Genomic DNA, 115,343 nt, shown 5'->3' with positions numbered 1-115,343 from the left:
ACGAAAAAAAGCATTTGAGGACACCACAGAAGACTTCCAGAAAAAGCCCCTGGAAGGACAGTCATTTACCGTTATGCACACCAACGGGGTGGTAGAAATATTTGACTGCGTTGGTGACCATGTGAAAGATTCAAGCGCACATCCGTACATCCTCATTCGCGAGATACTGGAGTCGAATGGCAAAGGACTGAAATTCACCTGGGAATCAACATCTGCTCAACCTCGGATTACCTCCATACAAGACGCGATCGGCGTCGTGCTAACGGCTAAGTGGGATCGCAGCGACCCGCAAGCTCCCAAGCTGAAACAGCTTGTGGTCTATCCGAATAGCGATGAACAAATTTCTTATGACCTTAAATATGAAACCAATGCATTGGAGGTGCAGGTAACGAAGAAAGACCCCTTCAATGCAAAAACAGTCTATCGGATCGAAAAAGGAGAAGCACAGCTCAAACTAAAAACAACCGCTCACTATGGAACCAATTTCAATCGCGAGACCAACGAAACTTTGACGTGGAGTGGTAACAAACCTAAACTTCATACCGTTGCATTGCCCGGCAGCACTGATCGCCTGATTGAAGACTGGGAATGGAAAGACGACACCAGCCAAGTGTCTCTATCCATTGAAAGCGACGCACCGCCCCTCGAACCCACCGAACCTGCAAAGAAAACCACTGCGCTCAAAAAAGTAACTAAACTTCTCCAAAAGGTTATCTTTAAACACAGCGGTGGCGTCGTTAAAAGTGTGCAAACCACTGCCGATGGCTCAACCTCACTGCAGACGTGCGAGGTGACCCATGACAAGCAGGCCCACACCGTAACCAGCTGTGTGGTGCATACGGTCGACGGCGTGGAAATCAGCAAGACTGAGTCGACGTTCAACTCTGAGGGAAACCTGATTCAGATGCGACGAGGCGACGAAAAAATCGAATGGACATATTTCAATAACTACACGCACTACAGTACAACATCCGAAATTGGCGATGACGCCAGCACATTACAGAGAATACTTGGCTTCATTACTTTAGGACTTTCAAGCGTAGCTGGTAATTTCGCCTCAAACAAGACCGTTAAATATACAACCTTTAAGGCAAGCGCCCCAAATAATTATGCAAAAGATTCATTTAACCTTCCTCTCGACATGAATTATCCGGGCGATGAACTCGGCTTCAGTAATCATGTGGAAAGCGAACGCGTCTCTCGTACAAACTCAAAGGGTGAGGAGACGACGAAAATTACGTATTTTGGCTATGACAAGATCCCCACTGCTTCAAATCCACTCATCGACCGGGCGCATATTGTGGTACTGGCCCGAAAATTGACCGTCTGGGCACCTGACGTGACCGAGGTCGATGTAACGACAGCGCAGCGGGCCATTGCCGATCAATCGATAAAAGCGATGGTTGACGCACTCAAGGTGTGTGCTAAATCGGTCAAGGACGATGATTATCTGCGAGAGGGCTATGAATCCAGCATTACCGCTATCGAAGGGGCTGCCAAAGACCAGAGCGAAAGAAACAACAAAGGCTTCAAACTTAACAACTGGAATAACGCCCACATGACCGTGGAGGACTTTACCTATGACACAGACACCTCTTCGGAACATTTTTCAAAACTCAAGTCCAATACCGTATACTTCCTAGACAATCAAGGAAAAAAAATCGAAAACTCTGAAGTCGCGACCACATTTGGCTATACCACGGACGAAAAATCGAAGCGCAAGTTGACAACGTCAATCGAAGTGGCTTCGGCCGAAGAAAAGCTAGTGACCGAGCGCGTTCAGGAAGGCTTTACCAACATTCTCGTCGAAAGTACTGATGCCTCCGGCATAAAGACCAGCTACACCTACACCAACGGTGCATTATCGGCAGAGAAGGTCGTCCAGGGTGAGACGGATCTCAGTGACGTCGACATCAACTACACCGTAGAGCCTAAAACGCGCCGCTTCAAAGTTGAAATCAGCAAGGCTAAAAAACTGAATCGACGCACGATGTTCGATGAACACGGCAGGCAGTTAGAGGAGTGGACCAATCTGACAGGGAAGGAAGATGACTGGCGCCAAAGAAGCGAAACGTTGCTAACTGCTTCAGGTAGTACGATTAAAACATATATTTATTGCCCGCAAGGCAACAAGCTTGAGTTATCAATCCAGGATTTTGATCAACAAGGCGCGCCTACGCGCTGGGTCGAACATGATTATACCGCCTCCGGGGAGCTGTATGATACACGCATCACCGAATGGACCGAGGATGACACTGTAGCGACAAAAACCGTTGTACTGCAAGACAGCGGTGGCAACATGATCGACACGCGCACACAGACCAAAAAGCTCGAAGCCAACAAAATAACGGTCAAGCACGGCGACTTCACCGAAACCTTCAATTGGGATGCCAGGAAACGCACCGCTCAGTATTCAAGCGCTCACACAGGTTATATTGACGAGTTGCAATTGGAGATGACGTACAATGCCTCGGGACAGATAATAAAAACCCAACATTCAAAAAAATCAAAAGATAAATTAACCACCTTGGGCGTGCAAACCACTGAATATAACGCTCATGGTTTACCACAAAAAATTACCTTAGACGCAAACCCTTCCTTAACGTTCCACTATGATTCTATGGATCGACTGGTCAAGAAAGAGAGAGATGGGCTTGCATTGATTTATGAATATGCAAAGCACAATGCAAGCCCATCGCCTGTATCGATAAGTACCTCTGTTGAGGGCGAGTCGACCGATTCCGAAGACGTTGCGCTGCCAACAGTGCTCGGGACGCAAACGCTGGACGCTTGGGGGCGCGTCAAAAGCCAGAAGATCAATAACACAACTAAAGACTATACCTATTCTGGCGCGTCCCCGTTAACACAGGGCAAGCCGAAAAGCATTGCGAACGTCTACAAAGGCTATTCTGAAACCTGGGCGGCCGACAGTCGGTCGTACACCGAAGCGTGCGTCTTCGCTACGACTACAGCTGCCAGTGAGACGCGCACCCTTTCCACAACCCACGAACTGAGCTTGCGCGGTCGGCTAATCAAAATGACAGATATCGCCGGACAGGTGACTTCGTACACCTACGACGCCTTCGGTCGGATGATCAAACAGGCGAGCTCCGCGAGCGTCACAACGGCACAGTTCGGTGATGATGGGAAATTGAAAACCGAGACAATTGAAGATCTGGCGAGCAAACGAGTGATGACGATCAGTTATCATTACGACGTTCTAGGCCGTGAAATTGAACGCAGCTTCACGAGCGAGGGAATGGAAACTATCACGCTAGGGCGCACGCTTTCATCGGCAGGCCGTTTGAAAAAGCAGACACTTAAGATCAATGACAAGGCAAAATCTCATGAGGAATACGCTTACAACACACACGGCCAACTGATTAACTGGAAGGCGACTGACACACATTACACCCGTGCGAACAGCACAATTACTGAAGAAGTTTTTGAATATGATGGAGTCGGCAATATCACCTCCTACGGCCATCGGAAAGGCGGTAGTAGTGACATTATCACGCACCAGCGCACTTTTTCGGAGTCCCATCCCGGACTGCTTCAGTCTAACGGGAGCAAAGTTCCTAATGCGAATGGACGCCTGACATTTAACCGCTCCTACTTGGCTAATGGTCAGCTTAAGAGTACAGGCTGGGCTAAGAGTTACAGTCAAGGCTCAGTAGACCTTTGTTATACCTATGACCCAAGCGGTCGAGTTCGCGCCTTGTTTACTTCAGGGAACAACGACTCGCCCAGGGGGTTTCAGCTGCATTACCGCGGCGATAATGTCTACGCACGCAGCCAAATCACTACCAACAAGCACTTCTGGGGTGGTGTGCTAGCGAAGACTGACATCTTGTTGAACGACAACGTCGGATGTTACTTGCGACAGATTGTGTCACACAAGGAAACGGGCGCCGACTCAACGAAAACACAGTTCGAACTGCGCGATGCCGCCGGGACCATTTTTGCAACGGTCAAGCCTGACGGCAAAATGGGCACACGGCATGGTTATTCGCCCTATGGTTATAGAGACGTGGACGCCGAATGGGAGAACTGGCTAGGCTTCAAAGGCGAAGTGATTTTTCCTGGTAGCTGCTATTACCTAGGCAGCTATCGTGTTTATGATGCCGGCCTCATGACATTCTGCAGCCCCGATGATGCAAGCCCGTTTGGTATAGGTGGGCCAGCCACTTACGCCTTCTGCGCAGGCGATCCGGTAAATTACCATGATCCCAGCGGTCACAGCCGCGTCTCGCATTTCAGTGCGGTAGTTGCTCCTCCGATCATGGCCACCAAGGAATTCCGCATAGCAGTCGCCGTCGGAAGCATTCTTACCGCACCTATCGGCGGAGGTGCACTGGCTGCGGTGCTTGGAGCCACTGCTGGCGGGCTAGAATTGGCTTCAGTTCTGGTTGAAGACACTGACCCGCAGCTTGCGTCGACGTTGAATGTACTGTCATTTGGCGCAGGCATGGGCAGTATCGCCGCAGGCATCGGAGGTGCCAGCAGACTGGCAGGCGCCGCCTCGAGGGGAGCATCTCGCACACGCGTAGTATTGAATAAGACCATGGCTGGGGTATCCAATTATAGATTTATTGATGAGTCAATGAGGCTCTATGAGGACACCCACAAGGGCCTAAGACGTTTGGTGATCGACATTCATGGCGCCGCGACTGCGACAGGAAGAGCGACGGGTCGTGTAGTGACACCTAACGCGGATTTGCTTGCCGAAGACTTCTTAAGGCTGCTGCAGGATACAGGTGTACGCATTGATGACTATGACAAAATTAAACTTCATAGTTGCTTCTCCGCCTCCACCTACAATAATCATGGAGATTCTTTTGCAAAAGATCTTGCTCGACTGACTCATAAAGAGGTCAAAGGCTACGAAGGCGAGATGAAGTTAACCGCAGCCCTGGGCGAAACCACCACCAACCCGTGCGAATTTGTAGATGACGCCGTCATCTATGAGCGCCTTGCTTCTGATGAGGGCAAACAAAAATTACTTGCAGACTGGCGGCCGCGCAAAGTTGAGTGGGTGTGCGATCCTAATGGCGCGCCCATACTCGACGCTAACAATCACGGAATACTACAGCAGTACGAATACTTCAGGCCCAAGACCTTCAGGCCTAGAAACACTGGCAACAACGTTTGGGAAATAGATGAAATTGCAGGTGACCACACCCAGGAAAAACTTCTCAAACGATATCATAAGAACAGCGGCGCCTACGGGAACGCCCAACAGCTGCGAGAGGATCGTCTGCTATACCTTAAGGATAAGAACGCAGCTTTGACCAAGCTGCTCGATGGTACGGACCTCACCTAGCGCTCAAACGCTGTAGCGTCTGGTCAGCATGGCGTACGCGTGATCCGCACCTCCATGAGGCTTGGATGACGCGCGCGCCTAGAGACCTGAGATTGTTATCCTGACGCATATGGACTATCGAAAGCTCAGGCCCAGCGGGCATGAGCTTTCTTTTTTGTGTCAGCACAAACATAAGCAGAAGCCAAGATCCGGACTATGCTTGTGGCAGCCGTCAGAGGGGATGCCCCTGCTCCGTCCAAGCCGCCATCACAGCCGCTGCACTGGGAGAGATTTTATTGGCCATCCCCCCGCAGTGTTCGCATTCGGGCTTGCCGCCTTTCTCAGCGCACACCTGGCCGACCTGCGTGCGTACCGCAGCGAGCCCCTTCACCGAGCACTGCCTACGCTACTATTAAGCACTATTATCAGAAAAGCGTTGACCCAACGCAGTATGTGTGACGCCTGAAACCGCCAAAATAAAAGTTTTCGCATTTGCAAGCGTGATGACGCCAGGGCAATTGGCCTCGCGAGATTTACCAATGAAAAGTTCAGGTCGGACCAAACGATACTAATTATCATTTACAAGTCGATGCTTCGTTACGTCTCGGCAGAAACAGAATCATCAGAAGCGCACGCAATGCCCGAATCTGAAGGCTTTCAGCCATTTACGACGGCCTTTTGTTCATAACCCTACGAATAAATTTGCGACAGAAATTTTACTTGCAACAGGTTTACCCATAAAATCAGCGCGATTGATTCAGCTGCGACATTTGGTCACTGCACCTGCGACACCACGTCGCCGCTCTACTTATTTCAGACTGCAGAGCTGGGTCTCTGTATAAGGATTTCTAGCATGTCCGATTCGGCAGGACTCATCGCCCACAACTGGGGCTTTGCCATCTTCCTCCTGGGTGTCGTCGGCCTGTGCGCCTTCATGCTCGGCCTGTCCAGCCTGCTCGGTAGCAAGGCCTGGGGCCGCGCCAAGAACGAACCCTTCGAATCCGGCATGCTGCCCGTGGGCAGCGCCCGCCTGCGTCTTTCCGCCAAATTCTATCTGGTCGCGATGCTGTTCGTGATCTTCGATATCGAAGCCCTCTTCCTCTTTGCATGGTCTGTGTCCGTCCGCGAAAGCGGCTGGACCGGATTCGTCGAAGCGCTCGTTTTCATAGCAATTCTGTTGGCAGGTCTTGTCTACCTTTGGCGCGTCGGGGCACTTGATTGGGCTCCCGAAGGTCGCCGCAAGCGGCAAGCGAAGCTGAAACAATGAGGCTTTGGCAATGCAATACAATCTCACCAGAATCGATCCGGATGCGCCCAATGAGCAGTACCCGGTCGGCGAGCGGGAAACCGTTACCGACCAACTGCTAGAGGACCAGGTCCACAAGAACATCTACATGGGGAAACTCGAAGATGTGCTGCGTGGCGCGGTCAACTGGGGTCGCAAGAACTCCCTCTGGCCGTACAACTTCGGCCTGTCCTGCTGCTACGTGGAAATGACCACGGCCTTCACGGCGCCCCACGACATCGCCCGCTTCGGCGCCGAAGTCATCCGGGCCTCGCCGCGTCAGGCCGACTTCATGGTCATCGCCGGTACCTGCTTCATCAAGATGGCGCCGATCATTCAGCGCCTGTATGAACAGATGCTCGAACCCAAATGGGTCATTTCCATGGGGTCGTGCGCCAACTCCGGTGGCATGTATGACATCTACTCGGTCGTTCAGGGGGTCGACAAGTTCCTCCCCGTGGACGTCTACGTGCCTGGCTGCCCGCCACGCCCTGAGGCTTTCCTGCAAGGCTTGATGCTGTTGCAGGAGTCGATCGGCCAAGAACGACGCCCGCTTTCCTGGGTTGTTGGTGATCAAGGTATTTACCGTGCCGAGATGCCAGCCCAGAAAGACCTGCGTCGTGAGCAGCGCATTGCAGTAACCAACCTGCGCAGCCCCGACGAAGTCTGATCCAGCGACCTGCCGCCCGCTCCTGAAGGAGCCGGCGGCCTGGCTTCATTCTTAACGTTGACCCAAAGCGACCGAGACCATGACAGCGGACAACGCTATTTATATTCCGCCCTACAAGGCAGACGACCAGGATGTGGTCGTCGAACTGCACAACCGTTTTGGCGCCGAAGCATTCGTCGCCCAGGAAACCCGCACCGGCATGCCCGTGCTGTGGGTCAAGCGCGCCCAGCTCAAAGAGGTGCTCAGCTTCCTGCGCGGCGTTTCCAAGCCTTACAGCATGCTGTACGACCTGCACGGCGTGGACGAACGCCTGCGCACCCAGCGCCGTGGCCTGCCTGCCGCCGATTTCAGCGTGTTCTACCACCTGTTGTCGGTCGAGCGTAACAGCGACGTGATGATCAAGGTGTCGCTCAGCGAAGGCGACCTGAACCTGCCGACCGTGACCGGCATCTGGCCGAACGCGAACTGGTACGAGCGCGAAGTCTGGGACATGTTCGGCATCGACTTTGCCGGCCACCCGCACCTGAGCCGCATCATGATGCCGCCGACCTGGGAAGGCCACCCGCTGCGCAAGGACTACCCGGCCCGCGCCACCGAGTTCGACCCCTACAGCCTGACCCTGGCCAAGCAGCAGCTTGAAGAGGAATCGGCACGTTTCAACCCGGAAGCCTGGGGCATGAAGCGTCAGGGCGCCAACGAGGACTACATGTTCCTCAACCTCGGCCCCAACCACCCTTCGGCGCACGGTGCGTTCCGTATCGTGCTGCAGCTGGACGGCGAAGAGATCGTCGACTGCGTACCGGACATCGGCTACCACCACCGTGGTGCCGAGAAAATGGCCGAGCGCCAGTCCTGGCACAGCTTCATCCCCTACACCGACCGTATCGACTACCTTGGCGGGGTGATGAACAACCTGCCGTACGTATTGGCGGTAGAAAAGCTGGCCGGTATCCAGGTGCCGCAGAAGGTCGACGTGATTCGCATCATGCTCGCCGAGTTCTTCCGCATCACCAGCCACCTGCTGTTCCTGGGTACTTACATCCAGGACGTCGGCGCCATGACGCCGGTGTTCTTCACCTTCACCGACCGTCAGCGCGCCTACACCGTGATCGAAGCGATCACCGGTTTCCGCCTGCACCCGGCCTGGTACCGCATCGGCGGCGTCGCCCACGACCTGCCACGTGGCTGGGACAAGCTGGTCAAGGACTTCGTCGAGTGGCTGCCCAAGCGCCTGGACGAATACACCAAGGCCGCGCTGCAAAACAGTATCCTCAAGGGCCGCACCATCGGCGTTGCTGCCTACAACACCAAAGAGGCGCTGGAATGGGGCACCACCGGTGCCGGCCTGCGCGCCACCGGCTGCGACTTCGACCTGCGCAAAGCGCGCCCCTACTCCGGCTACGAGAACTTCGAGTTCGAAGTGCCGCTGGCCCACAACGGCGATGCCTACGATCGCTGCATGGTCCGTGTCGAGGAGATGCGCCAGAGTATCCGCATCATCGACCAGTGCCTGCGCAACATGCCGGAAGGCCCGTACAAGGCGGATCACCCGCTGACCACGCCGCCGCCGAAAGAGCGCACCCTGCAGCACATCGAAACCTTGATCACGCACTTCCTGCAAGTCTCGTGGGGCCCGGTCATGCCGGCCAACGAGTCGTTCCAGATGATCGAAGCGACCAAGGGCATCAACAGTTACTACCTGACGAGCGATGGCGGCACCATGAGCTACCGCACCCGGATCCGTACCCCGAGCTACCCGCACCTGCAGCAGATCCCTTCGGTGATCAAAGGCAGCATGGTCGCCGACCTCATTGCGTACCTGGGCAGTATCGACTTCGTTATGGCTGACGTGGACCGCTAAGCATGAACAGCACGCTTATCCAGACAGACCGTTTCGCCCTGAGCGAAACCGAGCGCTCGGCCATCGAGCACGAAATGCACCACTACGAGGACCCGCGTGCGGCGTCCATCGAAGCCTTGAAGATCGTCCAGAAGGCGCGCGGCTGGGTGCCGGACGGCGCCATCTACGCCATCGGTGAGGTGCTGGGCATCCCTGCCAGCGACGTCGAGGGTGTGGCCACGTTCTACAGCCAGATTTTCCGCCAGCCTGTGGGCCGCCACATCATTCGTGTGTGCGACAGCATGGTCTGCTATATCGGCGGCCACGAGTCGGTGGTCAGCCAGATCCAGAGCGAACTGGGCATCGGCCTTGGCCAGACCACTGCGGACGGGCGTTTCACCCTGCTGCCGGTCTGCTGCCTGGGCAACTGCGACAAGGCCCCGGCGCTGATGATCGATGACGATACCTTTGGCGACGTGCAGCCTGCTGGCGTTTCCAAGCTGCTGGAGGGTTACGTATGACCATCACTTCCTTCGGCCCGGCCAACCGCATCGCGCGTTCGGCCGAAACTCACCCGCTGACCTGGCGCCTGCGTGACGACGGCGAGCCGGTGTGGCTCGACGAGTACCAGGCCAAGAACGGCTACGCTGCCGCCCGCAAGGCGCTGGCAGAAATGTCCGCCGACGACATCGTGCAGAGCGTCAAGGACTCCGGCCTCAAGGGCCGCGGCGGCGCGGGCTTCCCGACTGGCGTGAAGTGGGGCCTGATGCCCAAAGACGAATCCATGAACATCCGCTACCTGCTGTGCAACGCGGATGAAATGGAGCCCAACACCTGGAAGGACCGCATGCTGATGGAGCAACAGCCCCATCTGCTGGTCGAGGGCATGCTGATCAGCGCCCGCGCCCTGAAGGCCTACCGCGGCTACATCTTCCTGCGTGGCGAGTACACCACCGCGGCGAAGAACCTCAACCGCGCCATCGATGAAGCCAAGGCTGCCGGCCTGCTGGGCAAGAACATCCTCGGCTCGGGCTTCGACTTCGAGCTGTTCGTGCACACCGGTGCCGGGCGCTACATCTGCGGTGAAGAAACCGCACTGATCAACTCGCTGGAAGGCCGCCGCGCCAACCCGCGCTCCAAGCCGCCCTTCCCTGCCGCCGTAGGCGTGTGGGGCAAGCCGACGTGCGTGAACAACGTCGAGACCCTGTGCAACGTGCCGGCCATCGTCGCCAACGGCAACGACTGGTACAAGTCGCTGGCCCGCGAAGGCAGCGAGGACCACGGCACCAAGCTGATGGGCTTCTCCGGCAAGGTGAAGAACCCGGGGCTTTGGGAGTTGCCGTTCGGCGTCACCGCCCGCGAGCTGTTCGAAGACTACGCCGGCGGTATGCGCGACGGCTTCAAGCTCAAGTGCTGGCAGCCAGGCGGCGCCGGTACCGGTTTCCTGCTGCCCGAGCACCTCGACGCGCAGATGTACGCCGGCGGCATCGCCAAGGTTGGCACCCGCATGGGTACGGGCCTGGCCATGGCGGTCGACGACAGCGTCAACATGGTTTCGCTGCTGCGCAACATGGAAGAGTTCTTCGCCCGCGAATCGTGCGGCTGGTGCACCCCTTGCCGGGACGGCCTGCCGTGGAGCGTGAAGATGCTGCGTTCCCTGGAAAACGGCCAGGGCCGCGCCGAAGACATCGAGACCCTGCTGGGTCTGGTCAACTTCCTCGGCCCAGGCCGCACCTTCTGCGCTCACGCACCCGGTGCCGTCGAGCCGCTGGGCAGTGCCATCAAATACTTCCGCTCGGAGTTCGAGGCCGGTGTGGCGCCTGAAAGCGCTGGCACCCTGCGCCCGAACCTGGCCAAGCCTATTCAGGCCGGGCCGATTGTAGTCGGCGCATAAAAAGATAGCACGCGGGTGGTCCGTGCCACCCGCCAGCCTGCAGGCCGGCCCGAACGATTCGCGGCGGGCCGCAGGCTCACAGATTTCCATTAGCCACGCCCGCTCACGCGGGCCAACGAAGAACTTTGAACAATGGCCACTATCCACGTAGACGGCAAAGCGCTCGAAGTCAACGGTGCAGACAACCTGTTACAGGCGTGTCTGTCGCTCGGCCTCGACATCCCCTATTTCTGCTGGCACCCGGCGCTTGGAAGCGTTGGTGCCTGTCGGCAGTGTGCGGTCAAGCAGTACACCGACGAGAACGACACCCGTGGTCGTATCGTCATGTCCTGCATGACCCCTGCCTCCGACGGCACCTGGATTTCCATCGACGATGACGAATCCAAGGCGTTTCGCGCCAGCGTCGTCGAATGGCTGATGACCAACCACCCGCACGACTGCCCAGTGTGCGAGGAAGGCGGCCACTGCCACCTGCAGGACATGACGGTAATGACCGGCCACAACGAGCGCCGCTACCGTTTCACCAAGCGAACCCACCAGAACCAGGACCTCGGCCCGTTCATCGCTCACGAGATGAACCGCTGCATCGCCTGCTACCGCTGCGTGCGCTACTACAAGGACTACGCCGGCGGCACCGACCTGGGTGTCTATGGCGCCCACGACAACGTGTACTTCGGCCGCGTCGAAGACGGCGTACTGGAAAGCGAGTTCTCCGGCAACCTGACCGAGGTCTGCCCGACCGGTGTGTTCACCGACAAGACGCACTCCGAGCGCTACAACCGCAAGTGGGACATGCAGTTCGCCCCAAGCATCTGCCACGGCTGCTCCAGCGGCTGCAACATCAGCCCGGGCGAGCGTTACGGCGAACTGCGCCGGATCGAAAACCGTTTCAACGGCTCGGTCAACCAGTACTTCCTGTGCGACCGCGGCCGCTTCGGTTATGGCTACGTCAACCGCACCGACCGCCCACGCCAGCCACGCCTGGCCGATGGCACCAAGCTGGGCCTGGACGCTGCGCTGGACAAGGCTGCCGACCTGCTGCGCGGCCGGACCATCGTGGGTATCGGCTCGCCCCGCGCCAGCCTGGAAAGCAACTACGGCCTGCGTGAACTGGTCGGTGCCGATTACTTCTATTCGGGTATGGAAGCCGGTGAGCTGGCTCGCGTACGCCTGGCCCTGAACGTGCTCAATAGCAGCCCGCTGCCAGTGCCGACCCTGCGCGACATCGAAGACCACGACGCTGTGTTCGTGCTCGGCGAAGACCTGACCCAGACCGCTGCCCGTGTCGCCCTGGCCGTACGTCAAGCCACCAAGGGCAAGGCCGAAGCCATGGCCGAGGCCATGAAAGTGCAGCCCTGGCTCGACGCTGCGGTGAAGAACATCGGCCAGCACGCGCTGTATCCGCTGTTCATCGCCAGCCTGGCCGAAACCAAACTGGACGACGTTGCCGAAGAATGCGTGCACGCCGCCCCTGCCGACCTTGCGCGTATCGGCTTCGCCGTGGCCCACGCCATCGATCCGAGCGCCCCGGCCGTAGCAGGCCTGGACGACGAAGCCAAGGCCCTGGCCGAGCGCATCGCCGGCGCCCTGGTAGCGGCCAAACGCCCGCTGGTGGTTGCCGGTACTTCGCTGGCCGACCCTGCACTGATCGAGGCAGCTGCGAACATCGCCAAAGCCCTGAAGCTGCGCGAGAAAAACGGCTCGCTGAGCCTGGTCGTACCTGAGGCCAACAGCCTTGGCCTGGCCATGCTCGGCGGCGAGTCCGTCGATGCCGCGCTGGATGCGGTCATCAGCGGCAAGGCCGACGCCATCGTGGTGCTGGAAAACGACCTGTACACCCGCGTACCGGCCGCCAAGGTCGATGCTGCCCTGGCAGCGGCAAAGGTCGTGATCGTCGCCGACCACTCCCACACCGCCACCCTGGAGCGCGCCCACCTGGTGCTGCCGGCGGCCTCGTTCGCCGAAGGCGACGGTACCCTGGTCAGCCAGGAAGGCCGTGCCCAGCGCTTCTTCCAGGTGTTCGACCCGCAGTACCTGGACAGCAGCATCCTGGTGCACGAAGGCTGGCGCTGGATGCACGCCCTGCGTGCCACGCTGCTGAACAAGCCGGTCGACTGGACCCAGCTGGACCACGTCACCAGCGCCTGCGCCGAGGCTGCCCCGCAACTGGCCGGCATCGTCAACGCAGCACCTTCTGCGGCATTCCGCATCAAGGGTATGAAGCTGGCCCGTGAGCCGCTGCGCTACTCCGGCCGCACCGCGATGCGCGCCAACATCAGCGTGCACGAACCTCGTACCCCGCAGGACAAGGACACCGCGTTCGCCTACTCCATGGAAGGCTACTCGGGCTCTGCCGAACCGCGCCAGCAGGTGCCGTTTGCCTGGTCGCCGGGCTGGAACTCGCCGCAAGCCTGGAACAAGTTCCAGGACGAGGTAGGTGGCCACCTGCGTGCCGGTGACCCGGGCGTGCGCCTGATCGAATCGCACGGTGATCGCCTGTCCTGGTTCGATACCGTTCCGGGCGCCTTCAACCCGGCCCGTGGCACCTGGACCGCAGTACCGTTCTTCCACCTGTTCGGCAGCGAAGAAAGCTCTTCGCGCGCTGCGCCGGTCCAGGAGCGCATCCCTGCCGCTTACGTGGCGCTGGCCAAGTCCGAGGCCGACCGCCTGGGCGTCAACGAAGGCGCGCTGCTGAGCCTGAACGTGGGCGGTGTGGCCCTGCGCCTGCCGCTGCGCATCAATGAAGAACTGGGCGCTGGCCTGGTCGCGCTGCCCAAAGGCCTGGCCGGCATCCCGCCGGCCATCTTCGGTGCACCCGTCGAAGGTCTGCAGGAGGCAGCACAATGAGCTGGTTCACCCCCGAAGTGATCGATGTGATCATCCAGGTCGTCAAGGCTATCGTGGTGCTGCTGGCCGTCGTGGTCTGCGGCGCCCTGCTCAGCTTCGTCGAGCGCCGCCTGCTGGGCTGGTGGCAGGACCGCTACGGTCCTAACCGTGTCGGCCCGTTCGGCATGTTCCAGATCGCCGCCGACATGCTGAAGATGTTCTTCAAGGAAGACTGGAACCCGCCCTTCGTCGACAAGATGATCTTCACCCTGGCGCCGGTCGTGGCCATGAGCGCGCTGCTGATCGGCTTCTCGATCATCCCGATCACCCCAGGTTGGGGCGTTGCCGACCTGAACATCGGCCTGCTGTTCTTCTTCGCCATGGCCGGCCTGTCGGTGTACGCGGTGCTGTTCGCCGGCTGGTCGTCGAACAACAAGTACGCCCTGCTGGGCAGCTTGCGTGCCTCGGCCCAGACCGTGTCGTACGAAGTGTTCCTGGGCTTGGCGCTGATGGGCGTGGTGGTGCAGGTGGGCTCGTTCAACATGCGTGACATCGTTGAATACCAGGCCCAGAACCTGTGGTTCATCATTCCGCAGTTCTTCGGCTTCTGCACGTTCTTCATCGCCGGCGTCGCCGTGACCCACCGTCACCCGTTCGACCAGCCAGAAGCCGAGCAGGAACTGGCCGACGGCTACCACATCGAGTATGCCGGCATGAAATGGGGCATGTTCTTCGTCGGTGAGTACATCGGCATCATCCTCATCTCGGCGCTGCTGGTGACCCTGTTCTTCGGTGGCTGGCACGGCCCGTTCGGCATCCTGCCGCAAGTGCCGTTCCTGTGGTTCGCGCTGAAAACCGCGTTCTTCATCATGCTGTTCATCCTGCTGCGCGCTTCGATCCCGCGCCCACGCTATGACCAGGTGATGGACTTCAGCTGGAAGTTCTGCCTGCCGCTGACCCTGATCAATTTGCTGGTGACCGCTGCGATCGTGCTTTACAACACGCCAGCCGTCGCGGCCCAGTGAGGATTTGACCCATGTTCAAGTATATCGGCGACATCGTTAAGGGCACCGGCACTCAGCTGCGCAGCCTGGCAATGGTGTTCTCCCACGGGTTCCGCAAGCGCGACACCCTGCAGTACCCCGAAGAACCCGTGTACCTGCCACCACGCTATCGTGGCCGCATCGTCCTGACCCGCGACCCCGACGGCGAGGAGCGCTGCGTGGCGTGCAACCTCTGCGCGGTGGCCTGCCCGGTCGGCTGCATCTCGCTGCAGAAGGCCGAGACCGAGGACGGCCGCTGGTACCCGGAGTTCTTCCGCATCAACTTCTCGCGCTGCATTTTCTGCGGCCTGTGCGAGGAAGCGTGCCCGACCACCGCGATCCAGCTGACTCCGGATTTCGAAATGGCCGAGTTCAAGCGTCAGGACCTGGTGTACGAGAAAGAAGATCTTCTGATCTCCGGCCCCGGCAAGAACCCTGACTACAACTTCTACCGTGTTGCGGGTATGGCGATCGCTGGCAAGCCGAAAGGCTCTGCACAGAACGAAGCCGAGCCGATCAACGTGAAGAGCTTGCTCCCATAAGGACAGAAAGATGGAATTCGCTTTCTACTTCGCATCCGGGATCGCCGTGGTCTCCACCCTTCGGGTGGTGACCGGTACCAACCCCGTGCACGCCCTGCTCTACCTGATCATTTCGCTGATTTCCGTGGCAATGATCTTCTTCTCCCTGGGTGCGCCGTTCGCCGGCGCCCTGGAAGTGATCGCCTACGCCGGCGCCATCATGGTGCTGTTCGTCTTCGTGGTGATGATGCTCAACCTCGGGCCGGCCTCGGTCGCCCAGGAGCGCGGCTGGCTCAAGCCCGGTATCTGGGCAGGGCCGGTGATACTTGGCACCCTGCTGCTGCTGGAACTGCTGTACGTGCTGTTCGTCACCCCAAGCGGCGCCGGCATCAGCGGCACCACCGTGGGCCCGAAAGAAGTGGGCATCAGCCTGTTCGGCCCGTACCTGCTGGTGGTCGAACTGGCCTCGATGCTGCTGCTCGCGGCAGCCGTCACCGCCTTCCACCTGGGCCGCAACGAGGCGAAGGAGTAAATCATGGGTGCTATCCCTCTCGAGCATGGGCTGGCGGTCGCCGGCATCCTGTTCTGCTTAGGTCTGGTTGGCCTGATGGTCCGCCGCAACATCCTCTTCGTGCTCATGAGCCTGGAAGTCATGATGAACGCCTCTGCCCTGGCGTTCGTCGTCGCCGGTGCCCGTTGGGTGCAGCCCGACGGCCAGGTGATGTTCATTCTGGTGATCAGCCTGGCAGCCGCCGAGGCCAGTATCGGCCTGGCGATCCTGCTGCAGCTGTATCGCCGCTTCCACACTCTCGACATCGATGCTGCCAGTGAGATGCGCGGATGAACCTTCTCTTCCTGACTTTCGTCTTCCCCCTGATCGGCTTCTTGCTGCTGTCGTTCTCGCGCGGGCGGTTCTCGGAGAACCTGTCCGCCCTGATCGGCGTCGGCTCGGTCGGCCTCTCGGCCGCCGTGGCGGCCTACGTCATCTGGCAATTCAATGTCGCCCCGCCTGAAGGCGGCGCGTACAGCCAGCTGCTGTGGCAGTGGATGTCGGTGGACGGCTTCGCGCCGAACTTCACCCTGTACCTGGACGGCCTGTCGGTCACCATGCTCGGCGTGGTCACTGGCGTGGGCTTCCTGATTCACCTGTTCGCGTCCTGGTACATGCGTGGCGAAGCCGGTTACTCGCGCTTCTTCTCCTACACCAACCTGTTCATCGCCAGCATGCTGTTCCTGATCCTGGGCGATAACCTGCTGTTCATCTACTTCGGCTGGGAAGGCGTGGGCCTGTGCTCGTACCTGTTGATCGGTTTCTACTACAGCAACCGCAACAACGGTAACGCGGCACTCAAGGCCTTCATCGTCACCCGTATCGGCGACGTGTTCATGGCCATCGGCCTGTTCATCCTGTTCGCCCAGCTGGGCACCCTGAACGTGCAGGAACTGCTGGTGCTGGCACCACAGAAATTCCAGGCTGGCGACACCTGGATGGTGCTGGCCACGCTGATGCTGCTCGGTGGTGCGGTGGGTAAATCGGCACAGCTGCCGCTGCAGACCTGGCTGGCCGACGCGATGGCAGGCCCTACCCCGGTTTCGGCACTGATCCACGCCGCCACCATGGTGACCGCAGGCGTGTACCTGATCGCCCGCACCAACGGCCTGTTCCTGCTGGCGCCGGACATCCTGCACCTTGTAGGTGTGGTCGGTGGCGTGACCCTGGTACTGGCAGGCTTCGCTGCGCTGGTGCAGACCGACATCAAGCGTATCCTCGCCTACTCGACCATGAGCCAGATCGGCTACATGTTCCTGGCGCTGGGCGTGGGTGCCTGGGACGCGGCAATCTTCCACCTGATGACCCACGCCTTCTTCAAGGCCCTGCTGTTCCTTGCCTCGGGTGCGGTGATCGTTGCCTGCCACCACGAGCAGAACATCTTCAAGATGGGCGGCCTGTGGAAGAAACTGCCGCTGGCCTACGCCAGCTTCGTGGTCGGTGGTGCCGCCCTGGCCGCCCTGCCGATCCTGACCGTCGGCTTCTACTCCAAGGACGAGATCCTCTGGGAAGCCTTCGCCAGCGGCAATACCGGCCTGCTGTACGCCGGCCTGGTCGGTGCGTTCATGACCTCGCTGTACACCTTCCGCCTGATCTTCATCGCCTTCCATGGCGAAGCCAAGACCGAGGCCCACGCCGGCCACGGCATCAGCCACTGGCTGCCGCTGGGCGTGCTGATCGTGCTGTCGACCTTCGTCGGCGCCTGGATCCACCCGCCGCTGGCAGGCGTGCTGCCTGAAAGCGCAGGCCATGCCGGCGGTGAAGCCAAGCACTCGCTGGAGATCGCCTCGGGCGCCATCGCCATCGCCGGTATCCTGCTGTCGGCCCTGCTGTTCCTGGGCAAGCGCCGCTTCGTCAGCGCCGTCGCCAACAGCAGCATCGGCCGTGTCCTGTCGGCCTGGTGGTTCGCGGCCTGGGGCTTCGACTGGATCTACGACAAGCTCTTCGTCAAACCTTATCTGCTGATCAGCCACATCCTGCGCAAGGACCCGGTTGACCGCAGCATCGGCCTGATCCCCCGCATGGCGCGTGGCGGCCACGTCGCCATGAGCAAGACCGAGACCGGTCAGCTGCGCTGGTACACCGCCTCGATCGCCGTGGGCGCCGTGCTGGTACTCGGTGCTGTGGTAGTGGCTGCGGTATGACTATGAATCTTGCGACTTTGCCAAAGGAAACCAACCCGTCATGATTTTGCCTTGGCTGATCCTGATCCCTTTCATCGGCGGCTTCCTGTGCTGGCTGGGTGAGCGCTTCGGCTCCACCCTGCCGCGCTGGATCGCGCTGCTGACCATGTCCCTGCTGCTCGGCATCGGCCTGTGGCTGTGGGGCACCGGCGACTACACCCTGGCGCCTGCACCGGGCGCCGAACCTGCCTGGGCACTCGAATACAAGGTCGAGTGGATCAAGCGCTTCGGCATCAGCATCCACCTGGCCCTCGATGGCCTGTCGCTGCTGATGATCCTGCTCACCGGCCTGCTCGGTGTGCTTTCGGTACTGTGCTCCTGGAAAGAGATTCAGCGCCACGTCGGCTTCTTCCACCTCAACCTGATGTGGATCCTCGGCGGCGTGGTCGGTGTGTTCCTGGCACTGGACCTGTTCCTGTTCTTCTTCTTCTGGGAAATGATGCTGGTGCCGATGTATTTCCTCATCGCGCTCTGGGGTCACAGCTCGGCAGACGGCAAGAAGACCCGGATCTACGCCGCCACCAAGTTCTTCATCTTCACCCAGGCCAGCGGCCTGATCATGCTGGTGGCGATCCTTGGCCTGGTGCTTGTCAACTACAACACCACCGGCGTGCTGACCTTCAACTACAGTGACTTGCTCAAGGCCGAACTGCCGGCGGGCGTCGAGTACCTGCTGATGTTGGGCTTCTTCATCGCCTTCGCGGTAAAGCTGCCGGTGGTGCCGTTCCACTCCTGGCTGCCTGATGCACACGCCCAGGCACCGACCGCAGGCTCCGTGGACCTGGCGGGCATCTTGCTGAAGACAGCCGCCTACGGCCTGCTGCGCTTCGCCCTGCCGCTGTTCCCCAACGCTTCGGCCGAGTTTGCACCGATCGCCATGACCCTGGGCCTGATCGGCATCTTCTACGGTGCCTTCCTGGCCTTCGCGCAGACCGACATCAAGCGCCTGATCGCCTTCTCCAGCGTTTCGCACATGGGCTTCGTGCTGATCGGTATCTACTCCGGCAGCCAGCAGGCCCTGCAAGGCGCGGTGATCCAGATGCTGGCCCACGGCCTGTCGGCTGCCGCGCTGTTCATCCTGTCCGGCCAGCTGTACGAGCGCCTGCATACCCGTGACATGCGCCAGATGGGTGGCCTGTGGCACCGCATCGCCTACCTGCCCGCCATCAGCCTGTTCTTCGCCGCTGCATCGCTGGGCCTGCCAGGCACCGGCAACTTCGTTGGCGAGTTCCTGATCCTGATCGGCAGCTTCGCCAGCGTGCCGTGGATCACCGTGATCGCCACCACCGGCCTGGTCTTCGGCTCGGTCTACTCGCTGATCATGATCCACCGTGCCTACTTCGGCCCAAGCAAGAGCGACACCGTGCTGGCCGGCATGGACGGCCGCGAGCTGATCATGGTGCTGGGCCTGGCGGTGCTGCTGATCGTGCTTGGTGTGTACCCGCAGCCGTTCCTCGACACTTCTGCCGCCACCATGAGCGGTGTGCAGCAGTGGCTTGGCTCCGCTTTCACTCAACTCGCTTCGGCCCGGTAAGAGCGCTATGGAATTCACCACTCAACACTTCATCGCATTGGCGCCGATGCTGATCACCACCATCACCACGGTGGTGGTGATGCTGGCGATCGCCTGGAAGCGCAACCACTCGCAGACCTTCCTGCTGTCCACCGTGGGCCTGAACCTGGCCCTGCTGTCGATCCTGCCGGCGCTGAAGGTCGCGCCGCTGGCGGTGACCTCGCTGGTCACCATCGACAAGTTCGCCTGCCTGTACATGGCGATCGTTCTGGTGGCCACGCTGGCCTGCGTCACACTGGCTCACGCCTATCTGGGTGAAGGCGCCAAGGGTTTCCCGGGTAACCGTGAAGAACTCTACCTGCTGCTGCTGATGTCGGCCCTCGGTGGCCTGGTGCTGGTCAGCGCCAACCACCTGGCCGGCCTGTTCATCGGCCTGGAGCTGCTGTCGGTGCCGGTCTACGGCCTGGTGGCGTATGCCTTCTTCAACAAGCGTTCGCTGGAAGCCGGTATCAAGTACATGGTGCTGTCGGCCGCAGGCTCGGCCTTCCTGCTGTTCGGCATGGCCCTGCTGTATGCCGATGCCGGCAGCCTGAGCTTCGACCAGATCGGCAAAGCCCTGGCCGCCACCAGCATGCCAAGCCTGCTGGCGCAACTGGGCCTGGGCATGATGCTGGTCGGCCTGGCCTTCAAGCTGTCGCTGGTACCCTTCCACCTGTGGACCCCGGACGTGTACGAAGGCGCCCCGGCCCCGGTCGCCGCGTTCCTGGCTACCGCGAGCAAGGTCGCGGTGTTCGCCGTGGTGGTACGCCTGTTCATGCTCTCCCCTGCTGCCAGCAGTGGCGTGCTGAGCACCGTGCTGGCGGTGATTGCGGTCGCCTCGATCCTGGTCGGTAACCTGCTGGCGCTGACCCAGAGCAACCTCAAGCGTCTGCTCGGTTACTCGTCCATCGCCCACTTCGGCTACCTGCTCATCGCCCTGATCGCCAGCAAGGGCCTGGCCATGGAAGCGATGGGCGTGTACCTGGTCACCTACGTGATCACCAGCCTGGGTGCCTTCGGTGTCATCACCCTGATGTCCTCGCCTTACGGCGGCCGTGATGCCGATGCGCTGTACGAGTACCGCGGCCTGTTCTGGCGCCGCCCGTACCTGACCGCAGTGCTGACCGTGATGATGCTGTCGCTGGCCGGTATCCCGCTGACCGCGGGCTTCATCGGCAAGTTCTACATCATCGCCACTGGCGTCGAGTCGCACTTGTGGTGGCTGGTCGGTGCCCTGGTGGTCGGTAGCGCCATCGGCGTTTACTACTACCTGCGCGTGATGGTCACCCTGTACCTGGTCGAGCCGAACCTGCGCCGCCACGATGCGCCGCTGAAGTGGGAACAGCGCACTGGCGGCGTCATGCTGCTGGCGATCGCCATTCTCGCCTTCGTCCTGGGCGTATACCCGCAGCCATTGCTGGACATGGTCCAGCAGGCTGGCCTGCAACTGATCGGCTGATCAACCCGGCAATACCAAACACCCCGCTTATGCGGGGTGTTTTTTTATCTGCGCTGCATGCCGTGCCGGCTACGCTAACCTTCCGTTTGCCTGCCTGGCGCAACATCTTCACTGCGGCGCAGTGCCGTCCTGCGTACATCACTGCTGGCCGATGGCAAGTACACATCCGGATTAGGCATCCCACTGGGTGACAGTTCATGGGTCATTTCGAACTCGGCCCTCACCGACCAGCCACAGGCCTCTGTGGTGCATTGCAAATAGGCCACTCTGAGGAAAATGTGGCGCCCTTCGCTGGTGCGTATGCGCATCCGGCTATGGCAATGGGGGCAGACCAGCTTGTAAGTACTCACGGTAGATACCTGTAAAGGCCGAGCGATGGCATAGGCTGTAAGGTTGATCGTCCATTTGTGTCAGTATTGCCTACGGTATAAGAAGGGATTTTCATCAAACTGCTGTTCATGCCGATAATGTTCCTCATTTTGCAGGGTTATTATTCATAACGAGTAGTTTAAGCCTAGGGAATGTCATTAAACCAGCTATGGATATCTGTTATGAGTAGCCGCTTTTTCGCCTCGGTGCTGACTCGCCTCAAGCAAATTACCCAGTCCGAAAGCGACGCCCAACTGGCCCGAGCGCTAGGTGTAAGTCCACAGACGCTGAGCAGCTGGAAGGTACGGGACAGCATCCCATACTCATTATGCGTAGATATTGCCCGGCAGCATGCTTGCTCGCTGGACTGGCTGCTGATGGGTGAGCGCGGGCGTACCTTGCACACCGCGGAAGGCTGGGAAGATGACATGCTCGAACGCTTGCGCAGCCTGTCATGCGCCGACCGCGAGGCCACGCTGCTGTACATCAAGGACAAGCAGCGCATCCAGGAGTTGGAGAAGAAACTGGATGCACTCGCCTACCGTCTGCCCGATACCTCCGAGGGTTAACCGCGACGACGCCAACGCTGGACGATTTCTCGAAGGTCCACCGATTCGAGCCATACCATGACCTTGAGGCTGATCGGCACCACCACGACCGCCGCCACGAAAGCAGCCATGCCCCGGGAAAGCATGGGGGCCAAGCCTTGCAACAGCGGTTCGAACAGGTAACCCACGCCAACGCTGAGCAGGGCCAGCAAGGCTTGCTTGCCCATCGTAAGCCGCTTGCGCGAAACGATGACCAGCCGATCCCGCACCGCGCTGACCAGCAAAGCGCCCAACACTGCACCGAAAAGCACCCGCCCGTCGCGCTCTAGCCACGGTACGACGCTGGACAAAGCGCCATCAATCAATGCGACTTCATTCATGAGTGCCTCACTGCTCTGCGAGCATGCCGTAGCGAATGGCCTTGATCACGGCGGCGACGCGAGTGGTTACATCGAATTTGCGCAGGATATTGCCCACATGGAAATTCACCGTCGATTCCTGGCACTGCAGGATCTGACCGATTTCCCACGAACTCTTGCCATAGGCACACCACAGCAATACCTGCTGCTCTCGCGGGGTCAGGCGAATAGGCGTATCCACTTGGCTACCTTCGCTCTGTCGCGTATTGGCTTTCATCACCGAACTCCAAACAATCATGGCCAGTTCACGTCAGCTATCGGACTGACGCGGTAGGACTCCACCATACGAATCGCAAAACACCCGTGCCATTCATACGCTTTGTAAACCGCCGTCCTACACACTCGTCCTCAATGGCTGCTTTCAATTAACTGAAACTCTCCGTGCTCTGCGCGGCGTTTCGCTCGTCACAACGCCGTTGCCTACCCTTTTCACCTGGAGTTGTACGATGCGCCCCGTGTTGCCCCCCTCGCCCTGCATTGGCCTTGCGGCCCTTTTCGCTGTCGCCCAGCACGTGTCTGCCGCACCTTCGGTCGAACTGGGTGAGGTGCTGATCAGTGACGAAGCACACAGCGAACTGGAAGACGCCCGCGAGCGTCTGCAGGCAGTGCCTGGCGCCAGCAACCTGGTGGACATGCAGCGCGTGGGGCAAGGACGGGTGGCCAGCAACCAGGACGTGCTGGCCTACCAGCCGGGGGTGTTCGCCCAGTCGGCCGGCAACGATGGCATCAAGCTGTCCATCCGCGGCTCAGGCATCAACCGTGCACCCGGGGCACACGGTTCAGGGGTGTACACGCTGTTCGACGGCCTGCCGCTGACTGGCCCGGGCGGTACCCCTTACGAGCTGTTCGAGCCGCTGTGGCTGAGCCGCGCCGACGTGTTGCGAGGGGCAAACGGCTTCGATCAGGGCGCGCTGGCGCTGGGCGGCGCAATCAACTACGTAACGCATACCGGCTACGATACCGCGCCGTTGCAGGTGCGCTACGAGGCAGGCAGCCGCGGCTATCAGCACAGGCACATCAGCTCTGGTCAGGTTTTGGGCAACCTCGACTATTACGTAGCACTCACCGACTCGGAATACGACGGCTACCAGGCGCACAGCAGCGGCAGTGCCAAAGGCATCGCAGCCAACGTTGGTTATCGGTTCAACCCCAACCTGCAGACGCGCTTCTACCTGCGCTACCGGGAAACCGAGAACGAGCTGGCCGGGCGCCTGACCAAGGACCAGATCAAGCACCACCCACGTGCCGCCAACGCCGCCTACCTGGCGCGTGACGACAGCCGGCCGCAACCGGGCAGCACCTGGGTGGCCAACAAGACCACCTTCTACCTCGAGGACGATGCCCGTGTGGAAGCCGGGCTGGTGTACCACGACTTCCCCATGGACCTGCGTGAAGGCCCGATGCGCCTGAAGGTCGCCTACACCGATGTCAGCGGCACGCTGAACTACATACGCCGCGACACCCTGCTGGGTCACCAGAGCAACACCACCGTGGGCTGGCGAACCACCAAGCACCTGCCCAACAGCGGCGCATCGCAGTTCGCCCGCAGCACGGGCGACAACTTCGGCGCACGCAGCCGCGATTTCAGCTACCAGGGGTCGGATACCGTCCTGCACGTCGGCAACGATCTGGAGCTGATCCCTGACCTGTGGCTGACCACTGGCCTGGCGATGATCTACACACGCCGTGAAAGTGCGGTCACCTATCCGCAGGATGGCGGCAAGGTGAGCCAACATGACTGGGACTATGCACCGCGCTTGGGCCTGCGCTATGACATCGACCCGCAGTTGCAGGTGTACGGCAACCTGAGCCGGTCCGTGGAGCCACCCCACCCATGGTCACTGATCTGGAGCTCCACGGTCGCCACGCAGCCGATCGAACTGCAAAACCAGACCGCCACCACGCTGGAGCTGGGCGCGCGCGGCGATTCGGCGCTGGGCCGCTGGGACCTGGCCTGGTACTACTCGCAAGTGCGCCATGAACTGTTGGCCGTCGAAATCGAGGCGGGGCTCCCGGCCAAGGAGGTCAATGCCAGCGCCACGGTGCACCAAGGCGTGGAGGCCGGCCTGGACAGCACCCTCTGGGAGCAGCCTGGCACGGGTAAGATCAGTTTGCGCCAGGCCTACACGTTCAGCGATTTCCACTACCGGGACGACGATACCTTCGGCGACAACCGCCTGCCTGGGATTCCCATGCATTACTACCAGGCCGAACTGCGCTACGACTGGCCAAGCGGCTTCTATGCCGGGGTCAACACGCAGATGGCGTCCAAGGTGCAAGTCGATTACGCCAACAGTTACCACGCCGATGCCTATGCACTGCTCGGTGCGCGGCTGGGCTGGGACTCGCCGAAACAGGATTGGCAGACCTGGCTTGACCTGCGCAACCTGACCAACGAACGCTATGCGGCGACAGTCACGCCGGGGTACGACGATGCCGGGCAGGACATTGCCCGGTCGACGCCAGGGGAAGGGTTTGGCGTCTATGCCGGGGTTTCATACAGTTTCCGTTGAGGCTGGCAAGGGCTGCGCGGCAGCCCCCTATTGAGGCAACTGCACCTGCGGTTTGGTCGCGGCGAAAATCCCCCAACTGGAAATGAAGAGCGCCGCGATCAGCGGCCCGATCACGAACCCGTTGAGGCCGAATACGGCCAGCCCACCCAAGGTGGACACCAGAATCAGGTAGTCGGGCATCCGCGTATCCTTGCCCACCAGGATCGGCCGCAACAGGTTGTCCACCAGGCCAATCACCAGCACGCCGAAGGCGGTCAGGATCACCCCCTGCAAGATCGCCCCGGTCAACAGGAAATACGCCGCCACCGGTGCCCAGATGATCCCCGCGCCCACTGCCGGCAGCAGTGACAGAAACGCCATCAGCACCGCCCAGACCAGTGCGCTGGGTATATCCAGTACCCAGAAGATGAAACCGCCCAGGGCGCCTTGGGTGATCGCCACCAGCACATTGCCCTTGACCGTGGCGCGCACCACACGGTTGAACTTCAACTGCAGGCGGCGCTTCTGGTGCTCTGGCAGCGGTACGGCCAGACGTACCCGCCGCGCCACCTCTGCGCCCTCACGCAGAAAGAAGAACAGCAGGTAGAGCATGATGCCGAAGCTGATCAGAAACTCGAAAGTACCCTGGCCAAAACTGAAGGCCTGAGTGGCCAGTATCTCGCTGCCCTGGGTGGCCCATTTGGTGATTTTGTCGCGCAACCCTTCCAGGTTGCCCATGCCCATGCTGTCCAGGCTGTGCTGCAAGAAAGGCGGCAGCATGTTCATGCCGCGCTCGACATAGCCAGCGATATCCAGTTCCCCGCTCTCGATACGCTGGTAAAGGGTAGCGCCCTCCTGCACCAGCAAGGCACTGGTGATGATCACTGGCAAGATGGCTACCAACAGGCAAATCAGCAAGGTGGTCACCGCCGTCAGGTTACGTCGCCTGCCGAAGCGGATCAGCAGGTTCCGCTGCAGTGGCGCGAACAGGATGCCGAGGATCACCGCCCAGAAGATGGCGCCATAGTACGGCAGCAGGATCCAGCCGAAGGCAATGGTCACCAGCGCCAGCAATACTGCCAGGGCCTTGTTCTGCAAAGCGGTTTGGTTCATGGCGGTTCCTCGTGAGTGCTGGACATTAGTGCACACTACCCGGGCAAAAGTGCCACCCCAGCGTTGATTCAAATCAATTCATCCGCCGCATGCGGGCCTTAACATCCGTGCCTTTTGTCCCGGTGCACATATGAACGCTCCTGCCAAGCCTGAATTGCTGGCCCCTGCCGGCACCCTCAAGACCATGCGCTATGCATTCGCCTATGGCGCCGACGCGGTCTACGCCGGCCAGCCACGCTACAGCCTGCGGGTGCGCAACAACGAATTCGACCATGCCAACCTGGCGCTGGGCATCCAGGAGGCCCATGCACGGGGCAAGCGCTTTTACGTGGTGGTCAACATCGCGCCGCACAACGCCAAGCTCAAGACCTTTCTCAAGGACCTGGCGCCCGTGATCGACATGGCGCCCGATGCACTGATCATGTCCGATCCCGGCCTGATCATGTTGGTGCGCCAGCACTTCCCGCAGATGGCTGTACACCTCTCAGTACAGGCCAATACGGTCAACTGGGCCAGCGTGCAGTTCTGGCAACGCCTGGGCTTGAGCCGGGTGATCCTGTCGCGGGAACTGTCACTCGAAGAAATCGGCGAAATCCGCCAGCACGTGCCTGACATGGAACTGGAAGTGTTTGTCCACGGCGCCCTGTGCATGGCCTACTCTGGCCGCTGCCTGCTGTCGGGCTACCTCAACAAGCGCGATGCCAACCAGGGCACATGCACCAACGCCTGCCGCTGGAAGTACAACGCCACCCCAGCTACTGAAAACGCGGCCGGCGACATCGTGCGCGAGGTCGAGCCGACATTGGGCCTGGGCGCACCGACCGATCAGGTGTTCCTGCTGCACGAAAGCAACCGCCCCGGTACCGAGATGCCCGCCTTCGAAGATGAACATGGCACGTACATCATGAATGCCAAGGACCTGCGCGCCATCCAGCACGTCGAGCGGCTGGCGGCCATGGGCGTGCACTCCCTGAAGATCGAAGGCCGCACCAAGTCGCACTTCTACTGCGCCCGTACCGTGCAGTCGTACCGCCAGGCCATAGACGATGCCGCCGCCGGGCGCCCGTTCGACAGGGCCCTGATGGATAACCTCGAATCGCTGGCCCAACGGGGCTACACCGAAGGTTTCCTGCGTCGCCATGTGCATGACGAATACCAGAACTACCAGCGGGGCAATTCGCTGTCCGAGCGCCAGCAGTTCGTCGGCGAACTGACCGGTGCCCGGGTGGACGGCCGTGCCGAAGTCAAGGTGAAGAACCGCTTCGCAGTAGGCGATCACCTGGAGCTGATGACCCCGCGCGGCAATTATCATTTCGACCTGCACAACCTGTACGGCCGCCAGCAGCAGGCCATCGACGTGGCGCCCGGGGACGGCCATGTGGTCTACCTGCCGATCCCGGAGCAGGTAGCGCTGGAATACGGCTTGCTGATGCGCGACCTGTGCCAGGACGAACTGGCTGACAAAAATGTAATGTCCGGTTCAGCCAGCTGACAGCTGCGGGTGAGGATCATGCCAGCGTATATCGCGCCTGAAAGCCGCCTGCGCTATCCTGCAGCTCATTTGCATGGCGGGCCGGCGCCTGCCTGACCACAGGAGTCGTTTGACCATGCTGCATAAACACCTGATCGCGCTCGGCCTGCTGGCCATCACCGGGCTGGCCCAGGCTGGCGAAACCATCGACGTCTACCGCGACCCCCACTGCGGTTGCTGCAAGGCTTGGATCAGCCACCTCCGTGACAACGGCTTTACCGTCAACGACCATGTCGAGCCGAACATGAGTGCCGTGAAGCAGCGGCTGGGCGTGGCGCCGCGGCTGGCTTCGTGCCACACCGGGGTGATCGACGGCAAGTTCGTCGAAGGCCATGTCCCGGCCGAGCAGGTGCGCCTGCTGGCCAAGCGCAACGACCTCATAGGTCTGGCCGTGCCCGGCATGCCGGTGGGCTCGCCAGGCATGGAAATGGGGGATCGCAAGGACGCCTATCAGGTCATCGGGGTAACCCGCGATGGCCAGGACAGCGTTGTCGCCAACTACTGATGCTGAGCCTCTGGGCGCTGTTTCTCAGCGCTTTTGGCGCCGCCACCCTGCTGCCGCTGCAGTCGGAGGCGGTGCTGGTGGGCCTGCTGCTGCGCCAACCCGACGCCTGGCTGACCCTGTTGCTGGTCGCCACCCTGGGCAACGTGCTGGGCTCGGTGGTCAACTGGCTGCTGGGGCGGGCCATCGAACAGCTGCGCGACAAGCGCTGGTTCCCGTTCAGCGCCCGCCAGCTGGAACGTGCCCAGCAGCGCTATCAGCGCTGGGGGCAATGGTCATTGCTGCTGAGCTGGATGCCGGTGATCGGCGACCCGTTGACGCTGATTGCCGGGATCATGCGTGAGCCGTTCTGGCGTTTCCTACTCCTGGTAACCCTGGCCAAGGGCGGGCGTTACCTGGTCTTAGCGGTGATTACCCTGGGTTGGTTTCATGCCTGGTAACACCTTTAACGTTTAAGGTGCCTTTACGGCTGTTACAGTCGCCAATTCCTACATGGTCCTACACGGAGTGCCCCCATGCTACGCGCAACCGCCCTGGCCCTGGCCTGCCTCATCGGCGCCCCTGCCATCGCCGCCGAATCCCCCACCTACGGCAAGCAGCTCGAAGGCTTCAGCTACCCCCACCCCCTCAAGCATTTCGACTTCCAGTCCCAGGGGCAGAGCCTGCAGATGGGCTACATGGACGTGCCTGCCAAAGGCCAGGCCAACGGCCGCAGCGTGGTGCTGATGCATGGCAAGAATTTCTGCGCCGCCACCTGGGAAACCACCATCGATGCGTTGAGCCAGGCGGGTTACCGGGTCATCGCGCCCGACCAGGTCGGCTTCTGCACTTCAAGCAAGCCAGGCTATTACCAATACAGCTTCCAGCAACTGGCCAGCAACACCCATGCCCTGCTGGAGCAACTGGGCGTCAAGCAAGCGATCATCCTCGGCCATTCCACCGGCGGCATGCTCGCCACCCGTTACGCGTTGATGTACCCGCAACAGGTCGAGCGCCTGGCCATGGTCAACCCGATCGGCCTGGAAGACTGGAAAGCCCTCGGCGTGCCCTACCGCACGGTGGACCAGTGGTATGCCCGCGAGCTCAAGCTCGATGCCGACGACGTGCGTGAATACGAGCGCAAGACCTATTACGCCGGGCGCTGGAAACCTGAGTACGAGCGTTGGGTGCAGATGCTGGCGGGGCTGAACAAGGGCCCTGGGCATGAAGCCGTGGCGTGGAACTCGGCGCTGATCTACGACATGATCTTCACCCAACCGGTGTACCACGAGTTCAAAGACTTGAAGATGCCGACCCTGCTGCTGATCGGCGACCAGGACACCACGGCCATTGGCAGCGACATCGCACCGCCCGAGGTCAAGGCGCGGCTGGGCAAGTACAAAGAGCTGGGGCCGCACGTGGCCAAGCTGATTCCCCAAGGCGAGCTGGTGACCTTCGAGGGCATGGGGCACGCACCGCAGATCGAGGAGCCACGGCGCTTCAACACCACCCTGATCGACTGGCTTGGGCGCTGAAGCGTTAGCAGGGGCGCTGAGCGCCCCTTTGGGCCGGCGAGCGGTGCCGGTCAACCCCTGCCGCTTTTCAGCCGGCTGAACGCTCGCGTCAGTTCACGGTTGAACGCCTTGCCGTTGTCGTTCTTGCCATACAACCGTGCCCTCACCTGCGCCGGCGGATAAGTGCCAGGCGCGTTGCGGATCTGCGGGTCCACCAACCCGTCCGCCGCCGTGATCGCGTTGGCGTAATGGATGGTATCGGTAATCGGCGCAATCACCTCTGGCCGCATCAGGTAGTCCAGCAGCTTCCAGGCGGCCTGGGGATGCGGGGCATCCTTGGGCACCACCAATGCATCCAGCCAGATCAGCGTGCCCTCCTGCGGGATGCTGTACGCCAGGTTGAACGCCTTGCCGGCCTGCTGCGCCTGGGCCTGGGCGATCGCCACGTTGCCGTTCCACGACATCGCCACGCAGGTTTCGCCGTTGGCCAGGTCATTGATATTGCGGTCGTTGTCGAAGTAGCGGATATACGGCCGAATCTTTCGCAGTTGCAGTTCTGCAGCTTTCAGGTCCTCCAGGCGCTGCTGATTGATGTCCAGGCCCATGTAGCGCATCACCGCGGCGAACACCTCGTTGGGGTCGTTGAGCAGGCTGACCCCACAGTCGGCGAATTTGGCCACCACGTGCGGGTCGAACAGCATCGCCCAGCTGCCTACCGGCGCCTCGGCCATGCGCGCCGTCACAGCCTGCTGCTGGTAACCGACGCCGGTGGTACCCCAGGCGTAGGTCCCGGCATACCGGTTGCCAGGGTCGTACATCGCCATGTGCTGGCGAAACTCCTCACCGATACCTGCCAGGTGCGGTAGCTGCGCCTTGTCCAAAGGCTGCAGCGCACCGCTGGCTATCGCCCGGCTCAGGTGCTGGCCGGCACTGAGCACCACGTCGTAGCCACTGCCGCCGGTGAGCAACTTGGTCTCTGCGGTTTCCAGCGAGTCGAAGTGGTCGGCAACCACACGGATGCCGGTTTCTTTCTCGAAGTTGGTCAGCGTGTCCGGGGCAAGGTATTCGCCCCAGATATACAGGTTGACGGTTGGCTGCTCTGCGTCGGCCGCCTGGGCCGCCGACACCGCGCAGCCCAGCGCGAGCGCAGCCGCCAGTAGGGTCGGTTTCATCAGCGACGGCCTCCGGCATATTGCGGCATGGTGATGCAGGCGACATTGCCGCCACCTAGCAGGATTTCCCGCGAGTTCTCAATGCCAATAATGCGGTGGCCAGGGAACAGCTCGGCCAGGGTGGCTTGGGCAACACTGTCATTACGGTCACCGAACAGCGGCACGACGATGGCCGTGTTGCCGGCGTAGTAGTTGATGTACGACGCACAAATCCGCGTGCCGGCCTCCCGCACGTGAGTGCCTTCGACCTGGTCCAGGCCGGCAGCTTCCTCGGCCGTCCACTGCAGCACCTCGGGCTGGGGCAGTTTGTGAACCTTCAACTCCCGCCCGCGGGCATCGCGGGTACTGCGCAGTACGTCGTACGCCTCCTGGTAGATCTCCCACTGCGGGTCGTTCCGGTTGTCGGTCCACTGCAGCACCACTTCACCCGGCCGCACGAAACACGCCAGGTCGTCGACATGGCCATCGGTTTCGTCGAACTTGCAACCGCGTGGCAACCAGATCACCTGGTCGGCGCCCAGGTAGTCCTCAAGCCGGCGCGTGACCTCCTCCTTGCCCAGGTGGGCATTGCGGTTACGGTTGAGCAGGCACTGCTCAGTGGTCAGCAGGCTGCCCTGGCCGTCGCTCTGAATTCCGCCGAGTTCGGCAATCAACGGCGCGCGATAGCGGTCCAAACCTTCGATTTCGAGCATTTTCTGGGCGATCTGGTCGTCCTTGTCCCACGGGTAATAAAGGCCGCCGTCCAGCCCACCGTACGCATTGAATTCAAAGTCCACGCCACGCACTTGGCCGCTGTTGTCGTTGACCACGAAGCACGCGCCGCTGTCTCGGAACCAGGTGTCGTTGCAGGTCATCTCCACCACCCGCACCTGCGCCGGCAGCAGGCGCCGCGCATTGGCGTACTGGGCAGCGGACGCGCAAACCGTGACCGGTTCACTGGACGCAATGGCGCTGACGATTTCGACCCAGACCTTCTGTGCCGGCTTGGCGCCATTGCGCCACACATCTGGCCGCTCGGGCCAACCGAGCCAGCAGCCTGCCTTGGGCTCGAATTCGCCAGGCAAGCGGAAACCATCGGCCTTGGGCGTGGTGGTGAGCGAACGTGCCATGGGTCAACCTCGTGTCGGTGAGTGATGACTGCACGCTACGCTGGCTGGCCTGACGCTTCCAACGATGAAAACTCAGCGATAGCTGAATTCAATTCAGCTATCACCCAGCTGTTCGATGAACCATTCGATGAAGTGCGCCACCGCAGCCCGTTCCAGGCGCAAGCGCTCGCACACCAGTGCGTATTGCCCCTGCGCGGTGACGCTGGCACTGAAAGGCCGCACCAACCTGCCGCTCTGCAGGTCGGCCTGGCAGGTCAGGTTGTCCCCCATGGCCACGCCCTGCCCCAGCAGCGCCGCCTCCAGTGCCAGCGCCGCATGCGGGAAGTAGAGCTGGCGCGTGGGCAGGGCATCGTCGGCATGGGTAGCCAGCCAGGTGGTCCAGGTCCGGCCGTCCTGGTCGTCGTGCAACAGGCAATGGCGCACCAAATCGCGTGGGCGTTTAAGGCCGCCCTGGTTGAACAGGCCCGGGCTGCACACCGGGAAGAACTGCAGCAGCGGCAAGGGCCTGACGAAGTGGGTACTGGCGTCGAGTGTGCTGGTGCCATAGGTGATGGCCAGGTCGACATCCAAGGCCGGGGCCCCTGCGGCGATCGGCTGCTCGAGCAGGTGCAGGGTGATGTGCGGGTAACGGCCGCTGAAGTCGGCGAGCCGCGCCACCAACCATTTCTGTGCAAGCTCGGCAGTCACCGCCACCCGTAGCACCGCCTGCGATGCCGGGTCGCGCAGCTCGTCACAGGCCTTGCCGATCAGCTCGAAGGCCTGCTGCAGGTGATGCAACAGCCGCTCGGCCTCAGCGCTGGGCCGCACCTGGCGGCCAACGCGTTCGAACAAAGTGACCCCAAGCTGTTCCTCGAGCTGACGGATCTGGTGGCTCACCGCACTGTCAGTCACACACAGTTCGGCGGCGGCGCGGCCGAAGTGGCCGTGGCGGGCAGCGCACTCGAAGGTACGCAGGGCAGTCAGGGAAGGCAGGCGGCGCATAGGTAGTCCTGGCAGGTGCGTGGGGCCTCTATAGGGCCACCCGATCATAGCGCCAACGTGACTCGGCTGGCGCGATGAAAATCAGCTGCTAAATTTTCATGAAAATAATCATAAAAAATTTCACGAGGCCAAGGCATGTTCAAGCAATCCGCCCAGCACGTCGCCAGTTACTACGCACGCACCTACCCCGCCAGCATCCCCTTGCGCCCTACCTTGCAAGGCCGGCACGACACCGATGTGATCCTCATCGGTGCCGGCTTCAGCGGCCTGCACACGGCCCTGCGCCTGGCTTTGGCCGGCAAGCGTGTGACGCTGCTGGAAGCCAGCAGGGTGGCCTGGGCCGCCTCCGGGCGCAACGGTGGCCAGGCGCTGCTGGGCTGGTCATGCGACATGCCGCCCCTGGAGAAAGCCTTGGGTGTGGAACGCAGCCAACGCCTGTGGGCCAGCATGTGCTGGGCTGCCGACGAACTGCGTGAACTGCCGCAGCGTCACGGCTTCGATATCGATTACCGGGCCGGCAGCCTCTGGACATCGGTGCTGCCACGCCGGGTGAAACGGCTGGAACAGGCCCTGCTCGATGCCGAACAGAAATGGGGCTACGACGCCCTGCGCCTGATCGGTCGTGACGAGTTGCCCGAGTGGATCGATAGCCCGCGCTACCAGGCTGCGCTGTATGACGCCCGGGGCGCGCACCTCAACCCGCTGAAACTGGCCCAAGGCCTGGCCAGCGCGATCGAGGCTGCCGGCGGGCAGATTTTCGAGCAAAGCCAGGTGCTCGACTACCAGCGCAGCGCCAACGGCTTTATCGCCCGCACCGGCCACGGCCACGTGCACGGCGATGTGCTGGTGCTGGCCTGCAACGCCTACATCGACCGCCTTGACCGCAACCTGTCGCGCCGGCTTCTACCGGTCGGCTCCTATCAAGTGGCCACCGCGCCACTGGAGGCGGATTTCGCCCGGTCGCTGTTGCCACGCAACAGTTGCGTGATCGACAACCAGTTCGTACCCGACTACTTCCGGCTCACGCCTGACCACCGTTTGCTGTTCGGCGGCGGCTGCACCTACCTGGGCGGTATTCCCAAGGACGTGGCCAGCGCCACCCGCCCCTACCTTGAGCGTGTGTTCCCACAACTGGCGGGCGTTGCCATCGACTATGCCTGGGGCGGGCATATCGACTGCAGCATCCAGCGCACCCCGGACATTGGCCGTGACGGCCAGCGCTACTGGCTGCAGGGCTTTTCCGGCCACGGCGTGCTGCCGACCCTGGCCGCGGCGCGCGCGGTCAGCGACGCGATCCTGGGCGACGACGAGCTGCTGGCGTTGTACCAAGGCATCGCCAATGGCCGCTTCCCGGGCGGCGACCTGTTGGCTGCCCCACTGGAGGCTGCAGCCAAGGCCTGGTACCGGATGCGCGATCATGTCTGAAGACGCCCAGGGCCTGGCCCTGCTGATTCGTGGCCTGCGCAAGCACCGCGGGCTGACCCTTGGCGAGCTGGCGATCAAGGTCAAGCGCTCGCTGGGCTTTCTGTCCCAGGTCGAGCGCGGCCTGTCGCAGCCGACCGTGGCCGACCTCACGGCGATCAGCGAAGCGCTGCACGTACCCACCACCTATTTCTACCAGGCCAGCCAGCCGCGCGAACTCGACTGGGTCACCCGCCCCGGTGAACGGCGCACGATCTACTACGCCGAGGGCATCAGCGACGTGCTGGTCTCGCCAACCCTCAACGGCCGCTTTGCCATGCTCGAAAGCCACCTGGCGCCCGGTGCCAGCAGTGGTGAGGGGCACCTGGACGACAGCGCCGAGCAAGGCGGGTTCGTTCTCGAAGGCGCGCTGACCCTGTGGCTGGATGGCCACCCGGACGCCGTCACACTCGGTCCCAACGACAGCTTTCAGCTCCCCCCGCACAGCCACTTCCGCTACGCCAACCTGACCGACCAGACGACCCGCGTCCTCTGGGTATTCCGATGAGAGCACAGCATGACAACGACAACGACAGGCTTTGCCGATCTGCTCAGTGAAGTACGTGCCTTCCGCACCCGTTACCCCGAGGTGCGCCATGTCGACCTGCTGAGCCTGGACATCCCCGGGCATTTCTACGGCAAGCGCTACCCCATCGACATGCTCGAAAAGGTTGCCGCTGGCAGCCCGCTGAAACTGCCGCAGAACTGCGTGCTGTTGGGCGTGCAAGGCGGGCTGTTCCCCATTGGCGACTATTGCTTCAGCGACGGCGACCCGGACGCCCCGCGGCGCCTGGTGCCCGGCACACTCAAACCGGTGAGCTGGGAGCGCGAACCGCTGGGCCAGATGCTGATCAGCTCCGACGGCACCGCCGCGCCAATCGAGTTCGAGCCCAGGGAGGTGCTCGCCCGGGTGCTGCAGCGCCTGGAGCGGCGCGGCATTCGCCCGGTGGTGGCATTCGAGCTGGAGTTCTACCTATTCGACCGGGCACTCAAGCAGGGGCTACCGCAGTTCCCGCGGGACCCGTTCAGCGATGACGCGGACGACCAGCCCAACATGCACATCGAACGGCTGTCGCGGTTCAGCGACGTGCTGCGCGACATGGTCGCAACCGCCAACGCGCAAGGGATCGACGCCAACGTCATCACCGCTGAACTCGGCCCCGGCCAGTTCGAAATCAACTTCGGCCATTGCGATGACGGCCTGCGTGCCGCCGACTGGGCCGCCCTGTTCTGCCGCAGTACCCGCGGCGTGGCGCTCAAGCACGGGCTGCGTGCCTCGTTCATGAGCAAGCCCTACCTGCAGGCGCCCGGCAGCGGCATGCACGTGCATGTCAGCCTGTACGACAAGGCCGGCAACAACCTGCTGGCGGCTGACCAGCAGCGCCCGCTGCGCCATGCAGTGGCCGGATGCCTGGCCTTGCTGCCGCACTGCATGCCGATATTCGCCGCCAACCACAATGCGTTTCGCCGTTATGGGGCCATGGTCAATGCCGCCAGCCGTGCCAGTTGGGGCTTTGAAGACCGTGACGCATGCATCCGCATCCCCGAGTCGGATGCATGCAATGTGCGTATCGAGCACCGCCTGGCGGGGGCGGATGCCAACCCGTACCTGGTGCTGGCGGCCATCTTGTGCGGCATGGAGCATGGGCTGAATGCCGCGCAGGAGCCGATTGCGCCGCTCAATGACGATCGCGCCAGCGGGGTCGACTTCCCCAAGGACATGCTCGGCGCCGTCGCAGCCATGCGTGAGCACCCGGCTGTGAATGAAGGGTTGGGGGAAGCGTTCGTGATGGTGTATTGCGAGAACAAGCGCCAGGACCACCTGGCGTTCATGCAGGAGGTGAGTGCCCGGGAGTACCGGTGGTTTCTTTGAGGCAGATACTGGCCACATCGTCGGCAAGCCGGCTCACGTAGGTGAGCCCGCTGAATGCGCGGTGCCTGGCACCGGCTGCGCCGGCGATGAGGCTGGTACTGACAAGACAGAAAACTCTCCTATTCTGAATAGCTCACTTGGCAACCCCCCTGCACTGAGGAGACTCGACCATGAGCTACGTGACCACGAAGGATGGCGTTCAGATCTTCTACAAGGACTGGGGCCCGCGCGATGCGCAGGTCATCCACTTCCACCACGGCTGGCCGCTCAGTGCGGACGACTGGGACGCGCAGCTGTTGTTCTTCCTTGGCCAAGGCTTCCGTGTCGTCGCCCACGACCGCCGCGGCCACGGCCGCTCCAGCCAGGTATGGGACGGCCATGACATGGACCACTACGCCGATGACGTGGCCGCCGTGGTCGAGCATCTGGGGATCCAGGGTGCGGTGCATGTCGGCCACTCCACCGGAGGCGGCGAAGTGGTACGGTACATGGCCCGCCACCCAGGCGACAAGGTGGCCAAAGCGGTGCTGATCGCCGCCGTGCCGCCGTTGATGGTGCAAACCCCGGACAACCCAGGAGGCTTGCCCAAATCAGTGTTCGACGGGTTCCAGGCACAGGTGGCAGGTAACCGAGCCCAGTTCTACCGCGATGTGCCGAGCGGACCGTTCTACGGCTACAACCGGCCAGGCGCCGAGCCTGCCGAAGGGGTCATTGCCAATTGGTGGCGCCAAGGCATGATCGGCAGCGCCAAAGCGCACTACGACGGGATCGTAGCGTTTTCCCAGACTGACTTCACCGAAGACCTGAAGAAGATCCAGCAGCCAGTGCTGGTGATGCATGGTGACGATGACCAGATCGTTCCCTATGAAAACTCCGGCCCACTGTCGGCCAAGCTGCTGCCCAATGGCACGTTGAAAACCTACAAGGGCTTCCCGCATGGCATGCCGACGACCCACGCCGATGTGATCAATGCGGATTTGCTGGCCTTCATCCGAAGCTGACGCCATCGTCCGCGCTGGCCTCATCGCTGGCAAGGCGGCTTTCACAGGACCATCGCCGGCCTTGGCCACTGTGCAGAACCTGTGAGGGCGGGCTTGCCAAGTGAATGAGGCCGGCACTGGCAACCCACCCCGCCCGGGATTACCATGTTGCCCTTCTAGCGCGGCATTTTGCTGCCCCCTGCCTGCCAGACACCCATGCCCTTCGAACTCACCGTAGAACCGCTCACCTTACTGATCCTCGCCCTGGTCGCCTTCGTCGCCGGTTTCATCGACGCCATCGCCGGCGGAGGTGGCCTGCTCACCACCCCGGCACTGCTCACCGCTGGCATGCCGCCGCACCTGGTGCTGGGCACCAACAAGCTGAGCTCGACGTTCGGCTCGGCTACCGCGGGTTTCACCTACTACAAACGCAAGCTCTTCCACCCGGCGCAATGGCGCCCGGCCTTGCTCGCCACCCTGGTCGGCGCGCTGATCGGCGCGGTCATTGCCCATTACATGCCGGCCGAATGGCTGAACAAGATGCTGCCGGTAGTCGTCTTCGCCTGCGGCATCTACCTGCTGTTCGGGGGTACCCCCAAAGCGCCGCTGGATGCCGATGCGCCGATCAAGAAGAAGTGGCAGTTCCCGCAGGGCTTCACCCTGGGCTTCTACGATGGCGTGGCCGGACCCGGCACCGGTGCTTTCTGGACGGTGAGCACCCTGCTGCTCTACCCCATCGACCTGGTCCGTGCCAGCGGCGTGGCACGCAGCATGAACTTCGTCAGCAACATCGCGGCGTTGACGGTGTTCGTCATTTCCGGGCAGGTGGATTACATCGTCGGCCTGTGCATGGGCCTGTCGGTGATGGTCGGCGCGTTTTTCGGCGCACGCACGGCGATCAGCGGCGGCAGCAAGTTCATCCGCCCGGTATTCATCACCGTGGTCCTGGCGCTGACCGCACGCCTGGCCTGGCAGCACTGGTTCGGCCAGGCCTGACGCAGGGCCTGGGTCGGCGCCTTGCTGGCCCCATTCGGGCGCAGCGACAGCGCTTGCATAGCGGGCCAGCCCCTGCAGCAACTGCGCGAACCGGTGAGCCATCATGCCCCCCTCCGAGGGCCGCAACCAGGTGCTGCTGATTTCCAGCTGAAGGGTGGGCACACCCCGGGTGCAAGCAAATCGGGTAATGGTCTGATGCGCCTGGGCGCTGAAGTAGTTATCCGAAAAGTTGCCGATGCCTTCCTGCTGAAGGCTGTCGAGCAGGGCCGGCAACAATGAAGCATCACCCAGCAGAGACCTGCCATTGAGCGTGCCAATGTCGATATCGTAGGGCCTGAAGTCATGACTGCCATGAATATCCAGGACCACCATCGGCCTCTGGCGGTCAATCAGTTCAGCCAGCGTTTCCTTGAATGCATTGTCATCGTAATAGTTCGGGTCGGACGGTGAGCGGTACTGGGTGTAAAGCACCGTTGCCGAAGCGAGCCTGTTGAGCATGTGTGCCAGGGCAGCCGTCCCACCACCGTCGGAAATGCGAAACCGGCCTTCACGAAAGGACTCGGAGGCATGGGCGGCAGTCACGATGACATGCCCGCTGCCTTGGAGCGTGACGATGGGCGACTCACCCTGAGGCGCCTCGACACTTGCCTGTGCGCTGATGCGCTTTTCGATATCGATAGCCTCATGGACCATCGCTGTATCTACCAGGGCGCGCCCGATCGAACTATTACGCAACGTCTCCTGTTCATGCTCGCGGACGGTGGGTTTCATAAGGCTTCCTGCGCCAACAGTGGCATCGATCCGTCAAATACCACTGAATGCTAAGCGGGCGCAGTGAGGTCTGAAACTGACAAAAATACCAGGTCAAGCATGCCCCCTGGCACTACCCCAAGCGCCCTCAACGAGGCAGGACAGGCTCAGGCAAGCCCAATCGCCGTGCCACATACAGATCGATCAGGTACCGGGCGATGGAACGCCCGGCCGGCAGTGGTGGCAGGTCGTGCACGTTGAACCACCTGGCGTCTTCGATCTCATCCGGCTGCATGACGATCTCGCCACCGGCATACTCGGCGTGGAAGCCCAGCATCATCGAGTGCGGAAACGGCCAGCACTGGCTGCCGACGTACTGGATATTGGTGACCTCGACCGCCACCTCTTCACGCACTTCCCGCACCAGGCAATCCTCGGCCGCTTCGCCCGGTTCGGCAAAGCCTGCGAGGGTGCTGTAGACGCCGGTGACGAAGCGCGGCGACCGGGCCAGCAGGATCTCGTCGCCACGGGTCACCAGCACGATCATACTCGGCGAGATGCGTGGGTAGCTGCGCAGGTCGCAAGGCTGGCAGTACATCGCCCGCTCCCAGCGGATCTGCGTCATCGGTTGGCCGCAACTGCCGCAGAACCGGTGTTCGCGCGCCCAGGTGCCGATCTGCGCGGCGTAGCCAAGCACCTTGTAAAGATCGAAATCGCCTTCGAGCATGAACGCCCGCAGGCCGCGCCAGCCGCAACCGGGCACCTCGGCAGCGCTGCGCAGTTCCAGCAGGAATACCGGCTCGCCGTCGAAATGGCCGATACCGTGCTCGGCCAGCACATCCAGGTCCTGCCGCTTGAGCCAGTCGCGGGGGAACAGCGCGCCATTGGCGTCCACCAGAAACCCTTCCGGGCTGCGGGCGACAGCCCAGCCACCGGTGATCTGCGGGTCGAGTACTGCGCTAGTCCAGCGTGCTGACATGTCGGGGTTCCTTTACTGCGTCCCCCGGCCCGGTCAGTCGGCGAACGTCGGTTTCTGTTTGCTCATATGGGCCGCCACAGCCACGCGCAAGTCTTCGGACTGCAGCATGGCAGCGTTCCAGGTGGCGATGTACTCCAGGCCATCGTCGATGCGATGGTCACGCATGTAGCTGAGCATCTCCTTGGTGCCCGCCACAGCGATCGGTGATTTTGCGGCAATCTCGCGGGCAATGGCAAAGACCCCGTCGAGCAACGCAGCCTGATCATCATAGACCCGGTTGACCAGGCCGATGCGCAGCGCCTCGTCGGCCGCAACATTGCGCCCGGTGAAGGCCAGTTCACGCATGATGCCGTCGCCGATGATGCGTGGCAAACGTTGCAGGGTGCCGACATCTGCGGCCATGCCCATGTCGATCTCCTTGATCGAAAACTGCGCCTCCGCGCTGCAATAGCGCATGTCGCAGGCCGACACCAGGTCGATGGCACCGCCAATGCAATAGCCCTGGATGGCCGCCAGCACCGGCTTGCGGCAGTTGTCCACGGCATTGAAGGAGGCCTGCAGGCGCAGGATGGTACGGCGCAGCAGGCGCGCATTACGGCCAACGTCCTTGCCCATCTGGCCGGCCAGCGAGGCCAGCATCATCAAGTCGATACCCGAAGAAAAATGCTTGCCCGCGCCGCTGATGACCACGGCGCGCACTGCATCGGTGTCGTCGATCCACTGGAAGATATCGACGATCTCTTCCCAGAAGGCAGCATTCATGGCGTTGATCTTTTCAGGGCGATTGATCTGCACATGGGCGATGTTGTCGGTCAGTTCGACCTTGAATGCGCTGTACTCGGTCACGGGCTGCACTCCTGCGGGGGAAAGGTTAACTGCACGGATGGTAACCCAGCCCGGTTGCCGTACTTGTGCCAAAACCGGGACTTGCCGAGGGGTTGCCAGGGCCATGCCGTCATAGCTTTGCCCGGCATGAAAAAAGCGTACAACTTTTGCGCCTCACACACATCGAAACACAGGTAAGCTCTTCATCCCTTCCCAAGAGGTTTGCCATGGCGATGCGTACAGCCCTGATTGTTTCCTGCATGACACTGGCCCTGGCCGGCTGCGCCGGTTCGAGCGATGAGCATCGCGCCCCACCGACCACCCAACAGGTCGACCTGCAGCGCTACCAAGGCACCTGGTACGAGCAAGCGCGCTTGCCGATGTTCTTCCAACGCAACTGCGTGCAGTCCGAAGCCATCTATGGCTTGCGCGAAGACGGTCGTATCGATGTGACCAACCGCTGCAAGGAAAAGGACGGCCAGTGGAACGAGGCCAAAGGCATCGCCGAAGCCCAGCAGCCGGGCAAGACCGACAAGCTGTGGGTCACCTTCGACAACTGGTTCAGCCGCCTGGCGCCAGGTTTGACCAAGGGCGAATACTGGGTGCTGTACCACGACAAGGACTACCGCGTAGCACTGGTCGGGCACCCCAACCGCGAGTACCTGTGGCTGCTGTCGCGCACCCCGGTGATCAACGACCAGACCCGTGAGCAGATGCTGGCCATTGCCAAGAAACAGGGCTATGACACCCGCGAGCTGATCTGGCGGCAGGGCGATGATGCAGTAACCCCCTGATTCATCGATGCCCCGATTCAGTCGGGCTTTGGTGAGTGCCCACTCAGACTTGGAGTCAGTCATTGGACCTGCTGTTTCTGGGCACCTCGGCCGGGGTGCCCACAAAAGCGCGCAACGTCAGCGCCACTGCCGTGATCGAAGCCAGCGGCAGCCACTGGTACCTGGTCGATTGCGGCGAAGGTACACAGCATCAACTGCTGCACACGCCGTTGTCGGTCCGCGACCTGCGCGCCATCTTCATCACCCATGTGCACGGCGACCATTGCTTCGGCCTGCCAGGCCTGCTGGCCAGCGCGGGCATGAGCGGGCGCACGGCACCGCTGGACCTGGTGCTGCCGGCAGCCTTGCACGACTGGGTGCGCCTGAGCCTGGCCGCCAGCGATACCTTCCTGCCGTTCGAACTGCGTTTGCTCGCGGTCGAGCAACGGGATCAATGGCGCAGCGATACCCTGGCGGTCAGCAGCGTACAGCTGTCGCACCGGGTGCCCAGCGTGGCTTTCGTGTTCACCGAGTTGAACCCCGAACCGCGCCTTGACGTGCAGCGCCTGGATGCCGAAGGTATCCCCCGCGGCCCGCTGTGGGGCGAGCTTGCCAAGGGCCAGACGGTCGAGCACGCGGGGCGAGTGCTGGATGGCCGCGACTACCTGCGCGCCTCGCGCCCGGCACGGCGGGTGATCGTCTGCGGCGACAACGACACCCCCGACCTGTTGGCCGAAGCGGCGAAAGACGTAGACGTGCTGGTGCACGAAGCGACATTCACCCAACCGATCATCGAGCGCACAGGGGTCAGCTTCGGCCACAGCAGTGCGGCCGCCGTGGCGCGCTTTGCCGAAACGGCCGGCGTGCGCAACCTGGTGCTGACGCATTTCAGTGCCCGCTATCAGGCAGACCCGCGGCGCAGCCCGTGCATCGACCAGGTCAGGGAAGAGGCGCAGGCCCATTACAGCGGCAACCTGACCCTGGCCCAGGACCTGCAGCGTTACCACATCGGGCGCGATGGGTGCCTGGGTCGGGTCACGGACGTTTAGCCAATCACACCGGCACCACGCTTCACAAACCGACAATTCCAGCGAGTGAAAGCGTTATTTTTTCTTTAACGAAAATGGAATATTCGCTTTCGCCGACGCTGCGCCACACCAAGGTGGCCAGCAGCAGCCGAGAGGCGTTGGCCTGATGGCGGCGGAGTGACCCTCCAGCGGCCGCCTCGCCGGTTAGCCGGCGAGGCGGCCCGTCAAGGCATCACGCCGCCAGCCGCCCGCTGGCGATTGCCTCCGACGCCGCCAGCATGGCGCGCAGCAATACCGCGCAGCCCGCTGCCAGGTCTTGCGGGGTGGCGTTCTCGATTTCGTTATGGCTGATGCCGTTTTCACACGGCACGAAGATCATCCCCGCCGGCCCCAACTCGGCCAGGAAGATCGCGTCATGCCCCGCCCCACTGACGATGTCCATGTGCGGCAAGCCCAGTGTCCGCGCCGAATCACGCACGGCATCGACGCAACTGCGGTCGAAGTACAGGGCCGGAAAGTCGGCCGTGGGGGTCAATTCATGGCTCAGCCCATGCTTGGCACAGGTGGTCTCAATCACTGCGCGCACGTCAGCGATCATCGAGTCCAGCTGCTGGGCTTCGAGGTGACGAAAGTCCAGGGTCATGCGCACTTCGCCCGGGATCACGTTGCGAGAACCGGGGTACGCCTGCAGGCAACCAACCGTGCCACAGGCATGCGGCTGATGGCCCAGCGCGGCCCGGTTGACCGCTTCTACCACCGCCGCAGCGCCGACCAGTGCATCCTTGCGCAGGTGCATCGGCGTAGGGCCGGCATGGGCTTCAACGCCACGCAAGGTCAGGTCGAACCACTTCTGCCCCAGCGCGCCAAGCACCACACCGATGGTCTTGGCCTGGTCCTCAAGGATCGGCCCCTGCTCGATATGGGCTTCGAAATACGCGCCTACCGGGTGGCCAAGCACTGCACGCTGGCCGGCGTAGCCGATGGCGGTCAACGCCTCGCCCATGCTCACGCCCTGGGCATCACGCTTGGCCAAGGTTTCCTCCAGGGTGAATTTGCCGGCAAACACCCCCGAGCCCATCATGCAGGGCGCAAAACGCGAGCCTTCCTCGTTGGTCCAGACCACCACCTCCATCGGGGCTTCAGTCTCGATGCCCAGGTCATTGAGGGTGCGGATCACCTCAAGGCCCGCCATCACCCCAAAGCAGCCATCGAACTTGCCACCGGTGGGCTGAGTATCGATATGGCTGCCGGTCATCACCGGTGGCAGCTTGGGATTGCGCCCTGGCCGACGGGCAAAGATATTGCCGACGGCATCGACACTGACGCTGCAACCGGCAGCCTCGCACCACTCGACGAACAGGTCGCGGGCCTGGCGGTCGAGGTCGGTCAGCGCCAGGCGGCAGACACCGCCCTTGGGTGTGGCACCGAGGCGGGCGAGGTCCATCAGCGATTGCCACAGGCGCTCACTGTTCACATGGTGTTCAGTCGATTGCAGGGCTTGTTGGGCTGGGGTCATGGGTTAGGTCTCCTCAGGCGTTTTTGTTGTCTGCATTGATCACAGGCTGCACTGGCCCACGCACCGCCAAGCCGCCCAGGGCGTAGTACAGCACCCCGCCAAGCAGCGACCCGGTGAACCAGCCATAGTCGTAGAACCAACTGAAACTGCTGTTACCAATGGCCATCACGGTCAGAGCCACAGGCAATGCAAAGGCGGCGAAGCCTGCCCAGTTCCAGGCCGGGTAGATGTCATCACGGTACAGGCCGGCCAGATCCAGCTTCTGCCGACGGATCAGGAAGTAGTCCACCACCATGATCCCGGCAATCGGCCCCAGCAGGCTGGAGTACCCCAGCAGCCAGTTGGAATAGACGCTCTCCAGGCTGATGTCGGAAACGATCCAGCCAAGTTTTTTCAGCAACTCGTGGCTCATCAGTGCCAGGCCGATGAAGCCTGTCAGCCACACGGCGCGGCTGCGCCCGATCAGGCGCGGGGCAATGTTCTGGAAGTCGTTGGTCGGTGAGACGATGTTGGCCGCGGTGTTGGTCGACAGCGTCGCGATCACGATCAGCGCCATGGCCAGTGCCACCCAGCCCGGGCTCTGGATCTTGCCGATCAGGCTGACCGGGTCGGAGACCGTTTCACCTACCAGCGACGCCGAGGCGGCGGTCATCACCACGCCCAAGGAAGCGAACAGGAACATGGTCAACGGCAGGCCGAAGATCTGCCCGAGAATCTGGTCTTTCTGGCTCTTGGCGTAGCGGCTGAAATCCGGAATGTTCAGCGACAACGTGGCCCAGAAGCCGACCATCGCGGTAAGCCCGGCACAGAAATAACTCACCACGCTCGCCCCTTCCGGACGCTTGGGCGGCTGGGCCAGCAGCTCAGCCATCGACATGTGCGGCAATGCCCAGAACAGCAGGCCAAAGCCGACTGCCACCAACAAGGGCGCGGACAGGGTTTCGAGCCATTTGATCGATTCTGCACCGCGCAACACCACCCACAGGTTGAGGGCCCAGAACACCATGAAGCCGATCACTTCACCGGTGCCGCCCAACGCTTTCCAGTCATCGAAGATCGAGCCCAGGAACAGGTGAATGGCCAAGCCGCCGAACATCGTCTGGATGCCGAACCAGCCACAGGCAACCACCGCGCGTATCAGGCAGGGTACGTTGGAGCCGAAGATACCGAACGATGAACGCAGCAACACAGGAAAGGGAATGCCGTACTGGGTGCCGGGGAAGGCGTTGAGGGTGAGCGGGATCAGCACGATGAGGTTGGCCAGCAGGATCGCCAGCAACGCCTCGCCCACGCTGAGGCCAAAGTAGGCCGTAAGCACGCCGCCCAGGGTATAGGTGGGCACGCAGATGGACATGCCCACCCACAGTGCGGTGATGTGCCATTTGTTCCAGGTGCGTTGGTGCACCTTTGTGGGCGCGATGTCGTGGTTGTAGCGCGGGCTGTCGAGCACGTCACTGCCTGCGGACAGCTCGAACAGGCCATCCTGCTCGATCACTTGCGATCTGCTCTGTTGCATGGGGCCTTCTCCAGATTTTTCTAATTGTCTGCTCATCGGGCTAACGCGATGGCCGGAGGACATACACCACCAGTACTGCTCCTGCGGTCCGGCCTGGCGGTTGTGGCCGTACTCAAAATACGTGCCGGGCCGGCCTTCGCCTGCCCGGCCGGCCGCCGCCGAGCGCAGGTAATCAACTGATCTGCAAGGCATTGATCTACGTCAGGCGACGGCGCGGTCATGTCATCGCCTTTCACGTTCAGCGCCTGGGACCGGCCCTGGCCCCTGCAACAGGTTTCAAACTGGTGCAGCCTGGTTTTTCAGTGGCGCGCCCTGCGCCTCCCAGCCAGGTGTCAAGCAGCTGATTTTGCATGGAAAATCTTGACCAATTTGGCTTGTTGTCAAGTGCGTCAAAATGGTGAAAGGTCTCACCATTTTGGTGATCTTTTTAATTAACCCTTTAAAATCAGTTACTTATATAAGTTTAAAGCCCATTAAATATTTTCTTGAACAATCCACAATCAGCATCTAAATTCCATTCTTGTCAGGTCTGACAGGATTGAAATTCATCCTCCAGCCACTGGCGCATAACAATCGAAGAACCGGCAAAGACCGGTCAGCCTGCGAGGAAGACGGCATGTCCCTGTTGATCCGTGGCGCCACCGTGGTCACCCACGAAGAGAGCTACCCCGCTGATGTCCTGTGTGTCGATGGCCAGATCTGCGCCATTGGCAAAGACCTACAAGCGCCTACCGACTGCGAGATCCTCGACGGCAGCGGCCAGTACCTGATGCCCGGCGGCATCGACCCGCACACCCACATGCAGTTGCCCTTCATGGGCACAGTGGCCAGCGAGGACTTTTTCAGCGGGACTGCCGCAGGGCTGGCCGGCGGCACCACCTCGATCATCGACTTCGTCATCCCCAACCCGCAGCAATCGCTGCTGGAGGCCTTCCACACCTGGCGCGGCTGGGCGCAAAAGAGCGCGTCCGATTACGGCTTTCACGTTGCCATCACCTGGTGGAGCGAGCAGGTCGCCGAAGAAATGGGCGAGCTGGTCACCCAACATGGCGTGAACAGCTTCAAGCACTTCATGGCCTACAAGAATGCGATCATGGCCGCCGACGACACCCTGGTCGCCAGCTTCGAGCGTTGCCTGCAACTGGGCGCGGTACCCACCGTGCACGCCGAGAACGGCGAGCTGGTCTACCACCTGCAGCAAAAGCTCCTCGCCCAAGGGCTGACCGGCCCCGAGGCGCACCCGCTGTCGCGCCCTTCGCAAGTCGAAGGCGAGGCTGCCAGCCGCGCCATCCGCATCGCCGAAACCATTGGTACGCCGTTGTACGTGGTACACATCTCCAGCCGTGAAGCGCTGGACGAAATCACCTATGCCCGGGCCAAGGGCCAGCCGGTCTACGGTGAAGTACTGCCCGGGCACCTGCTGATCGACGACAGCGTCTACCGTGACCCGGACTGGGCCACCGCCGCTGGGTATGTGATGAGCCCGCCCTTCCGCCCGCGCGAGCATCAGGACGCCCTGTGGCGCGGCCTGCAGTCAGGCAACCTGCACACCACCGCCACCGACCATTGCTGCTTCTGCGCCGAGCAGAAAGCCATGGGGCGCAACGACTTCAGCCGCATCCCCAACGGCACGGCCGGCATCGAAGACCGTATGGCGGTGTTGTGGGACGCGGGCGTCAACAGTGGGCGGCTGTCGATGCATGAATTCGTCGCGCTGACCTCCACCAACACCGCGAAGATCTTCAACCTGTTCCCGCGCAAGGGCGCCATCCGCGTCGGCGCCGATGCCGACCTAGTGCTGTGGGACCCACAGGGCACGCGCACCCTCTCCGCGCAGACCCACCACCAGCGTGTCGACTTCAACATCTTCGAAGGCCGGACCGTGCGCGGTATCCCCAGCCACACCATCAGCCAGGGCCGCGTGGTCTGGGCCGATGGCGACCTGCGCGCCGAACCTGGCGCGGGTCGTTACGTGCAGCGCCCGGCGTACCCCTCGGTCTACGAGGTGCTGGGCCGCCGCGCCGAGCAGCAGCGCCCGATACCTGTGCAGCGCTGAAACTGTCGGGGCTGCTGCGCAGCCCCTGGCCGGCAAGCCAGCCCCCCACGCTCCCAGGTACCTCACTGTACCTGTGGGAGCCGGCTGGCCGGCGATTGGGGCGCATGGTGCCCCACCCCAAGCCCTATAAAAAAGAGAGGCTACAACCGTGATCGACGCCCTGAACCACTTGCCGCGCCCCCGCGCCGGTGCCGACCAACTGGCCGAGCAATTCAGCGACCTCGCGCCGCCCCTCACCGCCCGCCAGGCCGCAGTGGAAAGCGCCCGCTGCCTGTATTGCTACGACGCGCCCTGTGTCAACGCATGCCCGAGCGAAATCGACATTCCCTCGTTCATCCACCGCATCAGCGACGAGAACCTGCAAGGTGCCGCCGAGCGCATCCTGTCGGCCAACATCCTGGGCGGTAGCTGCGCCCGCGTGTGCCCCACCGAGATTCTTTGCCAGCAGGCCTGCGTGCGCAACAATGCCCAGGAATGTGCACCGGTACTGATCGGCCAGCTGCAGCGTTATGCCTTGGACAACGCCGGCTTCACCGAGCACCCGTTCAAACGTTCGCCAGCCACCGGCAAGCGCATCGCCGTGGTCGGTGCAGGCCCCGCCGGGCTGGCGTGTGCACATCGCCTGGCCATGCATGGCCATGAGGTGGTGGTGTTCGAGGCCAGCGACAAGGCGGGCGGCCTGAACGAGTACGGCATCGCCCGTTACAAGCTGGTGGACGATTATGCCCAGCGCGAAGTGGAATTCCTGCTTGGCATCGGCGGCATCGAAATGCGCCACGGCCAACGCCTGGGCGGCAACCTGAGCCTGACAGAGCTGCGTGAGCAATACGATGCGGTATTCCTTGGGCTTGGTCTGGCCGCCGTACGCCAGCTCGGCCTGCCTGGTGAAGAGGCGCCCGGCATGCTCGCGGCCACCGACTACATCCGTGAGCTGCGCCAGGCGGATGATCTTTCGCAACTGCCGTTGGCAGAGCGTTGCCTGGTGATCGGCGCAGGCAACACCGCCATCGACATGGCCGTGCAAATGAGCCGCCTGGGTGCTCGCGACGTCAACCTGGTCTACCGGCGCGGTTACGCCGACATGGGCGCCACCGGCCACGAGCAGGACATCGCCAAGGCCAATCAGGTGCGCCTGCACACCTGGGCCCGCCCCGACGCCGTACTGCTGGACGACGACAACCGCGTGCGGGGCATGCGCTTCGCCCGCACCGAACTGGCCGAGGGCCGCCTGCGCGACACCGGTGAAACCTTCGAGCTGGCCGCCGACGCCATCTTCAAAGCCATCGGCCAAGGTTTCGACGAACACAGCCTCAACGACCCGCTGGCCGCGCAGCTGGCCCGCGACGGCGAGCGCATTCGCGTCGACGAGGGTATGCGCACCAGCCTGCCGGGCGTCTACGCCGGTGGCGACTGCACCGCTCTGGGCCAGGACCTCACCGTCCAGGCCGTGCAACACGGCAAGCTGGCCGCCGAAGCCATCCATGCCCAACTCATGCTCAATGTGGAGGCTGCATAAATGGCCGACTTGTCTATCGTATTCGCCGGCATCAAGGCACCCAACCCCTTCTGGCTGGCCTCCGCGCCGCCGACCGACAAAGCCTACAACGTGGTTCGCGCCTTCGAGGCCGGCTGGGGTGGCGTGGTCTGGAAGACCCTGGGCGAGGACCCGGCAGCCGTCAACGTGTCGTCGCGCTACTCGGCGCATTACGGTGCCAACCGGCTGGTGCAGGGCATCAACAACATCGAGCTGATCACCGACCGCTCCCTGGAAATCAACCTGCGCGAAATCACCCAGGTCAAGAAGGACTGGCCCGACCGGGCGCTGATCGTCTCGCTGATGGTGCCGTGCGTCGAGGAATCCTGGAAGTTCATCCTGCCGCTGGTGGAAGCCACCGGTGCCGACGGTATCGAACTGAACTTCGGCTGCCCGCATGGCATGCCCGAACGCGGCATGGGCGCGGCGGTCGGCCAGGTGCCGGAGTATGTGGAAATGGTCACCCGCTGGTGCAAGACGCACTGCACATTGCCGGTGATCGTCAAGCTCACGCCCAACATCACCGATATCCGCCAGTCGGCGCGTGCAGCGCATCGCGGTGGCGCCGATGCGGTGTCACTGATCAACACCATCAACTCCATCACCAGCGTCGACCTGGACCGCATGGTCGCCCACCCGATCGTTGGGGACCAGAGCACCCACGGCGGCTACTGCGGCTCGGCGGTCAAACCCATCGCCCTGAACATGGTCGCCGAGATCGCCCGCGACCCGCAAACCCGCGGGCTACCGATCTGTGGCATCGGCGGTATCGGCAACTGGCGGGATGCGGCCGAGTTCATTGCCCTGGGCAGTGGCGCGGTGCAGGTGTGCACGGCGGCGATGCTGCACGGTTTTCGTATCGTCGAAGACATGAAGGACGGTTTGGCACGCTGGATGGACCAGCACGGGCACCAGAGCCTGGAAGCCTTCCGCGGCCAGGCCGTGGCGCACACCACCGACTGGAAGTACCTGGACATCAACTACAAATCGGTGGCGCACATCGACCAGAATGCCTGCATCGGCTGCGGGCGCTGCCACATCGCTTGCGAGGACACTTCGCACCAGGCCATCGCCAGTACGCTCAAAGCGGACGGGACCCACGCCTACAGCGTGATCGAAGACGAATGCGTGGGCTGCAACCTGTGCCAGATCACCTGCCCGGTGGAACACTGCATCGACATGGTCGCGCAGGACACCGGCAAGCCGTACCTGAACTGGACCCAGGACCCGCGCAACCCCTACCGTGAAGCGAGCTGACCCGTGTGAATTGCTGGGGCCGTCTTGCTAGCCTTTCGCGACGCAAGGCCGCCCCTGCAATGAAACGCGATGCACCGTGGGCGCGGCCGCAACTCAAGGGCCGCGCCATCAAGGCTCCAGCCCGATACCCCGCAGGATCACACGCGTCACCGTCTGGATCGCACTCTCGAACGCCAGGTCCGACAACGGTTCACCGCCATTGAGCACCGCCACCTGGTAACCGAAGTCGGCGTAGTGCTGGGTCGAAGCCCAGATCATGTACAGCAGTGCCGAAGGCTCCACCGGCAGGATGCGCCCCTCCTCCACCCAGCGGCGAATCTTGTCGACCTTCAGCTTGGCCCACGGCACCAGGCTGTCATCCAGGCTCACCCCAAGCAGCGGCGCGCCATGCAGCATCTCTTCGGCCCAGATCTTCGAGCCCAGCGGCCGTGAGCGAGAATGGCCCATCTTGGCGCGAATGTAGCTGGTCAACACCACCCGTGGGTCGTCGAAGTTTTCGAAACACAGTGCGTCCTGCTTCCACACATCCAGCAGGTCCTGCAGCACTGCGCGGAACAGTTCGTCCTTGGTGCTGAAGTAGTAATGCAGGTTGGAGCGCGGCAGCTCGGCCTGTTCGGCGATATCACCCATGGACGTTGCGCCGTAGCCTTTCTCGGCGAACACCTTTTCTGCGGCCACGAGGATTTTATCGATGTTGCGACGGCGAATTTCGATCTTGTGGTTGGCCATCAGAATCGCGATGCCCTCAATGCCAGCTCATGGCGACGAACGCTCATGCGTATTCCTTGTCGTTTACTCTTGGCCCTAGTCTACTCCGGTCATTTCGCCGAAGACGAGCAACTTGCCCAGACCAGTACACTGCCTTCAACCGCACCGGGCCCGATCCCTTGCCGGGCACTGCGCCCGGTGCAGGTTGAGCGCAGTGTTGATGATGCCGATGTGGCTAAATGCCTGGGGGAAATTGCCCAGCATGCGCGCGCCTGCCGGGTCGTACTGCTCAGCCAGCAGGCCCACGTCATTGCACAGCCCGGTCAGCTTCTCGTACAGCGCCTGCGCCTCGCTCTGGCGCCCCAACAGCACATACACATCGGCCAACCAGAACGAACAGACCAGGAATGTCCCTTCCCCCGGCGTCAGGCCATCACTGCAGCGGTCGCTGTCATAGCGCATCAGCAAACCGTTTTTCAGCAGGCGCTGCTCGATCTGTTCGAGCGTGCGCAGAAAGCGCTCATCCTGCGCCGGCAGGAACCCGGTCAGGGCGATCTGCAGCAGGCTGGCATCCATCTCGCTGGAGCCATAGGCCTGGACGAAATGCTGGCCTTTGGCATCGAGCCCCTGCTCACACACCTCACGGCGGATGTCATCGGCCACCTGCCGGTAATACTGCCCGCGCTCACTGCCCTCCTCGGTGGTCTCAGCCATCCCCGCGGCGCGGTCGAATGCGACCCAGGCCATGACCTTGGAATGCACGAAGTGCTGCCTGCCACCACGCACCTCCCAGATGCCTTCGTCCGGTTCACGCCAGATGCGCTCCAGGTAAGGCATGATCAGGCGAGAAATCGCCGCACTGCGTGGATGCCGGGGCAAACCACCCTTGATCGCCTGGGCCATGGCGTCGGCGACCTCGCCGTAGATATCCAGCTGCCGCTGCTGAGCGGCTGCGTTGCCCACCCGCACCGGCTGTGAGTGCTCATACCCGGCCAGCCACGGCAAGGTGTATTCCTGCAGGTCTCGCTCGCCCGCCAGGCCGTACATGATCTGCATCTGCTCGGGGTTGCCGGCCACCGAACGCAGCAACCACTCACGCCAAGCCTGCGCTTCGTCGAAGTAGCCCAGGTTCATGAACGCCAGCAGGGTCATGGTGGCATCGCGCAGCCAGCAGAAGCGATAGTCCCAGTTGCGTTCGCGGCCAATGCTTTCGGGCAGCGACGTGGTGACGGCTGCGACGATGCCGCCAGTAGGGGAATAGGTCATGGCCTTGAGGGTAAGCAATGAACGGCGCACGCTCGCGCTGTAAGCGCCAACCTCGGGGCAGCGGGCGGCAAAGGCCTGCCACTGGCTGACGGTATGTTCCAGGGCGTGCTCGAGGTCGCAGTCAGGTTGCACCGGCAGGTGCGAAGGTTGATGGCGCAGGCTGAACACCTGGCGCTCGCCGGCGCTCACCCGAAAGCGCGCGACCGTGTGGTGGTCACGGGCATGCGAGGGCACCGTGCTGCACAGGATCAGCCGGTCGGGGCCGGCGACGGCGCTCAGGGTCAACGGGTCGAGCTTTTCCACCCAGGGTACGCTGCGTCCGTAGTCGAAGCGCAGCACCAGGTCCATCTCAAAGTTGATCTCGCCGGCAATGCCCTCGACGATGCGTACCACCGAGTTGACGTCCTCCAGCGGCATGAATTCGAGCACGCGGGCGCGGCCATTGGCCGTGACCCAGGTGGTTTCCAGCACCAGGGTGTCTTCCTGGTATGCCCGGCTGGTACGTTCGACCGGATCGCTGGGCGCCAGGCGCCAGCGACCGTTCTCTTCGTTGCCCAGCAGCGCGGCGAACACCGCGGGGGCATCGAAGCGCGGCAGGCACAGCCAGTCGATGGAGCCGTCACGGCTGACCAGGGCAGCGCTGCGGCAGTTGCCGAGCAGCGCATAGTCTTCGATGTGGGCGGGCATTGAATCTCCTCTATGAGCTGTCTGGCCCGCCAGGCGGGCCGCGTGTCACCCCAACCGGTGCCACTCGCGCTTGTCACGGGCCAGCAACTCGTTGCCAGCCTCTGGTCCATCCTCACCCGCCGGGTACTCATGCACCTCGCCGTCCTGCGCCCAGGCATCGAGAAATGGCTGCACCGCGCGCCAGCCGTTCTCGATGTTGTCGGCACGCTGGAACAAGGTCTGGTCACCGGTCAGGCAGTCGTAGATCAAGGTCTCGTACCCCGTGGCCGGGGTCATCTTGAAGAAGTCCTTGTAGGCAAACCCCAGCTCGACGTTCTCCATGACCAGTTCCGGCCCCGGGCGCTTGGCCTGCAGGTCGAACCACATGCCTTCGTTGGGCTGGATCTGGATCTTCAGGTAGTTGGGCTTGGGCCGCTCCAGCTCCGACTCTCGAAACTGCGCATAGGGCGCCGGCTTGAAGCAGATGGCGATTTCGGTGTCGCGCACGCTCATCCGTTTGCCGGTACGCAGGTAGAACGGCACGCCGGCCCACCGCCAGTTGTCGATCATCACCTTCAGGGCCACGTAGGTCTCGGTCTGGCTGTCGGCCGCCACCCGGTCTTCCTGGCGATACCCGGCCAGGCGCTTGCGGCCCTGCTTGCCGGCGGTGTACTGGCCGCGCACGGAGTTCTTCAGCGCCATCTTCGCCGACCAGGGCCGGATAGCGCCGATCACCTTGGCTTTTTCGCCGCGCACGGCATCGGCACCGAAGGCTGCAGGCGGCTCCATGGCAACCATCGCCAGCAACTGGAACAGGTGGTTGGGGACCATGTCGCGCAAAGCGCCGGTCTGGTCATAGAACGCACCGCGCGTCTCGACCCCCACCGTTTCGGCGGCGGTGATCTGCACATGGTCGATGTAGTGGTTGTTCCAGAACGACTCGAACAGGCCATTGGAAAAACGGCTGACCAGGATGTTCTGCACCGTCTCCTTGCCCAGATAATGGTCGATGCGGTAGATCTGCCGCTCGCTCATCACCTTGAGCAGGCATGCGTTGAGCGCCTCGGCACTGGCCAGGTCGGTGCCGAAGGGCTTCTCCACCACGACCCGGCGATAGCCCCCGGCAGACTCGTCAAGCAAGCCGGCCTCACCCAGGCGCTGGGCAACCTCGGGGAAAAAGCGTGGCGAGGTGGCCAGGTAGAAGATGGCGTTGCCATGGCTGGTCTTGTCGATGCGCTTGGCCAGCGCGGTATAGGTGGCAGGGTCCAGAAAATCGCCGGTCTGGTAGTCCAGGCGCTTGGCCAGGCGTGCCCAAAGCTTTTCGTCCAGGCCCTTGCCCGCGCCCTCGCCGCCTTTGTCGGCGCGCTCACGCATGAACGCGTGCAGCCGCTGGGCAAATTCAGCGGCGGTGGCAGGGTTGTGGTCCACCCCCACGATGCGCAGGTTGCGGTCGAGCAGGCCGTCCCGGCCCAGGTTGTACAGCGCCGGCATCAGCAGGCGCTTGACCAGGTCACCGTTGGCACCGAACAGGAACAGGGTACAAGGGCCAGCTGCAGGAATGGTCTGTCGGGTCATTGGCCTTTCTTCTCGACGTGGCCACCGAAGCCCAGGCGCATGGCCGAGAGGACCTTGTCGCCGTAGGTGCCTTGCTGCTGGCGTGAGCGGAACCGGGCGAACAAGGCACTGGACAGGACCGGCACCGGCACCGCCTGCTCCACGGCTGCATCGATCGTCCAGCGGCCCTCGCCACTGTCTGATACCGAGCCGCTGAACTGCGTCAGCTGCGGGTCGGCCACCAGGGCGTCGGCGGTGAGGTCCAGCAGCCAGGAGGTGACCACGCTGCCACGGCGCCATACCTCGGCGATTTCGGCGACGTTCAAGTCGAAGCGCTGTTCTGGCGGCAGTTCATCGCCGCCTTTGCTGCGCAGCAGGTCAAAGCCTTCAGCGTAGGCCTGCATCAACCCGTATTCGATGCCGTTGTGCACCATTTTCACATAGTGGCCAGCGCCGGGCGGGCCTGCATGGATGTAGCCATGTTCGGCGCGGCCGTGCTCCCCTTCGCGCCCCTGGGTGCGCGGAATGTCGCCAACGCCCGGTGCCAGCGCCTTGAACAGAGGCTCCAGGCGCTCGAACACGTCCTTCTCACCGCCGATCATCATGCAGTAGCCACGGTCCAGGCCCCAGACACCGCCGGAGGTGCCGACGTCCAGGTAATGCAGCCCACGCTTGGCCAGCTCGACGGCGCGGCGCATGTCGTCCTTGTAGAAGGTGTTGCCGCCGTCGATGATCGCATCGCCCGGCTCCAGCAGCTCGGCCAGTTGTGCAATGGTCTGCTCGGTCGGTTCGCCCGCCGGCAGCATCACCCATACCGCCCGTGGCGCCTTCAGCTTCTGCACCAGCGCGCCAAGGTCGTGGGCACCTTGGGCGCCCTCGCCTTCCAGCCCGGTTACCGCCTCACGGTTACGGTCGTGCACGACCGTACGGTGTCCGGCGCGCATCAGCCGCCTTGCAATATTGCCGCCCATGCGGCCCAGCCCGACGATTCCCAGTTGCATGAGCCGATGCTCCCCTTGAAAAAATGAATGACAACACAGTCCAGCGTTTCAGATTAGTCCAGCACACCGCCCGAGGGTTCAGCGACGAACGGCGAGACAACGTTAAACAAAAAAGTTCCAATGAGCAGTGAAAGAATTCAGAATGCCCGCCGCGTGAAGCGACTACGCTTTTATTGTCACCAGCCAAAACCGCGAGGTGTTTACATGGGTACCTTGATGCCTGCCACTCCAACCCAGACCCTCTATGTATCTGTGCGCCGTGATGAACTGCGTAAATTGAAGGACGAACGCGACCAGCTTCGCCAGCAGGTCGCCCGCTTGCACATGCAATTGGAGCAGGCCCGCTCCGGCGACGACAAGGCCATCGGCCTCTGATCGGCTATCCCTCCAGTGGGGGCCAAAGCGCTCCCACCGCCTCACCCCGCACGGCCGAAGTACGGAAACTTCCTAACACCGGCCCTGACCGCACCTGACATCCAGCCGGGTGCTGCAGCACGCATGATGCGCCTCGAGCGCCCCATTCCGGGGCCTGCTATGCACGAGGACTGATTGTATGCGCGGTTTTCCCATCTGGCTGCCGCTCGCTACGCTGAGCTTCATCGGCGCGCCGGCATTCGCCAAAGCCCAAGGCGAATGTCATGTTGCCCGGCATGACGAGATACTTGGGTTGTTCGAGCAATGGAACGCGCGCCTGCAAAGTGGCGATCCGGGCCAGGTTGCAGCGCTTTACATGGACGGGGCCCTGCTTTTACCGACACGCTCGGCCAGCCCACGGCTGACTCGGCAGGCCCACATGGACTACTTCCGTGGCTTCCTTGCCGAGCGCCCCGTCGGCACCTTAGATGAAACCCACGTGTTCGCCGGTTGCGGCGAAGCAACCCTGGCCGGCCTCTACACCTTCCGCTTCGCCAGCACGGGCAAGGCGGTACCGGCACGCTTCACCTTCAATTACCGGCGCATCGACGGCGAGTGGCTGATTACCCATCACCACTCCTCTGTGCTACCCACTCAATGAGCCAAGTCACCCGCCGGGACCAACCCACGGCTTGATCCATTCAAAACGGCCTCCTCGCGCGTGAATCCGCTGCACGCCGACGTCGTGGCACCGCCACGCACGGATGCACCCGCGAAGGGGCCATTTTCCGCACCAAAATAGTGCATCCAGGGTATTGCGCTACAAAATGGCGCCCCTCGAAAACACCCCGCCCAACCTTGGAACGCCGTCGTTCGATGGCAGTATCACTCGCCAACGTTTGCGTCTATCTCGCGTCATAACGAAAGTGACCAGTGGGTCACCCTTTTTACTTCCGGTCTCCTACACTCAGCTTTCGGCCCGCGATTTGCTCAAGGAAGAGGCGACAGCAAAAAAGTCGAACTTTTACAAAAGGCGGCGGGTCAGGAACTTTAAGCAGGCCAAGGCAATGGGACCCCCTTCGCTGCAGCCGCTCACTCCTTCCAGACCAGACGCCTTCGGCCGGAATGCCGATCGCGACGTGCGCGCGCACGACCATGGGGCAAGGATGCAGTACCTGGATACAAAGCAGAGATAACCAGCACGAAATAAAGCAAACGGGTGCCAGCACCCGGCCACACCATAGGGACGGAGAGAAGTATGATCAGTGCCGCTGTCGAACCTCACGTAGATTCATTCAAACCGGAAAACCGCGAACCGATCACCCCGGATTTCGCCACGACAGTCAAGGCACCCGGCGCTCAGCGCCAGCACAACCCCAACAAACGCAAGATCCTGTTCGTCACCTCCGAAATTGCCGACCTGATCAAGACCGGCGGTTTGGGCGACGTTTCGGCGGCACTGCCACGCGCATTGGCCCATCTGCACGATGTTCGTGTGCTGATCCCTGGCTACACCCAGGTGGTCGAAAGCGACAACCCCATTCATATCGTTGGCGAACTGGGCGGCCATGCTGCCCTGCCGCCGTGCAAGATCGGCCGTATGGACATGGCTGACGGCCTGGTCATCTACGTGCTGATCTGCCCCGAGCTGTACCAGCGCGACGGCACACCCTATGGTGCCAACAATGGTCGCGACTGGCCCGACAACCACATCCGCTTCGCCCGCCTTGGCCTTGCCGCGGCCGAGATCGCCGCCGGTGAAGGCAAGATCCACTGGACGCCCGAAGTGGTGCACGCCCATGACTGGCCTGCAGGGCTGGCCCCGGCCTACATGCACTGGCGCGGCCTGAGCACCCCGACCCTGTTCACCATCCACAACCTGGCTTACCAGGGCGTGTACAGCCGCGCCTGCAGCCCGGAGCTGGCGATCCCCGACCATGCCATGCAGCAGGAAGGCATGGAGTTCTACGGCAAGCTGTCCTTCCTCAAGGCCGGCCTGGCTTACTCCAGCCATATCACCACGGTCAGTGCCACCTACGCCCGCGAGATCACCACCCCAGAATTCGGCTGCGGCTTGGACGGGTTCCTTGCCAGCAAGGCTCAACAAGGCCTTCTCGGCGGCATCCCCAATGGCATCGACGAAAGCTGGGACTCGGCCACCGACAAGCACCTGCAGCACAACTTCAGTATCAACGACTGGGATGGCAAGGCGCGCAATGCCGAGGAAGTCCGCCGCCTGTTCGAACTCGACCCCAGCGAGGGGCCGCTGTTCGCCGTGGTCTCGCGGCTGGTGTTCCAGAAAGGCCTGGACCTGACCCTGGGCGTGGCCGACTACATCGTCGAACAGGGCGGGCAGATTGCGATCATCGGCCGTGGCGAGCCTGAAGAAGAGCAAGCCATGCGTGAACTGGCCCTGCGTCACCCCGGCCGTATCGGTGTGCGCATCGGCTTCAACGAAACCGATGCGCGGCGCATGTTCGCCGGCAGCGACTTCCTGTTGATGCCGTCACGCTACGAGCCCTGCGGCTTGAGCCAGATGTATGCGCAGCGTTTCGGCTCATTGCCCGTGGCGCGCAACACCGGAGGGCTGGCCGACACCATCGAGAATGGCGTGACCGGTTTCCTGTTCGATGAGTCGACCGTGGAGAGTTACCGCGAAGCGCTAAGCCGCGCCTTCTATGTGTTCGACAAGAAGAACCTGCTCAACGCCATGCGCTGCCTGTCGATGACTCAGCCGTTCAACTGGTGCCAGGCGGTCGAACCCTACGCCCGTCTCTACGAGGACCTGGTCAAACAGGCACAGCTGAGCCACTACTGAGCGGGGAGTCGAAGATGCACAGGCATGGCGCACACATGCTGGACGCCACGTCGGCGCGCTTCGCCCTATGGGCGCCGGATGCGCGCAGCGTGAGCTTGGAACTGGAGCAGCAGCCGCCGATCGAGCTGCTGCCCGACGCAAACGGCTGGTTTACGGGGGTTGCCCCGTGCCAGGCCGGTGACCGTTACCACTACCGCATCGACGGCGAGCTGCAGGTGGCCGATCCGGCCTCGCGCTACCAGCCCGAGGGCGTACAGGGCCCAAGCCAGGTGGTGAATACCCAGGCCTATGCCTGGCAGCATCCCTGGCAAGGGCGCCCTTGGCACGAAGCGGTCATTCAGGAATTGCATGTGGGGGTGCTCGAAGGTTTCTCGGGTGTCAGCCGTTACCTGCCTCGCCTGGCCGAGCTGGGCATCACTGCCGTTGAGCTGATGCCCCTCGGGCAGTTCCCTGGCGAGCGCAACTGGGGTTACGACGGCGTGCTGCCATACGCGCCGCAGCACAGTTATGGCAGCCCTGAGCAATTGTGCGCGCTGGTCGATGACGCCCACGGCCAGGGCCTGATGGTGGTGGTGGATGTGGTTTATAACCACTTCGGCCCGGACGGCAACTACCTGCATCAGTACGCCAGCCCGTTCTTCCGTGAAGACCGGCAGACGCCCTGGGGCGCAGCCATCGACTTCCGCCGGCCAGAGGTGCGTGAGTTCTTCATCCAGAACGCCCTGATGTGGCTGTGCGACTACCGCTGCGACGGCCTGCGCCTGGATGCCGTGCATGCCATCGACCAGCCCGACTTCCTCATCGAACTGGCGCAACGGGTACGCGCGGCGGTGGAGCCTGGCCGGCAGGTGTGGCTGATGCTGGAGAACGAACACAACCAGGCGTTCTTGCTGGAACAGGGCTTCGACGCCCAATGGAACGACGATGGCCACAATGCCCTGCATGTGTTGCTCACGGGTGAAACCGAAGGGTACTACGCCGACTACCAGCAACAACCGATCGAAAAGCTGGCCCGCTGCCTGTCCGAAGGCTTCGTGTTCCAGGGCCAGGCCAACCGCCATGGCCAACCCCGCGGCGAACCCAGTGGCCACCTTGAGCCCAGTTCGTTCGTCCTGTTCTTACAAAACCACGACCAGATCGGCAACCGCGCCCTGGGCGAACGCCTGACCCGCCTGTGCCCGGCCCCTGCCCTGCGTGCCGCGACCGGCCTGCTGCTGCTGGCGCCGATGATCCCGCTGCTGTTCATGGGTGACGAAGATGGCAGTTGCCGGCCATTTCTGTTCTTCACCGACTTCCATGACGAGCTGGCTGATGCCGTGCGCGAAGGGCGGCGTGGCGAATTCGCCCACTTCACCGCCTTTGCCGACCCCGCGCAACGCGAGCGCATCCCGGACCCCAATGCCGAGCAGACATTCCAGGCCTCACGGCCGCAGCGTCAGGAAGTCATCGCCGGCTGGCACGGCCTTTATCAGCAACTGCTGGAACTGCGCCGGCGCCACGTCATACCGCACCTGCCTGGCAGCCGTGCGCTGGGCGCCGAGGTACTGGGCGAGAAGGCACTTACCGCACGCTGGCGCCTGGGCAATGGCGACACCCTGCGCATCGACCTGAACCTGGCCTCCACGCCACAACCGGTCGACCTGCCTCCTGCCGAGCACCGCCTGTTCGACAGTAGCGACACCACGCACCCTGACACCGCACTGTCTGCGTACAGCTGCGTGGTCAGCCTGCTTGCACCTGGCCAGGAGCGCCCATGAGTGACACTGCATTACACCGCCTGGCCGCCCGCGTAGGGCTGGCCCGCGACTGGATCGACGCCAACGACAGGCCACAACAGGTTAGCGACGACGTGCTGCGCAAGGTCCTCGAGGCGCTTGGCCACCCCGCCAGTGACGAAAGCGCCATCCAGGACAGCCTGCACGCCGTGGACGTCGCCCAAGACAGCGAACACTTACCGCCACTGTTGACCGCCGACCTGGGCCGGCCACTGGAATTGGCACGTTACTTCAGCGCAGGCAGCGCCGCCCGCTGCACCCTGGAAGACCACAGCCAGCTCGCGCTTACCCTCGACAGCCAGGCACAACTGCCTGGCGAACTGCCCTTGGGCTATCACCAAGTGGACATCGATGGCCGCACGTTCACAGTGGCTGTGGCACCGCTGCGTTGCCACAGCCTGGAGGACGCTGTCGACCAGCCGCCTCCGCGCTGCTGGGGCATTGCGGCGCAGCTCTACAGCCTGCGCCGCCCAGGTGATGGCGGCTACGGCGACTGCCTGGCCCTGGAGCAACTGGCGCGCAGCGCGGCGGAACGGGGTGCCGATGCCCTCGCCATCAGCCCGATCCACGCCCTGTCAGCGCACGACCAGCAGCACTACAGCCCCTACTCCCCCTCCAGCCGCCTGCTGCTCAACCCCCTGTATGCCAGCCCTGCTGCCGTGCTCGGTGAACGTGCCGTGCGCATGGCAGTGGAGGCCTGCGGCCTGGAGCAAACCCTGGAAGACCTCGAGCAAAACCCGCTGGTCGACTGGCCACGCGCTGCCGGCGCCCGCCTGCGCCTGCTCGACGCCCTGTACCAGAATTTCAGCCAGGCCGAGCACCCTCTGCGCAAGGACTTCGAGAGCTTCCGCGAGGCCGCTGGCCAGGCGCTGGAGCACCACTGCCGCTTCGAAGTGCTGCAGGCACGAGCCGTGGACGACGGCCTGGGCGCCGATTGGCGCAACTGGCCGAGCGCCTGGCACGACCCCTATCACCCGGAAGTGGAGGCCTTCGCCAGCGCGTATCCAGCCAAAGTCGAGTTCCATGCATTCTGCCAGTGGCTGACCGAGCGCAGCCTGCAGCGTGCCCAGGAGGCCGCCCGAAGCAACGGCATGGCGGTCGGCCTGATCGCCGACCTGGCGGTGGGCGCCGACGGTGCCGGCAGCCAGGCCTGGAGCCGCCAGGACGAGCTGCTGGCCGACCTGAATGTGGGTGCCCCTCCGGACATCCTCAACCGCAGCGGCCAGGACTGGGGCATCTGCGCCTTCTCGCCCGAAGGCCTCAAACGCAATGGCTACCGCGCCTTCATCGAAATGCTGCGGGCCAACCTGGCCCACGCAGGCGGCTTGCGCATCGACCATGTGATGGGGCTGCGCCGCCTGTGGCTGATCCCCCGTGGCTGCAAGCCCAACGAAGGGGCCTACCTGCATTATCCGCTCCAGGACCTGCTGCGCCTGCTGGCCCTTGAGTCTGTGCGGCACCAGGCAATCGTCCTGGGTGAAGACCTGGGCACGGTACCTGAAGGCCTGCGCGAACAGCTGGCGGACAAGGCCGTGCTGGGCATGCGCGTGCTGCCTTTCGAGCAGGCCCAGCCGGGCCACTTCACGCCAATCCTCGACTGGCCAGACAAAGCCCTGGCCACCACCGGCACCCATGACCTGGCGCCGCTGGCCGGCTGGCTGCAAAACCGCGACATCGACTGGAGCCAGCGCCTGCAACTGATCGATGACGCCACCGAGCTGCACTGGCGTCAGGCGCGACAGAAAGAGCGTGACGGCCTGCGCCGCACGCTTGAAGCCAATTACGGCCCACTAAAGGATAACGACCACTTGATCGATGCTGCCATCCGTTACGTTGGTCACACCCGCGCACCGCTGGTGCTGATCCCGCTCGAAGACCTGCTCGGCAGTGAAGAGCAACCCAACTTGCCCGGCACGACTGACGGCCACCCCAACTGGCGCCGGCGATTCGCGCTGCCGGTGCGCGAACTGCTCGACGACGAAGATGCCGCACGCCGCCTGGAGCTGTTGGCCCAGGCCCGCGAGCAAGCCTGGGAGCGTGATCAATGAAGCCGTTGTCCGCCACCCTGCGCCTGCAGTTTCACAGCGATTTCACCCTCGACCACGCACTGCCGCTGGTGCCCTACTTTGCCCAATTGGGCATCACCCACCTGTACGCCTCGCCCATCCTCAAGGCCCGCGCCGGTTCACGCCACGGCTACGATGTGGTCGACCCGACCCAAGTCAACCCAGAGCTCGGCGGCGAGGCTGCGCTGCAGCGGCTGGTGGCCGCCTTGCGCCAGCACGGCATGGGGCTGATCCTGGATACCGTGTCCAATCACATGGCCGTCGGCGGCGCGGACAACCCGTGGTGGCAGAGCCTGCTGGCGTGGGGCCGGCGTAGCCCCTACGCCGAGTTCTTCGATATCCAGTGGCACTCCAGCGACCCACTGCTGGCCGGCCAGCTGTTGTTGCCCTTTTTGGGCTGCGACTATGGCGCCGCGCTGAAAAATGGCGAAATTCCACTGGAATTCGACGCGCACACTGGCGTGCTGCAGGTGGCCCATTACGAGCACCGCTTCCCGATCTGCCCGGTCGACTATGGCTGGATTCTTTCGCTGAGCCCCGAGCCTGCCCTGCAGCGGCTGGCCGAACACTTCACCGCACTGAACGATGCCGCCGACCCGCTGGCAGCCGCGTTGCCGGTGCAGGCCGAACTGGCCCGCCTGGTACGCGAGGGCGCTGACCTGCAGTCTGCACTGCTGGCCTTCGACAGCCGCACCGAGAGCGGCCTGCAGCGCCTGCACCTGCTCCTTGAACGGCAAACCTACCGGCTGGCCAGCTGGCGCACTGCCGCCGACGACATCAACTGGCGACGGTTCTTCGACATCAACGAGCTGGGCGGTTTGCGCGTAGAGCGCTCGGTGGTGTTCGAGGCGACCCATGCCAAGCTGTTCGAGCTGATCGAGCGCGGCCTGGTCGACGGCCTGCGTATCGATCATATCGACGGCCTGGCCGACCCTCGCGGCTACTGCCGCAAGCTACGCCGGCGGGTCGACGGTCTGCTGGCCAAGCGCCCCCTCGATGCAGCGCTCGAGCATTTCCCGATCTACGTCGAGAAGATCCTTGGCAGCGAAGAACACCTGCACCGGGATTGGCTCACCGACGGCACCACCGGCTACGAGTTCATGAACCAGGTCTCGCTGCTACAGCACGACCCCGCAGGCGAAGCCCCGCTGACCGAACTGTGGGCCACTGTCAGCGAGCGCCCGGACTTCGAGGAGGAAGTACGCCAGGCTCGGCACCTGGTGCTCAATGCCAGCCTGGCCGGCGACTGTGAGTCGGTGGCCCAGGCGCTGCTGCAAGTCGCGCGCGATGACCTGATGACCCGCGACCTGACCCTTGGGGCGATACGCCGCGCCTTGCAAGCTCTGGTCGCCCACTATCCGGTGTACCGCACGTACTTCAATGCCTGCGGCCGCCCGGCCGAAGACGAGAAATTCTTCCAGCAGGCCCTGGCCAATGCCCGCCAGGACCTCAGCGAAGCGGACTGGCCATTGCTCGAGCAGCTTGAGCAGTGGCTTGGCGGCCTGGGGTGGCGCAGGCTGCCTCCTGGCCGGCAGCGCAAACACCTGCGCCATGCCTGCGTGCGCTTTCAGCAGCTGACCGCGCCCAGCGCCGCCAAGGCCGTGGAAGACACCACCTTCTACCGCTCGGCGCGTCTGCTGTCGCGCAACGACGTAGGCTTCGAGGCCGAGCGTTTCAGTGCCGGCCCCGAACACTTTCACAACGAGGCCCAGCGCCGCCTGCGCGACTTCCCCGACAACCTGCTGGCCACCGCCACCCATGACCACAAACGCGGCGAAGACACCCGCGCGCGGCTGGCGGTGCTCAGTGAGCGCGGCCCTTGGTTCGCCAGCCGCGTGGAGCATTGGCGCGAGCTGGCTGCACCGCTGCGTGAACAGCTTGAAGACGGCATTGCGCCAAGCCCGGGCGACGAGCTACTGCTGCTGCAGACGCTGCTGGGCAGTTGGCCCCTGGACCTTGACCTGCACGACGATAACGCCCTGCAGCACTATGCCGGGCGCATCCGCCAATGGCAGCAGAAGGCGCTGCGCGAAGCCAAGCTGCGCAGCAGCTGGAACGCCCCTAACGAGGCGTATGAGGGCGCCTGCGCGGCCTACGTCGATGGCCTGCTGCTCGGCCGCGAGAACCAGCAATTGCGCCAGTCCCTGGCCGACGCCGCACACTTGATCGCCACCCCCGGCGCTCTGAATGGCCTGGTCCAGGCGCTGCTGCGCAGCACCGTGCCCGGCGTGCCGGACCTCTATCAGGGCAATGAGTACTGGGATTTCAGCCTGGTAGACCCCGACAACCGCCGCCCGGTGGACTACGCTAAAAGGCGCTGCACGCTTGATGACGCCCTGCCGGTGACCGAGCTGCTGGCGCACTGGCGCGACGGCCGCATCAAGCAGGCGCTGCTGGCACGGCTGCTGGATTGTCGGCAGGCCCATGCCGAACTGTTCCGCCGTGGTGCCTACCTGCCGCTGACCGTGCAGGGGCGCCATGCCGACAAGGTGCTGGCCTTCGCCCGGCTGGGTGAGGACCACCGCGCCATCGTCATTGCCCCGCGCTTGGCCAGCGGCCTGTTGGGCGGCGCTTCAACACCGTTGATCCCGGCACAGAACTGGGACGACACCCGGGTGATATTGCCGTTTGCCTTGTCGCCTGCCAACTCGATGGGACTTTTCCCTAGCGCGGTGGTCAGCCCTTCAAAGGAGCTGATGTTGAGCGCCGTACTATCGGAATTTCCGGTCAATGTGTTGATACAACAATCTTGAGCATCAGGAGCGTCATGATGAGTGTCGATGAAAAACGTATTCGCGAATTTGCCTACCAGATCTGGGAGTCTGAGGGTAAGCCTGTAGGCGAGGAACAACGCCACTGGGACATGGCTCGCAAATTGGCCGAAGCCGAGGCGTTGGCGCCCAAGGCTGCGCCTCGCAAGAAGGCTGCCGCCAAGCCCAAGGTTGCAGCGCAGCCCAAAGCGCCCGCCGAACCTAAGGCAGCGGCGCTGCCCGGGGTGAAACCGGCCGCTGCGAAAAAGCCCAAGACAGCGAAGAAGCCGGCTGCTGGCTGAGCCAGCCCCGGCCCTGTCGCCGGCAAGCCGGCTCCCACAGCGTTCTCCAACACCCAGGGGTTGCTGTGGGCGCCGGCTTGCCGCCGAAAGGGCCGCACCTCAAGCACCATCCGCCCCCTCCCTACGGCTATCCGAGAACTGCCATGAGCCCCCGCATTCCCAAGAAAACCCGCTCCATAGCACCGTCCCGCCTGCGCGAAGGCATGCCGTTCCCGCTCGGCGCCACCTGGGATGGGCTGGGCGTCAACTTCGCCCTGTTCTCAGCTAACGCCACCAAGGTCGAGCTGTGCCTGTTCGATTCCACGGGGGAGCAGGAGCTCGAGCGCATCGAGCTGCCGGAGTACACCGATGAGATCTACCACGGCTATCTGCCTGACGCCCACCCCGGCCTGGTGTACGGCTACAGAGTCTATGGCCCCTACGAGCCAGAGAACGGCCACCGTTTCAATCCCAACAAACTGCTGATCGACCCGTACGCCAAGCAACTGGTCGGCAGCCTGAAATGGTCCGAGGCACTGTTTGGCTACACCATCGGCCACCCCGACGGTGACCTGTCGTTCGACGAGCGCGACAGCGCGCCCTTCGTACCCAAATGCAAAGTCATCGACCCGGCCTTCACCTGGGGCCGCGATCAGCGCGTACAAATTCCGTGGGAACGCACCATCATCTACGAAGCACATGCCCGCGGTATCAGCATGCGCCACCCCGCCGTGCCGGAGAAGCTGCGCGGCACGTTCGCCGGCCTTGCCAATGACGAGTTGCTCAAGCACATCAAGGACCTAGGCGTTTCAAGCATCGAGCTGCTGCCGATCCACGCCTTCGTCAATGACCAGCATCTGCTGGACAAAGGCCTGAACAATTACTGGGGCTACAACAGCATCGCCTTCTTCGCACCGCACCCGCGCTACCTGGCCAGTGGCAAGATCGCCGAGTTCAAGGAAATGGTCGCGCACCTGCACGACGCCGGCCTCGAAGTGATCCTCGATGTGGTCTACAACCACACCGCCGAGGGCAACGAGCGCGGCCCGACGCTGTCCATGCGCGGCATCGACAACGCCTCGTACTACCGGCTGATGCCCGATGACAAACGCTACTACATCAACGATTCGGGCACCGGCAACACCCTAGACCTCAGCCACCCCTGCGTGCTGCAACTGGTGACCGACTCGCTGCGCTACTGGGCTGGCGAAATGCACGTGGACGGTTTCCGCTTTGACCTGGCCACCATCCTGGGCCGCTACCACGACGGCTACAGCGAACGCCACGGCTTCCTCGTCGCCTGCCGCCAGGACCCGATGCTCAGCCAGGTCAAGCTGATCGCCGAGCCATGGGACTGTGGCCCAGGGGGCTATCAGGTGGGCAACTTCGCACCGGGCTGGGCGGAGTGGAACGACCGCTTCCGTGACACCGTGCGCGCCTTCTGGAAGGGCGACGAAGGCCAGCTGGCCGACTTTGCTTCGCGCATGACCGCCTCTGGCGACATGTTCAACAATCGCGGCCGGCGCCCTTATGCCTCGGTCAACTTCGTCACCGCCCACGACGGTTTCACCCTGCGCGACCTGGTGTCGTACAACGGCAAACACAACGAAGACAACGACGAGAACAACCAGGACGGCACCGACAACAACCTGTCGTGGAACTGTGGCGCGGAAGGCCCCACCGACGACCCTGAAATCAATGCCCTGCGCATGCGCCAGATGCGCAACTTCTTCGCCACCCTTCTGCTGGCCCAGGGCACCCCGATGATCGTCGCTGGCGACGAGTTCAGCCGCACCCAGCACGGCAACAACAATGCCTACTGCCAGGACAGCGAGATCGGCTGGGTCAACTGGGACCTGGACGATGAAGGCAAAAGCCTGCTGGCTTTCGTCAAACGCCTGACTCGCCTGCGCCTGGCCTACCCGGTGCTGCGCCGCTCACGTTTTCTGGTCGGCGACTACAACGAGGCGATCGGGGTCAAGGACGTGACCTGGCTGGCGCCTGACGGCAGCGAGATGACCGTGGAGCAGTGGGAAGACCCCCATGGCCGCTGCCTGGGCATGCTGATCGACGGCCGTGCCCAGGTCAGTGGCATCGCCCGCCCGGGTTCGGAGGCCACGGTGCTGCTGATCGTCAACAGTCACCACGATGTGGTGCCTTTCTTGCTGCCGACGGTACCGGACGGTGACTACTGGAGCTGCCTGGTGGACACCGACCGGCCGGACTTGCGCAAGGGCCAGCATTTGCCGTTCGAGAGCACGTTCCAGGTCCAAGGGCGCTCGATGCTGCTGATGGTGCTGCAGCGCGAGGAGGACTGACCCGGCGTTGGCTAACCGGCCCTGACCCTAACGGATCTCAGGGCCGGCTGTGCCACCTTGGACGCACTGCCCAGACCGGGCGTAACAGCGGCGTTTGCAATGATTCGGCATAGCCAGGGTGGATGAAATAGCGAACGCCGCTATGCCAGTGATGTTTTCGCTAGAAATCATGACGTTAACGCCGCGCACCCGCCCTTCCCGCCCTTTTAACACTTTCTTGACGCAACCCCTTACCTCTCCTTAGCTAAAGATTATCTAGTCGTAAACAAATTGCGCCGGGCCGTGAGCTCGCGCCTTCGTGCGTGCTTGAGAAAGCTGGCGTACTGGTTTGGGTCGCCCTGTGTTTTGCCGTACAGCACGTGACAACAGGCCAGGTCCTTGGGCTGTACAACAAAAAAACATAGGAGATCCGCCATGAAATACACCTCGAAACCGTTGCGCTTCGACCGTATTTTCTACGCGGTTTCCACGTCGATGCTTCTGGCAACCCCGGTGGAAACCTTCGCCTTCGAAGTGCTGGACGATCCCGGCTCACCTCTGTTTCTGCAGCAGCCAGCAATGGCGCAACTGTCGCTGGACCCGGTCAGCGCCAGCGGCCTGAGCCTGGGTACGCTGACGGCCTTCAGCAACAAGATGGCTGAGCGCCATGACCCGCAGGCTCCAAACCTGATTGCCAGCCAATGGGCGCAGTTCTTTCCGGGCACTCCCCGCCCGGGCGCCCAGGCCCCGGAACAGCTGGAAGCACCCAGCCAGCAACTGACGATTGGCCCGGACCTGTTCGTGCGTGAAACCAGCGGCGGCAACGTACATCGCGCGGGGATATTCGTGGGGCACAACAACCTGCAAAGCAGCATGAAGGGCAGCCGGGTACTGCTCGGTGACAAGCAGCGCAACGCAGTCAACCTCAGCGGCGAAAGCCTGGGCGTGTACTGGAGCATGACCCATGACCGGGGCTGGCACGTGGACGCTGTCGCCATGGGCTCACGCATCGATGTGCTGGGCCGGGGCGAGACTGGGCAGCGGGTAAACGACAGCGGCCATGCCATGACCTTTTCCGTGGAGGGTGGTTACCCGATCCGCCTCAGTGGCAGTTGGGTGATCGAGCCACAGGCACAGTTGATCAACCAGCAGTTCTTCCCGGGCAATCAGGTGCAGGAAGAGACGCTACAGGCGTTCGATAGCCAACCCACCTGGAGTGGCCGCGTCGGTGCCAAGTTGTCCGGGCGCTACGAAGTGCGGGGCATGCCGGTCGAGCCCTATGTGCGCACCAACGTTTGGTATGACTTCAGCAATGCCGACGAGGTCAAGCTGGACCAGGTCGACAAGATATCCGGCTCACGCTATTCGACGACCGTGGAACTGGGGTTGGGCCTGGTGGCGCGCGTGACGCCTTCCATGGCGCTGTTCGTCAGTGCCGATTACAGCAGTGATGTGGATGACAATGATCTGAATGGTTTGATCGGCAGCCTGGGGGTCAGAATGCGCTGGTGATCAGTGTGGCCCTTTCGCGGGGCAAACCCGCGAAAAGGCCGACTCTAGCCCGCTATCAAACAGGCTTGAGCACCAGTACACCCAGCGGCGGCAGGTTCAGGGCCAGCGACAGCGGTTGCCCGTGGCTGGCGACCTCGTCACTCTCCACCGCACCCAGGTTGCCCACATTAGACCCGGCATACAGCTCGGCATCGCTGTTGAGCAGCTCTTGCCAACGCTCACCGCACGGCACGCCAATCCGGTAGCCCTCGCGCGGTACCGGGGTGAAGTTGGCCACCACCAGCAATGGCTCGCCATTGCCGCTCCAGCGCAGCCAGGCATACACGCAGTTTTGCGCATCATCACCGATGAGCCACTGGAACCCCTGCGGCTGGCAATCCTGCTCGTGCAATGCCGGCAACTCACGGTACAGCCGGTTCAGGTCACCCACCAAGCGTTGCACGCCCTGGTGCTCTGGGTATTGCAGCAGGTACCAGTCCAACTGGTGGTCATGGTTCCATTCGCGCCATTGGCCGAACTCACAGCCCATGAACAACAGCTTCTTGCCCGGGTGAGTCCACATGAAGGCCAGGTAGGCACGCAGGTTGGCGAACTTCTGCCAACGATCGCCGGGCATCTTGTCGATCAGCGAATGCTTGCCGTGCACCACCTCGTCGTGGGAGATCGGCAGGATGAAATGCTCGGAATAGGCGTAGATCAGGCCGAAGCTCATCTCATTGTGGTGATAGCTGCGGTGCACCGGGTCGTTCTGGATGTAGTGCAAGGTGTCATGCATCCAGCCCATGTTCCACTTATAGGCGAAGCCCAAGCCACCTTGCTGGGTGGGCTGGCTGACACCCGGCCAGGCGGTGGATTCTTCGGCGATGATCAGCGCGCCCGGGGCCTCATGGGCGGCTACACCGTTGAGGTGGCGGATGAAATCGATGGCCTCCAGGTTCTCGCGCCCACCATGGCGGTTGGGCACCCACTCGCCGGCCTTGCGTGAATAGTCGCGGTACAGCATCGAGGCCACCGCATCGACCCGCAGGCCATCGATGTGGAAGTGCTTGAGCCAGTGCAGTGCCGAAGCCAGCATGAAACCGCGCACTTCATTGCGGCCCAGGTTGTAGATCAAGGTGTTCCAGTCCTGGTGGAAGCCCTCCAGGGGGTTGTCGTACTCGTAAAGGGCAGTGCCGTCGAAGCGCGCCAGGCCATGCTCGTCCGTTGGGAAATGCGCCGGCACCCAGTCGAGGATCACACCGATGCCACCTTGGTGGCAGGCGTCGATGAATGCCGCAAAATCTTCTGGCGTGCCGTAGCGCGAAGTGGGTGCGAACATCGACAAGGGCTGGTAGCCCCAGGAGCCACCGAACGGGTGCTCCATGATGGGCAGCAGCTCGATGTGGGTGAAGTTGAGCTTCTGCACGTAGGGCACGAGGCGCTCGGCCAGTTCGCGCCAATTGTAGAAGCGCGACACCTCACCCAGGTCGTCGAGCTCGCACTGCCAGGAGCCTGGGTGCAGTTCGTAGATCGACAACGGGGCACTGTAGGCATGGCGCTGGGCGCGGTGCTCCATCCACTCGTGGTCTTGCCAGTCATGGCTGAGTTCGCCGGCCACCTTCGAGGCAGTGCTGGGCGGCAGCTCAGTGGCGCGGGCAAGCGGGTCGGCCTTCAGCGGCAGCACGCCCTCCTTGCCCAGCACCTCGAATTTGTAGGTTTCGCCGACGCCCAGGCGCGGCACGAACAGCTCCCACACCCCGGCACCGTGCCGTAGGCGCATCGGGTGGCGACGGCCGTCCCAATTGTTGAAATCGCCCACCACCGACACGCGCCGGGCGTTGGGCGCCCAGACCGAAAAGCACACGCCAGCGACGCCGTCGACCTGCGTCGGCTGTGCGCCAAAGCGCCCCGACAGGTCGCGGTGGTTGCCCTCGGCAAACAGGTGCAGGTCCATGTCTCCCAGCTGCGGGCCAAAGCTGTACGGGTCTTCGGTCACCTGCTCGCCACCGGCCCAGCCGATCTGCAGCAGGTAGGGCTGTGCATCATCCAGGTGCGCGGTGAACAGCCCGGGCAGGCTGCCCTGCTGCATTTCGCCCAGCACCCGCCCGTCATCACGGCTCAACACCCGGGCGCTCAGCGCAGTTGGCAGATAGGCGCGGACCCACAGCCCGCCCGCGCCATCGCCATGGGGGCCAAGTACTGCAAAAGGATCGGCGTGCTCGGCGCGGGCAAGGGCATCGAGCTCCCGCTGCCGAAGGCCACCGTTATCACGCGTGGTTGCATTCATCTATGACTCTCCCCAGGTACTGATCAATCCATGCAAGCCATGCAAAGGCACGGCCAGCCAACTTGGCCGGTTCTCGGCTTCATAGGTAATCTCGTAGGCGGCCTTTTCCAGGCAGAACAGTTCCAGTGCGGCGCGCTCGCCCTCGGCGTGCTGCCAGGCGTGAGGCATGGCGGCGGTGGCCAGGCCATAGGCTTCGACGAAGGCGTGGCGCGACTGGTGCAGGTACTGCCGGGCGACCCGCTGACGAGCCTGCCGAGCTGCCTCGGACGCGTCTACCGCCGAGGCGCTGCGCAGGATCATCGCAGCAGCATAGTCGAAGGATCGCAAAACGCCGCTGACATCCTTGTAAGGGCTGTGTTTGGCCCGGCGCTCGTCCAGCGGGCGCGACGGCTCACCTTCGAAATCGATGAGGTAGGCATCCCCTTGCACCACCAGTACCTGGCCCAGGTGCAGGTCACCGTGAACACGCATCAGCAGGCCGCCTTCGGCCTGCCTTGCCAAGGTAGCGATGTGCTGGGCAAGGCCTTCGCGGCGCTGCTGCAGGTCGTCGACCAACGCCTGGCTATCGCCGTCCAGGCTGTCGCGGTGCTGAGCCAACAAGTCCAGGGCATGGCACAGCTCGCGGCTGATCTGTTGGGCCCAGCGCCCGCTGTCTTCGCCATCGCTGCTGCGCGGCCGGAAGGCGGGGTCATCGCTCGGGGCGACCAGCAGCAGGTGCATCTCGCCCAGGCGCTGGCCAAGCAAGGCAGCAAAACCGTTGAGCTCGGCCAGTGCGTCGGTATGCGCGTCGCCCTCTTTACTGGACGGTTCCATCTCGTCGCGGATGGCCCGCTCCAGGGTGTTCTGGGTCCAGGCCCAGGCGTCGCCCTGGTTGCTCAGGTAACCCTGGGCGATCATCAGCAGGTGCGGTGCCTGGCGCTCGTCCACGCGGCTGACCCAGGCCAGCAGCGGCGAGATGTTGGTGAACCCGGCGGCGGTGAGGTAAGCGCTCATTTCCAGCTCCGGGTGAACCCCCGGATTGACCCGGCGGATCAGCTTGAGCACCACACGGTCGCCCACCACCACAGAGCTGTTGGACTGCTCGGCGCTCAGGTAGCGCACAGCGCTGTCTTCATCGAGGCCCAGGCCGGCCAACGCTTCGGTACAGTGGAAACGCAACTCGCCCTGGCCATTGCCACAGGGCAGGCGCAGGCCGTCCTGGCAGGCGCGCAGCACCGCACGGATGAAGGGCTCGAGCACGAAGGCATCGGTGATCAGGCCCACCTGACGGCCACGGCGTACCCGCGACAGCGCCAGTTGCTGGGGCAACGCGCTGTTGATCTGGTCTTCAGGCAGCAGCCCGAACGGCAACTGGTAACGGTTACGCTGGCCATCGCCCAACACTTCGATTTCGCTCAGCAGCACCGGCGTGGTGGCGGTGCCCAAACGCACGCCGTAACACAGGCGCACCTGATCGACAGGCCCTTCCTTGCCGGCAAACCAACGCCGTTTGGGCAGGTATTGCGGCAGGATCGCGTCTTGCAATGTGTCGCTCGAAGGTGCTTCGAGCAGCTCTTCCATACGTTTGCGCAGCACTAGCGTAGTCAATTCTGGCAACCCCTCGGTAGCTTGCACATGCCAGCTGGGCATGCGGTCGTGCGATGCCAGCAAGAACCAGTAGAAGGCATAAGGTGGCAACGTCAGCAGGAAAGGCAGCTGGCCGATCGGCGGGAAGGCGCTGCCGCCGAGCATCTCTACAGGCACCTTGTCGGCGTACTGGGACAATTCAAGTTCTGCGGCCTGGGCCGCACGCGACACATTGGCAACACACAGAATGACTTCGCTGTTGCCCTCGGCATCGGTGTACTCGCGGATGTACGCCAGAATGCGGCGGTTGCTCGGGGTGAGCGTGCGCAAGGTGCCGCGGCCGAAGGCTTTCTGCTGGTTGCGCACCGCCAGCAGGCGGCGGTTCCAGTTGAGCAGCGAATGCGGGTCGTGGGACTGTGCCTCGACGTTGACCGTCTGGTAGCCGTACAGCGGGTCCATGATCGGCGGTAGTACCAGGCGCTGCGGGTCGGCCTTGGAGAAACCGCCATTGCGGTCCGGCGACCACTGCATGGGGGTACGCACACCGTCGCGGTCGCCCAGGTAGATGTTGTCACCCATGCCCAGTTCGTCGCCGTAGTACAGGGTCGGCGTGCCGGGCATCGACAGCAGCAGGCTGGTAAGCAGTTCGATGCGCCGGCGGTCACGTTGCAGCAACGGCGCCAGGCGACGGCGGATACCCAGGTTGATGCGCGCGCGGCGGTCTTGCGCGTAGTAGTTCCACAGGTAGTCGCGCTCACGATCGGTGACCATCTCCAGGGTCAGCTCATCGTGGTTGCGCAGGAAGATCGCCCATTGGCAATCGGCCGGGATCTCTGGCGTCTGGCGCAGGATGTCGGTGATTGGGAAGCGGTCTTCCATGGCCAGGGCCATGTACATGCGCGGCATCAGTGGGAAGTGAAACGCCATGTGGCACTCGTCGCCGTCACCTTCGCCAAAGTACGGGCGCGTGTCCTCGGGCCACTGGTTGGCCTCGGCAAGCAGCATGCGATCGGGGTAATTGGCATCGATTTCGGCACGAATCGCCTTGAGCACCTTGTGGGTCTCGGGCAGGTTCTCGTTGTTGGTGCCATCGCGCTCGATGAGGTAGGGAATTGCGTCCAGGCGCAACCCGTCGACACCTAGGTCAAGCCAGAAGCGCATCACCCCGATCACCGCCTTGAGCACTTGCGGGTTGTCGAAATTCAGGTCCGGCTGGTGCGAGTAGAAGCGGTGCCAGAAGTACTGACCGGCCACAGGGTCCCACGTCCAGTTGGACTTCTCGGTGTCGAGGAAGATGATCCGCGTACCGTCGTATTTCTGGTCGTCGTCCGACCACACGTAGAAGTCGCGGGCCTTGCTGCCACGCTTGGCATGGCGTGCGCGCTGGAACCACGGGTGCTGGTCGCTGGTGTGATTGATGACCAGCTCGGTAATCACCCGTAGCCCGCGCTTGTGCGCCTCGGCGATGAACCGCCTGGCATCGGCCATGCTGCCGTAGTCGGGATGCACGGCTTTGTATTCAGCGATGTCGTAGCCGTCGTCGCGCCGTGGCGAGGGGTAGAACGGCAACAACCATAGCGTATTGACGCCCAGCTCGGCGATGTAGTCGAGCTTGCTGATCAGGCCGGCGAAGTCACCGATGCCGTCGTTGTTGGCATCGAAGAACGACTTGATATGCAACTGGTAGATCACGGCGTCCTTGTACCACAACGGGTCGTCGAGGAAGGCTGCCGGGCGGGAACGCTTGGCCATGTGCGACTCCTTTCAATTGCAGGTTCAGCGCCGACCAAGCGGCTTAGCGGGCCTTCTCGATGCGCCAGATACCGAATGGCTGATGCCAGGGCTCGATACGCATCCATTGGGTCTTGCCATGCCAGGTCCAGCGGTGGCCGTTCATCAGGTCTTCGCCCAGGGTGTCAGCGTCATCGTCCAGCCCCAGTTCCCACAGCGGCAATTCGAAGCTGGCCTCCTGGGCGTTGTGCGGGTCGAGGCTGACCGCTATCAGGATGTAGTTGTCGCGCTCCGGCGTGCGCTTGGCGAAGTACAGGATGTTGTCGTTCCAACAGTTGAAGAACGCCACACCCAGGTGCGTCTGCAGGGCACGGTTCTGCCGGCGGATGCGATTGAGTTGAGCAATTTCGGCAATGATGTTGCCGGGCTGGGTGAAGTCGCGGGGGCGGATCTCGTACTTCTCAGAGTCCAGGTATTCTTCCTTGCCCGGCAAAGGGGTGCCTTCGCACAGCTCGAAGCCCGAGTACATGCCCCAGAGCCCCGAGCCCATGGTCGCCAGGGCGGCGCGGATCAAAAAGCCGGCACGCCCGCTGGTGTGCAGGAAGAACGGGTTGATGTCCGGCGTGTTGACGAAGAAGTTGGGCCGGTAGCACAGGCTCCAGGGCGGCTGATTGAGCTGCTCGAAATACTCGCGCAGCTCCTGCTTGGTGTTGCGCCAGGTGAAATAGGTGTAACTCTGGGCGTAACCGACCTTGCCCAGGCGCGCCATCATCGCAGGCTTGGTGAACGCCTCGGCGAGGAAGATCACGTCCGGATACTGGCTGCGCACATTGGCGATCAACCATTGCCAGAATGGCAGCGGTTTGGTGTGCGGGTTGTCGACGCGGAAGGTTCTCACCCCCTCCTCCACCCAGCCCACCACCACATCACGCAGGGCAAGCCACAGCGATGGCACGGCGTCAGCGGCGTAGAAGTCCACGTTGACGATGTCCTGGTACTTCTTCGGTGGGTTCTCGGCATAACGGATGGTGCCGTCGGGGCGCCAGCTGAACCAGCCGGGATGTTCCTTGAGCCACGGGTGGTCCTGAGAGCACTGGATGGCGAAGTCCAGGGCGATCTCCAGCCCGTGCTCGGCGGCAGCGGCCACCAGGCGGCGGAAGTCCTCTCGGGTGCCCAGCTGCGGGTGAATGGCATCGTGCCCGCCTTCGGGGCTGCCGATGGCGTAGGGGCTGCCCGGGTCGTTGGGCTCAGCCTTCAAGGCGTTATTGCGGCCCTTGCGGTGCTGCTTGCCGATCGGATGGATGGGCGGGAAATACAGCACGTCAAAGCCCATGTCGCGAATCATCGGCAAACGCGCGTGCACATCGTTGAAGGTGCCGTGGCGCTCGGGACTGTCGGTGATCGAGCGGGGGAACAACTCGTACCAGCTGGCGAACTGCGCAGCCGGGCGGTCGACATCCACCGGGAACTCACGGCTGCAGGTGAGGTAGCTGCGGTGCTCGGCCTCGCTCATCAGGCGCGACGCCTGCTCCCCCAGCAGCAGCGCCACCTGGTCCGCCTGTGCCAGCGTGGGCAGTTGCGCCTGCAGCGCCTCGATCTGTTCACACAACTCGCCTTCGCTGCGCTCTGCGCCTTTGCCAAGCAGCAAGCGACCTTCCTCCAGCTCCAGCTTGACCTCGACGCCCGCGTGGAACTTCTTCTCAAGGTCGTGGCAATAGGTGGCGAACGGGTCGACCCAGGCCTCGATGCTGAAAAGGTGCGGGCCCAGGTCAGTGGGTGTGAACTCGGCCAACCAGAGGTCGTTGCCTGGCGAATGCATCGGCACGCAGTGCCATCGCCGGCTATTGGCCTGCCGCCAGTTGAGCATCACGGCCAGGCGATCGTGGCCGTCGCTGTACACCTTGCTGCTGACCGCCACCGGCTGGCCGCTGATGGCCTTGGTGGCAAACGCGCCACCGTCGAGTGCGGGCTGGGTATCCTCGATCACGATGCGCGGCGCCAGCAGCGCCTGGGACAGGCTGATGGCCTGGTCGGGGTGATCGTTCGCCATCGGTACGCTTGCGAAGGGCTCGTTGCGCGACATCGGTCCTGGCTCCCTGTTGGCATTGGCGGTAAGGGTTCAGAGCCATCGTCCACGCAGGGGGTTCAAAAAAATTGAGCAAAACGGCGCAGCCACGCATCAAAGCCTGCACCACCCTCTCATTCACCCTGCGAGGTCAGGCCATGAACATTCCCATTCCACCGGAGACACCCGACCCCAATATCGACGACCCGAGCCTGCCGCCGCCCGTGCCGGAAGAGGCCCCGGACGAGACGCCGGTCAAGCCGACCGAACCGCCGACTGTCGGCGACCCGCCGAGCCAGGAGCCACCGGTGAAGGCTTAAAGGATAGACGAGGGAAAGCGCTGCACGTGCAAGGGTGCTGCCCGCCCTATCACGGGCGCGGCCAGCACCCATGCTCCATCACTGCGCCTTTTCGGCTGAAAGCGTGGCCGCGCTGATTTCGCGCATCCTGAACTTCTGCACCTTGCCGGTCACCGTCATTGGAAACGCGTCGACGAAGCAAAAGTGCCGCGGCACCTTGTAGTGGGCGATGCGTGCCTTGCACCAGCCCTGCAGTTGTTCAGCCGTTGCGCTATGGCCGGGATGCAACTTGATCCAGGCCACCACTTCTTCGCCATACCTATCGCACGGGATGCCGATCACCTGGGCGTCTGCCACTGCGGGGTGGGTATAGAGGAACTCCTCAAGCTCGCGCGGATAAATATTTTCGCCACCGCGAATGATCATGTCCTTGTTGCGCCCGACGATGCGCACATGGCCGTCTTGGTCCATGACTGCCAGGTCGCCCGAGTGCATCCACCCTGCAGGATCTATGGCATCGGCGGTGGCCTGCGGGTTGCCCCAGTAACCCAGCATCACGCTGTAACCCCGTGTGCACAATTCGCCGATTTCACCCCTGGGCACGGTACAGCCATCGGCATCCACCAGTTTGGTTTCCAGGTGAGGCTGGGTGCGGCCAACCGTGGTCACGCGCAATTCCAGGTCATCATCGGGGCCGGTCTGCAGAGACACCGGGCTGGTTTCGGTCATGCCATAGGCAATCTGCACCTGGGCCATGTGCAACTGCTCGATGACCCGGCGCATGACCTCGATCGGGCAGGTGGCCCCAGCCATGATGCCGCTGCGCAGGGTCGAAAGGTCCAGCTGCTGGCGCGACGGGTGGTCGAGCATGGCGATGAACATGGTCGGCACGCCATAGAGGATGCTGGCGCGCTCCTCGGCCACCGCACGCAAGGTGAGCTCGGCATCGAAGGCGTCGCTGGGGTAGATCATCGTGCTGCCATGGGTGATGCAACCGAGGTTGGCCATGACCATGCCGAAGCAGTGGTACAGCGGCACCGGGATCACCATACGGTCGGCAGGGGTCAAGCCCAGGCTTTCCCCGACCATGAAGCCGTTGTTCAGGATGTTGTAATGGCTGAGCGTGGCCCCTTTGGGAGCGCCGGTGGTGCCGGAGGTGTACTGGATGTTCACCGCCTGGTCGAACTGCAGCCCGCGCTGGCGCGCCTGATAAGCCTCAGGGGCCGTCTGCGCTGCCCGCCCTGGCAGCGCAGGCCATGGTAGAAAGCCCGGTGGCGGGTTGCCGGCCAGGCTTATCACCCCGCGCAGCTCGGGCAGGCGCTCGCTGGCCAGGTCACCGGGCGCCGCCAGCGCCAGTTCCGGCAGCAGCTGCCGAACCATGGCGTGATAGTCAGAGGTCTTGAAGGCATCGGCGCACACCAGCCAGCGGCAGCCAGACTGACGCAGCACATACTCCAGCTCGCCCACCCGATAGGCCGGGTTGATGTTGACCAGAATCGCACCGACCTTGGCGCTGGCCAGTTGCAAGATGCACCACTGGGCGCAGTTGGGAGACCAGATGCCGATCCGGTCGCCCCGGTCCAGCCCCAGGGCCATCAACGCCCGGGCATGGACATCGACCTGCTCGGCCAACTGCTGCCAGGTGAAACGCAGGCCTTGGTGGCGCACCACCAAGGCTTCGCCATCGGCGTAACGGGCCACGGTCGCATCGAAGGCCTGGCCAATGGTCTGGGTCAGCAAGGCTGGGTTCTGACGACCTTGGGTGTAGCTGGTTTGACTCATGGGTGTCCCTTCTTGTGGTTGTTCTGGGCACGGCTCAAGCAGCGACAATTACTGTGGCGCAGATTTACGTTTACGTAAAGGTGACGGACGGATTGACAGTGTCGAGGGGCAGGTTTACGTTAACGTAAAGGTGAAAACGACACAGCGCTGATTGCCAATGGCTAACGCTTGGTGAGCTACGGTGTTTCCTAATTTCAAGAACAAGAAGGTGCCCCATGCATTACCCCTCCCTGAACTTCGCCCTGGGCGAAACCATCGACATGCTCCGTGACCAGGTGCGTACCTTCGTTGCCGCCGAGCTGGCGCCACGCGCCGCACAGATCGACCAAGACAACCTGTTCCCCGCCGACATGTGGCGCAAGTTTGGCGACATGGGCCTGCTTGGCATCACAGTGCCGGAAGAATACGGCGGCGCCGGCCTGGGCTACCTGGCCCACGTGGTGTCGATGGAAGAAATCAGCCGTGGCTCGGCTTCTGTAGCGCTGTCCTACGGCGCCCACTCCAACCTCTGTGTCAACCAGATCAACCGCAACGGCAGCCACGCGCAGAAGCAGAAGTACCTGCCCAAACTGATCAGCGGTGAACACATCGGCGCGCTGGCCATGAGCGAGCCGAATGCCGGTTCCGACGTGGTGTCGATGAAACTGCGCGCCGAGAAGCGCGGCGACCGCTACATGCTCAACGGCAGCAAGACCTGGATCACCAACGGCCCGGATGCCAACACCTACGTGATCTACGCCAAGACCGACCTGGACAAGGGCGCGCACGGCATCACGGCTTTCATCGTCGAGCGCGACTGGCAAGGCTTCAGTCGCAGCAACAAGTTCGACAAGCTGGGCATGCGTGGCTCCAACACCTGCGAGCTGTTCTTCGATGACGTCGAGGTACCGGAAGAAAACATCCTCGGCCAGCTCAACGGCGGCGTGCGCGTACTGATGAGCGGCCTGGACTACGAGCGCGTGGTGCTCTCCGGTGGCCCCACCGGCATCATGCAAAGCTGCATGGACCTGGTGGTGCCCTACATTCACGACCGCAAGCAGTTCGGCCAGAGCATCGGCGAATTTCAGTTGATCCAGGGCAAGATCGCCGACATGTACACCCAGCTCAACGCCAGCCGCGCCTACCTGTACGCCGTGGTCCAGGCCTGCGACCGTGGCGAGACCACCCGCAAGGACGCCGCCGGGGTGATCCTCTACACCGCGGAGCGGGCCACGCAGATGGCCCTGGAAGCGATCCAGATTCTCGGTGGCAACGGCTACATCAATGAATTCCCGGCGGGCCGCTTGCTGCGTGATGCCAAGCTGTACGAGATTGGCGCCGGCACCAGTGAAATCCGCCGGATGCTGATCGGCCGCGAACTGTTCAACGAAACCCGCTGAACACCAGGGACGGGCACACATGGCTACCTTGCACACCCAGATCAACCCGCGTTCGGCGCAATTCGCCGACAACAGCGCGGCCATGCTCGAACAGGTCCAGGCCCTGCGCGGCCTGCTCGCCCACATTGCACAAGGCGGCGGGCCCAAGGCCCAGGAGCGGCATACCTCCCGTGGCAAGCTGCTGCCGCGCGAGCGCATCGACCGCCTGCTGGACCCCGGCTCGCCCTTCCTTGAAATCGGCCAGTTGGCCGCCCACGAGGTGTACGGCGAAGATGTGCCTGCAGCCGGCGTGATCGCGGGCATCGGCCGCGTCGAGGGCGTGGAATGCATGATCGTGGCCAACGATGCCACGGTGAAAGGCGGTTCGTATTACCCGCTGACGGTGAAGAAACACCTGCGCGCGCAGACCATCGCCTTGCAGAACCGCCTGCCCTGCATCTACCTGGTGGATTCCGGCGGCGCCAACCTGCCGCGGCAGGATGAGGTGTTTCCAGACCGTGAACATTTTGGGCGGATCTTCTTCAACCAGGCCAACATGAGCGCCCAGGGCATCCCGCAGATCGCCGTGGTCATGGGGTCGTGCACCGCAGGTGGGGCCTATGTGCCGGCCATGGCCGACGAGGCGATCATGGTCCGCCAGCAGGCGACCATCTTCCTGGCAGGCCCGCCCCTGGTGAAAGCCGCTACGGGCGAGGTGGTCAGCGCCGAAGACCTCGGCGGTGCCGATGTGCACTGCCGCACCAGCGGCGTGGCCGACCACTATGCCGACAATGATGAACACGCCTTGGCGCTGGCCCGGCGCAGCGTGGCCAACCTCAACTGGCACAAGCTCGGCAAACTGCAACGCCAGGCGCCGGCTGCGCCGCTGTATGCCGCCCAGGAGCTGTACGGCGTGGTGCCGGCCGACGCCAAGCAACCGTTCGATGTGCGCGAGGTGATCGCGCGCCTGGTCGACGGGTCGGTTTTCGATGAGTTCAAAGCGCTGTTCGGCACCACGCTGGTGTGCGGCTTCGCCCACCTGCACGGCTACCCGGTGGCGATCCTGGCCAACAACGGCATCCTGTTCGCCGAAGCCGCGCAAAAGGGCGCGCACTTCATCGAACTGGCCTGCCAACGCGGCATCCCACTGCTCTTTTTGCAGAACATCACCGGCTTCATGGTCGGCAAGAAGTACGAAGAAGGCGGCATCGCCAAGCACGGCGCCAAGCTGGTCACTGCGGTGGCCTGCGCCCAGGTGCCGAAGTTCACGGTGATCATCGGTGGCAGCTTTGGCGCTGGCAACTACGGCATGTGTGGCCGCGCCTACGATCCGCGCTTTTTGTGGATGTGGCCCAATGCGCGAATTGGCGTGATGGGGGCCGAACAGGCCGCCGGGGTGCTGGCCCAGGTCAAGCGCGAGCAAAGCGAACGCAGCGGCCAGGCCTTCAGCGCCGAGGATGAGGCCAGGCTCAAGCAGCCGATTCTCGACCAGTACGAACACCAGGGTCACCCCTACTACTCCAGCGCCCGGCTTTGGGACGACGGCGTCATCGACCCGGCGCAGACCCGCGACGTGCTTGGCCTGGCGTTGTCCGCCGCGCTGAACGCACCGATCGAACAGAGCCGCTTCGGCATTTTCCGGATGTGACCCATGAGCGATTTCAGCACCCTCGAAGTGATCCGCGACCCGCGCGGCTTCGCCACCCTGTGGCTAAACCGGGCGGACAAGAACAACGCATTCAATGCACAGATGATTCGCGAACTGATCGTCGCCCTTGGCCAACTGGCCGACGACGCCAGCCTGCGCTTCATGCTGCTGCGCGGCCGTGGCCGGCATTTCAGCGCCGGCGCAGACCTGGCGTGGATGCAGCAATCGGCACAGCTGGACTTCAACACCAACCTGGATGACGCCCGTGAACTGGGCGAACTGATGTACGCCCTGCATCGCCTGAAGGTTCCCACCCTGGCCGTGGTGCAGGGCGCGGCCTTTGGCGGCGCCTTGGGGTTGATCAGTTGCTGCGACATGGCCATCGGCGCCGAGGATGCCCAGCTGTGCTTGTCGGAAGTGCGTATTGGCCTGGCCCCGGCGGTGATCAGCCCGTTCGTGGTCAAGGCCATCGGTGAGCGCAGCGCCCGCCGTTATGCCCTGACCGCCGAACGTTTCAGCGGCGTACGGGCCCGGGAGTTGGGCCTGCTGGCAGAGGTGTACCCGGCCGATGAGCTGGAAGTGCAGGTCCAGGCCTGGGTGGACAACCTCCTGCAGAACAGCCCACAAGCGCTGCGCGCCACCAAGGACCTGCTGCGCGAAGTCGACGACGGTGAGCTCAGCCCTGCCCTGCGCCGCTACTGCGAAAACGCCATTGCCCGGATCCGGGTCAGCGCCGAAGGCCAGGAGGGCCTGCGCGCCTTCATGGAAAAACGTCGTCCCGCCTGGCAAACCGAGCCCGACAAGGAGCTGCGCCCATGAGCCGCACGCCATTGACCACCCTGCTGGTCGCCAACCGTGGCGAAATCGCCTGCCGGGTGATGCGTACCGCCAAAGCCATGGGCCTGACCACCGTGGCGGTGCACAGTGCCACCGACCGCGACGCCCGCCACAGCCGCGAAGCGGATATCCGTGTCGAGCTGGGGGGCAGCAAGGCCGCTGACAGCTACCTGGTGATCGACAAACTGCTCGCTGCGGCCAAAGCCAGCGGCGCTCAGGCCATTCACCCGGGGTATGGTTTTCTGTCCGAAAACGCAGGGTTTGCTCGTGCCATCGAGGACGCCGGGCTGATCTTCCTTGGCCCACCGGCCAGCGCCATCGATGCCATGGGCAGCAAATCAGCGGCCAAGGCACTCATGGAAGCGGCCGGCGTACCGCTGGTGCCGGGTTACCACGGCGACGCCCAGGACCTGGAAACCTTCCGCGCCGCTGCCGAGCGCATCGGCTACCCGGTGTTGCTCAAGGCCAGCGCCGGGGGGGGCGGCAAGGGCATGAAAGTGGTCGAGGACGAAAGCCAGCTGGCCGACGCCCTCGCCTCGGCCCAGCGTGAAGCGCAGTCGTCGTTCGGCGACGCGCGCATGCTGGTGGAAAAGTACGTGCTCAAGCCCCGCCACGTGGAGATCCAGGTGTTCGCCGATCAGCACGGCAACTGCCTGTACCTGAATGAGCGAGACTGCTCGATCCAGCGCCGCCATCAGAAGGTGGTCGAGGAAGCACCGGCGCCGGGGCTTTCCCCTCAGTTGCGGCAAGCCATGGGCGACGCGGCGGTGCGTGCCGCCCAGGCCATCGGTTATGTCGGTGCCGGCACCGTTGAGTTTCTGCTCGATGCCCGTGGCGAGTTCTTCTTCATGGAGATGAATACCCGCCTGCAGGTCGAGCACCCGGTGACCGAAGCTATCACCGGCCTGGACCTGGTGGCCTGGCAGATCCGCGTCGCCTGTGGCGAGCCGCTGCCGATTACCCAGGCCCAGGTGCCGCTGATCGGCCATGCCATCGAAGTGCGCCTCTACGCCGAAGACCCGGCCAACGACTTCCTGCCGGCCACCGGCACCCTGGCGCTGTACCGCGAGTCGGCACCTGGCGAAGGTCGCCGGGTGGACAGCGGGGTAAGCGAGGGGGACGAGGTCTCATCTTTCTATGACCCTATGCTGGGCAAGCTGATCGCCTGGGGCGAAAACCGCGAACAGGCCCGCCTGCGCTTGCTGGCGATGCTGGACGAGTTCGCCATCGGTGGGTTGAAGACCAACATTGCCTTCCTGCGCCGCATCCTCGCCCACCCCGCATTCGCGGCGGCCGAGCTGGATACAGGCTTCATTCCACGCCATCAGGACGTACTGCTGCCGGCGCCGCAGCCTTTGCCCGCAGGCTTCTGGCAAGCCGCAGGTGAAGCCTGGCTGCGGGGCCAGGCGCCCCGTGAGCGTGACGACGACAGCGGCTCGCCGTGGGCTGAGCGCTCAGGGTTGCGCCTTGGCCTGCCGGCGCATAGCAGCTTGCACCTGCGCAGTGGCGGTGAGCGCCAGGCGATTGCGCTCGAGCACGGTGCCGTCTCGGCCTGGCAGCTGGACGGCGAACAGCTCGGGCATGATGAAGGCGGCGTGCGCCGGCGCTATCTGGCGGTGCGCCGAGGTGGCACGCTGTACCTGCGCTGGGAGGGTGAAATGCATGCCATCGAGGCCTTCGACCCGATCGCCGAGGCCGAAGCCAGCCACAGCCATCAGGGCGGCCTGGGTGCGCCCATGAATGGCAGCATCGTGCGGGTGCTGGTGGAGCCTGGCCAGGCGGTGGAAGCAGGCACTGCGCTGGTGGTGCTGGAGGCGATGAAAATGGAGCACAGCATTCGCGCTGCGCATGGCGGGACGGTGAAGGCGTTGTTCTGCCAGGAAGGGGATATGGTCAGCGAAGGGACGGTGCTGGTCGAACTGGTGGAGTGATGCAAGCAAGGGCCGCTTCGCGGCCCCACTACCTAGTAAGTACCGTGCGCCCGCACGACTACCCCAAGAAACTCACACCCGTCCTCACACACCAACGCCGGGTAGCTGCTGTTCAGCGCCCGCAGATACCGCTGCCCACCCTCTTCGGCCAGTTCGCGGAGAATCGCCGATTTGCCAGGTTGGCGCGCAATCACCAACCGCCCAGGCTCAGCCTCCAGCCCCGGATCCACCAGAATGCGCATGCCTTGCGGCACGCTACGGCCACTGGCCGTACTCATGGCATCGTTCTCCACCGTCAGCCAGAACGCTTTGCCTTGCGCCATATACTCGGTCTGCTCGTACACCATGGCCTGCTCGGGCGCTGATTCACCCAACGCATCCCAGCCTCGCACCGGGTAACGAAAACACACGATGTAGTGCATCAGGTCTACATCGTCATCCTCTTCATCCAGCACATAGCGGCCAGCGTCCTCACCCACCTGGCCCAGTACCCGCAGCTGCATGCTCACGTGGTAGTGGGGCATGCCCAGCTCGACGAAGACGCGGTTCATCGACTCGACCTTGGGCTGGCGCCGCTTGTTCACCCAATGCCCCACGCTGCCCTGGGAAACCCCAACGCGTTCGGCGAGCTGCTCTTGGGAGATATCGAGCTCCTCCATCCGGTCACGGACGAGGGCAATCCATTTATCCATATTCATCGCTGGCACGATACGGACTGCCTTCTAGCGCTCAATAAACATTCAGTATTATTTCTCATAAAGCACACAAATACTTTAGGTATTAAGATCAATGCGGACCTTTTCCCTCTTGGCTTATGCAGGTATCAGGATGAAACCACCGAAAAACGACGAAACAGAACTCGACAGCGAAGCCGCACGCCGCGCCCTCGACTACTACCTCAACCCCAACCCACCGCGCCCCAGCATCGACAACAAGATCTGGACACTCCACGAAGGCGTCACCGCAGACCAGGCCCAGGAGCACGCCATCGCCCTGCTGCGCTGCGCTGCCGCCACCGCCCACGAAACCGCCACCCATCAGGAAGGCAGCCACCGCGAATTGACCTTCGCACTGATGCATATGATGGACATGGCCAGGGCACTGCTGGAGCACAAGCGAGCCGTACAGAGCGGCCGTTAGGCTGGAACTGGAATAGGGAGAGACGTGATGGCCAGGTAACGGCAAAGGCCCCGATTGCCGGGACAGGGAAGTGCTTCAGCCGTTTTTTTCACCGGATAGGCGAAAAAACATTTGACTGGCAAATGATAACGATTATTATTGCACTCAGCTGATCGCGAGATCTGCTGGATAACCTGGAGCTTAGGTCGCTCTCAGATTATCTCCTCATCAGGCTAATCACGGTTTTTGACCCGGCTTTTTGCCGGGTCTTTTTTTTGGCTCTTCAGGCTAATGAAGATCGTTGATGGCCGCGATGATAGCAAAAATGTTTCAGGGCGTGAAAGCTCATTACAAAACTTTGCGGAATCAGCACTTGAGAATCAATCTCGTTTCGCCTACTCTGATTCCGCATCACGGAAGATGCCCCCACCCCTGCCCTCTTGTGCAAGGAGCTGACCATGAGCCGCCTGCTGCTGCCTGTTGAGCATCCAACACCCACCGCTGGCCACGACGCCGAAGCTGCCCTGCTGCATGGGTTCAAGCGCTTGCCACGCCGGGTTCAGCAGGTGTTCCTGCTCAACCGCCTGGACCAGCTGGACTACGCCAGAATCGCCACGCGCCTCGATTTGCCCTTGCTGAGCATCGAACGGCACATGAACCAGGCCCTACAAACGGCACGGCCCCACGGTGATGCCGTGGCGAGCGTTGCCGGCCAATGGTACGTACGGCTGCAGAGCCCCGAGGTCACTACCTGCGAGCGCATTGATTTTCGACGCTGGCTGGACGCCGATCCAACGCACCTGCAAGCCTTCCACGACACCGAACTGCGCTGGCGCAGCCTGCTCGCCCCAGCGCGGGAGTTGGGCCACGATGGCTGGTATCGGCAAGGCCGAGCGGCGATTTCGTTGGGTGGCTGCTCGATTGCAGTAGGGCTGAGCGTGGCGGCGCTGGTGCTGTTTGGTTACTGGGCGTAAGCCGTCAGGGACGGCAGAGGCAAAGCCAGCCCACCTGCAGATCAAGGCTCGTGCCTGAATCGCCCGGCCACGTAAGCGAGAAGCAGCCAGCCTGACAGGCAAGAGGCTATAAAGCTCGCCGCCAGATTCGTTGCCAAATGCACCTCGCCTGAGGACGCCACCAGCAGGCTCACGCCCCCGCCACACGCAAAAAGCAATGTGTTGCTGACCGAGGCAGCAGTCCCTGCGCGATCGGGGTGGCGACTGAGCGCATAGGTGGTTGCAGCCGGGCGAACGATGGTCGTGCCGATGGTGCAGATCGTTAAGGGCAACACTAGTTTTATCAGCACCCGTTCATCGCCTGACAAAGCAAAGTGCAGAGCAACGCCGGCAGCGCCTATCAGGGCAAACCCACAACCAATCTGCGCCTGTGTACTCAGCCTTCGATTCAGCTTATTGGCAATGACACCGCCGACCATGTAGGCCAACCCATAGAGCAGAAACACCATGGAGAAGGCGAACTCCGTCAACCCTAGCTGCACCATCAATAACAAGGGGGATACGACGACAAATGAAAAATGACAGGCAAATGCCAGACAGGAAAACAGCGAATACACCAGGAACGTTCTGTCTTTCAGCACCTGGCAATAGCCCTGCAAAAAACCGCCTCGATAACGAGAGGCTCCAGTGTCCTCCAACAACATAAAACAAAGTAACAGCACCCCTGTTGCCAGCATGACAAACACCTGAAAACTTGCCTTCCACCCCCCATAGTGCTGAAGCACACTGCCTGCTAACGGCGACAACGCAATAAAGACACCGCTTGCACTGGTCAGAAGGATTCGCATCGCATCGCGCTGTTGGCCACTGTAACTGTCCTGCACCAGCGCTTGGCTTAGTACGAAACAGCCACAGCCCATGGCCTGCAACAGGCGGAACACCATGAAGGTCTCATAGTGTACGGCGCGCAGGCACCCGATTGCCCCCACGATGCCCAGCAGGAGCCCCGCGATCAGCAAGCGCTTTCTTCCCACACAATCGGAAAGCGGGCCGATCACCGCTTGGGATAACGCCACACCCAGGGCAAATACACTCACCGAATAGGCAATGCGTTTTGTATCGACTGCAAAATACTCAGCCATGTGCGCAACAGAAGGCAAAATCACATCGAGCGGGAATACACCCAGCAGACTAATAAGAACCAGCAAAATCGATAGGGCAGTAGTTTTAGCAGGCACGCCACAAACTCCGGTTTCTGACCACAGGGCGCTGAGCAGTACGCCGAAGCGTTGCATCACTTTTTCAGGCCATATACGAAACCACACCGGCAAGATACACAAGCGGAGTTGCTCATTGAAACATCCCAAAAACGTGTAGGACTTTTGAGCCCGACATTGTGCCGTTACGCCATTAGCCCCCGTCCGACTGCGTTCAAGTACTTGCGTACTCAAGCCAGCCATTAACTTTTCAACAACAGGAAATCATCGTGGGTGCTGTTTTTGTACACAGCCTCCCTCACGAGGGGTGTACAGTACCCCCACAACAAAGCCCAAGGAGCCACGCCAATGACCGTGACGCTGTCCCCTCTGCAGATCGACTGCGCTTTTGATTCCGGCAACATCCAGGTCCTGGATGCCAGCAACCCTGCCCGGGTCCACCTGGCCATTCGCCCGGACACCCACAGCGGCCACTTCCAGTGGTTCCACTTCAAGGTCAGCGGCCTCACGCCCGGCCAGGTTCATCGCTTCAGCCTGGACAACGCCAGCGAGTCTTCCTACAAGAACGCCTGGGACGGCTACAACGCCGTGGCTTCCTACGACCAGCAGACCTGGTTCCGTGTGCCCAGCCAGTTCGATGGCAAGGCGCTGGCCTTTGAAGTGGAAGCCGAGCAAGAGCAGATCTGGTTCGCCTACTTCGAGCCCTACCCGCGTGCCCGCCACAACCAGTTGATCGAGCGTGCCCAGCAGATCCCCGGTGTCGAGTTACTGGCCCATGGCCGTAGCGTGCAAGGCCGCGACATTCCGCTGTTGCGCGCAGGCGACGGGGCCGCAGGCAAGCGCAAGCTCTGGCTGATCGCCCAGCAGCACCCGGGCGAGCACATGGCCGAGTGGTTCATGGAGGGGGTGATCGACCGGCTGCAAAGCAATGACGCAATCGTCCAGCAATTGCTGGCCAAGGCTGACCTGTACCTGATTCCCAACATGAACCCCGATGGCGCCTTCCTCGGCCACCTGCGCACCAACTTCAAGGGCCAGGACCTCAACCGGGCCTGGCAGGACGCCAGCGTCGAAGCGAGCCCGGAGGTGTTCTTTGCCCAGGCGCAGATGAAGCAGTACGGGGTGGATGCGTTCATCGATGTGCATGGGGATGAAGAAATCCCGCATGTGTTCACGGCAGCCTGCGAGGGCAACCCCGGCTATACGACGCGCCTGGCCAAGCTGGAGGAGCAGTTCCGTAGCACCTTGTGCAGCATCACGCCTGATTTCCAGACCGTGCATGGCTATACCCGCGATGAGCCGGGGAAGGCCAATACGACACTGGCGTGCAATGCGGTGGGCATGGCGTACGACTGCCTGTCGCTGACCCTGGAGATGCCGTTCAAAGACCATGACGATGCCCCCAACCCGAAGACCGGCTGGTCGGGAGCGCGGTCCAAGGCATTGGCAGGGGCGGTGCTGGAAACCTTGCTGAAGATGGCTGACGACCTGCGCTGATCAGTGCAGGCCTTTTCTCGGGGCAAGCCCGCGAAAAGGCCTGCACAGTCAAAACTGCACATCGAGTATCACATTGTCGGTATAGGTCGCCGCCGGCGGTGTCGCCTGGTCGGTGTAGACCTTGGCGTTGTAGTTGAACACCTGGCTACCGGTACCGGTCCCCGCCCCGGGGTTGACATTGGCATCGCTGCTCGAGCGCCGCGCGCTGCCCACGGCTCCCCAACGTACTGCGCCCGCGCTTTTGAAGATGTCGTAGGCCAGGTAGTTGTTGGCAGCAGACTTCATCCTCCGACGCCCGCCTGCTGCATTCTGCCCGTCATCCAGCCCGACCGTGTAGCTGCTGCCCTTGGTACAGGACAGGTTCACGCTCTGGTTCACCGTGCCGAACCCCGCCACTACCGGCGCACTGCCAAAGCTGATGGTGGGCGTCGATATCTGGCAGTCATTACTCACCGTCAGGCTCACCGTGAGGGTCTGGTTACCCGAACCCGTGTCGCGCCCCAGGCACAGATTGCCCAGGCCAATGCCTGAGCAGTAGTTCCAGACCCAGGCAAGGTTCAGCGTCTCGGTATAGACGCCGGCCGCCACGTTGGCGCCAACCGAAGTCTTCAGGTACACCGGCACAGACTTCGGGGAATTGCCGTTGAGCAGGCCCAGGGCGTCGATCAGGCCGTTGCGGGCGAAATCGAACTGGGCGCCGCGAGTGATGGGGTAGCTGGTCGTATTATTGGCATAGATCGTATAGGGGATGACATCCCCGGTCGGCCCTACCAGCCCGCTGGTAGCGGATGTGATGGTGAGGTAGAAGTGGTCACTGCTCACTAGCAGGGACAACAACGACCCGGTGCACTGCAACCCCGCATTGGTGGTGGAGGCACTCTGGATGGCGGTGCGCACCAGGGTCGAGTTGACGGTGCCGAACGCCGCTGGTGCGGTGGCCACGGACGAACATAACGCCCAGGCCGACCCCGCCGGCAGCGCCAGCATGCCGATCAGCAGGCCGCGCAACCCCTTGCTCATCGGCACACCAGAGGGCCGATCAACGGGATCGAGCCTTCTGCCTGGGGCAAGTCGAATTCGACCTGACACTGCCCTCCTCCCTCCAGCCTGACCTGCAGCTGGTTATGCGCTGAAAGGTTCTCCAGATAGACCAGCCCGTCCCAACCCACCACCGCCTGGCTGCCACTTTCACGGTGGCTGACCGTACTGCCCAGCTTGAGCGGCTGCTGGTTGCCATCGACCAGCTCGATGCTCGCCGCCAGCACGCGCTTGAGCGGGAATTCCAGCAAGTAGCCGCTGCCACGGCGCACCGCGACCCGCTGCTCCACCTGTGTCGCGAGCACATCGGGCGGCAGATCCATGGGGTCGATCTCGTACTTGCCGCGGTAGTAGCCGCTGCTGTACGGCACCAGCAGGTGGCCGTTGCGGTCGGTGCGGCCGATCTCCTGATTTTCGTAACGCACGGGCACATCGGCATAGCCGCCGGTGCTGACCACCACAAAGGCATCGTCGATACGATTGGCGGCAAACACCCCGGCGTCCATCCACACCAGCGAGCCGCTGGCGTCGGCCCAGCGGGTCATCTCACCGCTGGTGCCATACACGCCGGCCTGCAATTGCACCGACTGCAGGCGCCAGGTGGCGTCCGCCTGGCGGTAGGCATCACGATCACCTCCGGTGGCGTAGCCAAGGTTGTAGCCGACACCGCCGCCCACCGGCACCGCGCGGCTGAAGTTGACCCGCTGCAGGTCCTCGCCTTCCTTGCTGCGCTCCATGCTCACCGCCAGGGTGCCGCTGAAGTCGATGGGGATCACCCATTGCGCCTGCACCGCCCACTGGCTGTCGCCGACCTCGCGGTTGGCCGACAGGTAGACACTGCTGTTGCCCCACAGCGGCTTGCTCCAACTGAGGTTGATCAGCCGGGTGCGTGAGCCGTCACCGGCGCGCACATCGAAGTAGCCCGCGCCAAGGCTGCCGAAGCGTTCCAGGTTGAGGCTGAGGGTGACCTGTTCGCTGCGCTGGCTCAATTGCAGGTCCGGGCTGTCGACCCGGCTCAGGTCGGCGTACGCATCATGGCGCTGCAAACGCTGATAGCTGAAACCGAAGCGCTGGCTGTTGTACTGATAGCCGAGGGCGACCTGGTGGCCCTTTTCACCGTCGTACTGGCTCTGGGCTACGGCAGCGTTCAGTACGCCGAACGTGCCCAGGCGCACATTCGCGCCCAAACCGCCAAGCAGCAACGACTCTGCGGTTTCGACATGGCTTTCGAGGGTGAAGGCATCGCTGACGCCATGGCGCAGGCTGGCCGAGGCGACGCCAGGCCCGTAGCTGAAGTCGCGCACGGCGTAGTCACGGCGCAGGCTGCCGGCGGCCATGGAGAAATCCGACAGGCCTTTTTGCAGCAGGCTGCTGGTGACGTAGAACGGCAACGTGGTGGACACCTGACGCCCCAGGGCATCGGTGGTGACCACCACGGCCTCGCCGGCACCGTTGATGAACGGCACGTTGGTCAGGGTGTAGGGGCCAGGCTGCAACTCCGTGGTGCTGGACTTGTAGCCGTTGATGAACAGGTCCAGCGAAGTTGGCACTGCCGCTTCCCCCGCGAAGGCAGGCAACGGATACGTGACCAGGTCCGGGCGGGCGGCAAAGTCACGCGACAGTTGCAGGCCGCCCACCCGCACCGAACTGGTCCAGGGCAACGCACCGGTGACGAAGTCGCCCGCTTCGTAAGTCAGCAGGCGCTGCTCGTCGGTGAAGCGCCAGGTGGTGTCGTAGCGCAAAAAGCCCTGACGGCTGTCGTCGGCCGCAGCACCGTTGAACGACCGCCGCCACTGGCCGGTGGTGGCAAAGGTGCCCCAACCGTCGAACAGGCGCAGCTCATTCCAGGCTGCCAGGTAAGTCCCCCCCTCGTCGGTGTCGTTCAGGTACAGGTCATAGTTGAACAACGCGCCGAAACTGCTGCGTGCATCGCTGGCCGGATACAGGTTACGGTCGCCGACCTGCTGGTCCGGGAGCCAGGCCGGTGGCACTTGCAGCAGCAGGCGCTGGTTCTGGCTGTCGTAGTCGCTGTGCAGGCCCGCGATGGCATCCAGGGCCACCTCGCCTTGCGGGTTGCCCGGCAGGGCGATGCCGGCAGCGCGCAACACCTGGCTGTCGAGGAACAGCCCTCCGGCGCGCTGCTGCACCGGCACCAACTCAGCCCTGGGCACCTGGTTCACCAGCAGGTCCAGATACAGTGTGGCGTCGGCAATGGCGGCGGCCTCGGTGGGCGGCGGCGGCAGCTCGTCGGCCACCGCCAGGCCGGGGCCGATGAGCGCCAGCCCCAGGTACCAGCGGCGTGTCGCCCGCGCCAGCCATTTCACACACGCATTCCAACCATTGCCGGGTCCTCCCTGGCCCCTGACATTCATTCAATAGTGGCTTCATTGCCCTTGGCGGATCGCCTCGGCCACCTCCTGGCCGTTCACCCTGCCCTTGAGTACGCCGCTGGCGTTCGGTGCAACCGGTGCCGGCCAGCGCATGCTGGCCCCGGGCAGTACATACCCCAGCAGGCCCTCGGCCAGTGGCCTTGCCTGGCCGCCCTGCTGTACCACCACATCGGTCAGCCGGGCATGCACCGGGCCGGTGTTGCGCAGTTCCACATAGGGTTTGCCCTGCACCGTTACCGGCCGCCAGCTCAGTTGCGGCTTGCCCACCCCGCTGGCGCTGCGCTTGCCTTGCGGATCCGGCTTGCCCCACAAACCTTCGCCATAGACGAACAACGGCACCGAATAGCGCATCTGCAGGCGGATGGCCGCAGTGGCGCCCTGGTTGGCGTTGTCCGTGGGCAGTGGCGAGGGAATTTCGTCGATGATGATGCGGTAGGCCTGTTCCTGGCCGGCCGGTGAACTGCCGGTGCGGGTGAGGCGGATCAGTTGTTTCTGGCCGGGGGCGATGGTCGCTACCGGCGGGCTGCCGATGATCTCCCGCTGGGCCTGGAACTGCTCCTGGTTATCGCCCTGTCGCCAGGCAAACACGCGTACCTGGAGGCTCGCCGGTGCGCTGCCGCGGTTCTCCAGCCACAGCGCGCCGGCCTTCTGGTCAGCTTCCAGCACCGGGTCGATCGGCCAGATCAGCACCGAGGTGGCAGCCCCCGCTGGCAAGCTCGCCAGCAGCAATGCCCCGATCAAACCCCGCGCCCACTTCGCGCCTGCCTGCATACCGCTCTCCTTGATTGATTGTCAGGGGCCCCGGTCGTTTCACCAGGTCACCGCCACTTGCACGACGTCGGTGTAAGTGCCGGCCGGCACAAGGCCGGTGAGCTGCGTGCGGCCATACACCGACAGCTTGATCGCCGTCGGGTCGCTGTTGTTCAGTGCCACGCTCTGGCCCACGGCGATGCTCTGGCTGTAGGCCGCGTCCTGGTACAGTTGGTAGGCCAGTAGCTGCGTGCCGCCGCCGCGCTTGAGGTAGCGCGTGCCGCTCACCGCGTTCTGCCCACCGTTCAGGCTCATGCTCAGGCTAACGCCGGGCGTGCACTGGAAAGTCACCGTGGTCCCGCCCAGGGACGTGCCGAGGGCCCCGGTCGCCAAGGCCGACTGCGTGCCGTAATCGAGCACGCCATACTGGCTGACGCCGCCCACCACCAGGCAGCCCGCGGTGATCGTCGCGGTGACCTGGAAGCTGCTGCTGGTCGCCGCATCCAGTGGCGTCGCCAACAGGATGCCCAGGCCTGCAAGGGAGCCACCCAGCCAATAGCGCATGGCTGCGGCTCAGAACGACAGCTCGACGGCCACCGTATCGGTGTATACCCCGGCTGGCAGGCCGGCCTTGCCGCGCGCCTGACCATAGAGGTTGACGGTCTGAGCAACCCCGGTGCTGGTCGGCAGCGTGATGGTGCCGTCGATGGCCAGCAGTTGGGTACGCCCAGTGTCGGTATAGAAGTCGTAGGGCACGAAGTTGCCGTTGCCGTCTGCCAGCGCCCGGGTACCGCCAGTCGAGGCACCGTCGTTGGCCCCCGCACGCACGCGGATGGCTGGCACCGTACCTGCGGAGCAGAGGATGCTCATCGCACCGCCGCCGCCACCGAGCACCTCGCCGTTGGCGGTGGTGAACAACGCCTCCTGAGTGCCGAAGCTGAGGGTACCGAAATTCAACCCCGAGGTGCCTGTGGTGCCATTGACCTGGCACGCCGAAGTCAAGGTCAGGGTGGAGTTGATGGTCCCGGTCACCGTGGCGGCCTGGGCGTGGCATGCCATCGCCAGGCCAAGGCCGGCGAGCATGCAGTGGGTGAGGTTCGTTCGCATCGGTGTCTCCTTGCGGGAATTACCAGTCCAAAGTCACTCTGAGCGTGTCGCGGTACAACCCGGCCGGCAGCGCACGCGGTTGCGCCACCACTACGCCGAAGATGGGGATGGGAATCTGTTCGGTGCTGCTGATGGTGAAGGCGCGCGCCTGGCCGATGCCATAACGGCTATTGCCGCCGGGGTCGAGCGCCAGTTGATAGGGGATCATTTCACGGCCATTGCTGAGGCGCCGGACGCCATCGCTACCGTTGAGGCCGCCGTTGATGCGCACGTTGAAGGCCCTGACCTGGGGCGTGCAGCTGATTTGCAGGCTGCCCTCGCCGTTCGCTTCGTCGACCCGGCTGCGCAGCGGCTGGTCCCAGTTCGGGCCACGCTCGCCGAAGTCCATCAGCCCAGGGTTGCCGAGCGTGGCCGGGGGCTGGTCGCCACTGCTGATCTGGCACGCGGCGCTGATCACCAGACGGGCCTGGATGAAGCCGGTGGTCGTGCCATGTGCTGCGCCGCTGGGCAATAGCAGCGGGCCCAGGCTGAGCAGCAGGAGGGATGTACGGTTCATGGCATGACGTCCTTGTGCATGTTGGCTCGCTACCAGGTGACCGTGACTTTGAGCAGGTCGGCATACACACCGGCGTGCGGCACCCAGGCCAGCTTGTCGATACGGGCGTACAGCGGCAGTTCGACCGTACCGCTGTCCGGCACACGCGCGGCGTGGAGCTGGCCCACGATCACCGGCTCGCGCCAGGCCGCATCGCGGTACAGCCGGTAGGGGATCGGCCGCGCCCTGGCGTCGCTGCTGGCCAAGAAGCGCAGTTCACCGGCGCCACCGTGCTGGCCACCGTCGACACGCACCTGGTAGGGCGTATCGGGGTTGCATTCCAGGCGCGGTGGCCGCTGGTTGAGCAGCTCTGCGCTCAAGGGCGTACCGGGCCCATCCAGGCGTGCGGCAGTGCCCAGGTCGAGCCGACCGAGATCCTGCGCCCCCGCCTCGCGCTGCTGGTTGACCAGCATGCAGCCTCGTTGCACCTGCACGCGCACCTCCACGAGGAAGTCCGCTGCTACGGCACTGCCAGTCAACAGCAGGCCCCACAGCGTCACCACACAGCGTCCCGTCACTGACACGCCCCTTTCAAGGTCCTGTGTCTGAGCGTAGCAGCCGGTGGCTTACCCGTGGCCGCTGCCCGCCATTCTTTGGTAGTAACAACAAAGGGTTAGATGGCTGCCCTGTCACGGCCAAGAAATTTCCGAGCGGCATCGAACCCATGCCCGTCCAGCGCCTCCAATGGCCATAGGCCGGCAAACCTTTGCGCATTCTGTTACGGTGCGCAGCAGCCACCGAGCCCGCATCAGACGCATGCGCGCCATGCATGGACGAACATGACAGGAGCGTATCCATTGACGACCACAGACATCGCACTTGCCGAAGCCGTGGAACGCTGTGCCCAGGAGCCCATTCAGGTTCCCGGCAGCATTCAACCCCACGGTTTTCTGCTGGTGCTGGACGAACAGGACCTGCGTATCCTCCAGGCCAGCGACAATGTCGCCCGCTGGCTAGGCGTGCCCGCCCAAGAACTGCTGGGGTGCACCTTCGCCGACGTGGTCAGCGACAGTTTCGACCTGCGCGCCCATCTTGAGCGCTTGCCCGGGGACGACGTTTTCCCGTTCTACATCGGCGATGTGTACCTGCGCCAAGGCGCGCCCTTCAGCGACCGCCTGCGCCTGCTCACGCATCGCCATGACCAGGTGCTGATCGCCGAGTTCGAACCCGCTCGCCAGCCCGCGGGCCAGGCCCTTGAAGGCGACTATTACCCACTGGTGCGTAGTTTTGTCAGCAGCCTGAACAACGCCGCCAGCCTGGAAGAGTTGCTGCAGCAGACCGTGCTGCAAATAAAGCAGATCACAGGTTTTGGCCGAGTCAAAGCCTACAGCTTCGATTCGGAAGGTAATGGCCAGGTGCTGGCTGAAGTGGCCGATGCCGGCTATCCCCGCTACCTGGGCCTATGCTTCCCGGCCTCGGACATCCCCCGCCAGGCCCGGGAGCTTTATCGGGTCAACCGCATCCGCGTGATCGAAGATGCCAACTACCAGGCCGTGCCATTGCTACCGGCGGCCAACCCGCGCACCGGCCAATCGCTGGACATGAGTTTTGCCGCGTTGCGCAGCGTGTCGCCGGTGCACCTGCAATACATGCGCAACATGGGCACCCTGGCGTCGATGTCACTGTCGATCGTGGTCGATGGGCAACTGTGGGGGCTGGTGTCGTGCCATCACCAGCAACCTCGCCCGGTCGATCTGCGCACCCGCACGGCCTGCGAGCTGCTGTCCAGCGTGCTGTCGCTGCAGATCGAATCGCGTGAGTCCCACGCCAATACCCGAAAGCTGCTCGACCTGCGCCAGCACATCGTCCGGATGATCTCCTCGATGGCCGACCATGACAGTGTCAGCGAGGGCCTGCGCGCCCTGCCCGAGGTGCTGTTGGCGTTCGCCGGGGCGAGCGGCGCGGCGGTCATTTCCGCCGAGCGCTGCGACCTGATTGGCCAGACGCCGCCGGCGGCGCAGGTTACTGCGCTGGTGCACTGGTTGGCCCAGCGCGATGAAGAGACGGTGTTCCAGAGTGACAACGTGCGCCGCGACATCGACGAACTGCCCGAGCTGGCCGAGCATGCCGGTGGCGTGCTGGCGGTGGCCATTTCCCAGATCCATTCGCATTACCTGCTGTGGTTCCGCCCCGAGCAGGTACGCACGGTCAACTGGGCCGGGCGGCCCGATAAACAGATTGGCCCGCAGGGGGCACTGAACCCGCGGCACAGCTTCGAACACTGGCAGGAACAGTTAAGCGGCTACTGCGAGCCGTGGGACCCGCTGACGATCGAAGGCGTGGTCGAACTGCGCACTGCAGTGCTCGGCATCGTCTTGCGCAAGGCAGAAGAACTGGCGCAGCTGGCAAATGAACTACGCCGTTCGAACAAAGAGCTCGAAGCCTTCAGCTACAGCGTGTCCCACGACCTGCGCGCACCGTTGCGCCATATCGCCGGCTATAGCGAACTGCTTGGCGAGATCGAAGGCCAGGGCCTGAGTGAGCGCGGCCAGCGCTTTCTCAAACACATCGAGGAGGCCGCGCAGTTCGCCGGCAGCCTGGTGGACAACCTGCTGAATTTCTCGCAGATGGGCCGCTCGGCGCTGCGCCTGTCCGATGTCGACCTCAATGCCTTGGTCGAAGCCATTCGCCAGGAACTGGCGCCCGATTACGAAGGGCGTGAGATCATCTGGAACGTGGCGCCGCTGCCCAAGGTGATCGGTGACCCGGCCTTCATCAACCTGGCGCTGCACAACCTGATCGCCAACGCCATCAAATACACCCGTGGCCGCGAGCCTGCACGCATCGACATCGGCGCACACCTGCACGAAGAGGAAATCGAAGTCTATATTCGCGATAATGGCGTGGGCTTCGATATGGCCTATGCGAACAAACTCTTCGGTGTGTTCCAGCGGCTACACCGCATGGAGGACTTCGAGGGCACCGGGATCGGCCTGGCCAGCGTGCGGCGGATCATCGAGCGTCACGATGGCCGAGTCTGGGCCCAAGGTCAGGTCGACCAGGGCGCCAGCTTCCATTTCACCCTTCCCCGTCATCCAGAAACAACCTGAGGCACCCGTACAATCATGCTCAAGCCTATCCTGCTGGTAGAAGACAACCCCAGGGACCTGGAACTCACGCTCCTGGCCCTGGAGCGTAGCCAGTTGGCCAACGAGGTCATCGTGCTGCGCGACGGCGCAGATGCCCTTGACTACCTGCTGCGCCGCAACACCTATGCCGAGCGTGCCGACGGCAACCCTGCGGTGTTGCTGCTGGACCTGAAACTGCCCAAGGTCGATGGCCTGGAAGTGCTCAGGGAAGTACGCGCCACCCCCGAACTGCGCAGCATCCCGACGGTGATGCTGACGTCTTCGCGGGAGGAGCCGGACCTGCTGCGTGCCTATGAGCTGGGGGTGAACGCCTACGTGGTCAAACCTGTGGAGTTCAAGGAGTTCGTTGCGGCGATTTCCGACCTTGGGGTGTTCTGGGCCGTACTCAATGAACCACCACCCGGCTCGCTGCGCCTTAACCGGCGTGGCAGCAACTGAGGCCAACCGCAAAGATGCTGCCAACGCCGCTCAAATTACTGATGGTTGAAGACAGCTCGCTGGATGCCGAGCTGACCCTGCTGAGCCTCGAGCGCAGCGGCTTGCAGCTGCAGTCGCAGCTGGTGTTCGACCATGTCGCCGCCGAGCACGCCCTGGGCGAAGCCAGCTATGACCTGATCCTGTGTGACTGCGTGCTGCCGGGCTCGTCCGGCACCGACGTACTGGCCATCGCTCAGCGACTGGCGCCGGACACGCCGTTCATCTTCCTTTCGGGCATTTACGGTGAAGAGCACGCGGTGGAGATGATCCGCCTGGGTGCCACCGATTATGTCCTGAAAAAGAACCTGCCGATGCTGCCCAAGGCAGTGCGCAGGGCGCTTACCGAAGTGCAGGAGCGCCAACGGCGGCGCCGTGCCGAGGAAGCCTTGGCGGATGTGGAGGCACGTGCACGGATCGCCATCGATGCCGCCGGCATGGGCACCTGGGATTTCCGTCCGCAGGAAGGGCTTTTGGTGTGGGATGCCCGCTGCAAGACGCTGTTCGGTCTGCCGGTGGACACCGAGATGAACCTCGATGTTTTCTATGCAGGCATCTACCCCGAAGACGTGCCCCGCGTACGTGAAGCGGTGGAATACGCCATGCGCCCGGACAGCGACGGGCTTTACCGGGCCGAATTCCGCATTGCCCAACCCAACGGTCTGGAACCGCGCTGGCTGCTCAGCAGTGGCCAGAGCCAGTTCGTCGATGGCCGCTGCACACGCTTTTCGGGCGTGCTGCAGGACATCCACGCACAGCGCCTGGCCACCCAGGCGCTCAAGCAACTCAACGAAATGCTCGGCGAACGTGTGGAGCGGCGCACCCGCGAGCGCGACCGGGCCTGGGAACTGTCCCAGGACCTGCTCGCGGTGCTCAACAAAGACCTCACGCCGGTCGCCCTGAACCCTGCCTGGGAGGCCAGCCTGGGCTTCTCCCGCGAGCGCCTGAGCCAGACCTCGTTATTGCATCTGCTGCCTGAACCGGACCAGGAAGCGCTGCTGACCGAATTGGCCGCCCTCTCTCATGGCCGCACCAGCGCCCGCTTCGTCGGCCGCATCCAGCATGCGGGCGGTCAGTTGCGCTGGCTGTCATGGGTGGTGGTGCCGGAGGACACCCTGCTCTATGTGGTGGCCCGCGACATCACCAGCGAGCGCGAAGCAGCCGTAGGGCTGGCGGACGCCAACGAGCGCCTGCGCGAACAGATCGCCGAGCGCGAGCGCATCGAGGCGGCGCTGCAGCAGATGCAACGGCTGGAGGCGGTTGGCCAGCTCACTGCCGGTGTTGCCCATGACTTCAATAATCTGCTGACCGTCATTCTTACCGGCTCAAGCTTCCTCGAGCGTGACCTGGACAAAGGTGACCTGGAGAAAGCCCGCAAGCGCCTGACCCATATCCGCGAGGCCGGTGAACGCGGCGCCAAGCTGACCTCACAGTTGCTCGCCTTCTCCCGTCGCCAGCGTCTGGAACCGGTGCCTCTGAACCTCAACCGCACGTTGAGCGGCTTGGAGGAATTACTGCGCCGCACCTTGGGCGGGAGCATTTCTGTGCGCCTGGACCTGGACCACAGCCTGTGGCAAGCGCTGACCGACCCGACCCAGACCGAAATGATCATCCTCAACCTGGCGATCAACGCCCGCGACGCCATGCCCGACGGCGGCCAGCTGACGCTGTCCACCCGTAATACGCGGATCAAGGCCCGCCCGCAGCGGCCGGAAGACCCGGAGCCGGGTGAATACGTGATGCTGAGCATTCGTGACACCGGCTGCGGCATGAGCGAAGAGGTGGTGGCCAAGGTGTTCGAACCGTTCTTCACCACCAAGGACATCGGCAAAGGCTCGGGCCTGGGGCTTGCACAGGTGTTCGGCTTTGCCAAGCAGTCGGGTGGCGGTGTGCGCATCGACACCGCGCCAGGGCATGGCACTCAGGTTGCCGTCTACCTGCCTGCAGTGAAGCATGAACGGGCGGTGGACCCGGTGGCCCCGGCTGCATCGCAGTCAGTCAGTGACACGGGCCGCGACCGCACGGTGCTGCTGGTGGATGACGACCACCTGGTGCGCGACATGCTCGGCGATGTGTTGCGCCAATACGGCTATCAGGTACGCCAGGCACACAGCGGCGAACAGGCATTGGCCCAGCTGGACGACGAGATCGACCTGTTGCTGACCGACTTTGCCATGCCCGAATTCAACGGCGCCCAGTTGGCGTTGGCCGCACGGGAACGGCATCCGCGCTTGCCGGTGGTGTTCCTGACCGGGTATGCCGAGCTGGAGGGCCTGGAGTTGCCGGACAGCCTGGTGATGCAGAAGCCGGTGCAGGCTGAGGAGCTGGCCCGCGTGCTGGATGAACTGCTGCGGGTGAACAGGCAGTAAGGCTTAAGCGCAGAGGCCATCGCCAGTACGCTGGCGACCGGCTTCTACGCACGCCAGACACGACGAAACCCAGCGCTGATGGTCATCTGCACTGAATCAAGAAGGTGTATTGCAAAGAGAAAATGGCAGGGGCGGCTGGATTCGAACCAACGCATGGCAGGATCAAAACCTGCTGCCTTACCGCTTGGCGACGCCCCTGTATCGGATGCAGCGTTAGCTGCTCTGACTTTTCCAACTGAGTGACAACTGGGTTGTTGTCTTGGAATGCGCGGCACTTTAACAACATTCTCTGGACGTGGGAAGCCCCTTTCGCAAAAAAAATGCTTTAAAACAGCAGGTTAGTGTTTTGCAGGCCTTTCACACGTACCAAAATGACCATCCGTCGCATTTATACCGCCTCGCTTCAACACAATCGCATTGCGCCCTTCCAATCAGATAAGCAATTTGCATTGACCAAGGAGGATGCCATGCCTGTTTCCCACGACCTGTATCAAGACCTGCACTACCCCCGCGAAATCGTTCAGCAACGCCGTCAGCAAGACAAGACCCTCGACCGTCTGCTCGACGAATACATCGACATCGACAATCAGGTCCTTGCAGCTGAGGCGATCTCGGCCGGCAACTTTCAGGACGACGACCTGCGCCTGCTCAAGGAGCGCCGGCTGACCATCAAATACATGATCGAGCGCCAGTTGGAGCGCAAGGCTTGAGTCATCCGGCCAACTGATAGAAGCACCGCACTTTTTCTATTGGTTTAAAGGGCTGACCTGAGGCAAGCTGCGCGCTGACCTTCCTTTGCCCAAGGAGCTTAGCTTTTGTCTGCCTGGATCCCCTCCCCCCTGCGCCAACTGGGCCAACGCCTGCGCACCGCCACCTCCAACCAGAGCGAACTGCTCGCATGGTTCGAAGACAAGGCGCGTAGCCGTGGCTATCAGCTCAGCGACGGCCAGCGCCGGGTCATCCATGCCATGGCCGCGCAGCTTGCCCGCTTGCCAGGGGGCGAACCCCGCAGCCTGTACTTGTACGGTTCGGTGGGCCGCGGCAAGAGCTGGCTGCTGGACGGCTTCTTCCAGGCAGTGCCGATCGAGGCAAAAAAACGCCTGCACTTTCATGATTTCTTTGCCCGCCTGCATCAGGGCATGCACCGTCACAGGCTGCTCGACGATGCCTTGGGCGCGACGCTGGACGAATTACTGGGCGACTGCCAGGTACTGTGTTTCGACGAATTCCATGTGCATGACATCGGTGATGCCATGCTGCTCACCCGCCTGTTCAATGCCTTGTTCGCACGTGGCATCTTCCTGCTGGTGACCTCGAACTACGCACCCGAGGGGCTGCTGCCCAATCCGCTGTACCACGAGCGATTCCTGCCGGTGATCCGCCTGATCAATGGCCGTATGGAGGTACTTGAAGTCGGCGGTGACACCGACTTTCGCAGCCTGCCGGCCAACCGTGAACACCAGCGTTTTACCCAAGGCCACTATGTATGGCCTGGCGATGCGGCCCAGCGCCAGGCGCTGAAGGTGCCGGCCGCGCAACCGCTCACGCTGGAGGTGAACAAACGCAACCTTCGTGCGCTCGTCAGTGAAGGCAGGACGGTGATGTTCGCCTTTGACGACCTGTGCGAGCAGCCCACAGCGGTGATCGATTATCTGCAGCTTGCCCAGCAGTTCGATACTTGGGTCATCGACGGGCTGGATGACCTCTCGGCGTGCTCATTGGCAGCGCAGCAGCGCTTCGTCAACCTGGTGGACGTACTGTACGACCAGGACTGCCAGGTGACGGTGATCGGGCAGCGGCGGCTGGAAGAGAGCCTGGGCGGCCACGTTGCCGACCTGATGCGCACCCGCAGCCGGCTGGGGCAGTTGCATCAGGTCGGCCCGCAGACGTTCCCCGGCTGAACACGCGCATTTGCCCGTTGACCAGCCCAACGGTCAGCCTGCCCTGGGCAGATCCGCCAGCACCGCTTCGATCTCTCTGAGCACCGCCGGATCATCCAGTGTCGAGGGCGGCACATACGCCTGGCCATCGGCAATCTTGCGCAACACCGCCCGCAGGATCTTGCCCGAGCGGGTCTTGGGCAGCCGCTTCACCAACCGCACTTGATTGAAGCACGCCAACGCGCCGATCTGCTCACGCACCTTGCCCACCAACTCCACCGACAGTTGCGCCTCGCCAATACCCTCACCGTCCTTGAGCACCACCAGCGCCAAGGGCACCTGGCCCTTGATCTGGTCATGCACACCGATCACCGCGCATTCGGCCACCGCAGGGTGGCACGCCACCAAGTCCTCCATCTCGCCGGTGGAGAGGCGATGCCCAGAGACGTTGATCACATCATCGGTTCGCCCCATGATGTAGACGAACCCGTCGTCATCCAGGTAGCCACCATCACCGGTGTGGTAGTAACCCGGGTAGGTCTGCAGGTAAGCCTGCAGGTAGCGCTCATGATCGCCCCACAAGGTCTGGCTGCAACCGGGCGGCAGCGGCAGCGCGATGACGATGGCGCCCTGATGGTTCGGGCCCAGCAGGTGCCCATCGTCATTTAGCACACGAACGTGATAGCCCGGCACTGCGCGGTTGCTCGAACCCGGCCGCGCCGCGCTGCCCTCGAGCCCCACGCACGGCGCGGTGACTGGCCAGCCCGTCTCGGTCTGCCACCAATGGTCGTGCACCGGCTTGCCGGACACCCGCTCCAGCCACTGGTGGGTACTTGAATCCAGTTTTTCCCCGGCCAGGAACAATTGGCGCAGCGAGCTCAGGTCATGTCGGCGGATCAACTCGCCATCCGGGTCCTCCTTGCGGATCGCCCGCATGGCGGTCGGCGCACAGAACAGGGCATTGACCCGATACTGCTCGACCACACGCCAATAGGCCGAAGCATCCGGGGTGCGGATCGGCTTGCCTTCATAGAACACCGTGGTGCAGCCGCTCATCAGTGGGCCATAGACGATCAGCGAATGGCCGACCACCCAGCCCACATCGGAAATGCCCCACCACACGTCGCCCGCCTGCATGCCGTAGATATGGCGCATGGCATAACACAGGGCTACCGCGTTGCCACCGTTTTCACGCACGATGCCCTTGGGTTTGCCCGTGGTACCCGAGGTGTAGATGATGTACAGCGGGTCTGCCGCGGCCAGCTCGACCGCAGGCACAGGCTCGGCTGTCATCAGTGCTTGCTGCCAGTCAAGGTCGCGCCCTGGCTGCAACTGGGCACGAACCTGGGGCCGCTGCAGCACCAGCACCTGGCGCGGCTGGTGGTGAGCCAGTTGCAGCGCGCGGTCGACCAGCGGCTTGTACTCGATCACCCGGTCGAACTCCAGCCCGCAGGACGCCGTCAGCAGCACGCTTGGCCGCGCATCATCGATACGCAGGGCCAGCTCATTGGCTGCAAAGCCACCGAACACCACTGAGTGCACTGCACCAATACGCGCGCAGGCGAGCATGGCCATGGCCGCCTGCGGCACCATCGGCATGTAGATGATCACCCCATCGCCTTTGCCAACCCCTAACTGGCGCAGCAACCCGGCCAGGCGCGCTACTTCGTCACGCAGCTGGTTGTAGCTGAACACCTGCTGCACGCCGGTCACGGGGGAATCGTAGATCAGCGCCGCCTGCTCGCCACGGCCCAGCTCGATTTGCCGATCGAGGGCCAGGTAGCAGCTGTTCAGGCGACCGTCGGCGAACCAGCGATGGGTGCCGTCGGGGTCTGCCTGCAGGGTCAGGGTGGGCTGGCGATACCAGGCCAGCTGTTTGGCCTGTTCGGCCCAGAAGGCAGCAGGGTCGGCAATGGAATGGGCGTAGTCGTGCTGGTAGGTCATGTCGATGGCAACCCGGTACTTGTTGTTATTGAAGGGCGAGCCTTGAGTATGGACCGCCACGTCCCGGCTGCCATGGGACTAAAGTCACAACGCATATGCAGATTTGCAGCGCCGGCTAAAGCGCCCCACAACGGTGCAAAGCCTCTAGAATAAGCCACCCTCCCCGCCACAGAGCAGCCCATGGATATCGAGCAGGCCCGAACCTTTCTGGAAGTCGTACGCTGCGGCAGCCTCGTCGCCGCCGCCGAGCGCCTGTTCGTGTCACAGACCGCGATCACCGCCCGGGTGCAGCGCCTTGAGCAGCAACTGGGCTGCCAGCTGTTCGTGCGCAGCCGCAACGGCGCCAGCCTGACCAGTGATGGCGAAGCCTTCGTCAGCTATGCCAACCAGCTGGTGCAGACGTGGGAAGCGGCGCGCCGTGATCTACCACTGCCCGAAGGCTGCCAGCAAGTGCTGCACGTAGGGGCAGAAGTGAGCCTGGGCAACCCGATGCTGCTCGACTGGGTCAGCGCCTTGCACTGCGCGCTACCCAGCCACGCCATCCGCAGCGAGGTCAGCGACGGTGAGTCCTTGCTGCGCAAGGTGGAGATGGGCCTGCTGGACGCCGCGCTGGTCTATCAGCCCACCTACGGGCCGGGCCTGCAGGTGGAACAGTTGATGGAAGAAAAGCTGATCCGCATACGCCGTGTCGCGCAACCCGACCCGTATATCTATATCGACTGGGGCGAGGCTTTCCGCCGCCAGCACGACGCCGCCCTGCCCGACTGCGCGCGACCGGCGCTGAGTTTCAACCTCGGGCCGCTGGCCCTGCAGTTCATTCTCGACAAGGGCGGCAGCGGCTATTTCCGTACCCGCGTGGTGCAGGCGTATCTGGACAGCGGGGTATTCGAACGGGTGCCGCAAGCCCCGGAGTTCACCTACCCAACCTTCCTGGTATACCCACGCAAGTGCGACAGCGAGGCACTGCAACAGGCCTTCGCGCTGCTGCGCCGGCTGATAGCCTCCGGCACCAGCGATTGGTCACAACGCTGGGACCCGCTGATCTGAAACGCTGCCAGCGGCGCTGAGCAACTGGCGCTTGAGGCCCGCGATCAGGTCGGTCTGGGTGACCACACCGACCATCTGGTCGCCATCGATCACCGGCAGACAGTGCAGCCCTTGTTCGCACAGCAGGGGTAACAGACGTTCCAAGGGGTGCTGGCTGCTGACACTGATGACCTGCCGGCTCATCACCTGCTCCATACGTACGGCCTTGCGCCCGAAAAGCCCCCGCCAACTGAACCGGCCACGTTGCATGGCCGGGCCGAGCAGATCGCTGAGGCTCACGATACCCACCAGCTTGCCCTGCTGCAGCACCGGCAGGGTTTTCAGGTGATGACTGGCGAGCATCTTCCAGGCCTGCTCCAGGGTGGTATCGGGTGCGGCGAACTGCACGTCGCGGGACATCACCGACGCTGCAGTGATCCCGCCCAGGCTGCGCTGCAGGGCATGCTGCTCGGTGGCCAGGATGATGCGTTCCAGTTCATCGCGGGTGACGTCGACGAACGCCCCCAACTCGTCCAGGGCCTGATCCAGGTCCGCACCCGTGACCCCGACCCGCTCGCTGGGCAACGGGTCGTGGGTGTGGTGCTGGTCCTTGCGTGGCGCAGCGCCCTTGGGGTAATGCACCCCGGTCAGACGGTTGTACACCACGGCCACCAGCACCAGAATCAGCGCGTTGAGCAGCACGGGCTCCAGCAGGTGGTCGCCCAGCGCCGTCAGCCCTGAATCGGCCAGCACTGCGCTCACCGCAACACCGCCCCCCGGCGGGTGCAGGCAGCGCAACAGGCACATCAGCACAAGCGAGAGGCCCAAGGCCGTCGCCGCGACCCACAGGTGGGGGCCGAACGCCTCGCGCATGAAAAGGCCCACTGCGCCCGCCAGCGCATAGCTGCCCAGCACCGGCCAAGGCTGTGCCAAGGGCCCGGAATGCACGGCGAACACCAGCACTGCCGAGGCCGCCAGAGGGCCCAGTAGGTGCAAGGCAATGCCGGGCCCGTAGGCCATACCGGTCAACCAGCCGGCGAGGAACAAACCGAGCAGCGCGCCGATGCCGGCACGCAGCCATTGTTTTGGAGGGATATTCAGGGGCGGCGGCAACAACCGCTGCAGACGACTTTCGGAACGCAAGGCAGTCATTCAAGTAATCGTGTTCGTGGTGCTGATCAAAAGAAAGCCCAGCCGACCTGGCCTGGGCCCTAGGGGGCTCCGTCCGTGGAGAGATGGAAACCGCAGGGTTTCTTCAGGTGATTGTGCCGCGCAGCTCCGGGCTTGGGCCAATTCAAAAAAATGCGCCTGCACTGCAGTTTTTTTGCAGTGCCGCTGCCGCGATAGGGCCAAAGCGTTTCAGCGGACCTTGCGCGGCAGATCGATACTCACCCGCAGACCGCCCAAAGGGCTCTGCTGCAAGGCCAAAGAGCCACCCCAGGCATCGACGATATCCCGCACGATCCCCAACCCAAGGCCATGGCCATCCACTTGCTCATCCAGCCGCGAACCGCGCTCCAGCACCTGCAGGCGCTGGCTTTCAGGTATGCCCGGGCCGTCGTCGTCGACCCACACCTGGTAGCCTTCGCCCGTCGGGGCAATGCCCAGGCGCACTTCGCTGTCTGCCCATTTGCAGGCGTTATCCAAGAGGTTGCCCAGCAGCTCAAGGAAGTCCTCCCGGTCCCAGGGCAGCAGCAACCCGGGTGGTACATCGCGTTCGAGCAGCAAGCCTTCGCCATGGATCATGCCCAAGGTGGCGAGCAACCCCGGAAGCTCGGTATCGCAGTCGAATTGAGCGCCTGGCAGCGCATCCCCAGCCAGGCGCGCCCGGTTCAGCTCGCGTGCCAGGCGCTGCTGGATCTGCTCCAGCTGTTCGCGCAGTTGCGCACGCACCTCGGGCAAGTCATTCAGGCGCTCGCTGGACGCCAGGCTCAGCAGCACCGCCAATGGCGTCTTCAAGGCATGGCCCAGGTTACCCAAGGCGTTGCGCGAACGGCGCAGGCTGTCTTCGGTGTGGCTGAGCAAATGGTTGATCTGGCCCACCAGCGGAGCCAGTTCGCTGGGTACCTGGGCGTCGAGTTGCGAGCGCTGGCCTTGCTGCAATTGGGCAATCTGCTGACGCGCGCGCTCCAGCGGGCGCAACGAGCGGGTGACAGTGATGCGCTGCAGCACCAGCACCAGGATCAGCGCCACCAGGCCCATGCCCAGGCCAATCTGCTGCAGGCGCCGGAACCCTTCGCGCACAGGCGAATAATCCTGAGCGACGCTGATCGAGATATCCTGGCCTAGCCGCCGGTAGTCGGCACGCAGTGCTAGCAACTGCTGGCCTTCCGGGCCCAGTTCGTGGCTGTCGGAGAGGCCGGGCGCGGCTGGTTTGGGCATGTCCAGGTCCCACAGCGAGCGCGAGCGCCAGGTGCCCTTGTCGAAATCGATGCGAAAGTAGTAACCGGAAAACGGCCGTTGATAGGCGGCGGAAATGCGCCGCTCATCCAGCTGCAACCCCGAAGGCCCACGCACCAGCGCCACCAGCAGGTTCTCGCTTTCCTTGCGCAGGCCGTTTTCCAGATAGCGCTGCAAACCGGCCTCGAACAGCCACAAGGTAAGCTGCGCAAGCACCACCCCGACCACTACCAATACGGCCACCAGGCCCAGGCTCAAGCGTGCCTGGATCGATTTCACCCGGCGCTCCCGGCATAGATGTAGCCTTGCCCGCGGCGGGTTTCGATGACGCTGCGGCCCAGCTTGCGGCGCAGATGATTGACGTGCACTTCGAGCACGTTGGAGTCACGCTCGGTCTCGCCGTCGTACAAGTGCTCGGCCAGGTGGCTCTTGGAGAGGATCTGCTGCGGGTGCAGCATGAAGTAACGCAACAGGCGGAACTCGGCAGCGGTCAGCTGGATATCAACCCCTTCGCGGCTCACGCACTGGCGGCTTTCGTCCAGGTGTAGCCCGGCAGCTTCGAGCCTGGGCTGGTTGGCAAGCCCCCGCGCCCGGCGCACCAGCGCCTGTATGCGCAGTTGCAGCTCCTCCGGGTGGAAGGGCTTGCTCAGGTAGTCGTCCGCCCCCGCCTTCAAGCCCTCGATGCGCTCGGCCCATGAGCCCCGTGCGGTCAGGATCAGCACCGGCGTGGCCAGACCTGCGGCACGCCATTGCGAAAGCACGTCCAGGCCCGGCAACCCCGGCAGGCCAAGGTCCAGAATGATCAGGTCGTAAGGCTCGCTCTGGCCTTGGTACACTGCGTCGCGGCCGTCGGCCAGCCAGTCCACGGCATAGCCTTGGCGCTGCAGGCCAGCGGTCAGCTCATCCGCCAGGGGGACATTGTCCTCGACAAGCAACAGGCGCATTCAGTCATCTTCCTCGTCTTTGAGCAGGGCACCGGTGCTGGCATCGAGCTTGATCTCACGCACCACACCCTCGGTGGTCAGCAGCTCGACTTCATATTCATAGCGATCATCGTCTTCCTCCAGCTCCGCCTCCAGCAACCGCGCCCCGGGGTGACGCCCCAGGGCGGTCTCGAGCAGTTGCTCGAGCGGAAGGATCACGCCGTTGCGACGCAGCTGCAGGGCCTCATCCTGGTCCAGGTCGCGCGCAACGGCCAAGGAACAGACCGCCAGCAGCGAGAGAGCCAGGTAGCGCGCCGAGCGGGTCACGTGGATCATCAGTTGTCCTGTTCGTCCTTCAGCACTTCACCGGTCTTGGCGTCCAGGTCGACGTCCCATTCGACGTTCTGGGTGTCACGCATTTCGACCTTGTAGATGTAGCGACCGTATTCGTTTTCCAGCTCCGAATCGGTAACAGTGGCGCCGGGGTGCTTGGCAACCGCAGCGGCCTTGAGCTCATCCAGCGATTTGATGGTCTTGGCATTCACCAGCTTGACCACTTCGTCAGGTTGGACGTCCTTGGCCAGGGCGACGTTGGCACCGAAAGCAAGCGCAGCGGCAGTGAACAAGGCAGTCAGAGTTTTCATCAGATTCTCTCCATCAGGGTGTGCAATTTGTCTACGGGGTTAAGATTATCCACCGGTCCTTAACTCAACCTGAAAAAAGCTGGCGTCATGATAGCGCAGCGCATCGACCCTGCGTTTCCTATAATGCCCGCCTGTGAATTGCGAGGCAGTCTATGAGCGCCATCCATATCAAGTACCCGGCTCTGACCTTCAAGGCCGGCAAACGTGCCCTGCAGCGCATCCGCGAGCGCGGGCTGCAGGCAGCGGATGTCGGTGTGGTGCCGGGCGCCGCTGGCGGGCCCAAGCCACTGGGGATTCAAGGCTTGGACCTGGCGCTGTTCGGCGAGTGGCTGCCATCGGCCCCTCGCCAGCGGGCCTTGATTGGCGCATCGATCGGCTCCTGGCGTTTCGCCAGCGCCTGCCTTGACGACCCGGTCGCAGGCATCCGCCGCCTCGGCGAGCTGTATACCGAGCAGGACTTTGCCAAAGGTGTGACCGCGGCCCAGATCAGCCGCAGCTGCCAGCAGATGCTCGACGACCTGCTGCAAGGGCGTGATGGGCAGATCCTGGCATCACCGCACTACCGCCTGAACATCCTGGTGGTGAAGAGCCACGGCCATCTTGCCCATGACCATCGCGGCCGGTTGGGGATGGGCCTGGGCTCGGTGGTCGCCAGCAACCTGCTGGGGCGCTCCCGCTTGGCGCGGCATTTCGAACGGGTCATCCTGCACGATGAACGTGCCACCCCGCCGCTGGATCCGCTCACAGACTTTCCCTCACGCTACCTGCCGCTGGGCCTGGGCAACCTGCGCCATGCCCTGCTCGCGTCCGGCTCGATTCCCATGGTCATGGAAGGTGTGCGCGACATCCCCGGCGCCGGTGCGGGCACCTATCGCGACGGCGGCTTGCTCGACTATCACCTCGACCTGCCTTACCGCGGCGACGACCTGGTGCTTTACCCGCATTTCACCGACAAGGTCGTGCCGGGCTGGTTCGACAAAGCCCTGCCATGGCGCAAGGGCGATGCCACACGCCTGCGCAATGTGCTGTTGGTGACGCCGTCACCGCAGTATCTGGCCGCACTGCCCTTCGGCAAGTTGCCCGATCGCAACGACTTCAAGCGCTTCATGGGCGATGCCCCCAGCCGCAAACGCTACTGGTATCAGGCCATTGCAGAAAGCCAACGGCTGGGTGACGAACTGCTGGAACTGATTGCCACCGGGCGCCTGCACGAACGCCTGCAAGCCTTGTAGCGACCATGCTGGTAGACTGCGCGCATCTTCGATACACACAGAGTTCTGACCGTGGAAATCTTCAAGGAATTTACTTTCGAATCGGCCCACCGCCTGCCCAACGTCCCTGCCGGGCACAAATGCGGCCGCCTGCATGGCCACTCGTTCAAGGTCGGCCTGCACCTGACCGGCCCGCTTGATCCGCACACCGGCTGGATCCGCGACTTCTCCGAGATCAAGGCGATCTTCAAGCCGATCTACGAGCAGCTGGACCACAACTACCTCAACGACATTCCAGGCCTGGAAAACCCCACCAGCGAAGTCATCGCCAAGTGGATCTGGGAGCAGGTCAAGCCGCTGCTGCCGGAGCTGTCCAAGGTGCGTATTCATGAAACCTGCACCAGCGGCTGCGAATACAGCGGCGATTGATGGGCGCCGCGCGACAGGGGCACGGGGTCAATCCTTGGCACCCAGCGGGCGGGGGTGAGGCGGCACGCAAGGGTTCGACACCTGCAAGCTGAACTGGCCACGCTCGCCTTGACGGTTGTTAAGGTATGCAACCCGCTCGACCCGCCGCCTCACTTGCCGACCGTCCGCGCTGTAAAGCTTCAGGTTCAAGAACAACTGCCCTTCCTGCAACCGCTGCGGGTCCAGGCCAGGGATGTGCCATAGGGGCGTTCGCCGCCCGGCGGTCAACTTGTACAGTGCCGTATCCAGATCCACCGGCGGGTCGACGGGAAGCACCACGGAGGCCCCGAAGGGGTCTCGTAACGCCAGGTTGGCTGGCTCGTCCGTGCTCACTCCGGCAGCCGAGCGGGCCGGGTAAAAGCCAAGATAACCGTTGCGACTGACGTCGAGCCAGCAGTCCAATGACGGCCAGCGGTCGACGTTTTTGCCCTCATATGCCGGGCGGATCTCATAGACGAAGCCTGTTGCAAGCCGGTAGACACCGAACCAGAACCTGTCACAAAACACACGTTGACGAGCCTCGCGTCCCCATATGGAGTCAATCAGGAACGATTGCAGGATTTCTTCGCCATAGTCCAGGCTGGTGATCAGCCAGCCATCGTCACCGTTCCAGTCATCGAATTCGGCCCAGAACGGCCGGGTGATGCCATCATCGTCAAACTGGGCGGCCCGCAACGGTTCATCCAGCAATTGCCAGCGGCATGCCGCGGTAAAACACAGCAGCGGTTCAAAACACAGCTCAGCCATCATCCGTACTCCGTACGCTCGTCAAAAAACGCACAATGGCGCCCTTTCAAGGCATGGGGCAGGTAGAAGGCTTACCTCAGTTCGGCACGCAGGAACCCAGGCGCGATGTAGCGCTGGTAATGCGCCTCGGACAGCAAAAAGAATTCCCGATCGATGGCATCGCGCAACTGCGGCAGCTCCCAGTCACGAAACTCGGGCAGCAACGCCATCCCGTACGCTTCCAGGTCGCGAATCAGGCGGGCACCGCGGGCAATCAGCTGATACGCCCAGCAATACTCGGACTGCTGCTCGACAAAGCGTATGGCGCGCTGCTGCAGCTGCTGGCGCAGCAGGTTGGCATCGAACACCTCCAGTTTGGCCATCATCACCTGTACCAACAACTGCTCCAGGCGCAGCAAAACGGCACGCTTCTGGTCGTCGTCGTACGCGTTCCAGTGGATGACTTCGTGATGGAAACGCTTGCAGCCACGGCACACCGTGTCTCCATACACCGTGGAGCAAAGGCCGACGCAAGGGGTCTTGATGGACTGGTTGGGCATGGAAAAACAACGGCTTGGCGGTGGAACACAGGCCCATGTTAGCCCTTTGTCTAACCAGGGTCACTCGTTAAAGTCACGTTCGCCGCCTTACCTTCTGCGACAATTTGCCGTAGAATCATCCCGCCTTTTCAAGGCAACAATGTCCGTTGGAAGCTGTTTTCAAAGCGTCACGAGCACAGTTGATCCGGTAGAACGGCGTTGGCCCGGGCCATGCACCCCCCGCATGCCCGTGCCAGCCCTCATCAGCCCCCGTTCTGCAGGCGTAAAACTTTGAAAGCAGCTTCTGTAAGGATTCTCTGCGACCCTGGCTATGCGGCCCAAGAAGCCGTGATGGCGCATGGGTGCAGAGAATGCTGGATGAGCGTCCCGGACTCCCTTTAGGGACCACTGATGAGGGTAATAACTGTGCTTGAAGCCTACCGCAAACACATCGAAGAGCGTGCCGCCCTGGGTATCGTGCCCCAGCCGCTGAACGCCGAACAAACTGCAGGCCTGGTCGAGCTGCTGAAAAACCCGCCGGCCGGCGAAGAAGCCTTCCTCGTAGACCTGATCACCCACCGCGTTCCACCAGGAGTCGACGAAGCTGCCTACGTCAAGGCTGCCTTCCTGTCTGCCGTGGCTAAGGGTGAAGCCACCTCGCCACTGATCGACCGCAAGCACGCCACCGAGCTGCTGGGCACCATGCAAGGTGGCTACAACATCGAAACGCTGGTCGCGCTGCTGGATGACGCCGAACTGGGCGCCGTCGCGGCCGAAAAGCTCAAGCACACCCTGCTGATGTTCGATGCCTTCCACGACGTGGCCGAAAAAGCCAAGGCGGGCAACGCGCACGCCAAGGCCGTGCTGGAATCCTGGGCTGCCGGCGAGTGGTTCACCTCGCGTCCGGCCATCGCCGACAAGTACACCCTGACCGTGTTCAAGGTGCCCGGCGAAACCAACACCGACGACCTGTCCCCTGCCCCGGACGCCTGGTCGCGCCCTGACATCCCGCTGCACGCCCTGGCCATGCTGAAAATGGCCCGCGACGGCATCGAGCCGCAGCAGCCTGGCTCGGTCGGCCCGCTGGCACAGATCGAAGCCGTCAAGGCCAAGGGTTTCCCGGTCGCCTACGTCGGTGACGTGGTCGGTACCGGCTCTTCGCGTAAATCCGCCACCAACTCGGTGCTGTGGTTCTTCGGCGACGACATCCCGTACGTACCGAACAAGCGCGCCGGTGGTTTCTGCTTCGGCACCAAGATCGCCCCGATCTTCTACAACACCATGGAAGACGCCGGCGCCCTGCCGATCGAGTTCGACTGCACCAACCTGGCCATGGGCGACGTCATCGACGTCTACCCCTACAAAGGTGAAGTACGCCGCCACGACAGCGACGAGCTGGTCACCAGCTTCGAGCTGAAAACCGAAGTACTGCTGGATGAAGTCCGCGCTGGCGGCCGCATCCCGCTGATCGTCGGCCGTGGCCTGACCGAAAAAGCCCGTGCCGAACTGGGCCTGGGTGCATCCGACCTGTTCAAGAAGCCAGAGCAGCCTGCCGATTCCGGCAAGGGCTTCACCCTGGCCCAGAAAATGGTCGGCCGTGCGTGCGGCCTGCCGGAAGGCCAGGGCGTGCGCCCAGGTGCTTACTGCGAGCCGAAGATGACCACCGTCGGCTCCCAGGACACCACTGGCCCGATGACCCGCGACGAGCTGAAAGACCTGGCGTGCCTGGGCTTCTCCGCTGACCTGGTGATGCAGTCGTTCTGCCACACCGCGGCCTATCCGAAGCCGATCGACGTCACCACCCACCACACCCTGCCAGACTTCATCCGCACCCGTGGCGGCGTGTCGCTGCGCCCAGGCGACGGCATCATCCATAGCTGGCTGAACCGCATGCTGATGCCTGACACCGTCGGTACCGGTGGCGACTCGCACACCCGCTTCCCGATCGGCATCTCGTTCCCGGCCGGTTCCGGCCTGGTGGCTTTCGCCGCCGCTACCGGCGTCATGCCGCTGGACATGCCAGAGTCGATCCTGGTGCGCTTCAAGGGCAAACTG

Annotated in this window: 92 protein-coding genes and 1 tRNA gene (2 of these 93 only partly in view); 56 read left to right on the top strand and 37 right to left on the bottom strand. The window is 62.9% G+C overall.

Annotation, left to right across the window (positions count from 1 at the left end; genetic code table 11):
* The 14 genes from JNA92_RS03600 to nuoN form a co-directional block, all read left to right on the top strand.
* On the top strand, positions 1-5,323 hold the 3' portion of the coding sequence (locus JNA92_RS03600; RefSeq protein ID WP_241803341.1) for an RHS repeat-associated core domain-containing protein. It extends 359 nt beyond the left edge of the window; 5,323 of the gene's 5,682 nt are visible here — the last part of the coding sequence; its start codon lies beyond the left edge, outside the window; its stop codon occupies positions 5,321-5,323.
* Between the two features lie 832 nt (positions 5,324-6,155).
* Positions 6,156-6,569: an NADH-quinone oxidoreductase subunit A gene (locus tag JNA92_RS03590; RefSeq protein WP_003251427.1), complete on the top strand. Its 414-nt coding sequence runs from the start codon at positions 6,156-6,158 to the stop codon at positions 6,567-6,569.
* Between the two features lie 10 nt (positions 6,570-6,579).
* Positions 6,580-7,257: a NuoB/complex I 20 kDa subunit family protein gene (locus tag JNA92_RS03585; protein ID WP_012313769.1), complete on the top strand. Its 678-nt coding sequence runs from the start codon at positions 6,580-6,582 to the stop codon at positions 7,255-7,257.
* Between the two features lie 79 nt (positions 7,258-7,336).
* A complete protein-coding gene (gene nuoC, locus JNA92_RS03580; RefSeq protein ID WP_241803340.1) occupies positions 7,337-9,118 on the top strand; it encodes an NADH-quinone oxidoreductase subunit C/D in 1,782 nt (593 codons plus the stop codon).
* 2 nt (positions 9,119-9,120) lie between these two features.
* Complete coding sequence (gene nuoE, locus JNA92_RS03575) at positions 9,121-9,618, top strand: NADH-quinone oxidoreductase subunit NuoE (protein WP_241803339.1); 498 nt, start codon at positions 9,121-9,123, stop codon at positions 9,616-9,618.
* Positions 9,615-10,991, top strand: a complete 1,377-nt coding sequence (nuoF, locus tag JNA92_RS03570; RefSeq protein ID WP_012313766.1) for an NADH-quinone oxidoreductase subunit NuoF — start codon at positions 9,615-9,617, stop codon at positions 10,989-10,991. The genes nuoE and nuoF overlap by 4 nt, the downstream gene beginning before the upstream one ends.
* Before the next feature lie 132 nt (positions 10,992-11,123).
* Positions 11,124-13,838 carry an NADH-quinone oxidoreductase subunit NuoG gene (nuoG, locus tag JNA92_RS03565; protein ID WP_241803338.1) on the top strand — a complete coding sequence of 905 codons (2,715 nt, stop codon included), beginning with the start codon at positions 11,124-11,126 and terminating at the stop codon, positions 13,836-13,838.
* The gene (gene nuoH, locus JNA92_RS03560; protein ID WP_012273297.1) at positions 13,835-14,842 is read left to right on the top strand and encodes an NADH-quinone oxidoreductase subunit NuoH; all 1,008 of its coding nucleotides are present in this window, start codon (positions 13,835-13,837) and stop codon (positions 14,840-14,842) included. The genes nuoG and nuoH overlap by 4 nt, the downstream gene beginning before the upstream one ends.
* Positions 14,843-14,853: 11 nt before the next feature.
* Positions 14,854-15,402, top strand: a complete 549-nt coding sequence (nuoI, locus tag JNA92_RS03555) for an NADH-quinone oxidoreductase subunit NuoI (protein ID WP_003251442.1) — start codon at positions 14,854-14,856, stop codon at positions 15,400-15,402.
* 10 nt (positions 15,403-15,412) lie between these two features.
* Positions 15,413-15,913, top strand: a complete 501-nt coding sequence (gene nuoJ, locus JNA92_RS03550) for an NADH-quinone oxidoreductase subunit J (protein ID WP_086978409.1) — start codon at positions 15,413-15,415, stop codon at positions 15,911-15,913.
* Between the two features lie 3 nt (positions 15,914-15,916).
* The gene (nuoK, locus tag JNA92_RS03545) at positions 15,917-16,225 is read left to right on the top strand and encodes an NADH-quinone oxidoreductase subunit NuoK (protein WP_003251446.1); all 309 of its coding nucleotides are present in this window, start codon (positions 15,917-15,919) and stop codon (positions 16,223-16,225) included.
* Positions 16,222-18,075: an NADH-quinone oxidoreductase subunit L gene (gene nuoL, locus JNA92_RS03540; protein WP_241803337.1), complete on the top strand. Its 1,854-nt coding sequence runs from the start codon at positions 16,222-16,224 to the stop codon at positions 18,073-18,075. The genes nuoK and nuoL overlap by 4 nt, the downstream gene beginning before the upstream one ends.
* Before the next feature lie 40 nt (positions 18,076-18,115).
* Positions 18,116-19,648 (top strand): NADH-quinone oxidoreductase subunit M, encoded by a 1,533-nt coding sequence (gene nuoM / locus JNA92_RS03535; protein WP_046787247.1) that lies wholly within the window; start codon positions 18,116-18,118, stop codon positions 19,646-19,648.
* Positions 19,649-19,655: 7 nt separating this feature from the next.
* Complete coding sequence (gene nuoN / locus JNA92_RS03530) at positions 19,656-21,125, top strand: NADH-quinone oxidoreductase subunit NuoN (protein ID WP_241803336.1); 1,470 nt, start codon at positions 19,656-19,658, stop codon at positions 21,123-21,125.
* A 74-nt stretch (positions 21,126-21,199) separates the two neighbouring features.
* On the opposite strand, the gene JNA92_RS03525 is transcribed toward nuoN, so the two are convergent.
* Positions 21,200-21,475, bottom strand: coding sequence for an ogr/Delta-like zinc finger family protein (locus JNA92_RS03525; RefSeq protein WP_241803335.1), 276 nt, complete (start codon positions 21,473-21,475; stop codon positions 21,200-21,202).
* A 201-nt stretch (positions 21,476-21,676) separates the two neighbouring features.
* Between JNA92_RS03525 and JNA92_RS03520 the strand changes: the two genes are divergently transcribed.
* The gene (locus JNA92_RS03520) at positions 21,677-22,063 is read left to right on the top strand and encodes a helix-turn-helix domain-containing protein (RefSeq protein ID WP_241803334.1); all 387 of its coding nucleotides are present in this window, start codon (positions 21,677-21,679) and stop codon (positions 22,061-22,063) included.
* Here JNA92_RS03520 and JNA92_RS03515 read toward each other — a convergent pair.
* Both JNA92_RS03515 and JNA92_RS03510 read right to left on the bottom strand, forming a co-directional pair.
* Positions 22,060-22,422 carry a hypothetical protein gene (locus tag JNA92_RS03515; RefSeq protein ID WP_241803333.1) on the bottom strand — a complete coding sequence of 121 codons (363 nt, stop codon included), beginning with the start codon at positions 22,420-22,422 and terminating at the stop codon, positions 22,060-22,062. The two genes, JNA92_RS03520 and JNA92_RS03515, sit on opposite strands and share 4 nt — an antisense overlap.
* 7 nt (positions 22,423-22,429) lie before the next feature.
* Positions 22,430-22,678, bottom strand: a complete 249-nt coding sequence (locus tag JNA92_RS03510) for a response regulator transcription factor (protein WP_241803332.1) — start codon at positions 22,676-22,678, stop codon at positions 22,430-22,432.
* A 229-nt stretch (positions 22,679-22,907) separates the two neighbouring features.
* Between JNA92_RS03510 and JNA92_RS03505 the strand changes: the two genes are divergently transcribed.
* Positions 22,908-24,974 (top strand): TonB-dependent receptor family protein, encoded by a 2,067-nt coding sequence (locus JNA92_RS03505; protein ID WP_241803331.1) that lies wholly within the window; start codon positions 22,908-22,910, stop codon positions 24,972-24,974.
* Between the two features lie 27 nt (positions 24,975-25,001).
* Here JNA92_RS03505 and JNA92_RS03500 read toward each other — a convergent pair whose 3' ends face one another.
* Entirely contained in the window at positions 25,002-26,066 is a 1,065-nt protein-coding gene (locus tag JNA92_RS03500) for an AI-2E family transporter (protein WP_241803330.1), read from the bottom strand.
* Between the two features lie 130 nt (positions 26,067-26,196).
* Here JNA92_RS03500 and yegQ point away from each other — a divergent pair, with 130 nt between their 5' ends.
* The 4 genes from yegQ (at position 26,197) to JNA92_RS03480 (ending at position 29,613) form a co-directional block, all read left to right on the top strand.
* The gene (gene yegQ / locus JNA92_RS03495) at positions 26,197-27,558 is read left to right on the top strand and encodes a tRNA 5-hydroxyuridine modification protein YegQ (RefSeq protein ID WP_241803329.1); all 1,362 of its coding nucleotides are present in this window, start codon (positions 26,197-26,199) and stop codon (positions 27,556-27,558) included.
* A 115-nt stretch (positions 27,559-27,673) separates the two neighbouring features.
* On the top strand, positions 27,674-28,102 hold the full coding sequence (locus tag JNA92_RS03490; RefSeq protein ID WP_241803328.1) for a DUF411 domain-containing protein: 429 nt from the start codon (positions 27,674-27,676) through the stop codon (positions 28,100-28,102).
* Positions 28,102-28,539 (top strand): YqaA family protein, encoded by a 438-nt coding sequence (locus JNA92_RS03485; RefSeq protein WP_241803327.1) that lies wholly within the window; start codon positions 28,102-28,104, stop codon positions 28,537-28,539. Before JNA92_RS03490 ends, JNA92_RS03485 begins: the two co-directional genes overlap by 1 nt.
* Before the next feature lie 75 nt (positions 28,540-28,614).
* The gene (locus tag JNA92_RS03480) at positions 28,615-29,613 is read left to right on the top strand and encodes an alpha/beta fold hydrolase (RefSeq protein WP_241803326.1); all 999 of its coding nucleotides are present in this window, start codon (positions 28,615-28,617) and stop codon (positions 29,611-29,613) included.
* A 50-nt stretch (positions 29,614-29,663) separates the two neighbouring features.
* Here the strand turns inward: JNA92_RS03480 and JNA92_RS03475 are convergent, their stop codons facing one another.
* The 3 genes from JNA92_RS03475 to JNA92_RS03465 form a co-directional block, all read right to left on the bottom strand.
* A complete protein-coding gene (locus JNA92_RS03475) occupies positions 29,664-30,764 on the bottom strand; it encodes an extracellular solute-binding protein (protein ID WP_241803325.1) in 1,101 nt (366 codons plus the stop codon).
* Positions 30,764-31,873 (bottom strand): agmatine deiminase, encoded by a 1,110-nt coding sequence (aguA, locus tag JNA92_RS03470; protein ID WP_241803324.1) that lies wholly within the window; start codon positions 31,871-31,873, stop codon positions 30,764-30,766. Before aguA ends, JNA92_RS03475 begins: the two co-directional genes overlap by 1 nt.
* 93 nt (positions 31,874-31,966) lie before the next feature.
* On the bottom strand, positions 31,967-32,854 hold the full coding sequence (locus JNA92_RS03465) for a LysR substrate-binding domain-containing protein (RefSeq protein WP_241803323.1): 888 nt from the start codon (positions 32,852-32,854) through the stop codon (positions 31,967-31,969).
* Between the two features lie 135 nt (positions 32,855-32,989).
* Here JNA92_RS03465 and JNA92_RS03460 point away from each other — a divergent pair, with 135 nt between their 5' ends.
* The 5 genes from JNA92_RS03460 to JNA92_RS03440 all read left to right on the top strand — a co-directional run bounded on the left by JNA92_RS03460 (position 32,990) and on the right by JNA92_RS03440 (position 38,164).
* A complete protein-coding gene (locus JNA92_RS03460; protein WP_241803322.1) occupies positions 32,990-34,279 on the top strand; it encodes an NAD(P)/FAD-dependent oxidoreductase in 1,290 nt (429 codons plus the stop codon).
* Positions 34,272-34,823, top strand: a complete 552-nt coding sequence (locus tag JNA92_RS03455; protein ID WP_241803321.1) for a helix-turn-helix domain-containing protein — start codon at positions 34,272-34,274, stop codon at positions 34,821-34,823. The genes JNA92_RS03460 and JNA92_RS03455 overlap by 8 nt, the downstream gene beginning before the upstream one ends.
* A gap of 9 nt (positions 34,824-34,832) precedes the next feature.
* Positions 34,833-36,188, top strand: coding sequence for a glutamine synthetase family protein (locus JNA92_RS03450; protein ID WP_241803320.1), 1,356 nt, complete (start codon positions 34,833-34,835; stop codon positions 36,186-36,188).
* 170 nt (positions 36,189-36,358) lie between these two features.
* On the top strand, positions 36,359-37,189 hold the full coding sequence (locus JNA92_RS03445; RefSeq protein ID WP_241803319.1) for an alpha/beta fold hydrolase: 831 nt from the start codon (positions 36,359-36,361) through the stop codon (positions 37,187-37,189).
* A 195-nt stretch (positions 37,190-37,384) separates the two neighbouring features.
* Entirely contained in the window at positions 37,385-38,164 is a 780-nt protein-coding gene (locus JNA92_RS03440) for a TSUP family transporter (protein WP_241803318.1), read from the top strand.
* Between the two features lie 898 nt (positions 38,165-39,062).
* Here the strand turns inward: JNA92_RS03440 and nudC are convergent.
* Together nudC and JNA92_RS03430 are read right to left on the bottom strand one after the other, a co-directional pair.
* Positions 39,063-39,893 carry an NAD(+) diphosphatase gene (gene nudC / locus JNA92_RS03435; RefSeq protein ID WP_241803317.1) on the bottom strand — a complete coding sequence of 277 codons (831 nt, stop codon included), beginning with the start codon at positions 39,891-39,893 and terminating at the stop codon, positions 39,063-39,065.
* A gap of 33 nt (positions 39,894-39,926) precedes the next feature.
* Positions 39,927-40,739: a crotonase/enoyl-CoA hydratase family protein gene (locus JNA92_RS03430; protein ID WP_241803316.1), complete on the bottom strand. Its 813-nt coding sequence runs from the start codon at positions 40,737-40,739 to the stop codon at positions 39,927-39,929.
* A gap of 206 nt (positions 40,740-40,945) precedes the next feature.
* Here JNA92_RS03430 and JNA92_RS03425 point away from each other — a divergent pair, with 206 nt between their 5' ends.
* Positions 40,946-41,512 carry a lipocalin family protein gene (locus JNA92_RS03425; protein WP_241803315.1) on the top strand — a complete coding sequence of 189 codons (567 nt, stop codon included), beginning with the start codon at positions 40,946-40,948 and terminating at the stop codon, positions 41,510-41,512.
* Between the two features lie 62 nt (positions 41,513-41,574).
* Entirely contained in the window at positions 41,575-42,540 is a 966-nt protein-coding gene (locus JNA92_RS03420; RefSeq protein WP_241803314.1) for an MBL fold metallo-hydrolase, read from the top strand.
* Between the two features lie 211 nt (positions 42,541-42,751).
* Here the strand turns inward: JNA92_RS03420 and JNA92_RS03415 are convergent, their stop codons facing one another.
* The gene (locus JNA92_RS03415; RefSeq protein WP_241803313.1) at positions 42,752-44,035 is read right to left on the bottom strand and encodes a Zn-dependent hydrolase; all 1,284 of its coding nucleotides are present in this window, start codon (positions 44,033-44,035) and stop codon (positions 42,752-42,754) included.
* 13 nt (positions 44,036-44,048) lie between these two features.
* A complete protein-coding gene (locus JNA92_RS03410; RefSeq protein ID WP_241803312.1) occupies positions 44,049-45,551 on the bottom strand; it encodes an NCS1 family nucleobase:cation symporter-1 in 1,503 nt (500 codons plus the stop codon).
* Between the two features lie 616 nt (positions 45,552-46,167).
* Between JNA92_RS03410 and hydA the strand changes: the two genes are divergently transcribed.
* From hydA to preA, 3 genes are all read left to right on the top strand, one after another.
* Entirely contained in the window at positions 46,168-47,607 is a 1,440-nt protein-coding gene (gene hydA / locus JNA92_RS03405) for a dihydropyrimidinase (protein WP_241803311.1), read from the top strand.
* 148 nt (positions 47,608-47,755) lie between these two features.
* Positions 47,756-49,123 (top strand): NAD(P)-dependent oxidoreductase, encoded by a 1,368-nt coding sequence (locus JNA92_RS03400; protein ID WP_241803310.1) that lies wholly within the window; start codon positions 47,756-47,758, stop codon positions 49,121-49,123.
* Positions 49,124-50,398, top strand: coding sequence for an NAD-dependent dihydropyrimidine dehydrogenase subunit PreA (preA, locus tag JNA92_RS03395; protein WP_241803309.1), 1,275 nt, complete (start codon positions 49,124-49,126; stop codon positions 50,396-50,398). It begins immediately after the preceding gene.
* A 108-nt stretch (positions 50,399-50,506) separates the two neighbouring features.
* Here the strand turns inward: preA and JNA92_RS03390 are convergent, their stop codons facing one another.
* From JNA92_RS03390 to gnd, 4 genes are all read right to left on the bottom strand, one after another.
* Positions 50,507-51,127 carry a TetR/AcrR family transcriptional regulator gene (locus JNA92_RS03390; protein WP_241803308.1) on the bottom strand — a complete coding sequence of 207 codons (621 nt, stop codon included), beginning with the start codon at positions 51,125-51,127 and terminating at the stop codon, positions 50,507-50,509.
* 135 nt (positions 51,128-51,262) lie between these two features.
* A complete protein-coding gene (locus JNA92_RS03385) occupies positions 51,263-53,059 on the bottom strand; it encodes a glycoside hydrolase family 15 protein (RefSeq protein WP_241803307.1) in 1,797 nt (598 codons plus the stop codon).
* Between the two features lie 45 nt (positions 53,060-53,104).
* Positions 53,105-54,613 carry a glucose-6-phosphate dehydrogenase gene (gene zwf / locus JNA92_RS03380; protein WP_241803306.1) on the bottom strand — a complete coding sequence of 503 codons (1,509 nt, stop codon included), beginning with the start codon at positions 54,611-54,613 and terminating at the stop codon, positions 53,105-53,107.
* The gene (gnd, locus tag JNA92_RS03375; protein ID WP_241803305.1) at positions 54,610-55,593 is read right to left on the bottom strand and encodes a phosphogluconate dehydrogenase (NAD(+)-dependent, decarboxylating); all 984 of its coding nucleotides are present in this window, start codon (positions 55,591-55,593) and stop codon (positions 54,610-54,612) included. Before gnd ends, zwf begins: the two co-directional genes overlap by 4 nt.
* Positions 55,594-55,797: 204 nt before the next feature.
* Here gnd and JNA92_RS03370 point away from each other — a divergent pair, with 204 nt between their 5' ends.
* From JNA92_RS03370 to JNA92_RS03330, 9 genes are all read left to right on the top strand, one after another.
* Positions 55,798-55,968, top strand: a complete 171-nt coding sequence (locus JNA92_RS03370; protein ID WP_241803304.1) for a DUF6026 family protein — start codon at positions 55,798-55,800, stop codon at positions 55,966-55,968.
* Between the two features lie 178 nt (positions 55,969-56,146).
* A complete protein-coding gene (locus JNA92_RS03365; RefSeq protein ID WP_241803303.1) occupies positions 56,147-56,608 on the top strand; it encodes an SgcJ/EcaC family oxidoreductase in 462 nt (153 codons plus the stop codon).
* Positions 56,609-57,205: 597 nt separating this feature from the next.
* Positions 57,206-58,765: a glycogen synthase GlgA gene (gene glgA, locus JNA92_RS03360; protein ID WP_241803302.1), complete on the top strand. Its 1,560-nt coding sequence runs from the start codon at positions 57,206-57,208 to the stop codon at positions 58,763-58,765.
* Positions 58,766-58,779: 14 nt separating this feature from the next.
* Positions 58,780-60,522 (top strand): malto-oligosyltrehalose trehalohydrolase, encoded by a 1,743-nt coding sequence (gene treZ / locus JNA92_RS03355; RefSeq protein WP_241803301.1) that lies wholly within the window; start codon positions 58,780-58,782, stop codon positions 60,520-60,522.
* Positions 60,519-62,588, top strand: a complete 2,070-nt coding sequence (malQ, locus tag JNA92_RS03350) for a 4-alpha-glucanotransferase (protein WP_241803300.1) — start codon at positions 60,519-60,521, stop codon at positions 62,586-62,588. The genes treZ and malQ overlap by 4 nt, the downstream gene beginning before the upstream one ends.
* A complete protein-coding gene (locus tag JNA92_RS03345) occupies positions 62,585-65,359 on the top strand; it encodes a malto-oligosyltrehalose synthase (protein WP_241803299.1) in 2,775 nt (924 codons plus the stop codon). Before malQ ends, JNA92_RS03345 begins: the two co-directional genes overlap by 4 nt.
* A gap of 14 nt (positions 65,360-65,373) precedes the next feature.
* Positions 65,374-65,658 carry a DUF2934 domain-containing protein gene (locus tag JNA92_RS03340; RefSeq protein ID WP_241803298.1) on the top strand — a complete coding sequence of 95 codons (285 nt, stop codon included), beginning with the start codon at positions 65,374-65,376 and terminating at the stop codon, positions 65,656-65,658.
* Between the two features lie 143 nt (positions 65,659-65,801).
* The gene (gene glgX, locus JNA92_RS03335) at positions 65,802-67,955 is read left to right on the top strand and encodes a glycogen debranching protein GlgX (protein ID WP_241803297.1); all 2,154 of its coding nucleotides are present in this window, start codon (positions 65,802-65,804) and stop codon (positions 67,953-67,955) included.
* Between the two features lie 414 nt (positions 67,956-68,369).
* Positions 68,370-69,446 carry an autotransporter domain-containing protein gene (locus JNA92_RS03330; RefSeq protein ID WP_241803296.1) on the top strand — a complete coding sequence of 359 codons (1,077 nt, stop codon included), beginning with the start codon at positions 68,370-68,372 and terminating at the stop codon, positions 69,444-69,446.
* 55 nt (positions 69,447-69,501) lie between these two features.
* Here the strand turns inward: JNA92_RS03330 and glgB are convergent, their stop codons facing one another.
* The 3 genes from glgB to JNA92_RS03315 are packed head-to-tail and all read right to left on the bottom strand — an operon-like array spanning position 69,502 to position 77,092.
* Positions 69,502-71,712 carry a 1,4-alpha-glucan branching protein GlgB gene (gene glgB, locus JNA92_RS03325; protein WP_241803295.1) on the bottom strand — a complete coding sequence of 737 codons (2,211 nt, stop codon included), beginning with the start codon at positions 71,710-71,712 and terminating at the stop codon, positions 69,502-69,504.
* A complete protein-coding gene (treS, locus tag JNA92_RS03320) occupies positions 71,713-75,030 on the bottom strand; it encodes a maltose alpha-D-glucosyltransferase (RefSeq protein WP_241803294.1) in 3,318 nt (1,105 codons plus the stop codon). It abuts the gene before it with no gap.
* 43 nt (positions 75,031-75,073) lie between these two features.
* Positions 75,074-77,092, bottom strand: a complete 2,019-nt coding sequence (locus JNA92_RS03315; RefSeq protein ID WP_241803293.1) for an alpha-1,4-glucan--maltose-1-phosphate maltosyltransferase — start codon at positions 77,090-77,092, stop codon at positions 75,074-75,076.
* A gap of 71 nt (positions 77,093-77,163) precedes the next feature.
* Here JNA92_RS03315 and JNA92_RS03310 point away from each other — a divergent pair, with 71 nt between their 5' ends.
* Entirely contained in the window at positions 77,164-77,394 is a 231-nt protein-coding gene (locus tag JNA92_RS03310; protein WP_241803408.1) for a hypothetical protein, read from the top strand.
* Between the two features lie 78 nt (positions 77,395-77,472).
* On the opposite strand, the gene JNA92_RS03305 is transcribed toward JNA92_RS03310, so the two are convergent.
* Entirely contained in the window at positions 77,473-79,155 is a 1,683-nt protein-coding gene (locus JNA92_RS03305; RefSeq protein ID WP_241803292.1) for an AMP-binding protein, read from the bottom strand.
* 215 nt (positions 79,156-79,370) lie between these two features.
* Between JNA92_RS03305 and JNA92_RS03300 the strand changes: the two genes are divergently transcribed.
* Genes JNA92_RS03300 through JNA92_RS03285 form a run of 4 tightly spaced genes read left to right on the top strand, consistent with a single transcriptional unit; the run spans position 79,371 to position 84,929 of the window.
* Positions 79,371-80,534, top strand: a complete 1,164-nt coding sequence (locus JNA92_RS03300; RefSeq protein WP_241803291.1) for an isovaleryl-CoA dehydrogenase — start codon at positions 79,371-79,373, stop codon at positions 80,532-80,534.
* Between the two features lie 19 nt (positions 80,535-80,553).
* Entirely contained in the window at positions 80,554-82,161 is a 1,608-nt protein-coding gene (locus JNA92_RS03295; protein WP_241803290.1) for a carboxyl transferase domain-containing protein, read from the top strand.
* Positions 82,162-82,164: 3 nt separating this feature from the next.
* A complete protein-coding gene (locus JNA92_RS03290) occupies positions 82,165-82,980 on the top strand; it encodes a gamma-carboxygeranoyl-CoA hydratase (protein ID WP_241803289.1) in 816 nt (271 codons plus the stop codon).
* Positions 82,977-84,929 (top strand): acetyl/propionyl/methylcrotonyl-CoA carboxylase subunit alpha, encoded by a 1,953-nt coding sequence (locus tag JNA92_RS03285; protein WP_241803288.1) that lies wholly within the window; start codon positions 82,977-82,979, stop codon positions 84,927-84,929. Before JNA92_RS03290 ends, JNA92_RS03285 begins: the two co-directional genes overlap by 4 nt.
* 32 nt (positions 84,930-84,961) lie before the next feature.
* Here the strand turns inward: JNA92_RS03285 and JNA92_RS03280 are convergent, their stop codons facing one another.
* Positions 84,962-85,627, bottom strand: a complete 666-nt coding sequence (locus JNA92_RS03280; protein WP_241803287.1) for a LexA family transcriptional regulator — start codon at positions 85,625-85,627, stop codon at positions 84,962-84,964.
* Positions 85,628-85,757: 130 nt separating this feature from the next.
* Between JNA92_RS03280 and JNA92_RS03275 the strand changes: the two genes are divergently transcribed.
* Together JNA92_RS03275 and JNA92_RS03270 are read left to right on the top strand one after the other, a co-directional pair.
* The gene (locus tag JNA92_RS03275; protein WP_241803286.1) at positions 85,758-86,069 is read left to right on the top strand and encodes a DUF6124 family protein; all 312 of its coding nucleotides are present in this window, start codon (positions 85,758-85,760) and stop codon (positions 86,067-86,069) included.
* A 437-nt stretch (positions 86,070-86,506) separates the two neighbouring features.
* Positions 86,507-87,022: a DUF4880 domain-containing protein gene (locus JNA92_RS03270; RefSeq protein ID WP_241803285.1), complete on the top strand. Its 516-nt coding sequence runs from the start codon at positions 86,507-86,509 to the stop codon at positions 87,020-87,022.
* Between the two features lie 41 nt (positions 87,023-87,063).
* Here JNA92_RS03270 and JNA92_RS03265 read toward each other — a convergent pair whose 3' ends face one another.
* Positions 87,064-88,296 carry an MFS transporter gene (locus JNA92_RS03265; RefSeq protein ID WP_241803284.1) on the bottom strand — a complete coding sequence of 411 codons (1,233 nt, stop codon included), beginning with the start codon at positions 88,294-88,296 and terminating at the stop codon, positions 87,064-87,066.
* Between the two features lie 270 nt (positions 88,297-88,566).
* Here JNA92_RS03265 and JNA92_RS03260 point away from each other — a divergent pair, with 270 nt between their 5' ends.
* Positions 88,567-89,715, top strand: a complete 1,149-nt coding sequence (locus JNA92_RS03260) for a M14 family metallopeptidase (protein WP_241803283.1) — start codon at positions 88,567-88,569, stop codon at positions 89,713-89,715.
* A 48-nt stretch (positions 89,716-89,763) separates the two neighbouring features.
* On the opposite strand, the gene JNA92_RS03255 is transcribed toward JNA92_RS03260, so the two are convergent.
* From JNA92_RS03255 to JNA92_RS03225, 7 genes are read right to left on the bottom strand one after another with little or no spacing between them, the layout of a single operon-like run.
* Positions 89,764-90,735 (bottom strand): Csu type fimbrial protein, encoded by a 972-nt coding sequence (locus JNA92_RS03255; RefSeq protein ID WP_241803282.1) that lies wholly within the window; start codon positions 90,733-90,735, stop codon positions 89,764-89,766.
* On the bottom strand, positions 90,732-93,077 hold the full coding sequence (locus JNA92_RS03250) for a fimbria/pilus outer membrane usher protein (protein ID WP_241803281.1): 2,346 nt from the start codon (positions 93,075-93,077) through the stop codon (positions 90,732-90,734). The genes JNA92_RS03255 and JNA92_RS03250 overlap by 4 nt, the downstream gene beginning before the upstream one ends.
* Positions 93,078-93,137: 60 nt before the next feature.
* Positions 93,138-93,914: a fimbrial biogenesis chaperone gene (locus JNA92_RS03245; protein WP_241803280.1), complete on the bottom strand. Its 777-nt coding sequence runs from the start codon at positions 93,912-93,914 to the stop codon at positions 93,138-93,140.
* A gap of 39 nt (positions 93,915-93,953) precedes the next feature.
* A complete protein-coding gene (locus JNA92_RS03240) occupies positions 93,954-94,457 on the bottom strand; it encodes a Csu type fimbrial protein (RefSeq protein ID WP_241803279.1) in 504 nt (167 codons plus the stop codon).
* Positions 94,458-94,466: 9 nt separating this feature from the next.
* Entirely contained in the window at positions 94,467-95,000 is a 534-nt protein-coding gene (locus JNA92_RS03235) for a Csu type fimbrial protein (protein WP_241803278.1), read from the bottom strand.
* 19 nt (positions 95,001-95,019) lie between these two features.
* A complete protein-coding gene (locus tag JNA92_RS03230; RefSeq protein WP_241803277.1) occupies positions 95,020-95,556 on the bottom strand; it encodes a Csu type fimbrial protein in 537 nt (178 codons plus the stop codon).
* Positions 95,557-95,585: 29 nt separating this feature from the next.
* On the bottom strand, positions 95,586-96,113 hold the full coding sequence (locus tag JNA92_RS03225; RefSeq protein WP_241803276.1) for a Csu type fimbrial protein: 528 nt from the start codon (positions 96,111-96,113) through the stop codon (positions 95,586-95,588).
* Between the two features lie 261 nt (positions 96,114-96,374).
* On the opposite strand from JNA92_RS03225, the gene JNA92_RS03220 reads away from it, so the two are divergent.
* The 3 genes from JNA92_RS03220 to JNA92_RS03210 are packed head-to-tail and all read left to right on the top strand — an operon-like array spanning position 96,375 to position 101,527.
* Positions 96,375-98,645 (top strand): ATP-binding protein, encoded by a 2,271-nt coding sequence (locus JNA92_RS03220; RefSeq protein ID WP_241803275.1) that lies wholly within the window; start codon positions 96,375-96,377, stop codon positions 98,643-98,645.
* A 15-nt stretch (positions 98,646-98,660) separates the two neighbouring features.
* Complete coding sequence (locus JNA92_RS03215) at positions 98,661-99,122, top strand: response regulator (protein WP_012313696.1); 462 nt, start codon at positions 98,661-98,663, stop codon at positions 99,120-99,122.
* Between the two features lie 14 nt (positions 99,123-99,136).
* Positions 99,137-101,527: a response regulator gene (locus tag JNA92_RS03210; RefSeq protein WP_241803274.1), complete on the top strand. Its 2,391-nt coding sequence runs from the start codon at positions 99,137-99,139 to the stop codon at positions 101,525-101,527.
* Positions 101,528-101,650: 123 nt separating this feature from the next.
* Here the strand turns inward: JNA92_RS03210 and JNA92_RS03205 are convergent.
* A tRNA-Gln gene (locus tag JNA92_RS03205) sits at positions 101,651-101,725 on the bottom strand.
* A 269-nt stretch (positions 101,726-101,994) separates the two neighbouring features.
* Here JNA92_RS03205 and JNA92_RS03200 point away from each other — a divergent pair.
* Together JNA92_RS03200 and zapE are read left to right on the top strand one after the other, a co-directional pair.
* Entirely contained in the window at positions 101,995-102,237 is a 243-nt protein-coding gene (locus tag JNA92_RS03200; RefSeq protein ID WP_241803273.1) for a hypothetical protein, read from the top strand.
* A 105-nt stretch (positions 102,238-102,342) separates the two neighbouring features.
* Positions 102,343-103,428: a cell division protein ZapE gene (gene zapE, locus JNA92_RS03195; protein WP_241803272.1), complete on the top strand. Its 1,086-nt coding sequence runs from the start codon at positions 102,343-102,345 to the stop codon at positions 103,426-103,428.
* Between the two features lie 33 nt (positions 103,429-103,461).
* On the opposite strand, the gene JNA92_RS03190 is transcribed toward zapE, so the two are convergent.
* Positions 103,462-105,351 (bottom strand): propionyl-CoA synthetase, encoded by a 1,890-nt coding sequence (locus JNA92_RS03190; RefSeq protein ID WP_241803406.1) that lies wholly within the window; start codon positions 105,349-105,351, stop codon positions 103,462-103,464.
* A gap of 180 nt (positions 105,352-105,531) precedes the next feature.
* Here JNA92_RS03190 and JNA92_RS03185 point away from each other — a divergent pair, with 180 nt between their 5' ends.
* Positions 105,532-106,398, top strand: coding sequence for a LysR family transcriptional regulator (locus JNA92_RS03185; protein ID WP_241803271.1), 867 nt, complete (start codon positions 105,532-105,534; stop codon positions 106,396-106,398).
* Here the strand turns inward: JNA92_RS03185 and JNA92_RS03180 are convergent.
* The 5 genes from JNA92_RS03180 to JNA92_RS03160 form a co-directional block, all read right to left on the bottom strand.
* Positions 106,372-107,529: an HPP family protein gene (locus JNA92_RS03180; protein WP_241803270.1), complete on the bottom strand. Its 1,158-nt coding sequence runs from the start codon at positions 107,527-107,529 to the stop codon at positions 106,372-106,374. The genes JNA92_RS03185 and JNA92_RS03180 overlap by 27 nt on opposite strands.
* 207 nt (positions 107,530-107,736) lie before the next feature.
* Entirely contained in the window at positions 107,737-109,056 is a 1,320-nt protein-coding gene (locus tag JNA92_RS03175) for an ATP-binding protein (protein ID WP_241803269.1), read from the bottom strand.
* Positions 109,053-109,721: a response regulator transcription factor gene (locus JNA92_RS03170; RefSeq protein WP_241803268.1), complete on the bottom strand. Its 669-nt coding sequence runs from the start codon at positions 109,719-109,721 to the stop codon at positions 109,053-109,055. The genes JNA92_RS03175 and JNA92_RS03170 overlap by 4 nt, the downstream gene beginning before the upstream one ends.
* A complete protein-coding gene (locus JNA92_RS03165) occupies positions 109,722-110,036 on the bottom strand; it encodes a PepSY domain-containing protein (protein ID WP_241803267.1) in 315 nt (104 codons plus the stop codon). It abuts the gene before it with no gap.
* Positions 110,036-110,344, bottom strand: coding sequence for a PepSY domain-containing protein (locus JNA92_RS03160; RefSeq protein ID WP_241803266.1), 309 nt, complete (start codon positions 110,342-110,344; stop codon positions 110,036-110,038). The genes JNA92_RS03165 and JNA92_RS03160 overlap by 1 nt, the downstream gene beginning before the upstream one ends.
* Before the next feature lie 152 nt (positions 110,345-110,496).
* Between JNA92_RS03160 and JNA92_RS03155 the strand changes: the two genes are divergently transcribed.
* Both JNA92_RS03155 and queD read left to right on the top strand, forming a co-directional pair.
* Positions 110,497-111,576: a patatin-like phospholipase family protein gene (locus JNA92_RS03155; RefSeq protein WP_241803265.1), complete on the top strand. Its 1,080-nt coding sequence runs from the start codon at positions 110,497-110,499 to the stop codon at positions 111,574-111,576.
* Between the two features lie 51 nt (positions 111,577-111,627).
* On the top strand, positions 111,628-111,984 hold the full coding sequence (gene queD, locus JNA92_RS03150; protein WP_012313684.1) for a 6-carboxytetrahydropterin synthase QueD: 357 nt from the start codon (positions 111,628-111,630) through the stop codon (positions 111,982-111,984).
* Between the two features lie 27 nt (positions 111,985-112,011).
* Here queD and JNA92_RS03145 read toward each other — a convergent pair whose 3' ends face one another.
* Both JNA92_RS03145 and JNA92_RS03140 read right to left on the bottom strand, forming a co-directional pair.
* Positions 112,012-112,773, bottom strand: coding sequence for a hypothetical protein (locus JNA92_RS03145; RefSeq protein ID WP_241803264.1), 762 nt, complete (start codon positions 112,771-112,773; stop codon positions 112,012-112,014).
* Between the two features lie 68 nt (positions 112,774-112,841).
* Positions 112,842-113,309, bottom strand: coding sequence for a DUF1289 domain-containing protein (locus JNA92_RS03140; protein WP_241803263.1), 468 nt, complete (start codon positions 113,307-113,309; stop codon positions 112,842-112,844).
* Positions 113,310-113,714: 405 nt separating this feature from the next.
* Between JNA92_RS03140 and acnB the strand changes: the two genes are divergently transcribed.
* Positions 113,715-115,343 carry the 5' portion of a bifunctional aconitate hydratase 2/2-methylisocitrate dehydratase gene (gene acnB, locus JNA92_RS03135; RefSeq protein ID WP_241803405.1) on the top strand. It continues 981 nt past the right edge of the window, so the window shows 1,629 of its 2,610 coding nt (coding positions 1-1,629); it begins with the start codon at positions 113,715-113,717; its stop codon lies off the right edge, out of view.

Origin of the sequence: Pseudomonas putida (genome assembly GCF_022627325.1) — a bacterium.
GTDB lineage: Bacteria > Pseudomonadota > Gammaproteobacteria > Pseudomonadales > Pseudomonadaceae > Aquipseudomonas > Aquipseudomonas putida_X.
This window is presented reverse-complemented; position numbering and strand designations above follow the sequence as displayed.

What these genes read in the sequence shown, in the direction of transcription:
- JNA92_RS03330 (WP_241803296.1), top strand. Translation starts at nt 68,370, where the DNA reads ATGAAATACACCTCGAAACCGTTGCGCTTCGACCGTATTTTCTACGCG.
- JNA92_RS03210 (WP_241803274.1), top strand. Translation starts at nt 99,137, where the DNA reads ATGCTGCCAACGCCGCTCAAATTACTGATGGTTGAAGACAGCTCGCTG.
- JNA92_RS03235 (WP_241803278.1), bottom strand. Translation starts at nt 95,000, where the DNA reads ATGCGAACGAACCTCACCCACTGCATGCTCGCCGGCCTTGGCCTGGCG.
- JNA92_RS03230 (WP_241803277.1), bottom strand. Translation starts at nt 95,556, where the DNA reads ATGAACCGTACATCCCTCCTGCTGCTCAGCCTGGGCCCGCTGCTATTG.
- JNA92_RS03455 (WP_241803321.1), top strand. Translation starts at nt 34,272, where the DNA reads ATGTCTGAAGACGCCCAGGGCCTGGCCCTGCTGATTCGTGGCCTGCGC.
- JNA92_RS03275 (WP_241803286.1), top strand. Translation starts at nt 85,758, where the DNA reads ATGAAACCACCGAAAAACGACGAAACAGAACTCGACAGCGAAGCCGCA.
- JNA92_RS03295 (WP_241803290.1), top strand. Translation starts at nt 80,554, where the DNA reads ATGGCTACCTTGCACACCCAGATCAACCCGCGTTCGGCGCAATTCGCC.
- JNA92_RS03450 (WP_241803320.1), top strand. Translation starts at nt 34,833, where the DNA reads ATGACAACGACAACGACAGGCTTTGCCGATCTGCTCAGTGAAGTACGT.
- nuoE (WP_241803339.1), top strand. Translation starts at nt 9,121, where the DNA reads ATGAACAGCACGCTTATCCAGACAGACCGTTTCGCCCTGAGCGAAACC.
- JNA92_RS03215 (WP_012313696.1), top strand. Translation starts at nt 98,661, where the DNA reads ATGCTCAAGCCTATCCTGCTGGTAGAAGACAACCCCAGGGACCTGGAA.
- JNA92_RS03145 (WP_241803264.1), bottom strand. Translation starts at nt 112,773, where the DNA reads ATGATGGCTGAGCTGTGTTTTGAACCGCTGCTGTGTTTTACCGCGGCA.
- JNA92_RS03270 (WP_241803285.1), top strand. Translation starts at nt 86,507, where the DNA reads ATGAGCCGCCTGCTGCTGCCTGTTGAGCATCCAACACCCACCGCTGGC.
- nudC (WP_241803317.1), bottom strand. Translation starts at nt 39,893, where the DNA reads ATGTCAGCACGCTGGACTAGCGCAGTACTCGACCCGCAGATCACCGGT.
- nuoM (WP_046787247.1), top strand. Translation starts at nt 18,116, where the DNA reads ATGATTTTGCCTTGGCTGATCCTGATCCCTTTCATCGGCGGCTTCCTG.
- nuoG (WP_241803338.1), top strand. Translation starts at nt 11,124, where the DNA reads ATGGCCACTATCCACGTAGACGGCAAAGCGCTCGAAGTCAACGGTGCA.
- nuoI (WP_003251442.1), top strand. Translation starts at nt 14,854, where the DNA reads ATGTTCAAGTATATCGGCGACATCGTTAAGGGCACCGGCACTCAGCTG.
- yegQ (WP_241803329.1), top strand. Translation starts at nt 26,197, where the DNA reads ATGAACGCTCCTGCCAAGCCTGAATTGCTGGCCCCTGCCGGCACCCTC.
- JNA92_RS03160 (WP_241803266.1), bottom strand. Translation starts at nt 110,344, where the DNA reads ATGAAAACTCTGACTGCCTTGTTCACTGCCGCTGCGCTTGCTTTCGGT.
- nuoK (WP_003251446.1), top strand. Translation starts at nt 15,917, where the DNA reads ATGGGTGCTATCCCTCTCGAGCATGGGCTGGCGGTCGCCGGCATCCTG.
- JNA92_RS03280 (WP_241803287.1), bottom strand. Translation starts at nt 85,627, where the DNA reads ATGAATATGGATAAATGGATTGCCCTCGTCCGTGACCGGATGGAGGAG.
- JNA92_RS03345 (WP_241803299.1), top strand. Translation starts at nt 62,585, where the DNA reads ATGAAGCCGTTGTCCGCCACCCTGCGCCTGCAGTTTCACAGCGATTTC.
- JNA92_RS03410 (WP_241803312.1), bottom strand. Translation starts at nt 45,551, where the DNA reads ATGCAACAGAGCAGATCGCAAGTGATCGAGCAGGATGGCCTGTTCGAG.
- JNA92_RS03285 (WP_241803288.1), top strand. Translation starts at nt 82,977, where the DNA reads ATGAGCCGCACGCCATTGACCACCCTGCTGGTCGCCAACCGTGGCGAA.
- hydA (WP_241803311.1), top strand. Translation starts at nt 46,168, where the DNA reads ATGTCCCTGTTGATCCGTGGCGCCACCGTGGTCACCCACGAAGAGAGC.
- JNA92_RS03505 (WP_241803331.1), top strand. Translation starts at nt 22,908, where the DNA reads ATGCGCCCCGTGTTGCCCCCCTCGCCCTGCATTGGCCTTGCGGCCCTT.
- nuoC (WP_241803340.1), top strand. Translation starts at nt 7,337, where the DNA reads ATGACAGCGGACAACGCTATTTATATTCCGCCCTACAAGGCAGACGAC.
- JNA92_RS03305 (WP_241803292.1), bottom strand. Translation starts at nt 79,155, where the DNA reads ATGAGTCAAACCAGCTACACCCAAGGTCGTCAGAACCCAGCCTTGCTG.
- JNA92_RS03485 (WP_241803327.1), top strand. Translation starts at nt 28,102, where the DNA reads ATGCTGAGCCTCTGGGCGCTGTTTCTCAGCGCTTTTGGCGCCGCCACC.
- nuoF (WP_012313766.1), top strand. Translation starts at nt 9,615, where the DNA reads ATGACCATCACTTCCTTCGGCCCGGCCAACCGCATCGCGCGTTCGGCC.
- glgA (WP_241803302.1), top strand. Translation starts at nt 57,206, where the DNA reads ATGATCAGTGCCGCTGTCGAACCTCACGTAGATTCATTCAAACCGGAA.
- JNA92_RS03245 (WP_241803280.1), bottom strand. Translation starts at nt 93,914, where the DNA reads ATGCAGGCAGGCGCGAAGTGGGCGCGGGGTTTGATCGGGGCATTGCTG.
- gnd (WP_241803305.1), bottom strand. Translation starts at nt 55,593, where the DNA reads ATGCAACTGGGAATCGTCGGGCTGGGCCGCATGGGCGGCAATATTGCA.
- malQ (WP_241803300.1), top strand. Translation starts at nt 60,519, where the DNA reads ATGAGTGACACTGCATTACACCGCCTGGCCGCCCGCGTAGGGCTGGCC.
- JNA92_RS03440 (WP_241803318.1), top strand. Translation starts at nt 37,385, where the DNA reads ATGCCCTTCGAACTCACCGTAGAACCGCTCACCTTACTGATCCTCGCC.
- JNA92_RS03490 (WP_241803328.1), top strand. Translation starts at nt 27,674, where the DNA reads ATGCTGCATAAACACCTGATCGCGCTCGGCCTGCTGGCCATCACCGGG.
- JNA92_RS03465 (WP_241803323.1), bottom strand. Translation starts at nt 32,854, where the DNA reads ATGCGCCGCCTGCCTTCCCTGACTGCCCTGCGTACCTTCGAGTGCGCT.
- nuoJ (WP_086978409.1), top strand. Translation starts at nt 15,413, where the DNA reads ATGGAATTCGCTTTCTACTTCGCATCCGGGATCGCCGTGGTCTCCACC.
- JNA92_RS03300 (WP_241803291.1), top strand. Translation starts at nt 79,371, where the DNA reads ATGCATTACCCCTCCCTGAACTTCGCCCTGGGCGAAACCATCGACATG.
- JNA92_RS03140 (WP_241803263.1), bottom strand. Translation starts at nt 113,309, where the DNA reads ATGCCCAACCAGTCCATCAAGACCCCTTGCGTCGGCCTTTGCTCCACG.
- JNA92_RS03255 (WP_241803282.1), bottom strand. Translation starts at nt 90,735, where the DNA reads ATGAGCAAGGGGTTGCGCGGCCTGCTGATCGGCATGCTGGCGCTGCCG.
- JNA92_RS03170 (WP_241803268.1), bottom strand. Translation starts at nt 109,721, where the DNA reads ATGCGCCTGTTGCTTGTCGAGGACAATGTCCCCCTGGCGGATGAGCTG.
- glgX (WP_241803297.1), top strand. Translation starts at nt 65,802, where the DNA reads ATGAGCCCCCGCATTCCCAAGAAAACCCGCTCCATAGCACCGTCCCGC.
- glgB (WP_241803295.1), bottom strand. Translation starts at nt 71,712, where the DNA reads ATGAATGCAACCACGCGTGATAACGGTGGCCTTCGGCAGCGGGAGCTC.
- JNA92_RS03180 (WP_241803270.1), bottom strand. Translation starts at nt 107,529, where the DNA reads ATGACTGCCTTGCGTTCCGAAAGTCGTCTGCAGCGGTTGTTGCCGCCG.
- nuoL (WP_241803337.1), top strand. Translation starts at nt 16,222, where the DNA reads ATGAACCTTCTCTTCCTGACTTTCGTCTTCCCCCTGATCGGCTTCTTG.
- JNA92_RS03265 (WP_241803284.1), bottom strand. Translation starts at nt 88,296, where the DNA reads ATGCAACGCTTCGGCGTACTGCTCAGCGCCCTGTGGTCAGAAACCGGA.
- JNA92_RS03390 (WP_241803308.1), bottom strand. Translation starts at nt 51,127, where the DNA reads ATGGCCAACCACAAGATCGAAATTCGCCGTCGCAACATCGATAAAATC.
- JNA92_RS03365 (WP_241803303.1), top strand. Translation starts at nt 56,147, where the DNA reads ATGCGCGGTTTTCCCATCTGGCTGCCGCTCGCTACGCTGAGCTTCATC.
- JNA92_RS03190 (WP_241803406.1), bottom strand. Translation starts at nt 105,351, where the DNA reads ATGACCTACCAGCACGACTACGCCCATTCCATTGCCGACCCTGCTGCC.
- nuoH (WP_012273297.1), top strand. Translation starts at nt 13,835, where the DNA reads ATGAGCTGGTTCACCCCCGAAGTGATCGATGTGATCATCCAGGTCGTC.
- JNA92_RS03200 (WP_241803273.1), top strand. Translation starts at nt 101,995, where the DNA reads ATGCCTGTTTCCCACGACCTGTATCAAGACCTGCACTACCCCCGCGAA.
- treS (WP_241803294.1), bottom strand. Translation starts at nt 75,030, where the DNA reads ATGGCCAAGCGTTCCCGCCCGGCAGCCTTCCTCGACGACCCGTTGTGG.
- zwf (WP_241803306.1), bottom strand. Translation starts at nt 54,613, where the DNA reads ATGACCCGACAGACCATTCCTGCAGCTGGCCCTTGTACCCTGTTCCTG.
- JNA92_RS03585 (WP_012313769.1), top strand. Translation starts at nt 6,580, where the DNA reads ATGCAATACAATCTCACCAGAATCGATCCGGATGCGCCCAATGAGCAG.
- JNA92_RS03290 (WP_241803289.1), top strand. Translation starts at nt 82,165, where the DNA reads ATGAGCGATTTCAGCACCCTCGAAGTGATCCGCGACCCGCGCGGCTTC.
- JNA92_RS03460 (WP_241803322.1), top strand. Translation starts at nt 32,990, where the DNA reads ATGTTCAAGCAATCCGCCCAGCACGTCGCCAGTTACTACGCACGCACC.
- JNA92_RS03385 (WP_241803307.1), bottom strand. Translation starts at nt 53,059, where the DNA reads ATGCCCGCCCACATCGAAGACTATGCGCTGCTCGGCAACTGCCGCAGC.
- treZ (WP_241803301.1), top strand. Translation starts at nt 58,780, where the DNA reads ATGCACAGGCATGGCGCACACATGCTGGACGCCACGTCGGCGCGCTTC.
- JNA92_RS03220 (WP_241803275.1), top strand. Translation starts at nt 96,375, where the DNA reads ATGACAGGAGCGTATCCATTGACGACCACAGACATCGCACTTGCCGAA.
- JNA92_RS03520 (WP_241803334.1), top strand. Translation starts at nt 21,677, where the DNA reads ATGAGTAGCCGCTTTTTCGCCTCGGTGCTGACTCGCCTCAAGCAAATT.
- preA (WP_241803309.1), top strand. Translation starts at nt 49,124, where the DNA reads ATGGCCGACTTGTCTATCGTATTCGCCGGCATCAAGGCACCCAACCCC.
- JNA92_RS03480 (WP_241803326.1), top strand. Translation starts at nt 28,615, where the DNA reads ATGCTACGCGCAACCGCCCTGGCCCTGGCCTGCCTCATCGGCGCCCCT.
- nuoN (WP_241803336.1), top strand. Translation starts at nt 19,656, where the DNA reads ATGGAATTCACCACTCAACACTTCATCGCATTGGCGCCGATGCTGATC.
- JNA92_RS03260 (WP_241803283.1), top strand. Translation starts at nt 88,567, where the DNA reads ATGACCGTGACGCTGTCCCCTCTGCAGATCGACTGCGCTTTTGATTCC.
- JNA92_RS03425 (WP_241803315.1), top strand. Translation starts at nt 40,946, where the DNA reads ATGGCGATGCGTACAGCCCTGATTGTTTCCTGCATGACACTGGCCCTG.
- JNA92_RS03445 (WP_241803319.1), top strand. Translation starts at nt 36,359, where the DNA reads ATGAGCTACGTGACCACGAAGGATGGCGTTCAGATCTTCTACAAGGAC.
- JNA92_RS03165 (WP_241803267.1), bottom strand. Translation starts at nt 110,036, where the DNA reads ATGATCCACGTGACCCGCTCGGCGCGCTACCTGGCTCTCTCGCTGCTG.
- JNA92_RS03370 (WP_241803304.1), top strand. Translation starts at nt 55,798, where the DNA reads ATGGGTACCTTGATGCCTGCCACTCCAACCCAGACCCTCTATGTATCT.
- JNA92_RS03590 (WP_003251427.1), top strand. Translation starts at nt 6,156, where the DNA reads ATGTCCGATTCGGCAGGACTCATCGCCCACAACTGGGGCTTTGCCATC.
- JNA92_RS03185 (WP_241803271.1), top strand. Translation starts at nt 105,532, where the DNA reads ATGGATATCGAGCAGGCCCGAACCTTTCTGGAAGTCGTACGCTGCGGC.
- JNA92_RS03315 (WP_241803293.1), bottom strand. Translation starts at nt 77,092, where the DNA reads ATGTCGCGCAACGAGCCCTTCGCAAGCGTACCGATGGCGAACGATCAC.
- JNA92_RS03500 (WP_241803330.1), bottom strand. Translation starts at nt 26,066, where the DNA reads ATGAACCAAACCGCTTTGCAGAACAAGGCCCTGGCAGTATTGCTGGCG.
- JNA92_RS03155 (WP_241803265.1), top strand. Translation starts at nt 110,497, where the DNA reads ATGAGCGCCATCCATATCAAGTACCCGGCTCTGACCTTCAAGGCCGGC.
- JNA92_RS03515 (WP_241803333.1), bottom strand. Translation starts at nt 22,422, where the DNA reads ATGAATGAAGTCGCATTGATTGATGGCGCTTTGTCCAGCGTCGTACCG.
- JNA92_RS03510 (WP_241803332.1), bottom strand. Translation starts at nt 22,678, where the DNA reads ATGAAAGCCAATACGCGACAGAGCGAAGGTAGCCAAGTGGATACGCCT.
- JNA92_RS03340 (WP_241803298.1), top strand. Translation starts at nt 65,374, where the DNA reads ATGATGAGTGTCGATGAAAAACGTATTCGCGAATTTGCCTACCAGATC.
- aguA (WP_241803324.1), bottom strand. Translation starts at nt 31,873, where the DNA reads ATGGCACGTTCGCTCACCACCACGCCCAAGGCCGATGGTTTCCGCTTG.
- JNA92_RS03415 (WP_241803313.1), bottom strand. Translation starts at nt 44,035, where the DNA reads ATGACCCCAGCCCAACAAGCCCTGCAATCGACTGAACACCATGTGAAC.
- JNA92_RS03240 (WP_241803279.1), bottom strand. Translation starts at nt 94,457, where the DNA reads ATGCGCTATTGGCTGGGTGGCTCCCTTGCAGGCCTGGGCATCCTGTTG.
- JNA92_RS03475 (WP_241803325.1), bottom strand. Translation starts at nt 30,764, where the DNA reads ATGAAACCGACCCTACTGGCGGCTGCGCTCGCGCTGGGCTGCGCGGTG.